Raw genomic sequence first — 110,622 nt, 5'->3', positions numbered from 1 at the left:
GGTCGTCGATCTCATCGGCACCCTCGCGAAGTCCGGCACCGGCGAACTCCGGCAGAAGCTGCGCGAGGCCAAGGACGCCGCCGCTTCCGAGGAGTTGATCGGCCAGTTCGGTATCGGCTTCTATTCGTCGTTCATGGTCGCCGACAAGGTCACGCTCGTCACCCGCAAGGCCGGGGAGAAGACCGGTACGCGCTGGGAGTCCAGCGGCGAATCCACCTACACGATCGCCGAGGTCGACGACGCGCCGCAGGGCACCTCGGTGATCCTGCACCTCAAGCCCGAGGATGCCGAGGACCACCTGTTCGATTACACCTCGCAGTGGAAGCTCGAGGAGATCGTCAAGAAGTACTCGGATTTCATCGCGTGGCCGATCCGCATGGAGGTCTCGCGCACCACGAAGTCGGAGGACGGCACCGACGAGGTGACCTTCGAGACCAAGACCCTCAACTCGCAGAAGGCGTTGTGGGCGCGCTCGAAGGACGAGGTCTCCGAGGACGAGTACAAGGACTTCTACAAGCACATCGCCCGTGCCTGGGACGAGCCGCTCGAGATCATCCCGCTCAAGGCCGAGGGCACCTTCGAATACCAGGCGCTGCTGTTCATCCCGGAGCACGCGCCCTTCGACCTGTTCGCCCGCGAACGGCGCCCCGGCGTGCAGCTGTACGTCAAGCGCGTGTTCATCATGGACGACTGCGAGGATCTCGTCCCCGAGTACCTGCGTTTCGTCAAGGGTGTGGTCGACGCACAGGACCTGTCGCTCAACGTCTCTCGTGAGATCCTGCAGCAGGACCGGCAGATCCGGGCCATTCGCCGCCGCCTGACGAAGAAGGTCCTCGCGACCGTCAAGGACATGGCCGCGAAGGAACCCGAGAAGTACACGAAGTTCTGGCGCGAGTTCGGCCGGGTCGTCAAGGAAGGCCTGATCTCCGACACCGACAACCGCGACACGCTGCTGGCGATCTCGTCGTTCGACTCGACGGCGAGCGAGGAGGAGCAGACCACGCTCGCCGGTTACGTCGAGCGCATGAAGGACGGCCAGGACGCGATCTACTACCTGACCGGCGAGTCGCGGCAGCTGCTCGAGAGCTCCCCGCACATGGAGGCCTTCCGCGACAAGGGCATCGAGGTGCTGCTCCTGACCGATCCCGTCGACGAGATGTGGGTGACCTCCGTTCCTGAGTTCGAGGGCAAGCGCTTCCAGTCGATCGCCAAGGGCGACGTCGACCTCGGTACCGAGGACGAGAAGAAGGCCGCCGAAGCCGAACGCGAGGAGAAGGAGAAGGAGTTCGGCGACCTGCTGTCGTGGATGAAGGAGACCCTCGACGAGCAGGTCAAGGACGTGCGGCTCTCGTCGCGCCTGACGTCCTCCCCGGCGTGCATCGTCGGCGACACCTTCAGCATGTCGCCCGCGCTCGAGCGGATGTACAAGGCATCGGGTCAGCCGGTGCCGCGGGTCAAGCGGATCCTCGAACTCAACCCCGATCACCCGCTCGTGTCGGGTCTGCGCACGGCCCGGGAACAGCGTCCGGACGACGCCTCGCTCGCCGACGTCGCCGAGCTGCTCCACGGCATGGCGCTGATCGCCGAGGGTGGCGAGGTGGAGGATCCGGCGCGGTTCACCCGCCTGCTCGCCGAGCGTCTCGCCGGAAGCGTGTGAGCCGAGCCTGTCGCCGTGGGCACGCCCGCGGATAGGCTCGATGCATGACGCGTGTGGACGGGGTGTTGTTCGATATCGAGGGCGTGCTCGTCACCGAGTGGCAGCCCGTCCCGGGCGCGGCGGACGTCCTGGCACGACTGCGTGCCGACGGCGTCCGTCGCGCCTTCCTCACCAACACCACCTCCCGGACGTGCGCCGAGATCGCGCAGCGGCTCACCGATCTCAGGATGGAGGTCTCGCCGGACGAGATCGTCACCGCGGTGTCCCTCACCGTCGACCACGTTCGGCAGACCTATCCGGGTCTGCGCTGCTGGGTCCTCAACGAGGGTGAGATCGCCGCCGATCTCGACGGTCTCGTGCTGGACGAGGACGATCCGGAAGTGGTGATCCTCGGTGGCGCGGGGGATGCCTTCACGCACCGGGCGATGAGTCGCGTCGCCGAACTGATGCTCGAGGACGTCCCGGTGGTCGCGATGCACCGGGCTCTCGCGTGGCAGGCCGCCGACGGGTTGCGCATCGACACCGGGGTCTACCTGGCCGGACTCGAGGAGCTCACCGGCCGGTCGGTGGTGGCGGTGGGCAAGCCGTCGCTGCGCGGCTTCCTCGTCGCGTCGGAGCGGATGGGTGTCGAACCGGATCGGATGGTGGTCGTCGGCGACGACATCGCGGGCGAGGTCGTCCCGGGGCAACGCCTCGGTATGACGGGAATCCTGGTGCGTACCGGAAAGTTTCGGCAATCCGTCCTGGACCTGGCGGTCGATCGTCCCGACCACGTCATCGACTCCGTCGCCGATCTCCCGGGGCTCCTCGACAGTCTGTGACACGTGGTCTCGCGTGAGACGCATGTGATCGGTACCCTACCGCCGGGGCGCCGGCCCCCCGTTCGCGCGGGGCGCTCGTTCCCCAGTTCGCGCAGACGCAGCCTTTCGCGAAGAGGCACTCCAGTGCAGAGGAGCCCGTTCTTGTCCATTCGTTCCTTCCGATCCGTTCTCACCGCGCGCCGTTCGTTCCGGGCCGGTGTACTCGTCGCCGTCGGTGTGGCCTCGGCTGCGCTGTTCGGTGGGGGTACCGCCGCAGCGGCGCCGGTGACCTGTGTGTCGCCTCCTTCTGCCAACGACATCCTGGTGTCCGATACCGCCAGCTGCGGCGCCACCGCCGAGGACGCCTTCGCTCGCGCGTATGCGGCCGACAGCGGCACCGCGGTGTCGGTCGCCGAGTCGGCCGGTGCCGCCGAAGCCCACGCGACGGGCTTCGGCACGGCGCTCAGTGCAGCCCGTGACGGCGGCCGTTCGTTCGCCTACGCGCTCGGCGGCGGACTGAGCCACTCGTGGGCGCAGGGTCCGGCGACGACCCTGTCGGTGGCCGGCTACGGGTCGGGCGCCACGGCCGACACCACCGGCGTCACGTGCGTCGGAGCCCAGTCGTTCGCGGTCAACACCGCGACGGGGCAGTGGTGCGCCGTGGGGGTCGGTTCGACGCCGCGCTGAGCGAGCGCCGCACCGATGATCCGGACGACCGTGTAGTCGGTCTTTCGCGGATTTCGTGACGGGGGTGGCAGGTGCCGGTAATCTTGCACTCGCCACCCCCGAGTGCTAAGAATGCACTTAGCACTCGCAACACGTGAGTGCCAGGTCGGTAGGGTGAGACCGGGTTTTCGACACCCCTGGTCGTCCGTCGCGGGCACTGCTTCCGGCCGAAGGCGTACATGGAGCGATCCGACGAGCGATCGCTCCGGTGTCACCCCCATACCCGGAGGATCACTTCGCAATGGCCAAGATCATCGCGTTCGACGAAGAGGCCCGTCGCGGCCTCGAGCGGGGCCTCAACAGCCTCGCCGACGCAGTCAAGGTGACGTTGGGCCCCAAGGGTCGCAACGTCGTTCTCGAGAAGAAGTGGGGCGCCCCCACGATCACCAACGATGGTGTGTCCATCGCCAAGGAGATCGAGCTCGAGGATCCGTACGAGAAGATCGGCGCCGAGCTGGTCAAGGAAGTTGCCAAGAAGACCGACGACGTCGCGGGTGACGGCACCACCACCGCTACCGTGCTCGCCCAGGCGCTCGTCCGCGAGGGTCTGCGCAACGTTGCTGCGGGCGCCAACCCCCTCGGCCTGAAGCGCGGCATCGAGAAGGCCGTCGAGGCCGTCACCGCCAAGCTGCTCGACACCGCCAAGGAGGTCGAGACCAAGGAGCAGATCGCCGCCACCGCAGGCATCTCCGCCGGCGACCCCGCGATCGGTGAGCTCATCGCCGAGGCCATCGACAAGGTGGGCAAGGAAGGCGTCATCACCGTCGAGGAGTCCAACACCTTCGGCCTCCAGCTCGAGCTGACCGAGGGCATGCGCTTCGACAAGGGCTACATCTCCCTCTACTTCGCCACCGACGCAGAGCGTCAGGAGGCCGTGCTCGAGGATCCCTACATCCTGCTCGTCAGCTCCAAGATCTCCACGGTCAAGGACCTGCTGCCGCTGCTCGAGAAGGTCATCCAGTCGGGCAAGCCGCTGCTGATCATCGCCGAGGACGTCGAGGGTGAGGCTCTGTCCACCCTGGTCCTCAACAAGATCCGCGGCACCTTCAAGTCGGTTGCCGTCAAGGCTCCGGGCTTCGGTGACCGCCGCAAGGCCCAGCTCGCCGACATCGCCATCCTCACCGGTGGCGAGGTCGTCAGCGAAGAGGTCGGCCTCTCCCTCGAGACCGCCGGCATCGAGCTGCTCGGCCAGGCCCGCAAGGTCGTCGTCACCAAGGACGAGACCACCATCGTCGAGGGCGCGGGCGATCCCGACGCCATCGCCGGTCGCGTCAACCAGATCCGCGCCGAGATCGAGGCGTCGGATTCGGACTACGACCGCGAGAAGCTGCAGGAGCGCCTCGCGAAGCTGGCCGGCGGCGTCGCCGTCATCAAGGCCGGTGCCGCGACCGAGGTCGAGCTCAAGGAGCGCAAGCACCGCATCGAGGACGCCGTCCGCAACGCGAAGGCTGCCGTCGAAGAGGGCATCGTCGCCGGTGGTGGCGTGGCCCTGCTGCAGGCCGCTCCGGTTCTCGACGACCTCAAGCTCGAGGGCGACGAGGCCACGGGTGCCAACATCGTCAAGGTCGCTCTCGAGGCGCCGCTGAAGCAGATCGCCTTCAACGCCGGCCTCGAGCCCGGCGTCGTCGCCGAGAAGGTCCGCAACCTCGAGGCCGGCCACGGCCTCAACGCTGCGACCGGCGACTACGAGGACCTGCTCGAAGCGGGCATCAACGACCCGGTCAAGGTCACCCGCTCGGCGCTGCAGAACGCTGCGTCGATCGCGGCTCTGTTCCTGACGACCGAGGCCGTCGTCGCCGACAAGCCGGAGAAGGCCGCCGCTCCCGCGGGCGACCCGACCGGCGGCATGGGCGGCATGGACTTCTGATCCGCCCCTGCGGGCGGAGAGGACTTCTGATCCGCCCCTGCGGGCGGAGAGGACTTCCGATCCGCCGCTGAGCCACACGAGGCCCGATCCCACTCCGGTGGGGTCGGGCCTCGTGCTCTTCCCCGATCGTTCCGGCCTCCCGTACCGAACGATCACATATTCGTTACGAAACGCGCTCCGCGGACGATGAATGTCACGAAAGTGTCACTTCATCCGGTTCCGGAGGTTCGTACCGATCCGCAACCGGTCCGAGGTGCGCAGACAGACGGATCGACGAGGGGAAGAGAATATGCGGTCGTCCTGGTTACGGCGGGTACTGCTCACGGTGGCGATGGGAACGTCGATGGTCCTCGCGGCTCCCGGAGGTGCTCTCGCGCAGCCGGTGGAAGCCGACGATCAGCGACCGGTGGGGGAGCTGACCTCTGTCGAGCGCGAGAGCGACCGCACCGTCATCGCGAACGTCTACTCGCCGTCGATGGACAAGGTGATCCCCCTCCGGGTCCGGACGCCCGCGGACGCGAGCGAACCGCGCCCCACCCTCTACCTGCTCAACGGCTCGGGAGGCGGGCAGGGAATCGCCACCTGGGAGAAGCAGACCGACGTCGAGAACTTCTTCTCGGACAAGAACATCAATGTCGTCACGCCGCTCCTCGGCGGCTACAGCTACTACACCGATTGGCGCAACGACGATCCCGCGCTCGGCCGCAACATGTGGACGACCTTCCTGACGCACGAACTCCCGCCGGTCATCGACACGGAGTTCGGGACGTCGGGACGCAACGCGATTGCGGGTCTGTCGATGTCGGGGACGTCGGTGCTCGGCCTCGCCACGATGGCTCCCGAGCTGTACGAGGCGGTCGGGGCGTACAGCGGATGCGCCGAGACGAGCACGCCGCTGGGGCAGTCCTACGTGCAGGCCGTCGTACGCGTCAAGGGTGGCGACCCCGAGAACATGTGGGGCCCGGTCGGTGATCCGGCCTGGATCGAGAACGATCCCTACCTCCAGGCCGAGAAGCTCCGCGGTATCGACCTGTACATCTCGTCGGGTTCGGGTCTGCCCGGGCAGTACGAGCGGCTCGGATCGCGGTCGGTGAACAACGACCCGATCGGGCTCGTCGGGCAGGTGGTCGTCGGCGGCAGCATCGAGGCGGCGGTCCACCACTGCACCCGGCGGATGGCCCAGCGACTCGAGGAGTTGGACATCCCCGCCCGGATCGACCTGCGTCCGGCGGGTACGCACTCCTGGGACTACTGGGAGGACGATCTGCGCAACTCGTGGCCGCTTCTGTCGCAGGCGGTCGGACTGTAGAGGTCCCGGACGATCCCCCGGAAATGCCCGATTCGATCCCGGTCGAATCGGGCATCTTCTTTCGGTCGTTATTCGACCGATGGATCGGTCGATTCGCCGTAATCGGTCGGCGAACGGGATGAATCGGGTCGAACGGAAATATCGAATTCAAACAGAAATAATTGGGTACGGACGTTCCGTTTTCTTTCCTTGACGCTGTGAGCTGGGCATATGTGAGCTCTTCCCAGCTTCTCCGTAAGTGTGAATGTCATCACATCCGATTTGCGTATTCTCGGGTCGCGCAGGCACGTCGAATGTGTTGAAAATTGAGGCGAGCCCGACGGAATTCCGATCGGAATTCCGGGTAGGCGAAAAGCAATCGGACGAGACCCGTCCGGTATGTGATCGGACGAAGGAGATTCACATGGACGTCATCGAACTCATCGGCTCTGCCCTCGAACTGCTCGGCGGCACCGAACTGCTCGGCACCCTGCTCGAGACCGGCAGTGCCGTTCTCGGCCTCGGCCAGTAGTTCCTGCTGAGCTGAACAGCTGTGCCGCTGCCTCGCAGCGGAATACGACACCCCCGGCGGATCTCCGCCGGGGGTGTCGTCGTCTCGGCCGACCCCGTGACCCGGATCAGTTCTCGGGGATCAGCATCCACAGGGCGAGGTAGAGCAACACGGCGGTGCCGCCCGTGACGAAGGCTGCGAGGACTGCGCCTGCACGCACGAGGTTGAGGTCGACGTTGAAGTACTCGGCCAGTCCGGCGCACACACCACCGAGCATGCGCTGGGACGAGGAGCGGGTGAAGGGACGGGGGGCCTGGTTCTCGAAGTTCATGTATTCATCCTGTCGCCGTAACGGTCTCGGCACATCCGGGAACGGCCCGGATCTTCACCCTGATCTTCGTCTCGGGGTCGGTCGGACGAGCCGGCCCGGATAACGCTGAAATCATGCTGAGGGCAATGCTCGGCGGCCGGGACGCGAGGAGGCAGACTCGACCGTCGGTATTGCCGATCAGAAGGAGATCTCCCACCATGACCGACGTCGTCCTGGACGAACAGCTCGCCGCACTGCGCCGCAGGTACGGCACCCGGGCCGCCGAGCAGGTGGCCGGCCGCGGTGGTTCCGGCGCGTGGAACGACGTCATCGCTCTCCAGCTGGCGCATCGCTCCGTGCGAAAGTTCCTTCCCGAGGCCGTCTCCGAGGACGATCTGCGCGCGATCGTGGCCGCGGCCTCCTCCGCCGCGAGCTCGAGCAACCTGCAGTTGTGGAGCGTCGTGGCCGTCACCGACCGCGACCGGCTCGCCCGGATCGCGACTCTCGCCGGCAACCAGCCGGCGGTGCGTGACGCTCCACTGCTGCTCGTGTGGGTGGCCGACCTCGCCCGCGCGGCGCGGGTCGCCGAGCAGCACGACAAGGACCTCGTCAACGTCGACTACGTGGAGTCCGCGCTGCTCGGGGTGGTCGATGCCGCGCTCGCCGCACAGAATGCGGTGCTCGCCGCGGAATCGCTCGGTCTCGGCACCGTCTACATCGGGGCCATCCGCAACCATCCGCGTGACGTGGCCGCAGAACTGGCTCTGCCCGACCACAGTTTCGCTGTGGTCGGGCTGGTGGTGGGCCGTCCCGATCCTGAGGTGCAGTCGGAGGTCAAGCCGCGCTTGGGTCAGGATGTGGTGCTGCATCGCGAGCAGTACTCGACCGAGGAGCGGGATGCCGGCCTCGCCGCATACGAGGAGGAGATCTCCGGCTTCTACCGCGATCAGGGTCTGGCGGAGAGCTGGGTCGAACGTGTACTCGGGCGCTTCGCGTCGCCCGGCGCGCTCGGGAGCAGGGAACAGATGCGGGAAGCTCTGCGGGAGCGCGGTTTCGGTCTGGACTGACCGCAGGGAGTCGTCAGCGGCACACGACCGTCAGGCCGACCCCGCGCCACACCTGACGTTCGACACGATCGAAGTCGTTGTCGTCACTGTCGTATTCGTACTCGACCTCGGTCCGGTATCCCCGGTCGCGCTGAGCGGTCACGGTGCAGTCGCCGCCGGCGGAACCGGACCGGTTGACGATCGAGTACGGCACACCCTCTGCGGCGAGCACGGCGACCGCGGCCTGCTCGCTCATGCCGACCACACCGGGCGCGGGTTGTGCTGCGGCAGTTCCTGTTCCGAGCAGTACTGCGGTGGTGCCGAGCGACAGGACGGCTGCGGTCGCGAGACGGGAGCGGGTGGCAAGAGTACGCATGGGTTCCTCCGAAGGGGTGCTGGACCGGACACTTCGATCGTCCGCCGCGACCCGGCCCGAGCACATCCGGGCACGACCCCCATCCCGACCCTGAATTCCGGACTCGGGGTGGCAGGGACACTGGGGAAACCGGCACCCGCGGCGTCCGGATCGGCCTAGTCTGGGCCGGTGGAGACCGTACCGATCCAGCTTCCCGGGGGCACCACGGCCCCGGTGCGCCTCTTCGCGGGACCCGACCACGAGCACGAGACACGTCGCGACGCCTCCCGCGCCGTCGTGGTGATCGTGCCGGGGCTCGGCATCCCGGCCGGTTACTACGAGCCGTTCGCGCAGGCGATCACCGAGCACGGATTCGACGCGGCGATCTGTGAACTGGCCGGCCAGGGCGACAGCCGTCCGAGGCCCGGACCCGACAGCACCTACGGCTACCACGAGATCGTCGCGACGCACTTCCCCGCTGTCTTCGAGGTGGTGCGGGAGCGCTTCCCCGACTCGACGCCGTACCTTCTCGGCCACTCCATGGGCGGCCAACTCGGGGTGCTCTACGCCGCGCGCATCCGCGGCCGGCTCGGCGGACTGATCCTCGTCGCCTCGGGCACGCCCTACTACCGCCACCACGCGGGCATCCGCGGACCGGGACTGTGGCTCGGGTCGACGGCGATGTCGCTGACCGCCGCGGTGGCCGGTTTCTGGCCCGGCGACCGCATCGACGTCGCCGGTTTCGGCCGGCAGTCACGCGTGCTGATCTCCGACTGGGCGCGACTGGCCCGCACCGGCCGGTTCGAACCGGCCGGTGCGGACATCGACTACGAGGAACGGGTCGGGCGTCTCACGCTGCCCGTCCTGTCGATCACGATCGAAGACGACGACCTCACCCCGGTCGCGTCGGCGCAGCACCTGCTCGAGAAGCTGCCCTCCGCCGACGTCGCCCGGTGGCACAATCTGCGGGTACTGGGCCACAACGGATGGATCCGCGACAACGACGACACCGTAGCGACGATCGTGGCCTGGCTACGAGACCGCTGATCCTGCGCGGGCAGCAGCGGCGAGCCGGACGTGCGCGTTGGGGGAGCCGTATCCGGTGTAGCCGCCGCGCCGGTCGAGGAGTTCGACCTGGAAACCGCCCTGCACCGGGAGTGTGTAGGCGTGCAGGAATTCGCCGCCGTCGTCGTTGCGGTCGTAGAGCAGTCCGTTGTCCTGCAGGACGGTGAGCAGGTCGGGGTCGAGCACGAACCGCGCGTCGAGATCGGCGTAGTAGTTCGCGGGCGGCCGGAGGAACTCCACGCCGCGCGCACGTGCGTGCCGTACCGCGTCGACGACGTCGGCCGTGGCGAAGGCCAGCTGGGTCACGCCGTGCGGCTGTGGCGCAGCACCGGTCTCGGAGACGTTCAGCGCGACCCGCAGGTCACCCTTCTCCGCGCGCAGTGCGCGGATGCGCAGGCGGCCCTGCGGCTGGATGTACTCCTCGGGGTCCTCCGGCCGCAGTCCGAACAGCGTGCGGAAGAACGACAGCTCCTGGTTCAGATCGTCCGCCGCGACCGTCACGTCGACGTGGTCGAGACCGAGCCACCCCTCGTCGGCCATGGAAGTGCCCGCGGCATCGTCGGACACGAAGTCGTTGTGCCAGTCGTCGGGCTGCCCCGGCTCGGCGCTGACGAAGACGTGCAGTCCGGAGGGGGAGGTGATGCCCGGCAGGCCTGCTTCGCCCTCCCCTCGGGTGCGGTCGACCGCGGGCCACAGCAGGCTCGCGGCGCGTTCGGCCACCGCGGCGACGTCGGGGGCGACGAGACCCAGCGCGGTCGCGGCGGGGCCCGGCGCGGGCTCCTCGTTGAGGACGATGTTCGCGCCGCCGTTGCGCCACCACACGACGGGCTTGCTGCGGTGCCGGCCGGCGACGTGGAATCCGAGTCCGGTGAGCAGTGCCGGGTAATCGGAGCGGTCGGGGTCGGCGAATTCGACGAACGCCGCGTCGGTCCGCGCCGGAAGCGGCGGTGCGACCGTCACCTTCTCGCGTGCGGGTCCGGTGACCCGCGTACCGAGCCGGTCCTCGAGGAACAGCAGCGACCGCATCGCGTCGCGCGCGGTCACATGCGGATCCGCTTCGCGCACCACGTCGCTGAAGACCTCGAGCGAGAGCGGCCCGTCGTAGCCGGCGTCGAGCACGGCCGCGACCACCCCGGAGACGTCGAGCATGCCCTGCCCCGGGAAGCACCGGAAGTGGCGGCTCCATTCGAGGACGTTCATGTCGAGCACCGGGGCGTCGGCGACCTGCAGGAAGCCGATGCGTTCGCCGGGGATACCGGCCAGGGCGCGTCCGTCGTCGCCGCGTGCGAGCATGTGGAAGGTGTCCACGGCCAGCGTCACGGCCGGGTGGTCGGCGCGTTCGACGAGATTCCACGCCTGCCCGACCCGGTTGACGTGACGTCCCCAGGCGAGGGCCTCGTAGGCGAAGGTGACCCCGTGCGAGGCGGCGAGATCACCGACGGCGCGCAACTGTTCGGCGGACAGTCCCGGATCGTCGATCGCGGTCGGCAGCGCGTTCGAGCACGCCAGGAAGGTCGTCGCGCCGAGCTCGTTCATCACCTCGAGCTTGCGGCGGACACGGTGCAGGACGTCGGGGAACCGCCGCGGGTCGACGCCCTCGATGTCGCGGATCGGCTGGAACAGGTCGATCGACAGACCGAGATCGGCGCAGCGCCTCGCCACCTCGGCGGGTGACAGCGGCGAGGCGATCAGGTCGTTGTCGAAGATCTCGATCCCGTCGAATCCTGCAGCGGCGATCGCGTCGAGTTTGTCGGCGAGAACACCGGAGAGCGAGACGGTGGCGATTCCGCGGCGCATCAGCTGGTCAGCTCCTCGAAGTGTCGGACCATTCGTTCGGCGTCGGGTTCGACGCCCGTGAAGTACTCGAAGGCACCCACGGCCTGGAAGACGGCCATGCCGCCACCGGGCACCACGCGGCATCCGCGGGAGCGGGCGAGGTGGATCAGTTCGGTCTCGAGCGGGAAGTACACGACGTCGGAGACCCACAGGTCCTCGCGGACGAGCTCGGCGGGGACGGGCAGCCCGGGGTGGCCGGTCATGCCTGTGGGGGTCGCGTTGACCAGACCCTGCGCCGAGGCCAGCGCCCCGGCGAGATCGGTGGTCGCGCGGACCCGGTCGTCGCCGAAGCGCTTGGCCAGGCGGGTCGCGCAGGCCTGCGCCTTCTCGACGTCGACGTCGACGATGGACACGTGCGCGGAGCCCTGTTCGAGCAGCGCATACCCGACGGCCGAACCGGCACCGCCGGCCCCGACCAGCACGGCGCGGTCGGAGACGGCCTCGGGCAGCCGGCGGCGGAACGCACGTCCCCAGCCGGACCAGTCGGTATTGCGGCCGAGTGCGCGACCGTCGCGGAACACCACGGTGTTGACCGCTCCGAGATCGTGGGCGTCGTCGGACAACTCGTCGAGCAGGGGGATGACGACCTGCTTGAAGGGGTGCGTGATGTTGAGCCCGTCGAAGCCGAAACGCTGTGTCCAGTCGAGCATCTCGGCCAGGTTCTCGGCGCCGTAGCCGAGACGTTCGGCGTCGACGAGGCGGTAGGTCAGGTTCAGTCCCGAGGCGAAGCCTTCCCGTTCCTGCATGGCCGGGGTGAGCGAACCGCCGATCCCGGCGCCGAACAGGCCCAGCAGGAAGGACGTACGTGCGGGCGCTGCGGTGGTCATCGGGAGCTTTCCTTCTTCTCGGTATCGAGTGCGAGCGCGGCCAGGTGACGGACGGCGAAGTCGTATCCGTCGGGGCCGCATCCGGCGATCACGGCCTTCGCGACGGGAGCGACGAACGAGTGGTGCCGGAACTCCTCGCGGGCGTGGACGTTGGTCAGGTGCACTTCCACGATCGGTGCCGCGACGGTCACCAGCGCGTCGTGCAGTGCGACCGAGGTGTGCGTGTAGGCCGCGGCGTTGACCACGAAACCGGCCGCCGATTCGCGGAGTTCGTGGACGGCGTCGATGAGGGCGCCCTCGTGGTTGCTCTGCCGGAAGTCGATGTCGAAGCCCAGGTCGTCGGCGGTGCGGCGGCACGACTTCTCGATGTCCGCCAGCGTCGCGGTGCCGTAGAGATGAGGTTCACGCGTGCCGAGCAGGTTGAGATTGGGTCCGTTGAGGACGGCGATCGTCGGACGAACACTCACGATGCCGCTCCGGCGGGGACCGGCGCGGTGTTCCGATCGTGGGGGAGCAGGCCGATCTCACGGGTGGGGATCTTGTGGGTTCCGGACGGTCCGGTGGCCACCGCGATCAGCGAGATGGCGACGGCGCCGACGCAGAACAGGGCCACGCGGTACCAGTTGTCGGCGTTGCCGTCCATGAGCGACCCGGCGATGGCCGGGGTGAAGCCGGCGAGCGCGAAGCCGAACTGGGTGCCGATCGCCATGCCCGACAGGCGGACGCTGGTGGGGAAGTACTCGGCGTAGGTGGCGGGCCACACCGCGTTCGGCATGCTGTAGATCACGCCGGCGAGCAGGATGCCGGTGACGAGCACGAGCGGCACGTCGCCCCGGGAGATCGACCACAGGAAGGCCGTCACCATGACGGCGCTGCCGATCAGGCCGGTGACGAAGACCGGCTTGCGGCCGATGCGGTCGGACAGCAGGGCCCACATGGGGATGGTGCCCACGGCGATGATGTTGGCGACGATCGCCAGCCACAGCATCGTGGTGTCGCTGATGCCGATGCCGTACTCGTCGGCCGTGGCGAAGTTGAGGGCGAACACCTGGAAGGCCGTGTTGACCATGGCGATGAAGGCTGCGAAGAAGACGCGCAGGACGCCGGTCCAGTGGTGGCGGAAGAGCACGGCGAGCGGTGCCTTGGGTGCCTCGTCGTGCGCCTTCTCGGCGTGGAACTCGGGGGTCTCGTCGAGGCTGCGGCGGATGAGGAAACCGACCAGCACGATCACGGCGCTGATCCAGAAGGGCACACGCCAGCCCCACGACTGCAGCTGCTCCTCGGACAGGAGAGCGATCACGGGCAGGAACATCAGCGGTGCGAGCACCTGCCCGCCCTGCGTGCCGCTCAGCGTCCAGCTGGTGAAGAAGCCGCGTCTGTCGTCGGGGGCGTGTTCGAACGACATGGAATTCGCGCCGGCCTGCTCACCCGCGGCCGACAGGCCCTGGAGGAGTCTCAAGGTGACCAGCAGGATCGGCGCGAGCATGCCGACCTGCCCGTAGGTCGGCAGGCAGCCGATGAGGAAGGTCGAGACACCCATGAGCAGCAGCGTGCCCACAAGGATCAGCTTGCGGCCGAAACGGTCGCCGATATGTCCCATCAGGACGGAACCGAAGGGGCGCGCGACGTAGGCGACGCCGAAGGTCGCGAGCGACGCGACGGTCGCGACCGCCTGGTTGCCCTCCGGGAAGAAGATCTTCGGGAAGACGAGCGCAGCGGCGGTGCCGTAGATCGCCAGGTCGTAGTACTCCAGTGCGCTGCCGCTCCACGCGGCGAGGGCCGCCTTGCGGGGCGTGCGCTGCACCGTGGTGTTTTCAGTCATCGGATGCCTCGGGGGTGGGTCTTCAGTATCGGATACACGGACGTTATGGGTGTGGCGCAGCCCACGGCAATCGTTTGCCATTTTTTGCCATACTGTCCGTATGTCGGCCTCTCCGCGTTCCCGGAAACGCGCCACCATCACCGATGTGGCCCGCGAGGCGGGGGTCGCGGCGTCCACGGTCTCGCGCACGTTCACCAACCCCGGCCGCGTCAACGCCGCCACCCGCGACCACATCCTCGAGGTCGCAGACCGGCTCGGCTACGCACCCAACCCCGCGGCCCGTGCCCTCGAATCGGGACGCACCAACACCCTGGCGCTGCTCGTCCCCGACATCACCAACCCCTTCTTCTCGGGCGTGATCAAAGGGGCCGAACGCGCCGCCGTCGCCTCCGGCCGGACCCTCGTCCTCGCCGACACCCAGGAGAGCGCGACCACCGAAGCGCACATCATCCGGCGGCTGGGGCCGGCCGTCGACGGTTTCGTCCTGGCGGCCGCCCGCATGCCCGACGACGAACTGCGGCGCGTCGCCGAACTCGACGCCGTGACCCTGGTGAATCGGGCGATCCGCGGAATCTCCTGCGTCGTCGCCGATTACGAGACGGGCACGCGGCAGATCGTCGACCATCTCGCGTCGCTCGGGCACCGCTCGTTGCTGTTCCTCGGCGGTCCGCCCGAGTCGTGGTCGGGAGCGCGGCGCTGGGCGGGTCTGCAGGCCGCGGCGCAGGCCCACGGCATCGCGGTGCGTCGCTTCGGTCCCTACTCTCCGACGCTCGGTGGCGGTGCCGCCGCGGCCGACGCCGCCGTGGCGGCCGGTGCCACCGCGGTGGTGTGCCACAACGACATGCTCGCCATCGGCGTACTGCGCCGGATGCGGGAACGCGGGGTGTCCGTGCCGGAACACGTGAGCGTGGTCGGGTTCGACAACATCTTCGGCTCCGACCTGTGCCAGCCGTCGCTCACCACGCTCGCCGAACGCACCGAGGACGCCGGGGCACGCGCCATCGAGATGCTCGCCCGGCAGGCCTACGAGCGGGTCGCGGTGGCCGACGAACTCGTGCTCCCGACGCAGCTCGTCGTCCGCGAGTCCACCGGACCGGCGAGATGAGGGAGGTTATGTGCGTCTTTCTCGACGAAAACGCACACGACCTCCCCGAAGTTCACCGGTTCGCGAGCTTGTCGGCCAGGAAGGTGAACGTCAGCGCCGACTTGAACGCTGCCTGGGCGTTGTCCGCCGCGCCGCCGTGGCCGCCCTCGATGTTCTCGTAGTACCGGACCTCGTGACCCTGCTCCTCGAGCCGCGCCACCATCTTCCGCGCATGGCCGGGATGCACCCGGTCGTCGCGCGTCGACGTGGTGACGAGGATCGGCGGATAGTCGGCGTCCGGGTCGGTGTTCTGGTACGGCGAGTACTTCGACAGGAACTCCCACTCCGCGGGGTTGTCGGGGTCGCCGTACTCGGCCATCCACGACGCACCGGCGAGCAGCAGGTGGTAGCGCTTCATGTCGAGCAGCGGCACCTGGCACACGATCGCCCCGAACAGTTCGGGATAGCGGGTGAGCATCACGCCCATGAGCAGACCGCCGTTGCTGCCGCCCTGGGTGCCGAGCTGCTCGGCCGTGGTGATCCCACGGGCGACGAGATCCTTCGCGACCGCGGCGAAGTCCTCGAAGACCTTGTGCCGGTTCTCCTTCAGGGCCTGCGTGTGCCAGGTGGGTCCGTACTCGCCGCCACCACGGATGTTCGCGATGACGTAGGTGTAGCCCTTCTCGAGCCACGCCCGTCCGACGCCGCCGCTGTAGGCCGGCACCATCGAGTTCTCGAACCCGCCGTATCCGTACAGCAGTGTGGGCGACGGGGTTCCGGTGTTGCTGCCGACCACGAAATAGGGCACCTGCGTGCCGTCGTCGGACGTCGCGAAGAACTGCTCGACGGTGATGCCCTCGGCGTCGAAGAACGACGGGGCCTGCTTGATCGCCTCCACCGGGCCGCCGACCGTCCCCGACAGCAGGGTCGCGGGGATCGTGAAACCGCTGGAGTTGAGGAAGAAGTCGTCGCTGTCGAGCGGATCGACGTCGATGATCGAGGTCGACGTGGCATCGGGGATGCCGGGCAGCTCCTCGTCCGACCAACCGTCCTCGCCCGGCGTGAGCACCCGCACGCGGGTCTGCACGTCGCGCAGTGTGACGACGAGCAGGTGGTTCTGCGTCCACGCGTACTGCTCGAGCGAGGTGTGCTCGTCCGGGGCGAACAGCACCGTCACCTCGCGCGACCCGGCGAGGAAGGCCGGATAGTTCGCGGCGAGCAGCGTGCCGGCGGGATGGCCGAGCCATTCGGAGCGGGTGCGCACGAGCAGGTGATCGCGGTACACGCTGACCCGCGCATCGTCGGGAACATCCAGTTCGACGAGTTCGCCGTCCTCGGTGAGTTCGAAACGCTGCGCCCGGTAGAAGTCGATCGCGCGGTCGACGAAACTGCGCTCGTAACCGGGAGTGTTGTCGTACCAGGCGGAGACGGCGACATCGGTGCGCTCACCTTCGAAGACCGTCTCGGCCGCCTCGATCGGAGTGCCGCGCCGCCATTTCTTCGCGAGTCGCGGATAACCCGAGTCGGTGAGCGACCCGTCGCCGAAATCGCTCCCCACGTAGACGGTGTCGGCGTCGATCCACCCGATGTCCGTCTTCGCCTCGGGCAGTTCGAAACTGTCCGGGCCCGAGACGAATCGTCGCTCGACGAGGTCGAACTCGCGGATCACGCTCGCATCGGCGCCGCCGCGCGACAGGCTGATGAGCGCGCGGGTCTGATCGGGCCGCAGCACCTGGGCACCCGACCACACCCAGTTCTCGCCCTCCTCCTCGGCGACGGCGTCGAGGTCGACGAGGACGTCCCATTCGGGTTCGTCGCGCAGGTACTGCTCCATCGTCGTGCGACGCCACAGGCCGCGTACGTGCTCGGCATCCCGCCAGTAGTTGTAGAGGTACTCGCCCCGCCGACGCGCATAGGGGATACGGGCGTCGGTGTCGAGGATCTCGCGGATGCGGGACTCGAGGTCGGTGAAGCTCTCGGTGCGGGTGTACTCCTCGACCGTTCGGTCGTTCCGGGCACGCACCCAGTCGAGTTGTTCCTCGCCGGTGACGTCCTCGAGCCACAGGTACGGATCGGTCGTGTCGTCGCTCATGATCCATTCATACCCGCCCCGCACGTGCCTCGGGGGCAGGCAGACTGTGACCTCGTGCAGATGCATCCGTCGGACGCGCGCCGGGAATGGCTCGGCGACCGTATCCCGGGCGACCTGTTCGCCCTCTACTGTTTCGACGCCCCCGCGACTCCGCTCGCCGACGTGCTCGACGAGCTGCGGTCGCGGGCCGCGGTGATGGGGGAGCTGCAGGTACGGATGGTCGAGGTACCCGCGGGTCTCGACTATCCCTACTGGGCAGCGCGCACCCCTGCAGAAGACCGGTTCGTCGTCCACGAATCCGGCAGCTACGAACAGATGCTCGACGCGCTGTCCGGTCTCGTCGCGACCCGCGTCGACGTCACCGTCTCGCCGTGGCGACTACACGTCTTCCCGCAGGTCACGGGCGCTCCGCGTGGGGACGGTCCCGCCCTCGTCGTCGTCCTGCAGATGTCGCACGCCTTCGCCGACGGGGTGCGCACCTCGGCGCTCGCCCGCGACCTGCTGGCGGGCACCGCGAGACTCACGACACCGCCGCGTGCCCCGTCGCCCGTCGGGATGCTCGCGCGTGCCGTCCTGCGGCTGTCCTTCTCGATCCCGCGGGTGATCGCCGACGGACGACGGGAGGTGGAGGCGCAGCGTCGGCTCGCCGACCCGTCGATTCCGCAGCCCACACCGGGGAGGCCGCTGGTCGCCGTGAACACCGCGCCCGGACCGCGCCGAACGGTGCGCACACTCGTGTTCGACGCCGTCGATCTGCGCCGCGTCGGCACGGTCACCGTCGGCGCGCTCACCGCGATCGGCGCCGCCCTGTCGCAGTTCCTCGGCGTCGACGAACTGTCCGCAGAGGTGCCGGTCGCGGTGGCGCCGGGCACGGCCCGCAACAGCTACCGCAATGTCGGCGTCGACCTGCACTGCGCGATCCGCGACCCGCACGAACGTGCCGCGGCGATCGCCGCCGACCTGGCGTTGCAGCGGATCCGCGCGCGGCACCCCGCCATGGCGATCCGGGCCAGCACCGACGACCACGTCCCGGCGCCGCTGCTGCGATTCGGTACCGACCGCCTCGACCTGTCCGCCGTCCCACCCACCGTCACGGGCAACACCGTCGTGTCGAGCGTCGACCGCGGGCCGGCAGACCTCGAACTCGGCGGTGGACGGGTGCGGTTCACCTCCGGCTTCCCCGGCCTGTCGCCCGTGCAGGCACTCACCCACGGCGTGCACGGGATCGGCGACACCGTGACCCTGTCGGTGACGACCTCCCCGGACGTCCTCGACGCGGCAGGTCTCGCTCGGTACGTCGCCCTGCTGCACGAGGCGGTCGCCTCGCTGTAACGTGCCCCGAATCCAACGATGGAGGGGCACATGGCGGTATATGCGGTGACGGGTGCCGCGTCGGGAATGGGCCGGGCGAGCGCGGAGCGGTTGCGGGCCGCCGGGCACACGGTGATCGGCATCGACCTGAAGGACACCGAGGTCACGGCGGACCTGTCCACCCCGGAGGGCCGTTCCCACGCCGTCCGGGCCACGCTCGAGCTGGCAGGCAGCCGTCTCGACGGTGCCGTGCTCGCCGCGGGCCTGGGCCCCACCCCCGGCAAGGAGAAGATCATCGCGCAGGTCAACGTGCGCGGCGTGATCGACCTGCTCGTCGGCTGGCGAGCGGCTCTGGCCGCCTCCGCGAACAGCAAGGTGGTGGTGTTCGGGTCCAATTCGACGACCACGACTCCCGGCGTGCCGAACTCGGCGGTGAAGGCCTTCCTCGCCGGCGACATGGACAAGGGCGTCGCGCGCACCACGCGCATCCCGCAGGCGGGTCCGCCGTTCACCTACGCGGCGTCGAAGATCGCCGTGACGCGATGGGCGCGACGCGCCGCGGTCACCCCCCAGTGGGCGGGTGCCGGCATCCGCCTCAACATCCTCGCGCCCGGAGCGATCTCCACCCCGCTGCTCGACGCGCAACTCGAGAGCCCGCTCAAGAAGGCGGTGGAGAGCTTCCCCGTTCCGCTCGGGGGCTTCGGGAAGCCCGAGGAGATCGCGCAGTGGGTCGAATTCATGCTGTCGCCGGCAGCGGACTTCATGACGGGCAGCGTCGTGGTGGTCGACGGCGGGACCGAGGCGTACTTCCGTCCCGACGACTGGCCGGTGCGGGTCCCGTTCCGGTCGATCCCGCGTTACCTGCTCGGTATGCGCAGGTTCGGGCGCCGCAAGTGAGGGTCCGCGCAGTGCGGACCCTCACCGGGCTCCCGTATCAGGCGAAGTAGTCGCCGAATCCGTAGATCGCGTCGAACGCGCTGGTGGGCAATACATCCACTGCGTTCACGCGGTAGGACGGGTACGAGTTCTGCATCAGGTCGCGCACGAACCGCAGGGCGTGGATCGCGTCGACGGCGTCGACGGTGATCGTGAGCTGGGCACGGCCGTTGTCGCTGCGGCCCACCGCCCCGTGGTGCGGGACGATCGGTTCGATGAGGTCGACGGTCTCGTCGTCGGTCAGGCGATCGAGGTCGGCGTCGAGTTCGATCATCGCGTTGTATTCCATGTGTGTTCTCCCGTGTCGAACACCCGAGCGGCCTCGCGCCGCGCGGGTAGGCCTCGACGGGAAACACGCACGGCGACATCATGCCCGACCCGGACGACCCTCGCCATCATCCGATCGGGGGACATCCGATAGCGACGGTCGGAGGATGTGCGCGACCGGTACTCCGCGCGACGCTCGATGCATGCCGATCGTCGAAGTGAACAATCTGCACAAGTCCTACGGAGGTCGCGCCGTCGTGGACGGCGTGAGCTTCGAAGTCCACGAAGGTGAGATATTCGGGATCCTCGGCCCGAACGGGGCCGGGAAGACGACCTCCGTCGAACACATCTCGGGTCTTCGAAAACCCGACGAGGGCACCGTCCGCGTCGCCGGCCTCGACCCGGTCCGCGACCACCGGGCCGTCACCGAACTGCTCGGCACGCAGCTGCAGCAGAGCGAGCTGCAACCGAAACTGACCGTGCGCGAGGCGCTCCGGCTGTACGCGGCCTTCTACGCCCGGCCCGTGGACGGCGATGCGCTTGCCGAACGCCTCGGCCTGGGCCGCATGCTCGACACCCGGTTCACGAAACTGTCCGGGGGCCAGAAACAGCGGTTGTTCATCGCACTGGCACTCATCGGTTCACCGCGCGTCGTCGTCCTCGACGAGCTCACCACCGGACTCGACCCGCGTGGACGCCGTGATACCTGGGAACTGATCGAGGAAGTGCGCGATTCCGGCGTCACCGTCCTGCTCGTCACCCATTTCATGGAAGAGGCGCAGCGCCTCTGCGACCGTGTCGCGGTCTTCGATTCCGGGCGCATCCGTGCGCTGGGGACCCCGGCCCAGCTGATCGGGCAATCGTCCGCAGCGATCGTCGTCTCGTTCCACCCGTCCGGTCCGCTCGACCAGGCACTCCTCGAGGCCCTGCCCGGCGTCGTCTCCGTGCACACCACCCGGGAACGGGTGGCCGTCGAAGGCAGCGAGGAGTCGATCCACGCGGTACTCGCCCTGTTGGGACGCCTCGGCGTCACGGCCGAACGCCTCCGCATCGCCGAAGCGACCCTCGACGATGCCTACCTCGATCTCACCGACAGCAGGAGCACGTCATGACCGACCCGACCGTCCGCACCCGGCTCGTCGAGACATCGACGACCAGCGCCCCGGCGCTGTCCGCCTCGACCGCCGTTCTGCGTACCGAGGCACGATTGTTCACACGGGAACCCGGGGCGCTCTTCTGGATCCTCGTCTTCCCCACGCTGTTGCTCGTGATCCTCGGCATGATTCCCGGTTTCCGGGAACCGGATCCGGAGCTCGGTGGTCTGCGGGTGATCGATCTGTACGTCCCCGTGGCGATCCTTGTGGCGATGATCGTGGCCGGTGTCCAGACGATGCCCGCGGTGTTGTCGTCGTATCGCGAACGGGGCATCCTCCGCAGGCTCGCCGTGACCCCGGCGAATCCGTCGCACCTGCTGACCGCGCAGATCGTGGTGCACGCGATCGCAGTCCTGGCGTCGGTGGTCCTCGCGCTGATCGTCGGTCGGGCGGCCTTCGGAGTCGCCTTCCCCGCCCAGCCCTGGGGATACGCATTCGCGGTACTCGTCACTCTCGCTGCGGCACTGAGCGCGGGAGCGACACTGGCTGCGGTGGCACCGTCGGTGCGGATCGCCCAGACGCTGGGCACGATCGTGTTCTTCCCGCTGATGTTCAGTGCGGGCGTGTGGCTTCCGGTGCAGGCGATGCCCGAGCTGCTGCGGAGGATCGTGGAGCTGACACCCTTCGGTGCCGCAGCGCAACTGCTCGACGAGACCGCCGCGGGCGACTGGCCGAATCTCGGTGGGCTCGCGGTCGTGGTGTGCTGGACCGTCGTCCTGACCGGCGTGGCGATCCGGTGGTTCCGTTGGCAGTGACCGCGTCGACCGTCATCCTGGAAGCCATGACGGATTCGACGACCACCGACGATCCGTGGCAACGGACCTACAGATGGGCGCCGGTGGGGATGCTCGCCACCGGCACCGTCCTGTCCGTCGGCACCGCGACGTTGTTGATGAGTCCCGTCGAGCGGTACACGGCAGCGGTGCTCACCGCGGTGGCGGTGGGTCTGGAACTGTGGCGGGGCCGTCGCCGTCGGTCGATGCCGGAGGGCGACGCGGTCTACTACCTCCTCCGGTCCGCCCTGGCGTTCGTCCTGAGCTGGCTCAACCCGTTCTTTGCGATCTACGCGGCCTCCGGTTACTTCGATGCCCACGCGATGCTGCCGGACCGTTGGATCCGGTTCGGGCTGCTCGTCACCGCCGTGACGGTGGCGGGTTCGCAGGCGGGCGGTCTGCCGCCGGAGGACACGACCATGTGGATCGCGTTCGGGCTCCTCGTCGTGCTCAACGCGTCGATCTCCATGCTGATGATGAGGCTCGCCGAACGCGACGAGCAACGCAGTCTCGAACGGCTGGCTGCGATCGCCGAACTCGAACGCACCAACGTGCAACTCGAGAACGCGCTGTCCGAGAACGAGGCTCTGCACGCGCAGCTGCTGGTCCACGCTCGGGAAGCGGGGATCGACGACGAGCGTCGCCGACTCGCCGCGGAGATCCACGACACCCTCGCCCAAGGCCTGGCCGGGATCGTCACGCAGCTGCAGGCCGCGCAGGACACCACCGACCCGGAGGCGGCGCGGCGCCACGTCGAGAGGGCGACGGACCTCGCCCGACGCAGCCTCGGCGACGCCCGTCGTTCGGTGCGCAATCTCGCTCCCGAGGTACTCGAACACCGCACGCTCGACGACGCGCTCGCCCACGAGGTGGCGAAATGGTCCACCGAACACGGAATCCGAGCCGATCTCACGGTCACGGGTTCCTCGGAACCGCTGCACGACGACATCGGGGTGACGTTGTTCCGGATCACCCAGGAGGCGCTCGCGAACGTCGCGAAGCATTCCTCGGCGTGCCGCGCGGGTGTCACGGTGTCGTACATGGACGACGAGGTGAGTGTGGACATCCGGGACGACGGGTGCGGGTTCGACCCGACCGTGAACGCGGGCGACGGATTCGGGTTGCGGGGCATGCAATCCCGTGCCGACCGGATCGCCGGTGTCGTGGACGTCGAGTCCGAACCGGGAGTGGGGACCGCAGTCTCGGTGCGGGTGCCGCTGATCAGGGCGGGGAGGGTGTCGTGAGGGGAGGGGGCGAGATCACCGTGCTGATCGTCGACGATCACCCCGTCGTGCGGGACGGCCTGCGCGGGATGTTCTCGGCCTCCCCGGAATTCGACGTGGTCGGGGAGGCCGCCTCCGGTCCGGAGGCCGTGGCGCTCACGCTCGAACTCGATCCCGATGTGGTGCTCATGGACCTGCGGATGCCGGGAGGCGGGGGAGTGCAGGCGATCACCGAGCTCGTCGCACGAGGTGCGCGCAGCCGCGTCCTGGTGCTGACGACCTACGACACGGATGCCGACACCGTTCCCGCGATCGAAGCCGGCGCGACCGGCTACCTGCTCAAGGACGCTCTGCGCGACGACCTGTTCGCCGGGGTGCGGGCCGCGGCGGAGGGGCGGGCCGTGTTGTCGCCGGTGGTCGCGTCGCGGTTGATGAACCGCATGCGGACACCCACCGTCCCGCAGACGCTCAGCGCCCGGGAGCGTGAGGTGCTGGCGCTCGTCGCGAAGGGCACCTCGAACCGGGCCATCGCCCAGGAACTGTTCGTCAGCGAGGCGACCGTGAAGACCCACCTGGCCCACGTCTTCGCGAAGCTCGAGGTGAAGGACAGGGCAGCGGCGGTCGCAGCCGCCTACGACCGGGGGATCCTGGGTTAGCCGAACGCCGCGCGCCGATACACGGCCGATCACCGGATCCGGTAGCTACCGGCCGGTAACCAGACCATCGGCAGACACCGGAATCGGGCGGGACTACCCTGTATATCCGTGACCTCACACTATGACGTCGTTGTCCTCGGAGCCGGTCCCGGTGGGTACGTCGCTGCTATCCGCGCGGCACAGCTGGGACTGAGCACCGCCATCATCGAGCAGAAGTACTGGGGTGGTGTCTGCCTGAACGTCGGCTGCATCCCCTCGAAGGCGCTTCTCCGCAACGCCGAGCTGGCACATCTCTTCAACAAAGAGGCCAAGACCTTCGGCATCTCGGGAGACGTGTCCTTCGACTTCGGTGCCGCCTACGACCGCAGCCGCAAGGTCGCGGACGGGCGCACCAAGGGCGTGCACTTCCTCATGAAGAAGAACAAGATCACCGAATACGACGGTAAGGGCTCGTTCGTCGACGCCAAGACCATCGAGGTGGCCCTCACCAAGGGCGGCACCGAACAGGTGACCTTCGACAACGTCATCATCGCCACCGGTTCCGTCACCAAGCTGCTGCCGGGCACCGAGCTCAGCGACAACGTCGTCACCTACGAGGAGCAGATCCTCACCCGCGATCTTCCCGAATCCATCGTCATCGTCGGTGCCGGTGCCATCGGCATGGAGTTCGGCTACGTCCTGAAGAACTACGGGGTCGACGTCACCATCGTCGAGTTCCTCGACCGTGCACTGCCCAACGAGGACGCCGACGTCTCCAAGGAGATCGCCAAGGCGTACAAGAAGCTCGGCATCACCATCAAGACCGGTGCCGCCGTGCAGAAGATCTCGGACGACGGCTCGAAGGTGACCGTCGAGATCAAGGACAACAAGTCCGGCAACGTCGAGACCGTCACGGTCGACAAGGTGCTGCAGTCGGTCGGCTTCGCGCCGCGCGTCGAGGGCTACGGCCTCGAGAACACCGGCGTCGAGCTCACCGACCGCGGTGCCATCGCGATCGACGAGCGCATGCGCACCAACGTCAAGGGCATCTACGCCATCGGCGATGTCACCGCGAAGCTGCAGCTCGCGCACGTCGCGGAGGCGCAGGCCGTGGTCGCGGCCGAGACCATAGGCGGTGCCGAGACCCTCGAACTCGGCGACTACCGCATGATGCCGCGCGCGACCTTCTGCCAGCCGCAGGTCGCCTCCTTCGGTCTCACCGAGGAGCAGGCGAAGGCCGAGGGCTACGACGTGAAGGTCGCGACCTTCCCGTTCACCGCCAACGGCAAGGCGCACGGTCTGGGCGATCCCAACGGCTTCGTCAAGCTCATCGCCGACAAGACCCACGGTGAGCTCATCGGCGGCCACCTCATCGGCCCCGACGTCTCGGAGCTGCTGCCCGAGCTGACCCTGGCCCAGAAGTGGGACCTCACGGTCAACGAGCTCGCGCGCAACGTCCACACGCACCCCACTCTCAGCGAGGCGCTGCAGGAGGCCATTCACGGTCTCGCAGGACACATGATCAACTTCTGAGGATGCGGGGCCGACCCGAGGCCCCGCGTTCACCCTTCTTCCGTGTGGGCGGATCCCCGCTCGGATGTACCGGCTCAGCCCGTGACGACCCGACCGTCGTCGCGGGCTGACGTCGTTCCGTCCTTCTCCGGGCGCAGCACCAGCTGAACGAGACAGTTACCGTCCTGCGGGTCGGGCCGGACGTCGACGGCGTAGCGGCTGCGCAGCAGGTCGGCGTGGTCGTCGAGGACGCGCTGGATCAATCCGCGCTGGATGCCGCGCACCACTTCGGGATTCGTGCGGGCGATCTCCGCGAGCGGGCACGTGCACAGCGTGAGGCTGTGGGTGCCGAAGGCGTTCGTCGCGCTCTGCGTCTCGAAACCCAACTGCTGCAGAGCGTCGATGACGAGCGTGCCGGCGTCGACGGTCGGTGCGGGTGCCAAGGCGAGCATGCCCGCCCAGTCCGAGCCCACCTCGAACGCCTTGTCCTCGCGCTCGCTCGGGGTGCCCCCGATCCGCGCGGCGAGCAGCGCGACGAGATCGGTGTAGGACGGTTCCTTCACCGCGACGTAGCCGAGGCGAGGGCGCCCGACCCGCTCGGCCGGAAGTTGCCGGGTGCGGACGAGACCTTCTTCCTCGAGGCCTGCGAGATGGAAGCGGACGGTCGTGACGTGCAGGTCGAGCGTGGCGGCGAGGTGATGGGCGTCGACCGGGCCCGAGGACTCCCGCAACAGTCCGAGAATCCGCTCGCGTTGCTTCACCCGCCGTGCCAAGTCCGCTCTCCCGTCGCGCCCGCGGTGACTCTCAGGTGAGGGTCACCTTATTGAAAGGAGGAAAATCCTCTATAGTCGGCGCCATGGAGGCGACGACCGACTCACCGTCCACGTTACGGCCGTCACGGAAGAGCCTCGGAACCGTGGCCACCCTTGCCCTCGCGAGAAGGAGTGCAGAACATGGCGGACAAGCACGCATCGGAAGACGCTCTGCCCCTTTCGGATAGGGACACCGCCCACCTGCCGGGACACTGGCTGCTCGCCCGCCTGGGCAAGCGTGTGCTGCGGCCCGGCGGCAAGGAACTGACGGCACGCGTGCTCGCCGACGCGCGATTGCACGGCGCGGACGTCGTCGAGTTCGCGCCCGGCCTCGGCCGGACGGCGCAGGAGATCCTCGCGTACTCGCCCGGCAGCTACATCGGCGTCGAATCCGACGAGACGGCAGCCGAACTGACGCGCAAGGCCATCGCCGGTGGCGGCAGGGTGGTCAGCGGCGAGGCGTCGAAGACCGGACTCGACGACGAGGTCGCCGACGTCGTGGTCGGCGAGGCGATGCTCACCATGCAGACCGACAGACACAAGGTGGAGATCGTGCAGGAGGCCCGCCGGGTGCTCCGGGCGGGCGGTCGGTACGCCATCCACGAACTCGCGATCGAACCCGACGAGGTCGACGACGAGGTCGAGACCGAGATCCGCAAGTCACTCGCGCGCTCGATCAAGGTCAACGCCCGCCCGCTCACCGTGGCGGAATGGCGGAGCCTGTTCGAGAAGAACGGATTCGAGGTCGAGAAGATCGGTTTCGCCCCTATGGCGCTGCTCGAACCCAAGCGCATCCTCGCCGACGAGGGCCTGCCCGGCACGTTGAAGTTCGTCCGCAACGTCCTTCGCGACTCCGACGCCCGCAGGCGGGTGCTCCGGATGCGGTCGACGTTCACGAAGTACAAGAAGCATCTGGTCGCGATCGAGATCGTCGCCACGAAGAAGGAAGCGTGATGAGTACACAGCAGGTCGAGGGCAAGCTCACCCGTATCGAGGGGCTCGCGGAGCTCAATGCGGGTGAGGGGAGCGGGCCGCGCATCGAGAAGCTCGCGGCGGTCACCGGTGCCACCGTGGTACGTCTGTCCTTCCTCGCCGGGCAGACGATGGACGACCACAAGGCCGGCGCTCCGATCCTCGTGCAGGCCGTCACCGGGGACATCTCGTTCAGCACCGCCGACGAGACCGTGTCGCTCGTGCCGGGTACCGCCGTCCACGTCGATGCCGGCATCGTGCACCGTCTCGTCGCGAACGCCGATTCCGTGGTGCAGCTGACGATCCTGCGCTGAGCTGTCACCGATCCCACATCGGCGACGAATGTGCACGTGAGGTGTGCGCGCCCGCGTAGTGTTGCGCCATGGCGGAACGCGGCGCTCGCCCACACGTGCACCCGGTTCGGAGATGGTTGCTGCGCACGGTGCGGCACCTGTTCACACCTCTGCGGCCCGACGACTATCTCGAGATGATCAACCCGCTCTGGACGACCCGCGAACTGCGCGGCCGTGTGGAACGGGTCGTCCCCGAGGGTGGTGACGCCGCATCGGTGCTCATCCGTCCGGCCTACGAGTGGCGCGGACACGAGCCGGGCCAGTACGTGCGGCTCGGGGTGATCATCGACGGGGTCTACCACTGGCGGGCGTACTCGCTCACCTCCGATCCCGATCCGGTCGACGGGCTCATCAGCGTCACACCCAAACTCGTCGAGAACGGCGTGGTCTCGCCGTACCTGGTCCGCAAACTCGAGCCCGGCGACATCGTCCGCCTCGGTGAGGTCGAGGGCGTGTTCACCCTGCCCGACCCACTGCCCGCGAAAATGCTGTTCATCAGCGCGGGCAGCGGGATCACGCCGATCATGAGCATGCTGCGCAGCCTCGACCACCGCGACCGCATCGACGACGTCGTCGTCGTGCATTCCGCCCACACCGAGGACGAGGTGATCTTCGGCTCGACCCTGCGCGACCTCGACGATCGGCATCCCGGACTGCGTCTCGAGCTGTGGCTCAGCGGCGACCGCGGCCGCATCACCCCCGCCGACCTGGACGATCTGTGCCCCGACTGGCGCGAACGTGACGCCTTCTGCTCGGGCCCGCGCGACCTGCTCGACGCCCTCGAAGAACACTGGGACGAACACGGTGATCCCGAAAGATTCCACCTCGAACGTTTCCAGCCGATCATCGGTGGGAATGCCGGGAGCGGCGAGGGCGGCACCATCCACTTCCTCGACAGCGAGAAAGAGGTGGAGTGCGACGGGGGAACACCCATCCTGGTCGCAGGCGAGAACGCCGGCCTGAAGTTGCCGTACGGCTGCCGTATCGGCATCTGCCACACGTGTGTCGGAACGCTGAAATCCGGGCAACTCCGGGACCTGCGGACCGACGAGGTGAGCGAGCCCACCGGGGCTGCGGTGCGTACCTGCATCCACACCGCGGAGGGCGACATCGAAATAGAACTGTGAAGCAACCGGCTTCGAAGCAGGGGGCGTCGTGACGAGAAGCATCGACAGGACCGATACCGGGACGCGGGAACCACAGAGCCCGCTCGCGCATCTGAGCGACGACGATCTCGAGCAGATCGCCAAGGAATTCGACGCCATCCACGACGAGGTGTACTCGAGTCTCGGCAACAAGGACCGGCAGTACATCAAGAACGTCATCGCCGCGCAGCGTCAGCTGGTCGTCGCGGGGCGGGTATTGCTCTTCGCGTCGTCGTACAAGCCCGCATGGGTGGCCGGGACGGCCTGTCTCGGAGTGGCGAAGATCCTCGAGAACATGGAGATCGGCCACAACGTCATGCACGGCCAGTGGGACTGGATGAACGATCCGGACATCCACTCGTCGGTGTGGGACTGGGACACCGCCTCCACCGCGGAGGCGTGGAAGCACTCGCACAACTACATCCACCACACGTTCACGAACATCCGCGGTCTCGACAAGGATCTCGGCTACGAGATCATGCGGATCGACCCGCACCAGAAGTGGCACCCCGTCTATCTGGCGCAACCTCTCTACAACGCGCTGCTCACCGTGCTCTTCGAATGGGGTGTGGCGCTGCACGACCTCGATCTCGAGGCGTTGTGGGCCGGCGAGAAGTCGACAGGTCAGGTGATCGAGGAGCTGAAGGGCATCTTCGGCAAGGCCCGTGCGCAGTTCGTCAAGGACTACGTCGGCTGGCCGCTGGTGAGCGCCGCGCTGTTCGGTCTCGCGCAGGTCGCGCTGCAGGGCCGGTTGCCCCAGCCGAAGACCTCGCGTCTGGGTCGACGACTGCGATCGATGAGCAAGGGGCCGATGGGCAAGGGCCGGTCCGGAAAGTTCCGGACCGCAGCCCATCTCGCCGACCGGTATCTGCCCGGCGTCGAGAAGACCTTCCTCGCGACGGTTCTCGCCGACATCACGGCCAATATCATCCGCAACGTGTGGGCGCACGCGATCATCTTCTGCGGGCACTTCCCCGACCAGACCTACACCTTCTCGAAGAAGGAGGTCGAGAACGAGTCGCGCGGAGGATGGTACGTGCGGCAGCTCGTCGGCGCCGCGAACATCGAAGGCACCCCGCTGTTCCACATCCTCAGCGGCAATCTCGGATACCAGGTGGAGCACCACCTGTTCCCCGACATGCCGAGCACCCGGTACGCGGAGGTCGCGCCGAAGGTCAAGGACATCTGCGAGCGCTACGAACTTCCCTACAACTCGGGCAGACTGGGCAAGCAATGGTTCATGGTGCACCGCACCATCGCCCGGCTCGCGTTCCCGGGCGGCAAGCCCCGTCCGAAGCCCGGACCGTATCGTCGTTCGCAGGACCCCACCGGCGGTCCCGTCCCCAGCGAGGCCGCACGGTTCCGCGACCGCCTGCCGGCGGACCACCCCGACGCCGGACCGGAACACGAGGGCGGCGGCGTGAAGGTCGATCCGCCACCCCGCTGATCACTCCGGAGCCTCGGAGTCAGGACGCCCGGTAGGCCTTCCAGCCGCCGAACTCGGTGATATCCACCGCGTCGGCGGCTGCGTCCTGCGTGCACCCGAAACCGACGACCCACCGTCCGTCCGCCAGTTCGACACTCGTCAACGTCATCGGGGCGGGCAGCGCAGCGAGGAACCGGCCCAGACCGGCCTCCGACAACCGGAACAGTTCACCGACGATCGCGGCGCCCTCGCCCGGTGCGTGACGCACCAGTCCCGGCTTCGGCGGCGTCGTGTTCAACGCGGCGAGGCGGTACGCGTCGGAGGTGTACACCTCCTCGACGAAACGCGCCCCGAGTTCCTCGAGCTGGAAGTGCAGCGGCTGACCGCTCAGGTGTGCTCCGAAGACCGCGAGTTCGACGCCGGACTCGACGACGCGCGGCGCATCCACACCGTTCAGCGCGGCCGCGACGTCCACGGCTACCTGGTCGCCGAAGGCCGAAACCACGACCATGACCCCGAACGGCTCGCCGGCCGCCGTGGGCGCGCCCGGAACGGCCACCGCCGCCATGTCCAGCAGGTTGCAGAAGTTCGTGTAGGTGCCCATCCGACGATTGATGGTGATCGGATCGGCCTGCACCGCGGCGATCGTCGGATGTTCCGTCGTCGTCGGGAGCAGCAACCCGTCGAACCCGGCGAGCAGTTCACTCGCGAACGCCTTCACGTGGGTGAGGGTGTCGAGGTCCTCGACGAGTTCGTAGGCGGCGGGCTTCTTCGCCCCGGCGACGATCGCGGCGACGGTGGGATCTGCGCCCGCCGGTGCGGTCGACAGGAACTCGCCGACGGCCGCGTAACGCTGGGCCACGACGGCACCGTCGTACAGGAGCAGGGCCGCGTCGAGCAGCGGTGAGACATCCACTTCCGCGATCTCGATGCCGGACTCGCGTGTCGCGGCCACCGTGCGGGTGAAGGCATCGCGGTATTCCTCACACAGCGCCTCGAGGTCCTCGGCGCGCGGCACCGCGAGGCGCAGGGTGTTCGGCGCGGCGAGTCGCACATCCGCGGGCCAGGCCCTGCTGCGCGGGTCGCGGGGTTCGGGTCCGGCCATGATCCGCATCGCGGTCGCCGCCAGGTCCAGCGACGTCGCGAAGACCGTGAGGCAGTCGTAGTCGACGCAGGCCGGGACCACACCGTGCGCCGGGATCACGCCGAGAGTGGCCTTGATGCCGACGATTCCGTGCAGCGCGGCGGGGACGCGTCCCGAACCGGCCGTGTCGGTGCCCAGTCCGATGTCGGCGATGCCGAGCGCCACCGCGGCCGCCGAACCCGAACTCGAACCACCCGAGACCTTCTCGGGATCCCACGCACACCGCACCGCCCCGTAGGGGCTGCGGGTGCCGACGAGACCGGTGGCGAACTGGTCGAGATTGGTCTTGCCCAGCACGACGGCGCCGGCGGCGACCAGACGCTCGACACCCGAAGCGGTTTCCTCCGGGACGTACGCGAACTCGGGACATGCCGCGGTGGTGGGGATTCCTGCGACGTCCACGTTGTCCTTGACCGCCACGACCAGACCGGCGAGAGGAAGCGACTCACCGGCGGCGACCCGCGCGTCCACGGCGGCGGCGTCGGCGAGGAGATCGTCGGCGCTGCGCAGCGTGATCCACACTTCGGGTCGGTCCACCTCGTCGATGCGGCCGAGTGCGGCACGAACGCGATCGGTGGCGGACACCCTCACCGAGGGGGCGGGCGCCGTGAATCCGACACCCGGGTTGTCGAGGGTACTGCCGATGCTCATCAGACTGCTCCGATCACGAGAAGGGGGGTCCCGGGTGCAACCTTCGTGCCCGGGCTCACGAGAACTTTCAGGACCGTGCCGGTGGTCCCCGACGGCACGGGCATCTCGAGCTTCATCGCCTCGAGGATCACCGTGGTGTCCCCGGCGGCGACGGTGTCGCCCTCGGCGACCTCCACGCGCCACACGTTGCCGACCATCGGCGCCTCGACGACGACGGCGCCGGGCGACATCCCGGCGAGGGGGTCACCGACGGTGGACACCTCGATCGGTTCGCTGTCGACGCGGTCGAACTCTCCGGCCTCGAGCCAGGCCTGCTTCTCCGCGTCGAACGCGCGGGACTGCGCGGCATGGAAGGCGTCGATGGAGTCGGCGTTGTCCTCGAGGAAACGCAGGTGGTCGGCGAGAGCGAAGGTGCCGTCGGAGATGTCTGCGTCGAACCGGCCCGCCTTCGCCGCGGCCCGGTGTTCGAGCAACTGCTCGGGCGTCACCGCCTCCCAGACGATGCGGTCGAAGAACCGGAACAGCCACGGCTTGTCCTCCTCGAACGGCCCCGTCTGCCGGTAGCCCGACCAGATGGGGATCGTCCGTCCGACCAGCTGGTATCCGCCGGGCGATTCCATGCCGTAGACGCACAGGTACTTGCCGCCGATGCCCACCGCATCGGACGGCGTCCACGTGCGGGCCGGGTTGTACTTCGTCGTGACCAGCCGGTGCCGCGGATCGAGCGGAACGGCCAGGGGCGCACCGAGATAGACGTCGCCGAGACCGAGGACCAGATATTCGGCGTCGAAGACGGTGTCGCGGACCTGCTCGACCGAGTCGAAACCGTTGATGCGCCGGATGAACTCGGTGTTCGACGGGAGCCAGGGCGCCTCGTCGCGCACCCCGCTGCGGTAGCGCGAGATGGCCTCGGCGATGGACGGGTCGTCGAACGACAGCGGCAGCCGGACGGTGCGGCTCGGCACCACCAGATCGCGCGTCGCGGGCAGTTCCGTCTCGAGATCCTGCAACACCCCGAGCAGGCGGTACTGCGGCAGCACGCCGGGATCGAAGTGGATGTGCAGCGAACGCACCCCGGGTGTGACGTCGACGATGCCGGGCAGACGCGTGGCGGCCAGCGCCTCCGACAGTGCGTGCACCCGCATACGCAGACCGAGATCGAGCACCATCTCGCCGTATTCGACGAGGATGTTGTCGTCGCCGCCGCGCAGGTACACGACCTCGGGATGGTCCAGGAACGGCTCGATGCGACCGAGGCGCCCACCATCGGGTGCGCTCTGCCGGGCGACCGGCGGGAGGTCGGCGCCGCGGGCCGCACTGTTGCGCAGTTCGACGGCCCCCTCGTCGGTGACCGGCACGAACCGCAGCGAGTCGCCGGGGCGGATCTGGCCGAGCTTCCACCGGTGGCCGGAGACCACGGTGAGCGGGCACGCGAAACCACCGAGGCTCGGACCGTCCGGGCCGAGCAGGATCGGGGTGTCGCCGGAGACGTTGAGCGCGCCGACGCTGTACGGATTGTCGTGCAGGTTCGACGGGTGCAGACCGGCGTCGCCGCCGTCGGTGCGCGACCAGGTGGGCTTCGGGCCGTCGAGCCGGATGCCGGTGCGGTTGGCGTGCGTCTGCACCGTCCACGTCGCGTCGTAGAACTGCTGCAGGTCGTCGGCGGTGAAGTAGGCCGGGGCCGGCTGCGGGCCCTCGGTCACCGCGAGATGCCAGGTGTGCCCGAAGGCAGGGCGGATCCCGGTGGGGGCCGGCGCCGGATCGGTGAGTGTCTCGCCGGACACGAGACCGAGCACGTCGCCGGTCGCGAGCGCCCTGCCGGTCGGCCCACCGAAGCCGCCGAGCGTGAACGTCGAGGCGCTGCCGTGATAAAGCGGCACGTCGAGTCCGCCGCGGACCGCGACATAGGTGCGCAGGCCGGCGTCGACGGGGGCGGCGACCTCGAGAACGGAGCCGGCCGGGACCTCGACGGGCTCCCACATCGGCACCGGCACACCGTCGACGGTGACCTCGGCGGGGGCGCCCGTGACACACACGATCGTCGGATCGGAGAACTCGAGGCGCGGGCCGAGCAGGGTGCATTCGAGACCGGGTGCGCCCTCGGGGTTGCCGACGGCGACGTTCGCGGCGCGGAAGGAGAGATCGTCCATCGGGCCGGACGGCGGAATCCCGACCTCCCACAGTCCGATCCGCCCCGGGAAGTCCTGGACGGTCGTCATCGTGCCGGCGCGCAGCACGTCGATGCGACGTCCGGCAGGGGGGATGTCCGCCAGCGTCGTGGTGACATGCTCCGCGTCGAGAACCGTTGCCTCGGAGCAGATCCTGCGCAACTGCGACAGGTTCGTCTGCACGCCGTGGATCCGGGTGTCGTCGAGTGCCTCCGCCAACCCGGCGAATGCTGTGCGCCGCGACTCGCCACGCACGATCACCTTCGCGAGCATCGGGTCGTAGAAGGTGCCGACCTCGGTGCCCGTGTCCACCCACGTCTCGATACGGGTGTGGGCGGGGAACTCGACGTGGGTGAGCAGACCCGCGCTCGGCCGGTGGTCGCGTCCCGGATCCTCCGCGTACACACGGGCTTCCACGGCGTGCCCGGTGATCTCGGGTCCGGAATCGGGCAGGCCGCCCAGCATGCTGTCGTCGCCGCGCGCGAGACGCAGCATCCACTCGACGAGGTCGACGCCCGTGACCTCCTCGGTGACCGGATGCTCGACCTGCAGTCGGGTGTTCATCTCGAGGAAGGACACCTCGCCGCGGTCGACGTCGTAGACGAACTCGACCGTGCCTGCCGATCGGTACCGCACCGACGACGCGAGAGCGCGTGAACACGAGAGCATCTGCTCGACGATGTGGTCGGGGAGGTTCGGCGCGGGCGCTTCCTCGACGACCTTCTGGTTCCGGCGCTGCAACGAACAGTCGCGGGTGCCGAGGCTGATCGTCCGGCCGTGCCCGTCGCCGAAGACCTGCACCTCCACGTGCCGGGCGCGGGGGACGAACCGTTCGAGGAAGACACCGGAGGACGAGAAGTTCGCCGTGGCGAGCCGGATGACCCGTTCGTACGCCCCACGCAGGTCGTCGGCGCTGTGGCAGGCCTGCATCCCGATACCGCCGCCCCCGCCGACGGCCTTGAGCATCACGGGATAGCCGATGTCCTCGGCCGCGGCGAGCGCGTCGTCGAGCGAATCGAGCAGACCGCTACCGGGGACGAGGGGCGCGCCCACCGCGCGGGCGGCCTCACGGGCGGTGTGCTTGTCGCCGAAGACGCGCAACTGGTCGGGGGTCGGCCCGACGAAGGCGATTCCCGCCCCTTCGCAGGTAGCGGCGAATTCGGCGTTCTCCGAGAGGAATCCGTAACCGGGATGGATCGCTCCCGCACCGGTGGCCAGGGCCGCCTCGACGACGAGATCGGCCCGCAGGTAGGACTCGGCTGCGGGAGCCGGGCCGAGCCGGACCGCGAGGTCGGCGAGTTCGACATGTGCGGCCGCTGCGTCGGCGTCCGAGTAGACCGCAACAGTCTTCAGACCCAGCTTGTGCGCGGACCGCATGATGCGGCACGCGATCTCACCGCGGTTGGCGACCAGCAGGGTGTCGAAGGCGAAGGTCGAGGGGACCGACGCTTCTGTATACGTCTTTGTGGACATGGCTGTATACGCTATGGACCAGCCATGACGCCGCTGTGACGTTGTGTAACAGCCTTGTTAGGGATCGCGCCGCCGGCCGGATGCCGGCCGGTGCGGACGGATCAGAAGTCGCGTTCGATCCGCAGCACCCCGATGGTCGTGGCGAGAGCGTCGTACTGCGTGACCAGCAGGCAGAACTCGATGAGCCTGCGGTCGTCGTAGAACTGCGTGAGCGACGCCCACGTCTCGTCGGACAGATTCTTCGTCGCCATGAGTTCGTCGACGGCGAGGAGAAGTGCGCGATGCCTCGCCTGCCAGCCGGGAGCATCGGGTCCGGCGACGATACGCTCGCGCACCTCGTCGGTGATGCCGGCACGGCGACCCAGGCGGGTGTGGTGGTCGAATTCGTAACCGCACTCGCGCAGATGCGCGACGCGCAGGATGACCATCTCCGATTCGAACCGGCCGAGTCGGCCGAACGGCATGAGCATGCCGGCGTAGTGCAACCACCCGCGGAACAGTCGTCCGGTGCGGCCGAGGGTGCTGAACAGATGGGCATCAGAGGTGCCGCCGGCGGCGGACAGGGCCTTCCATGTCACCCAGTTGATCGGGCCGAGTTCCTTGAAACGTCCGGGCGGGATGCGGGGTGTCATGAGCGCCAGTGTGCCGCACCGGACCCGTCCGGTCACGTGACACGACCGGAAGTGTCAGTCTCGGACGGCGCGGGCCATCCGGGCGAAGGCGCGTGCCTCCTCGGCCCGGCGCACGACCACCGATCGCGAAGTGTCGATGTGAGCGAGCAGCAGGTCGTGGGCGTCGTCGAGCTTGTCGGCGAGGACCAGCTCGGCGACCTCGATGTGCTCGTCGACGGTCGCGACGATGCGGTCGGGGGTCAGATAGTCGAACATCCGCACCGGGCGCACCTTCGCGTTCACCGAGGCCAGCGCGTCGCACAGCGCACGGTTGCCGGAAGCGGCGAGCAGCGTCATGTGGAAGCGCTCGTCGAGCGTGACGAACCCGGCGTCGGGCTCGGGCGGCTCCTCGCGGATCTCGTACCAGCGGTCGAGTTCGGGACCGAGGACGTCGGGATCGTGCCGCACCGACTCGCCGTCGAGCGCGCGGCGGATCCCGCGCAGCTCCAGCGTGGTCCGCAGCTCGTACAGGTCGGCGAGGTCGTCGAAGCGCGGACGGTAGGGGTACAGCCCCTGGTCGCGGCGTTCGACGAGTCCGTCGGAGACCAATCGGGCGAGGGCTTCGCGCACCGGTGTGCGCGACACCCCGTACTGCTCGGCGAGGCGTTCTTCACTGAGTCGTTCATCGGGGGAGGGGGTCCCGGACATCAGACGATCGCGCAGGGCCTTGTAGACCCTCTCGCGCCGTGTGTCGGCGGCCATCAGATCGCCATCGCCGCACGGACGGTGGAGGCGGCGTCGACACCACCGTCACCCGTCGAGGTGATGCGCCCGGATTCGAGGACGTAGTAGTGCAGAGCGTTGTCGAGGGCGAAACCGATGTGCTGTTCGACGAGCAGCACCCCGAGGTCGCCGCTGCGGCCGAGTTCGACGATGGTGTTCTCGATCTCGGCGACCACCGACGGCTGGATGCCCTCGGTGGGCTCGTCGAGGATGAGCATGCGCGGCTCGGTGATCAGGGCGCGGGCGATGGCGAGCTGCTGGCGCTGACCACCGGAGAGCAGGCCGGCCCGTCGGTCCAGCAGCGGGACGAGGGCGGGGAACAGATCGAGCATGTCGGCGACGAGTGCGCGGCCGTTGCGGCGGGTGTCCGCGACGACCTGCAGGTTCTCGCGGCAGGTGAGCTGACCGAAGGACTGCTGCCCCTGGGGGACGTAGGCCAGACCGCGGGTGACCCGCGCGGACGGTCGCAGCGACGTGATGTCCTCACCGTCGAAGAGGATCTTCCCCTTCGTGACGGGCAGCAGGCCGACGGCGGCGCGCAGTAGCGTGGTCTTGCCGGCACCGTTGTGGCCCATGACCGCGACGGTCTTCCCGGTCGGGACGGTGAGGGAGATGCCGTGCAGGATCTCGGTGCGACCGTAACCGGCGCGGACGTCGACGAGTTCGAGCATCATGCCTCCTGGGGAGCGGTGGCGGTCCCGAGGTAGACCTCCTGGACCTGCGGGTCGTTCTGGACCTGGTCGACGGTGCCGTCGGCGATGACCTTGCCGCGGGCGAGGACGGTGACAGAGGTGGCGAAGGCGCGCATGAAGTCCATGTCGTGCTCCACGACGACCACCGTGCGCTGCGCACCGATGCGGCGCAGCAGCTGCCCGGTCTCCTCGCGTTCGTCGTGGCTCATGCCGGCGACGGGTTCGTCGAGGAGCAGCACGTCGGCGTTCTGCACGAGCAGCATGCCGATCTCGAGCCACTGCTTCTGCCCGTGGGCGAGGATGCCCGCGGGGGTGTCGCGGTGGGTGGTCAGGCCGATCGTCTCGAGCGCTTCCTCGATCTCGGGCAGCACGTCCTTGCGGCGACGCAACAACTGCCACGGGGAGCGGCCCGCCCCGGCGGCGATGTCGAGGTTCTGCAGGACCGACAGCTCCTCGAAGACCGAGGCGGTCTGGAAGGTACGGCCGACGCCGAGGCGCGCGATCTTGTGGGTCTTCTTGCCGAGCAGTTCGACGCCCGACTTGGTGATCGAGCCGGTTGCCGGGACCAGGCCGGTGACGGCGTCGACGAGGGTCGTCTTGCCGGCGCCGTTGGGGCCGATGAGGAACCGCAGGTCGCCCTGGAGGAGGGTGAGGTCGACGCCGTCGACGGCGGTGAAGCCGTCGAAGGTGACACGCAGGTCGCGGATCTCGAGGTAGTCGCTGCTCATTCCGGCGTTGCCGCCGTAGACGGGTTTGCTCATCGCACGGGCTCCATCTCGGGAAGGTCGGCGGGCTCGGGTTCGGCCGGCGGTGTGGGTTCCGCCGGGGTGGCGCGGCGGCGCCGGCGGAGCAGGGTGATCACCCCGGCGAGGCCGGCGGGGAAGAAACCGACGACGACGATGAACAGCAGGCCCTGCGCGTAGGTCCAGGCAGAGGGGAAGTTCTCCGACAGGGTGGTCTGTGCCCACGCCACGCCCACCGCGCCGAGGACCGGGCCGAGCAGCGTGGTGCGTCCGCCGATGGCGACACCGATGAGGAACGCGATGGACGGGACGATGCCGACGTCGGCGGGGGAGATGATGCCGACGATGGGCACGAACATCGCACCGGCGATGCCGGCGAAGAAGGCGGCGACGGTGTAGGCGGCCACCTTGATCAGGGCGGGGTCGTAGCCCAGGAAGCGGACCCGCTCCTCCTGGTCGCGGACCGCGACGAGCAGTTCGCCGTAGCGGGACTGCATGAGCTGGCGGGTCGCGGCGACGACGAGCAGCAGGATCGCGGCGACGATGAAGAACAGCATCCGCTTGTTGACCGGATCGGACAGGTCGTAGCCGAAGAAGGTGCGGAAACGGTTGAGGCCGTTGGACCCTCCGGTGGACTGCTGGCCGACGAGGAGGATCGCGAAGGCCGCGGCCAGTGCCTGGGAGAGGATGGCGAAGTAGGCGCCCTTGACGCGGCGGGCGAACACACCGAAGCCGAGCAGGGCGGCGATCAGGGCGGGCACGATCAGGATCGCCAGCAGCGTGACGGCGGGGGAGGCGAACGGCACCCAGTAGGCGGGTAGTTCGCGGATGCCCGCGATCTGCATGAAGTCGGGGACCGTGTCGCCGCGGAGTTCGGCGTCGGAGATCTTCAGGTGCATCGCCATGATGTAGGCGCCGAGGCCGAAGAAGACACCCTGGCCGAGGGTGAGCATGCCACCGCGACCCCAGGCCAGGCCGATGCCGACGGCGACGATCGCGAAGCACAGGAACTTGCCGAGCAGGCCGAGACGGAAATCGGAGAGGACGGCGGGGGCGAGACCGAACAGGACGATCGCGGCGATCGCGAATCCGCTTGCTGTGCGTACGGGTCCGGGTTTCGTGAAGTTGCGGACCGGGAATGTCGACGACATCAGACCAGGCTCCTCGTCTTGACGGCGAACAGGCCCTGCGGACGGACCTGCAGGAAGATCACGATGAGCACGAACACGATGACCTTCGCGATCGACGCGGTCGTGGAGTACTCGATGAACGAATTGAGCAGGCCCAGTGCGACGGCCGCGAGCACCGCGCCTTCGATGCGGCCGAGACCGCCGATGACGACCACGAGGAAGGCGTCGATGAGGTAGGACTGGCCGATCGTCGGGCTGGTCGAGCCGATGAGTGTCAGGGCCACACCGGCGAGGCCGGCGAGACCGGAGCCGAGGAAGAAGGTCGTGATGTCGGTGCGGCGCGACGAGATGCCCACCGTCTCGGCGAGATCGCGGTTCTGCACGACGGCGCGGATCCGTCGTCCCATCGGCGTGTACTTCATCGACGCGATCAGGGCGACCACGCAGACCACGGCGAGGGCGAGGATGAACAGGCGGGTCTTCGGGACGACGGCCCCGAAGATCTCCACGCCGCCGGAGAGCCAGGACGGTGCGACGACGTTGACGGCGGGAGCGCCGAAGATGTCGCGGGCGGCCTGCTGGAGCAGCAGGCCCACACCGAAGGTGACCAGCAGGGTGTCGAGCGGGCGGTGGTACATGCGGCGGATGAGGGTGACCTCGAGGATCACGCCCATCACGCCGCCCACCAGGAAACCGACGAGGAGGGAGACGAACAGGGACACCCCGGCCGACGAGATCACCTGCTGTACGACGAACGCCGTGTAGCTGCCGGCCATGATGAATTCGCCGTGGGCCATGTTGATCACGCCCATCTGGCCGAACGTCAGCGACAGCCCCAGCGCTGCCAGCAACAGGATCGATCCGATACTCAATCCTGTGAAGAGCTGCCCTACAAGGACATCCATGTCGTCTCCCTCTTCGGCTTCCGCGCTCAGTTACCGGACAGGCCCGACGCCCAGTCGTAGGACTCGAGGTACGGGTCGGGCTCGATGGCGCCGTCGGACTCCCAGACGGTGTAGATCAGGCCGTCGCCACGGATCTCACCGATGCGGGCGGTCTTGGTGATGTGGTGGTTGTCGCCGTCGATGGTCACGGTGCCCTCGGGGGCGTCGAAGGTCACGCCGTCGGCGGCTTCGATGACGTCGTCGACCTCGAAGGACTCGGCCTTCTCGACGGTGTTCTTCCACAGGTAGACCGAGGTGTAGGCGGCTTCCATGGGATCGGAGGTCGGCTTGTTCGCGCCGTACTTCGCCTTGTACGCCTCGACGAAGGAGGTGTTCTCGGGGGAGTCGACGGTCTGGTAGTAGTTCCACGCGGTGAGCTGGCCCTCGATGTTCTGTGCACCGATGCCACCCACTTCCTCCTCGGCGATGGACACCGACACGACCGGCATATCCTTCGCGTTGAGGCCGGCGTTGGTGTACTCGCGGAAGAATGCGACGTTGGAGTCGCCGTTGAGGGTGTTGAACACCGCGTCGGCGTCGGCGGTGCGCACCTTGTTGACGATGGTGGAGAAGTCGGTGGAGCCGAGCGGGGTGTAGTCCTCGCCCTTGATCTCGATGCCGTTGGCCTCCGCGTACGCCCTGATGATGCGGTTGGCGGTCTGCGGGAAGACGTAGTCGCTACCGACGAGGTAGAGCGACTTCACGCCCTGTTCCTTCAGGTAGTCCAGGGCGGGCACGATCTGCTGGTTGGTGGTCGCGCCGGTGTAGAAGATGTTCGACGACGACTCGAGGCCCTCGTACTGGACGGGGTAGTACAGCAGCGCGTTGCGGTCCTCGAAGACCGGCAGCATCGCCTTGCGGCTCGACGACGTCCAGCCGCCGAACACCGCTGCGACGCAGTCGGATCCGATGAGCTTCTCGGCCTTCTCCGCGAACACCGTCGGCTCGGATGCGCCGTCCTCGGAGACGATCTCGATCTGTTTGCCGAGCACACCGCCGTCGGCGTTGATCTCCTCGACGGCCAGCGCGATCGAGTCGCGGACGGTGACCTCGGAGATGGCCATCGTGCCCGACAGGGAGTTGAGCGAGCCGACCTTGATGGTGTCGCCCGAGGTGTCGACGCACGACGCAGCACCGGAGGCGGTCGTGCTGCCCTCGTCACCCGCGCGGCTTCCGCAGGCGGACAGCACGAGTCCGACTGCGACGAGTGCTGCGGGGGCCGCGATGGCGCGGGTGGCGAGCCTGGACCTGACAACAGACATGTAGAGCCCTTCCTTCGAAGGTGTGGCCGGAGAGGACCCCGGTGTATCCGGGAGGCGTATACAGCGCTGTATCCGTGAGGCCACAGTAGAAGGGAGTTGTTGCGCGGGAATATCTTCCGGTCACGGTCTCGTGACACAGATTTCGCGGGTGTTACAAAGTGCGCACAAGCAGCAGCTACGGACTTCGCCATCCGCTACGGCAAATTGCGGTAGCGGATAGCTGAAGGTATAGCGAACTGTTTGTCCACAGGGGGCGGGATCATCCACAGGCGACGCGAATGCCGGTGTTCGCACCGGATCTGCGTCACGACGATCGGGCACGGTGGTCCGCATGCGACCGACGCCTTTCCTGCGGACCACCGCTCTCGCCTCCGGGATGACCGACTCCGAAATCCGTCGTGCAGTACGCGCCGGCGAACTCGAGCGACTCGAACCCGGCATCTACCTCCACAGCGACGACTCCCTCGACGAACTCGATCGCTATCGCGTGCGCGTGCGATCCGTCGGGGCAGTGCTCGCGCCCGGCACAGTGGTCAGCCACGAGTCTGCCGCAGTCCTGTACGGGCTCGCCCTGTGGAAGCCCGATCTCACGCGGGTCCACGTCACTCGCGACAGATCGGGTGGCGGTCGGAGGGACGCGAACCGTCACCTGCACGTCGCCCCTCTTCGTCCTCACGATCTGTCGGAGGTCGCGGGCATACCGTGCACCTCGCTCGCCCGGACCGTCGTGGACCTCGCCTGCACACTCGACTTCGACGAAGCAGTGATCGCCGGTGATTGCGCTGCGGCTCTCGATGCGGAGTTCGGCTCCGCGCTGCTGTGCTGTCTCGACGAGTCCGGGCCGCGTCGAGGTATCGCTGCCGCGCGACGCGTGGCTGCATTTCTCGACGGTCGCAGCGAGAGTCCGGGGGAGTCGTTGAGTCGCATCCGGATGCATCAGGCCGGCATGCCCGCACCGACGCTCCAGAAGGAGATACGAACACCCGACGGGCAGTTCGTCGCCCGGGTCGACTTCCTCTGGGAGGACGAAGGAGTCGTCGGTGAGTTCGACGGGATGGGCAAGTACGACGAGGGAGGTGTCGAGGCCCTGCGGAACGAGAAGCGACGGGAGGACGCCTTGCGCGACCTCGGCTTCGAAGTGGTCAGGTGGACGTGGCCCGAACTGTTCCGGTTCGACGTCGTCCGCGCTCGCTTCGACCGTGCCGTCGCCCGTGCGCGGCGGTAACCGCTACCTTCTCGGCCATCCGCTACAGCGAATCGCGGTAGCTGATGGCAAAACCTGTAGCTGATGCGTCAGGCGGGGTCGAGGACCGAGCCCATCACGCGCTCGACTGCGATCTCGATGACGACGCGGCGGGGGTTGGGGCGGGGTTCGCGGTAGCGGGCGGCGTAGCGACGCTCGCCCTCGCGGACGTCGGCCGGCTCGCGGGTCACGCGGGCCGGGCCCTCGAGGGTGAGCCAGCGACCGCCGTCGACCTGGCTGACGACGGCGTAACCCCCGCGTTCGACGTTGAGGGTCTTCTGGGAGCCCTCGAAGGTGATGACGCGGGCGAGGCCGGCCTCGCCGTCCCACGTGAACCCGACGGCGACGACGTGCGGCGAGCCGTCCTTGCGAAGGGTCGTGAGCGTCGCGAGGTGGTACTCGGACAGGAACTCGAGTGCCTTCGCGCCTATCGCGTCGGGGGTGCGTGCCATGCGACGAGCCTACCGACGCTCAACGCACCAGATACGGCGAGACCGACGAGCGGTGCTCGTTGATGTCGATCTCCTTGCCCAGGGGCGGGAAGGCACGCTGCGGGCAGTTCATGCGCTCGCACACGCGGCAACCCGAGCCGATCGGCGTGCCGGGGTTGGACTCGTCGAGGTCGAGACCGTCGGCGTAGACGAGGCGATGCGCGTGCCGCAGTTCGCAGCCGAGACCGATCGCGAAGGTCTTCGACGGCTGACCGTAGCGTGCGGCGCGACGCTCGACCGTGCGCGCGACCCACAGATAGCGACGACCGTCGGGCATCTGTGCGATCTGCGTCATGATCTTGCCGGGATAGGCGAAGGTCTCGTAGACGTTCCACAGCGGGCACGTGCCGCCACTGGTGGAGAAGTGGAAACCGGTGGCGGACTGTCGCTTCGACATGTTCCCCGCGCGGTCGACGCGCACGAACGAGAACGGGACGCCCCGCAGCTTCGGACGTTGCAGAGTCGACAAACGGTGCGCGATCGTCTCGTAGCTGACGCCGTAGAAGGCCGACAGACGCTCGACGTCGTAGCGGAAGTCCTCGGCGATCTCGTGGAACTGTGTGTACGGCAGGATCAGTGCGGCCGCCCAGTAGTTGGCGAGCCCGAGCCGGGCCAACGCCCGCGAGGCGTCGCTCGTGAACGAACCCTCCGCAACGAGGCGGTCGATGAGCTCCCCGCACTCCAGGTACGCGAGTTCGATGGCCAGCTTGAAGACCTGCTGCCCACCGGACAGCTGCGGCGCGACTTCGAGGACACGGGTCTCGGGGTCGTAGCGGTGCAGGATGTTCTCGCCCAGATCGATGCGCTTGACGATCTGCACGTCGTGGACCGTCGCCATGCGGCGGGCGATCTCGCCGCCGACGTCGCCGCGGTGGAACCGGATGCGATCGGCCAGTTCCTCTGCCGCGGTGTCGAGATCGTGCAGGTAGTTCTGCCGCTGGTAGAAGTAGTCGCGCACCTCTTCGTGCGGCATGGTGATCGCCCCGCTGCCGCTGCCGTCGCTGTACCTCTCCTCGGTCGCGACGGCGAGCTGCGCGGTGGTGTTGCGGAAGCGCCGGTGGAGATTGACCATTGCGCGCGCCAGAGTGGGATGGGCTGCAACCATCTCGGCGATCTCCTGCGCGTCGGCCTCGATGCCCATCTCCTGGTCGAGCGCGACCTCCCGCATCTCCGCGATCAGACGGGTGTCGTCCTGCGAGGAGAAGAAGGTGGCGTCCACCCCGAAGACCTCGCTGATGCGCAGCAGGACGGGCACGGTCAGGGGCCGGACGTCGTGCTCGATCTGGTTGAGATAACTTGCCGAGATCTCGAGGGTCTTGGCGAGCGCAGCCTGGCTGAGTCCTCGCTCGGTGCGTAGCTGCCGCAACCGGGCGCCTACATAGGTCTTGGCCATTCGCCCAGGGTAGAACTGCCTCGCAGCCTTCGCAAGGTGGCGTTCGCAGCGTGTTAATCGACGGGCACCGGTGGAGCCTCGAGACCGAACCACGAGCCCGGCGCGAACGCTTCGAAGTGGATCGACCCCGGGGACAGGCCCGACGCGACGAGATCGGAGCGGATCGCACGCATGAACGGGATCGGACCGCACACGTAGGTGCGGGCGTCGCCCGGAATCGTCAGCCCGGACAGGGGAGTTCGCCCGTCGCTGCGGATCTCGTCGTACTCGGTGTAGCGCACGTGCAGCCGGGCGTCCGGCAACGAGTCGACCAGGATGCCGATCTCGGTCCGGTGCGGTTGCTCGTAAGGGGTGCGGTCGATGTGGACGACGTCGACGCTCCGGCCGTCGCCTCGGGACTGCATGTCGCGCAGCGCCGCGACGGTCATCGTCACGCCCACGCCCGCCGAGACGAGCAGCAGCGGTTCGCTGCCCCGATCGACCACGACGCTGCCGAAGGGCGGCGACACGAGGAGGTGATCGTCGACGCGCAGGCCGTCGCAGAGCACGGGGGAGACGAGTCCGTCCGGCACGCGCTTGACGGTGACGGCCCACTCGCCGCTCACCCTGCCGGGGAACACGGTGTACTGGCGGATCTGCTCGGAGCCGTCGGACAGCGCGACCCGCACCGAGATGTACTGGCCGGGAAGGAAGGCCGGCAGCGGTTCACCGTCGACGGAACGGAGGTGGAGGGTGGCCGCGTGCGCGCCGTCGTACTCGTGCTCGGTGACGACCACACGACGCCAGATGTCGCCGGGCGCCACACCGGCCCGCCGGTACAGCTCCGTCTCCTGCTCGACGAGCGAGTTCGCCATCAGCGTGTACACCTCGTGCCAGGCCACGGCGACCTGCGGTGTGACGGCGTCACCGAGCACCTCGGCGATCGCGGCGAACAGGTGCGTCCGCACGATCCCGTAGTGCGCTGCCTGCACACCGAGGGACGCGTGCTTGGCGGCGATCCGCTCCATGATGGGGTCGATGTCGGTTGGTGCATGGGTGACCAGCAGTGATGCGAAGGCGGCGACCGAGTCGGCGAGTGCCCGTTGCTGGGTTCCGTTCGCCTGGTTGGTGCGGTTGAAGGTGTCCCGCAGTGACGGGACGGCCCGGAAGAGCCGGTTGTAGAAGACACGTGAGATCGTGCCGATCTCGGCGCCGACCACCGGCAGGGTCGCTTCGACGATCGACCGCGACGTACTCGAGAGAATGTCGACTCCTCGTGTTCGGGGGGCTGTTCGGCGGGGCCCGACACACGAAGGCACTACGACGCGCCGGCCCCGATCCGGCCCGAGACATGTTACGGGTGGGATTCGAGAGGTCAATGGGGATCACAGCGGGCGGTCGGCTCCTGTGAAGGCAGTCACAGGCAGGTGTCCGATCCGTCCCGCACTGGGTGATTCGGCGGGGTGGGGTGTTTCGGCGCGGGGGCCGGGTGGTAGCGGCAAAAGCCGAGGTAGTTGCTACTCGCGGGTAATAAACCTGTGTCCGATTCGGGTAGTTGGACCGACCATCGATTAGCAATCTTCGCAATGCCTGCAACGAAAATAGCCGAGATTGGCATTAGCAACAGGTAGACGGGCTTTTTGGTCTGTGTCATTGTCGTTCTTGTACATCCGAACGGCACGCAAAGGATGTGAAGTCGTACACGCGTACTGCTTCATCCCGAGCGGGGCAGATCTAGAGAGTGGAGATTTGATGTCGACCACCGGCACCCCGAGGACTGCAGAAGAGATCCAGAAGGATTGGGACACCAATCCGCGCTGGAAGGGGATCACCCGCAACTACACCGCCGAGCAGGTCGCCAAGCTGCAGGGCAATGTCGTCGAGGAGGCCACCCTCGCCCGCCGCGGTTCCGAGATCCTGTGGGACCTCGTCAACAACGAGGACTACATCAACTCGCTGGGCGCCCTCACCGGTAACCAGGCGGTCCAGCAGGTCCGCGCCGGCCTGAAGGCCATCTACCTCTCCGGTTGGCAGGTCGCAGGCGACGCCAACCTGTCCGGCCACACCTACCCGGACCAGTCGCTGTACCCGGCGAACTCGGTTCCGCAGGTCGTCCGCCGCATCAACAACGCGCTGCTGCGCGCCGACGAGATCGCCAAGGTCGAGGGCGACACCTCCGTCGACAACTGGCTCGCTCCGATCGTCGCCGACGGTGAGGCCGGCTTCGGTGGTGCCCTCAACGTCTACGAGCTGCAGAAGGCCATGATCGCGGCCGGCGTCGCCGGTTCGCACTGGGAGGACCAGCTCGCGTCGGAGAAGAAGTGCGGCCACCTCGGTGGCAAGGTGCTCATCCCCACGCAGCAGCACATCCGCACCCTGACCTCGGCTCGCCTCGCGGCCGACGTCGCGGACGTTCCGACCGTGGTCATCGCCCGCACCGACGCCGAGGCCGCGACCCTCATCACCTCCGATGTCGACGAGCGCGACCGCCCGTTCATCACCGGTGAGCGCACCGCCGAGGGCTTCTACCACGTCAAGAACGGCATCGAGCCCTGCATCGCCCGTGCGAAGGCCTACGCTCCGTACTCCGACCTCATCTGGATGGAGACCGGTGTTCCGGACCTCGAGGTCGCCAAGAAGTTCGCCGAGGGCGTCCGCAGCGAGTTCCCGGACCAGCTGCTGGCCTACAACTGCTCGCCGTCCTTCAACTGGAAGGCTCACCTGGACGACGCGACCATCGCGAAGTTCCAGAAGGAGCTCGGCGCGATGGGCTTCAAGTTCCAGTTCATCACCCTCGCCGGCTTCCACTCGCTCAACTACGGCATGTTCGACCTGGCCCACGGCTACGCCCGCGAGGGCATGACGGCCTTCGTCGACCTGCAGGAGCGCGAGTTCAAGGCGGCCAAGGAGCGCGGCTTCACCGCTATCAAGCACCAGCGTGAGGTCGGTGCCGGCTACTTCGACACCATCGCCACCACCGTCGATCCCAACACCTCCACGGCTGCCCTGAAGGGCTCCACCGAGGAAGGCCAGTTCCACTAGGAACAAGCGCCACCCCGAGGTCCACCACCCCGCGGCGGGATCCACAGGTCCCCATGTCCTGCCGCGGGGTGCGTGCGTATCCGGAGCAGTTCGAAACGCGCGTACCCGATGGGTCCGCACCTGTACTTCCGGCCTCGGCCACGACCCCCACAACGAGAAGGAGCTGACGTGACCAGCGAAAAGATTCAGCGCGTCGGCGTGATCGGCGCCGGCATCATGGGCGCAGGTATCGCCGAGGTGTGCGCACGCGCTCATGTCGACGTACTGGTGTTCGAGCAGACCCGCGAACTCGCGGCCGCCGGACGCGCCCGCATCCTCCGGTCGCTGGACCGGGGTGTGAGCAGCGGAAAGATCACCGAGCGTGAGCGTGAGCAGGCCGCATGGCGTCTGCGCTTCACCTTCGATCTCGGTGACTTCGCCGATCGGCAGCTCGTCGTGGAGGCCGTCGTCGAGGACGAGAAGCTCAAGAGCGAGATCTTCGCCGAGCTCGACAAGATCGTCACCGATCCCAACGCGGTGCTCGCCTCGAACACCTCGTCGATCCCGATCATGAAGCTCGGTATCGCGACCGGTGCCCCCGAACGTGTCATCGGCATGCACTTCTTCAACCCCGTGCCGGTGCTCCCGCTCGTCGAGCTCGTCACCACTCTGAAGACCAGCCCCACCGTCTCCGAGCGCGCCGAGGCCTTCGCCGCCGACGTACTGGGCAAGCAGGTCGTGCGGTCCTCCGATCGCGCAGGTTTCATTGCCAACGCACTGCTGGTGCCGTACCTGCTCTCGGCGATCCGGATGGTCGAGTCCGGCTTCGCCACCAAGGAGGACATCGACAAGACGATGGTCCTGGGCTGCGCCCACCCGATGGGTCCGCTCGCCCTGACCGACCTCGTCGGTCTGGACACCGTCAAGTCGATCGCCGACTCCATGTACGAGGAGTTCAAGGAGCCCCTGTACTCGGCCCCGCCGCTGCTGCAGCGCATGGTCGAGGCGGGACTCGTCGGCAAGAAGTCGGGCGCCGGCTTCTACGAGTACGCCGACAACGGCCGCACGGTCAAGAAGGCCGGCTAGCCAGGTAGCACCACCGCACACGGCGCCCGTGCCCGGCGACAGTGTTCCAAGCACTGGTCACCGGTGCACGGGCGCGGTGTGCATGAGGGAAAGGTCGACGCCGACATGGCAACTCTCGCCGACGGATACGGATCGAGCATCCTCGGGTACCCGCGCATCGGACCCCGCCGCGAGCTCAAGTTCGCCCTCGAGGCCTACTGGCACGGTGAGGGCACGCGCGACGAACTCGTCGCGGTCGCTCGCGAGCTCCAGGAGAACACCTGGCGCGAGCTCGCAGCCACGGGTCTGACCCAGGTACCCGGCAACACGTTCTCCTACTACGACCACGTCCTGGACAACGCCCTGTTGTTCGGAGCGCTGCCCGACCGGTTCCGTCCGCTGGTCGACGAGCTCGACCCGCTCGATCTGTACTTCACGCTGTGCCGTGGACGCGAGGACTTCCCGCCGCTCGAGCTGGTGCGCTGGTTCGGCAGCAACTACCACTACCGCCAGCCCGAACTCGACGAGAACACCGTCTTCGAGTTGAACTCGGCGGCCGTGCTCGACGAGTTCGAGCGTGCGAAGGCCGAGGGCGTCGAGCTGCGTCCGGTGGTGCTCGGCCCGGCCTCGCTGCTGCTGCTGTCGAAGGTCGCGCCGACGTCGACGAAGGAGGGTTTCCGCACCCTCGACCTGCTCGACGCGCTGCTCCCCGAGTACGAGAAGCTCTTCGAGCAGCTCGCCCGCGCCGGCGCGACCTGCGTGCAGCTCGACGAGCCGTCCTTCACCGAGGACCGCAGCGAGGAGGAGCTCGCAGCCCTCGCGCGTGCCTACGACGTGCTCTCCCACGCTCCGCTGCGGCCGCGTCTGCTCGTGACCGGCCCGTACGGGCATCTCGGTGAGGCGCTGCCGATCCTGGCCGCGTCGAAGATCGAGGCGATCGGCCTGGACCTGGTCGACGGCCGCATCAGCGCGGACGAACTGGCCGCCGTGCCCGGACTGAAGCGCAAGCGCATCTACGCCGGTGTCGTCGACGGCCGCAACGTGTGGAAGGTCGACCGCCACCGCACGCTCGAGTACCTGAAGTCCATCGCCGCGGTCGCACCGGATCTCGTCGTGTCGACCTCGTCCTCGCTGTTGCACGTGCCCTACGACGTGCTCGTCGAGTACGACATCCCCGGCGACGTCGCCGATCGTCTCGCGTTCGCGAAGCAGAAGGTGGGGGAGGTGGTCTCCCTCGCCAAGGCGCTCACCACCGGAGCCGAGGAGCGGTGGCGCAAGCCGCCCGTGTCGGTGCACTTCAAGCAGAAGCACACCGTCCGTGCACGTCTGAACGCGGTCACTCCCGCTCATCGGGTGCGCGCGCCGTACGAGGAGCGCCGCGTCGCGCAGCAGAAGCGCCTGGATCTGCCGCCGGTGCCGACGGCGACGCTGGGGTCGTTCCCGCAGACCGCGGAGATCCGCAGGGCACGAGCAGAACTCGGTCGCGGCCGGATGTCGTACGACGAGTACGTCAAGCGGATCCAGGAGGAGATCGAGTCCACCATCCGTCTGCAGGAGGACATCGGTCTCGACGTCCTCGTCCACGGCGAACACGAACGCAACGACATGGTGCAGTACTTCGCCGAGCTGATGGAGGGCTTCGCCACCACGCACTTCGGCTGGGTGCAGGCCTACGGTTCACGTTGCACGCGACCGCCGATCCTCTACGGCGACATCGTGCGTCCGAAGCCGATGACGGTCGAGTGGATCTCGTTCGCACAGTCGCTGACCGACAAGCCGGTCAAGGGCATGCTCACCGGTCCGGTGACGATGCTGGCGCGTTCCTACGTGCGTCAGGATCAGCCGCTCCACGAGACGGCCGACCAGCTCGCGCTGGCCATCCGCGACGAGATCGCCGATCTCGAGCGGGCGGGCATCGCGATCATCCAGGTCGACGAACCGGCCATCCGCGAACTGCTGCCGCTGCGCCAGGACGGGCGTGCCGAATACCTCGACTGGGCCGTCGACGCCTTCCGTCTCGCCACCGGTGGTGCGAAGCCGGAGACGCAGATCCACACGCACCTGACCTATTCGGGTCAGGCCTCGGTGGTCGACGCGATCGAGCGGCTCGACGCCGACGTCACGGCGATCGTGGCGACGCGCTCGATCCGCTGGGTGCTCGAGGCGATCAAGGACCGCGCGCTGTCCCACGGTGTCGGTCCCGGTGTCTACGAGTCGCGGTCGGCCCGGATCCCGGACATCGACGAGCTCGACGAGTTGCTCACCGAAGCGGCGGAATCGGTGGAACTCGACCGGTTGTGGGCCAATCCGGACGGCGGTCTCAAGACCCGTCACCACTGGCAGCTCGAGCCGTCGCTGCGCAATCTCGTCGCTGCGGCGCGGCGCCTGCGCCGCCGGGCGGCCCAGCAGTCCGATCAGGCCGGATAGCCGAACCGTATCGACGACGTGCACCCGCGGGAGTCCCCCGCGGGTGCACGTCGTCGTGAGGCGGAGTAGTTGTGGAGGAATGACGTCCACCACCGGTACGACCACCGTCGCCGCCTACGCCGCCACCGCGCCCGACGCGCCCCTGTCGAAGACCACCGTCGAACGACGTGCTCTCGGTCCGCTCGACGTACTCATCGCCATCGAGTTCGCCGGCATCTGCCATTCCGACATCCACACCGCCCGGAACGAATGGGGCGGAACCAAGTACCCGATCGTGCCGGGTCACGAGATCGTCGGCACCGTCGCCGCCGTCGGTTCCGATGTCACGGAACACGCCGTCGGAGACCGCGTCGGCGTGGGCTGCTTCGTGAACTCCTGTGGCGAATGTGATCCCTGCCGAACAGGATTCGAACAGCACTGCACCAATCGGGTGACGGGGACCTACAACTCCGTCGATCGCGACGGCACCGTCACCCAGGGCGGCTACTCCACGCACATCGTCGTCACAGAACACTTCGTCCTGAGGATTCCCGACGGACTCGACCCGGCCGCCGCGGCACCTCTGCTGTGCGCGGGAATCACCCTGTACTCGCCGCTGAAGCGGTGGAATGCGGGACCGGGCAGCAAGGTCGCGATCATCGGCATGGGCGGTCTCGGGCACGTCGGTGTGAAGATCGCTGCAGCGATGGGCGCGGAGGTGACCGTGCTGGGCCACTCGCTGTCGAAGCGGGACGACGGCCTGCGATTCGGGGCGGTCGACTACCGATCGACCGAGGACGAGTCGACGTTCAAGGAGCTGCGCGGGAAGTTCGACCTGATCCTCAACACCGTCTCGGTCAACCTCGACCTCGACCGCTACCTGTCGTTGCTGCGGCTGCACGGCACCCTCGTCGGCCTCGGCCTGCCCGAGAAGCCGCTGTCGGTGCGGGCGTTCTCGCTCGCGATGAACGATCGTGCGATGGCCGGATCGAATGTCGGCGGCATCCCCCACACGCAGGAGATGCTCGACTTCTGCGCAGAGCACGGCATCGGAGCGGAGATCGAGCTGATCTCCGCGGACCGTATCAATGAGGCATACGACCGTGTGGTCGCCAGTGACGTGCGCTACCGGTTCGTGATCGACGCCTCGACGTTCTGAGCGTGTCGACGTCCCGGGTACGAGTACCCGGGACGTCGACTCGTCAGAAGTTGTCGCCGAGCTGCTCGCGGAGCTGCGCGAGGGTCTTCGTGAGCAGACGCGACACGTGCATCTGCGAGACACCCACGCGCTCGGCGATCTGCGTCTGCGTCATGTTGCCGAAGAAGCGCAGCAGGACGACCGTGCGTTCACGGGCCGGAAGGGCCTCGAGCAGCGGTCGCAGCGCCTCGTGGTTCTCGACCTCGTCGAGCGCGGTGTCGTAGTCGCCGAGGGTGTCGGCGAGGGTGAGCCCGTCGTCGCCCGACGGGGACGACCGGTCGACCGACACCGTCTGGTAGGCGTTGCCGGCCACGAGACCCTGCAGCACCTCCTCCTGATCGATGCCGAGTTCCTCGGCGAGCTCGGAGGCGGTGGGCGCGCGTCCGAGGCGCTGGGAGAGCTCGGAGGTGGCCTTGCTCAGGGACAGATGCAGTTCCTTCATGCGCCTCGGCACACGAACGGCCCAGCCGGCGTCGCGGAAGTGCCGGCGCACCTCACCCATGATCGTGGGGACCGCGAAGGAGACGAAATCCGAGCCGCGTTCGGGGTCGAACCGGTCGACCGCGTTGACCAGGCCCAGACGCGCCACCTGCAACAGGTCCTCGAAGGCCTCACCACGGCCGTCGAAGCGTCGGGCGATGTGCTCGGCGAGCGGAAGACACCGCTCGACCACTTCGTCGCGGATGCGGACACGACCGGGGTCGTCCTCCTCGAGGGCGAGGAGCGTTCTCAGCGTTTCGGTGACGTCGGCATACTCGTCGCTCGACCTACCCGTGTTGCGCGTCACCGATCGGCGCTGCCTTCGGCGATGGACATGTCGATCGTGGCGCGCGAGTCGTCGCTGGTCACCGAGATGGACTCGGTCAGCGAGTTGAGCACGTGCCATCCGAAGGAGCGCGGCTGCCCGATCGCGGATGCGTCGTTCGTCGGGGCAGACAGGCTGATGTGCAGCAGCGGAAGGGCCGCCCGGAAGGAGCAGGCCAGAACCGCGTCCTCGGGAGCGCCCATGATCAGCCGTGTGGCCGCTTCGTCGACGGCGAGCTTCACGTCCGCCACGGTATCGAGGTCGAAGTCGTGCTGCAGCGCGATCGCGGCGGCTACCGCTCGGAGCACTGCGAGCTGATCGGGATGGGCCTCTACTCGGAGTTCGACTACCGGGGGATTGTGGTCGCGTGCCGATTCGATCGACGCGGATTTTGCCATGAGCCTGATGTCTCCAGTACGGGGAGTGGGGGTACGAGCGGGTCGTGTCTGTCTGGTCGTCGGAGAGATTACCCAGATACCGCGAATTCAATCCATCCGCCGTGACCTGGGCGGGGGTTGGCAACACGCCCGAAATGCACGTTCGACGTGTTGAGTGCCCATGGCCGGTGGACTACTGTTGGGGACAGGTTGAGCACACAGCCGAGAACACGGAAGCGCCATCCCTTGCGGGAGGGTTCCGATCGGTCACCGGTTGTGCCTGTCTCGTCGGTCGCGCTTCCTGCAATTTTCGATGTTGGGAAGTGCTATGACAGTTCCTCAGCGAATTGCCGCACAGGTCGATTCCGCCCCTTCCACGTGGTCGGCTCAGCCGATCAGGTCCGACATTCCCGCACAGCGGGTCGTCGGGGCGGAGTTCAGTGCTCAGAGGATCGAACCGGACCTCGTCTGGATCGACGTACGAGGTGAGATCGACATCCGTAACGCACACGCTCTGCACGCGTTCACCCACCGGCAGCTCGAAGAATCCATCCGTATGGTCGTCGATCTCGGAGCAGTCGAATTCTTCGGTGCGGCGGGGTTGTCGGTCTTCGACGATCTCGACGAACGGGCGCGTGCCCTGAATGTCCGCTGGGCCTTGCTGAGTGGGCGGCCGGTGGAACGGCTGCTCCGGGTCGCCGATGCGGCCATCGCCGCCAAGGCCTGCAAGACACGTGAAGCAGCGCTCGCTGCCGTCGCTCCTATGACCTGAGGGACTCGGGGAGAGCCGACTACGCGGCGTGGCACGCAATCCGCTACGCCCCTCCATACCGTTGCCGTTCGGGATACCCGGGCGGCAACGGTTCGTTCGGGGCCACCTCCGATACACCGATCGGCCCGACCTGCCCGTTTCGTCACTTCGACCCGGGGGAACCCGCTGGTGAACCCGAGGAGGTCGAGATGAGCACGAACGACTGGATTCTGCTGGTGATAGCGGTGGTCGTCGCGTTGGTGGTGCTGGCCGTGCTGGTGTGGACGCTTCGCAACCGGCGTGCCGAGCGACGGCGTGCCGAAGCCGAACGTCTGCGTCGCAGCGTCGAAGAGAACAGGCCCGGTGTCGAACAACGGACCGCGTCGGCCGAACGCACCGAAGCGGAGGCCCGCCGCGTCGCGGCGGAAGCCGAAGCCAAGGCAGCCGAGGCCGAGCGGCTGCGTGCTCGCTCCGAGGACGAACGCCGTACCGCCGAAGCGGCCCGCGCCGAACTCGACGAGCGTCGTCGCCGTGCGGAGGAACTGGATCCCCGTTCCGCAGAGCGTGCCGATCGCGGTGACCACCGCGGGGAATCGGCTCCGGGAACGGCAGGTTCGCCGACGTCGAACTCGGTGCCCGGCGGCGAGGGCCGGATCGGCGATGCCGGCGGGGCGGGTGCGCACCGGAACGATCAGGACTTCCGTCGCTGATCGTTCCGGCGCATGTGCCGAGTTCGACAGGCGCTACTGCACACCGGTCCGTGCGGTCCGGTGTGCAGTACGCCGAACCGGCACACACCGCTCGTAGGCGCGAAGGGTGTCCTCCGCCACGCGATCCCAGGTGTACCGGGCGAGCACGCGGTCGCGTCCGGCGATCCCGAAGGTGGCGCGTGTCGTCGCATCGGAGAGGAGCCGGCGCGCGGCTGCCGCGACGGCCTCGGGGGAACGGGTAGGCACGAGAAGACCGGTGGCGTCGTCGAGCACGGTATCGAGCATTCCTCCGGAAGCGGTCGCGATCACCGGGCGACCACACGACATCGCCTGCAGGGCGAGCATCCCCGACGGATCGTGCCAGGGAGTCGAGACCACGGCGTCGGCGGACAGAAGCAGACCGGGCATCTCGTCCCGACCGACATCGCGTCGGATCCGAACGCGTCCCTGCACACCGCGTACGCGCGCGAGCTTCACGAGACGGGACTTCTCCTGCTCGTCGGATCGACGCGACAGGTACGGGGGAGCGGGATGCGCAGCGATGACGAGTTCGGTATCGGGAATGCCCGCCAGCGCTTCGATGGCGATGTCGAACCCGGAGCCCGGCTCGAGAGGGCCGGCTGCGAGCAGACGATGCTTGCGGGTCCTCGTGGTGTCGGGAGCGGCGGCGGTGCTGTAGTGCGCGGCGTCCACTCCGCTCGGCACAACTGTGGTCCGCGTGCGGGGGAGGCCCATGCGCGCCAGTTCGAACACCTCATCGGAACTCGTCGCGATCATGCGCGTCGCGCCCCGGGCGATAAGTCGCTCCAAGCGGATTCGGTCGCGCGCGGATGCGTCCATCGCCGTCTTCTCCCGGATGCGGTGCTCGACCGTGCCGAGGGAGTGAAAGGTCTGAACCGTGGGAATACCCAGCGAACGGGTGGCGAGCTGGGTGGCCAGACCCGACAGCCAGTAGTGGGCGTGGGTGATGTCCGGTGGCCGCTGACGCCACTCCCGATCCAGAAAGCTCCCGAATTCCCCCATTGCCGAGGCGGTTTCGTCGGGGCGCAGCGGGGACGGCGGTCCTGCCGGTACCTGCACCACCTCGTATCCGCCGGGGGTGGAGATCCGGTCGGGGCCGTCGCGGTCCTCGCGGCGGGTGTAGACCACCACCTCGTGGCCGGCCCCGGCGAGGGCGGAGGACAGTTCGGCCAGGTGGACGTGCAGTCCTTGCGGCGGCGCACCTGCGTGCGCGCCGTGACCGAGCAGGGGATTCACTTGTCCGGCAACCATCGCGATCTTCACCACAGCGGTATTCCCGTGTGTGGTGGGGGATAAACCGGTCACGTCGCGCGGTACGAACCGAAATACGCTGCTGTCCCGCCTGTTCGTTCGTGTGGGGCCGGTGGCTCCGGCCGCTCCGGGGCGGGACGACCGAGCGCCGGATCAGATGATGGCGCGGGCGGAGATGGTGGCGTAGACGACCATCAGCACCAGCAGTACCCATCCTGCACCCTGCCAGATCGGCCAGCGACCGCCGCGCTTCCACGTGCGGTAGGCCGTCAGCAGTGCGCCGAGTCCGCCGAGCAGGAGCACGAGTGTGGGTCCGAAGACCAGGATCTGGCGGGCGGGATCGGTGCACACCGCGAATGCGGCGTCGCTGCAGTCCTGTCCGGAATTCGTGCCCCAGAGGATGGCGACGCCCATCACCACGAGCGCGGCGACGATCACGCCCCCTGCGTACATCGTGGCCTTACGGGCCGTGCGGGGGTCGTTCCAACGTTTCTCCACATCCTGGGTCATGGCTCTCCTCACGTCGAAGGGCGCGCATGCGCAGTGACCGGCGCGGTGCCGGGCGCGACTCCACCTTCGGGTACCCCCGAGCAGGTCGCTCAATCGAGATGTGCAGTGGGTCGCTCGGTCGGGGACGGGAGTGGGTCGCCCGATCGGATTCGTTGGTGAACAGTGAGGAACAGGTGATCGAAACGGCCGCGGAACTCTTCGAGGATCCCGGGGGTGGTCGAGATCTCGTGTACGAGCCGTTCGGCGAGTGCGCGCAGCTTGACGTTCGTCTCCTGGGAACGCCACGCCAGGATCTCGAACGCGCGCTCGGCCGGGATCGTGTATGCCAGCATGAGAGCACCCTTGGCCTGTTCGATGACGGCGCGGGCGTCCGCCAAGGACGACATCGCGGCGTCGACCGCTGCCCGCAGGTCCTCCTCGAGGGCATCGGTCAGGTCGAGATAGAACCCCGACGTGCCGAGAACCGTGCCGTCGTCGTCCACGAGGCGATCGCCGATCACGACGACATGCCTGACCGTGCCCCGGGTGTCGACGATCCGGTGCCGGCTGCTGAAGGGCTCACCCGTGGTGCGTACGGAGGTGAGGAGGGTCGCAATATCGTCCCGGTCGTCGGGGTGCTTGTGCCGGAGGACGAGCTCGGTCGTGGGTTCGACGGTGCCCGGTTCGTAGCCGTGTATGCGGGCGACGGAAGCCGACCATTCCCACGAGTCGTCGGTCGACAGGTACCGGAAACTGCCGACGTGCCGGGAGACGTCGTCGGCGAGGATCCGGCTCAACGCTTCATCGGTGGGCGAATCGGTCATAAGAATGATTATGCCGTTACTCCCACAGGATGTTTCAGACCCCGGAGGTACGGATGAGAGATGTTGCGTCCGTTACGACCGGATCATGTTCCTCGGTGCGTTTGTTCGGTTTCCGTCTCGGGTACTGCTACCCGGCCGGACGGTCCGGCGTATGGGACGGATCGAGGTGAGATCGTGCGATTGTTGAGTCTCGTGGTCCTGGTCTGGTTGATCATCGGTGCGGTGGCGGCCGGTCAGCGCGGCTACTTCAGCGACTCGGACCAGAACTGCAGCAGTCTCGCGACGGTGGCGGTCACGGTGGTGGCCGGGCCGCTCAACTATGCGGGCGTCAATCCCGAGATCGAGTGCGAGGTGCCGCAGCCGAGTCAGTAGGTCTGCATTCCTTCGGGTCTGCAGCTCGTCGAGGTTCAGGGCACGCGGGTCCCTTCCCGGTAAGCGTTGGAGAGGGACCCGCGGCCCGGCTTTCGGTGGCCCGACTTTCGGTGGCCTAGCTTTCGGAGGCCGCGACGTGCGCACCCGAGGTGGCCCGCAGGTCCTCGAGGAAGGTACGCGACCAGCGGGCGACGTCGTGCTCCATGACGTGCGCGTGCATGGTCTTCATTCGCCTCTTCCGTTCGGCGGGGTCCTCCTCGATCGCCTCTACGATCGCGCGCTTGACGCCTTCGAGATCGTGCGGGTTGACGAGGAGGGCGCGACGGAGTTCCGCTGCCGCCCCGGCGAATTCGCTGAGCACCAGTGAACCGCTGCCGTCGCCGTGGCAGGCGACGTACTCCTTGGCGACGAGGTTCATGCCGTCGCGCAGGGGAGTGACCAGCATGACGTCGGCGCCGGCGTACATCGCGAGGAGTTCGTCGCGGTCGACCGAGGCGTGGAGGTAGTGGACGACGGGCGAACCGAGGCGGGCGAACTCGCCGTTGATCCGGCCGACTTCGCGCTCCACCTGGTCGCGGAGTTGTGCGTACGCCGTCAACCGCTCGCGACTCGGCGTGGCCAACTGCACCATCACGACCTTCTCGGGATCGAGGGTGCCTTCGGCGAACAGCTCGTACAGAGCCTCGAGGCGTACGTCGATTCCCTTGGTGTAGTCGAGACGGTCGACGCCGAGCAGCATGACCTCCGGATCGCCCAGATCCCTGCGGATCTCGGCAGCGCGCTCTCGAATGTCCTTGTCTCCGGAACGTTCCCGGAGCTGCGCGGCGTCGATGGAGATCGGGTAGGCGTCGACGCGGACCTGCCGGTCGCCGAGATCGATGGTGCCACCGGACGAGGTCCCGCGCGGTGCCGGAAGTCCGAAGAGCCGGTTGGCGAGGTAGACGAAGTTCTGTGCCCCACCGGGGAGATGGAAACCGACGAGATCGGCGCCGAGCAGACCGTCGACGATCGCCTTCCGCCACGGCAACTGCAGGAACAGCTCGGTGGGCGGGAAGGGGATGTGGAGGAAGAAGCCGATGGTGACGTCGGGCCGGAGCTCGCGCAGCATCCGGGGAACGAGCTGGAGCTGGTAGTCGTGCACCCACACCGTCGCCCCGGGGGCGGCGGCGCGCGCCGCGGCCTCGGCGAATCGCTTGTTGACCGCGCGGTAGGTACGCCACCAGCGGCGATCGAAGGTGGGTGGGATGAGCGCGTCGTGATAGAGCGGCCACAGGGTGTCGTTCGAGAAACCCTCGTAGTACTCCTCGACCTCCTGGGCGGACAACTCCACCGGATACAGCGAGAGTCCGTCCTCCTCGAAGGGTTCGACCGTCACGTCGGGAGTGCCGGGCCAACCGACCCAGGCACCGCCGCTTGACCTCAGGACGGTCTCCATGGCGGTCACCAGACCGCCGGGGCTGCGTCGCCAGACCGGCGGACCGCCGTCGGTCGGCGTCTCCAGATCCACCGGCAAACGGTTGGCGACCACGACGAAATCGTCGGAGTTCGTTTCGTTCATAATCCCGCCTTCTTGAAACTGCCTCACGGCGAACCAATCCCAAATGTTCGAAATCGACTACTTCTTGTTATCAAGGCGGGTAGGTGGCCGCAAACCGCGAGCGCTGCTGTGGGCCGTCGACCAGCGGTTCTTCGGAGATCAGCTTTCGCTCGGGACGGGAGCGGCCGGGTTGTCGAACATTTCGTCGATGCGCTTCTTGATTTCCGCGGTACTGAATCGCACGCCCTGGGGGAGGGCCGCGGAGGGAGAGGTAGTGGCGCCGGTAACGGGGCTCTGCTCGAGCATCGTCGAGGTCCTTTCGACAAGCAGGTGGGGACGGACCGAGACCTCTGCGGTCGCGGTCGGTGAGGGAAAGAGGATCGGCCGGCGTGGTGCGCGGCCCGAGGAACTCAGCTCGCGGGGTTCGCGGCGAAGAGGTCGACGAGTGCCTTGCAGAATGCCGGCAGGTCGCCGGGATTGCGGCTCGAGACGAGGTTGCGATCGACGACCACCTCCTGATCGACGACATTTCCGCCGGCGTTGTGGATATCGGTACGAACGCTCGGGTACGACGTGAGGGTGCGGTCGCGCACCACGTCGGCCTCGACGAGTGTCCACGGCCCGTGACAGATCACCCCGACCGGACGCCCGGAGGTGACGAACTCCCGCACGAACGACACGGCCTTGTCGTCCTGGCGCAGCTGATCGGGATTCGTGGTTCCACCGGGAAGCACCAGGCCGTCGAAGTCGCCGGGGGCTACCTCCGAGACGAGGTGATCGACGGTGTACTTCCCTGCGGCGTTGACGTCCTTCTCCATGGCCTGGATCTCGCCCTGCTCGATCGAAACGAGTCGGACGGTGGCGCCCTCGTCCTCGAGAGCTTTACGCGGCTCGACGAGCTCGACCTCCTCGACTCCGTTCGTCGCGAGAATTGCGACGGTCAGTCCGGACAGTCGTGCCCCATCGGCGGAATTCATGTTCGTGTGTCCTTTCTCGGCTGCTGTCAGAACTACCCGGCTCGGGTGGGCGTGAAACGCGGGCTCTCACGCCTTCTTCCACCCGCGGCGTCACCTGGGGGAGAGGTTGCCGGTAGCGGGGCCCTCCAGCAGAGCGCCGTCGGCGGCGAATCGGGAGCCGTGCAGCGGGCAGTCCCACGACGACTCCGCGTCGTTCCACCGCAGGATTCCGCCGAGGTGCGGGCAGACCGCGCTCACGCGGTGCGTCCGGCCGTCGACCGTGGACACGCCGACGGGACGTCCGCAACTGCGTACCACCCGTCCCTGTCCTTCTTCCGGCTCCGATCCGGAGGACGTCGCGGCCTGCAGCCAGCCCTTGGCCATGTGCAATGCGACGGTGGCATTGAGCTTGGCTGCGGTGGGAGTGCCGGTCACCAGTTCGGTGCGCCAGGCCGCCATGGCGGGCGCCCACGCCTCGACCTCGGGATCCGGCGACTCCGAGAACCGGGACGCGATGATGTGGGCCGCCGCGACCCCGCCGGTCATGCCCCACTTGCCGAAGCCGGTCGCCACCCAGATCCGGTCGGCGCCGGGCAGGACGGGCCCGACCTCGGGGAGGCTGTCCATGTTCGTGTAGTCCTGCGCCGACCAGCGGTACAGCTCGTGGGCGCCGGGGAACGTCCGCTGAGTCCACCGCAGCAGGTCGTCGTACGCGGAACGGGTCGAATCGTGCCGGCCGACGACGTGCCCGTTGCCGCCGACGAGCAGCAGCCGGTCCGCCGACGAGGACGTTCCCACCGCGGAGGCGGTGCGGAGCGATCGGGTGGGACTGTCGGCGGACAGGAACATCCCCTCCGGAGGCCCACCGGGCACCTCGACGGCGATGGAGTACGAGCGATCGGGTTCCAGACGGGCGAAGAACGCGCCACGGTCGAGGATGGGGATGCCGGTCGCGAGTACCACGCGATCTGCACGGATGTCGCCGTCGTCGGTGCGGACGATGCATCCTGCGTCCTCGGTGTCCACGGTCTTCACGCGACGCCCGACGAACACCTCGGCGCCGACCGTGCGTGCCCGGTCGACCGCCGTGAACAGTATGGGCATGGGATCGACCTGCACCTGGTCCGGGATGGTGACCGCCGCGGCCACGCCGAAGGGCAGGGGGATCTCGCCGACCCGTTCGGCCGGCAGTCCGGCGGCGCGGCAGTGGTGGTACTCCGCATCGATCATGCTCACATTCGAGGGGTCCTGCGCATAGGTATAGGCGTCCGCACGATCGAAGTCGAGTCCGTGCCGCGTGCAGAAGTCGACCACCCACCGTTGCGCCGCGAGGGTGCCGTCGACGTATCCCTGACGGATCGCCCCGGAATGTCTGCGGCCGATCTGCGACAGGCGCGTGCCCTGCAGGACGCTCACCTTGCCGGTGGTGTTTCCGGTGGTCACGGCCCCGATGTCCCGGGCTTCGACCACCGCGACGCGCAGTCCCCGTTCGGCGAGGAGCAGGGCGGTCACGGTGCCCGTGATCCCGGCACCGACGACCACGACGTCGTAGCGCTCCCGGCGGGCCGTCCAGTCGTCGTACAGCTCGGTCCGGTCGTACAGCGCAGTCCGGTCGGACATCGCGGTCCGTGAAGCGCGATCCCGCCAGAGGGACACCGTGGTCTCGGTAGGCATACGCGCTGGTTACCCTCCCCGACCGGGTCGGTAAACGGGTCCTGTAAGAGGGCGTAGCACCCGACTTTTCCGGTTCGTTGCCCGAAACCGGGTGTTTCGATTCCGGACAAGCGTGGGTAAACCGCAGTACCACGCCTCGTAAGACGAAAGAAATCAACCGGTTTCGTGGGGTGATCCACGGGAGGTTCCAGTGCTGTCTTCGGAGATCGACGACTTCGGTGGATGTGAGGGCGTCAGCCGCACCCACCGAGGCGGTAGCGTGCGCTCCCGAGTCGTTCGGGGCGCGGTGCGTGCACTCGCGAAGCCGGTCGTCGGGGCATGGATGGCCCGGCCGGACCTCGCGTGGCCACTGTCGGTCGTCGACGGCGCTGCGTCCCTGCTCCCCAAGCCCTCCGGGGCGCAGTACGTGGACGTCGACCTGGGCACGTGCAGTGCCGAGTGGATCCGCGCGGAAGGGCGATCGACCAAGCGCGCGGTGCTGTATCTCCACGGCGGCGCTTTCCTGATGTGCGGACTGAACACTCACCGTTCGCTCGCCGTGAGCCTGTCGGATCGCGCCGACGGCGCGGTTCTCAGCGTCGACTACCGGATGCTGCCGAACGCTCCCATCGCGCACGCGGTGAACGACGCGGTACGCGGCTACGAGTGGTTGTGCGAGAAGGGCTATCGCGGAGAGGACATCGTCATCGCAGGCGACTCCGCCGGTGGATACCTGTCGTTCATGACGGCCCTGGCCATCGCGGAATCCGACCTGCCCCGACCGGCTGGAATCGTCGCGCTGTCGCCGCTGGTCGACCTCGATTCGGATCGTCGCGCCGAACACGACATGCAGGCGGCCTGCCCCATGTTCCCCGGATCGGCGGTGCAGTCGCTCGTGCGCTATATCGAGGGCACTCATACCCGCCTGACCGTCGACGGGGAGCCCGGACCACTGATGTGCCCGCTGGACAACGACCTCAGTGTGCTGCCCCCGGTGATGATCCACGCCGGTCACGACGAATTGCTGCGCAGCGACGCCGAATCCATGGCTCGGGCCGTGCGGGAGGCCGGCGTGAGCTGCGACCTCCACTTGTGGCGACACCAGGTGCATGCGTTCCCGATCTTCGCCGACAGTCTTCCCGAGAGTCGGCGCGCGCTTGCCGAGGCCGGCAGGTTCGTGCAGTCCGTGACGGACACGGCCGGTCGTACGGAACGGTCCGTCGTGACGCCGATTCCCGGCTTCGTCTCGAATTCCGCAGTGGCCTGAGAGCCGCAGTGGCCTGAGAACCGCAGTGGCCTGAGAATCGCAGAGCCTGAGTCTTTTTGACGGTCGGGACCGCTCGGTCACGGCGTCCGTGACCGAGCGGGATCCGAGCCTACTGCTGTGAACTGTCCGAGTGGGCGAACTCCAGAGTGCCGAGATCGGCCTCCGCCACCTCGAAAGGCATCGTCAGCACGGTCGCGGTCGCCCACCCCTGACACACGAGAACGGCGTCGCTGTCGTTGGATTCGTCGAGTTCGACCGCCCGGAAGGTGATCGGCAGGGCGCGGGAGATGTCGCCGTCGTCCTCGACCTCCCCGATCTCCGCCTGGACGGCACCGAACTCCGCCAGCGGGGCGCTGCGCAATCCGCGCAACTCGTGGACGGGTATGTCGGGGATGTTGACGTTGAGAACCGCACCCGGACGGCTGTGTTCGATCGCCCAGTCGAGAGCGCGACGTGCCACCAGTTCGGCGGTCTCCCATTGCGAGGGAGCGGTGCCGTTGAGCGAGAACGCAACTGCGCGAGCGCCGTGGCTGGCAGCGGTCAGCGCCGCACCGACCGTGCCCGAGTGCAGGATCGCGTGACCGGTGTTGGGACCCAGGTTGATTCCGGACAGCACGATGTCCGGTGCCGTCCCGAACGCGCCGTACGAGGCGAGGAAGGTGATCAGCGCCGGAGAGGCTTCCACCGCATAGGATTCCACCTCGGGCAGGTCGTCGAGCGGGCGACGGCTCAGCAGGAGCTTTCCTTCGTCCTGGAGAGCGGTCAGCGATGCACTCGCACCGCTGCGCTCGACATGGGGCGCCGCGACCTGCACGTCGAGACCTGCTTCGACGGCGATCCGGGCGAGCAGCGCCAGACCGGGGCTGTCGATGCCGTCGTCGTTGACGATCAGTGCTCTCATGAACGCTTCCCCTTCAACTTCCGGACCTCCACCTTCTCGGCCATCTTCTCGACCGCGGCTCGATGTCCCGTCGCCAGCCCGCGACGCGTGACGTTGACCGCGCCTGCTGCGGCGCCGAGACGCAGCGCGTCCTCGAACTTCGCGCCCGCGGCATAGGCCGACGCGATACCCGCTGTCATCGAATCACCGGCGCCGTGATGGTCCACCGTCTGCACCGAGGGCGCCTCCACCTCCCAGATGGTCCCGTTGTCCAGTGCGATCGCCGGATCACCGGCCCGCGAGATCACCACCGACGCGGCACCTTCGTCGTGGAGACGGTGCATGGCCTCGACGAGATCGTCGAGGTCCTCGGACTTCGCGCGACCGTCCTCGATGAGATCCTCGTGGCTCACCTTCAGTACGGTCACCCCGCCTTCGAGGGCCGCACCGAGGGTGGGGCCGGACAGATCGGCGACGACCGGGATGCCGAGGGCGCCCAGATCCGAGCACAGTCGCGTGTACACCTCGGTCGGCACGGCGTCGTCGCAGTGCGGTCCACCCAGCATCGCGACCTTCGCGCACATCGCGGACGCCAGCGACGCGCTGAACAGATCATCGGTTTCGTGCCGGGTGAGCGTGGGCGGATCGATCTCCACGATCTCCTTCCGTTCGCCCTCGCGACGGTCGTGGATGTAGGAACCGTTGGGCGACGCGGTCTCCACGGCGTGCACCGTCACGCCTTCGCGGTTCATCATGTCGACGAGGATCGTGCCGGACTCGCCGCCGAACGGTCCGCACAGGTGCACGTCCATTCCCAGGGTCGATGCCATGCGGCCGATCCAGAATCCCTGCCCGCCGGGGTGGACGTGCAATTCGGTGCTTCCGTCGGGTGCCTTCTCGAGTGTCACCGTGAGGAGCGGGGACGGTGCGAAGACGAAGGCGTACGGGTTCGAGGAGGGGGTGTTCTCGGCTTCCATGCCCGCCGGGATACCCCCTCCGAACAGCGATGACACCCGACGTCGTGTGACACCTACGGTGGCGGGGTATGCGTCTGCCGCAAGCGAGCTGTCGTCCAGGGGATGAGGAGCGGGCATGGCCAGGATCGCGACGATCGAGACTTCGGTGGCGCCGGCACGAGTGTGGGAGATCCTCGCCGACGGCTGGCGGTACGCAGCGTGGGTGGTGGGGGCGTCCCGCATCCGGGCCGTCGACCCGGCCTGGCCGCAACGGGACACCCGGATCCATCATTCGGTGGGTCTGTGGCCTCTCCTGCTCGACGACCACACCGAGGTCCGCGAGGTGGTGCCCGAACGGCAACTGGTGCTGCGCGCACGTGCCTGGCTGTTCGGCAAGGCGGAGATCGCGATCTCGCTCGAACCCACCCACGACGGCGGCACCCGCATCACGATGGCCGAACACGTCGTCGAAGGGCCGTACGCCCTCGTCCCCGATCGTGTACAGGAGGAAATGGTGTTGCCACGGAACCAGGAATGCCTGAGACGGCTGGTGCTGCTCGCCGAAGGCGCCACCGAATGAGCGACGCGACGGTCGATGCGGTCGTCATCGGTGCCGGACCCAACGGTCTGACCGCTGCCGCGGTGCTCGCCGACGCCGGATGGGACGTCCTCGTGCTGGAGGAGCAACCCGAACCCGGCGGAGCGGTGCGCAGCGCAGAACTCCACCCGGGATACTGCGCCGATCTGTTCAGCGCGTTCTATCCGCTCGGTGTCGCCTCACCGGCCTTCCAGGCCCTCGATCTCGCGTCGCACGGCCTCCGCTGGGCGCGTTCCCCGAAGGCCTTCGGCCACCCGCTCGGCCCCGACGACGAGGACGCGATCGTCGTCTCTCCGGATCCGACCGACACGGCGGCCGACCTCGAGCGTCGCTGCGTCGGTGACGGGGAAGCGTGGCTTGCGCTGTTCGACCAGTGGAAGCAGGTACGCGGCGCGCTGCTCGAACTGCTCCTCGGCCCGTTCCCGCCCGTCCGGGGTTCCGTGGACCTGCTGCGCACGATGAAGACGGGAGATCTGCTGCGCTACGCGCGCATGCTCGCGCTGCCCGTCACCCGGATGTCGTCCGAGTTGTTCGGCGGTTCGGCGGCGCGGCTGCTGCTCCTGGGCAACGCCATGCATGCCGACACACCGCCCGAGGCGCCCGGCAGCGGCGTCATGGGCTACATGCTCACGATGCTCGCGCAGGACGTCGGATTCCCCGCGCCGGTCGGCGGCGCGGGAGCGCTCACCGACGCACTGGTCCGTCGCGGCGCCTCGGCAGGTGCCCAGTTGCGGTGCGACTCGCCGGTCGTCGGTGTGGAGGTGCAGGGCGGGAAGGTCTCCGCAGTCCGGACCGCCGGCGGCGAGCGGGTGAAGGTGCGACGCGCCGTCCTCGCCGACACTTCGGCCCCGGCCCTGTACACGCGGCTCCTCCCGGCCGACGCCGTCGGGTCGCGGGTACTCGACGACCTGCGCAAGTTCGAATGGGACACCCCGGTCGTGAAGGTGAACTACGCGCTCGACGGCCGCGTGCCGTGGCGTTCGCCCTCGTTGAGCGGGGCCGGCACGGTGCACGTCGGTGCCGATACGGACGCGATGATCCGGTGGTCGGCCGATCTGTCCACCGGGGTCGTCCCCGAGTCGCCCTTCCTGCTCTTCGGGCAGATGACGACGACCGACGCGACGCGGTCGCCCGAGGGAACCGAAAGTTGCTGGGCCTACACACATCTGCCGCGGGGCATCACCGACGACGCGTCCGCCGACCACCTCGCCGAACGCGTCGACGCGCAACTCGAGGCCTACGCACCGGGTTTCGGTGCGCGCGTGGTCGGCCGGCACGTCCAGCGACCCGGCGACCTCGAAGCGGCCGACGCGAATCTCGTCGGCGGAGCCGTCAACGGTGGAACCGCGCAGGTCCACCAGCAGTTGTTCCTGCGGCCCACTCCCGGTTTCGGCGGACCGCGAACCCCGGTCGAAGGGGTGTATCTCGCCAGCTCGGGTGCGCATCCGGGCGGGGGAGTCCACGGCATGGGCGGCTGGAACGCCGCTCATGCCGCACTCGCGGACGACAAACGCACCGCTCCGGTGACCCGACGCGTGCGAAATGCCGCTCGCCGGGTGCTGTTCTCGTGACAGTCGGCCCTCCCTCGCGGAACGGTGGCGTGTTTCACACGGAAGTCGCGCGGGTATCCGCCCGCGAACGGACGGATCCGGGTCTTCGGCCCGGGGTGGTGGAGATGCCGTCGAACTCGAGATACGAGGTGGTGTGACGTGACAGCTTCCCTGGCGCTGGACGGATCGGATTCGCCGCGGGTATGGCGTCTTCCGGGGGTGTACCGCCCCCAGGAGGATTCGTATCTGCTCGCAGGCGCGCTTGCGGACGCAGGCGGTACGAAGGGTGCGAAGGTACTCGACTTCTGCACGGGGACAGGATTTCTGGCGGTGAACGCCGCCATGCTCGGTGCTTCCTCGGTGACGGCCTTCGACATCAACCCGCGAGCGGTGTTCAGTGCCCGCGTCAACGCGTGGTCGCGCCGGCTGCCGATCCGTGCCCGGCAGGGAGGCCTGGACGCGGCGTTGCGCCACGGTCCGTTCGACATCGTGTTGTCGAATCCGCCGTACGTTCCGTGCGACGGGGAGAACCGCGACCCGCGTTGGGATGCCGGCGCCGACGGTCGCTGCGTGCTCGATCCGTTGTGCGACAGCCTGCCCACCCTGCTCACGCCCGGCGGATTCGCGCTGATCGTGCACTCCGAGTTCACCGGTGTGGAGGCGACACTGTCCCGGCTGCGCGACGCGGATCTCAAGGCATCCGTCGTGGCCCGCAGCCGTATTCCCTTCGGACCGGTCCTTCGCAGCCGCACGGACTATCTGTACTCGTCGCAGCTGGCGGAGCCGGGGGCACTGACCGAGGAGGTGGTCGTCGTTCGCGCCGATCGCCCCCGCACGAGGAGTTGAGAACGTGAGCAGGGCACCGAAGATCACGCAGCTCACCGCCGACGGGGAGTGCGAAGCACGGGTCGTGCGGCAGGTGAGGGGTGGTCCGACCCTCGTCGAGGGCCCGGTGCGGATCGTCGAGGACGACGGCGCCGAGACGGTCTCGGACCGTTTCGTGGTGGCCGTGTGCCGGTGTCACCGCAGCGCCCTGTACCCCCTCTGCGACACCAGCCATCGCGCCCTCCGTACGCCGAAGGCGGCGGCGCGCACCGACACCTAGTCACCGGACAAACCTGCCGGTCCGGGCCGGTCCCTGCACAGGGGCCGGCCCGGACGTCGTTCCGGAACCGGTCGACCGGCCGGCCTGTCTATCGGGACAGGGTCGTAGGGATCCGGAAACGACGAATCCCGGGTGCCGTGAGCACCCGGGATCCGCGGTTCTGCCTCGTGCCGGACGTCTCCTTCCGGCACGGACGATCGACAGGGGGTCAGTACCAGTGCGCGCGTCCGCCGATCGCCCGGCCCGTCGCACCCAGGATCGCAAGGATCACGCCGATCACCAGAAGTATCACTCCGAGTGTGGTGAGGATCGAGATACCCGTGAAGAACCCCACCACCAACAGAATCAGACCCAGAATGATCATTGTCGCCACCTCAGATGTCATGACCGAAACCTGGAAGCCTCGGTGCCCGGCGATCGAATAACCGGGTTGGTCCGTTTCCAAACGTTTGTGACTCGCCGAATCCGGACAAATTCTTCCATGCAGGTCACGGGACGTCCGGCGCGCCCGGATGTTTGAATTCCACCGTGCCTCGGGTATCCGCCTTCCGACACACCCGAGAGCATTCTGGAGGAAGAATATGTCGAACTCGAGCTACACGGTTCCCGGTCTGAGCGATGCCGACGGCTCGCGCACCGCGCAGATTCTCCAGGAGCGCCTGAGTGCCTACAACGACTTGCACCTCACGCTGAAGCACATCCACTGGAACGTCGTCGGCCCGAACTTCATCGGCGTCCACGAGATGATCGATCCGCAGGTCGAACTCGTGCGCGGATACGCGGACGAGGTCGCCGAGCGTATCGCCGCGCTCGGTGCGTCGCCCAAGGGCACGCCGGGCGCCATCGAGAAGAACCGCACGTGGGACGACTACTCGGTCGGCCGCGACACCGCGCAGGCGCACCTCGCCGCGCTGGACCTCGTCTACGACGGCATCATCACCGACAACCGCAAGGCGATCGACGAGGTCGGCAAGCTCGACCCGATCACCGAGGACGTCCTGATCGGCCAGACCGGCCAGCTGGAGAAGTTCCAGTGGTTCGTCCGCGCCCACCTCGAGAACGCTGCCGGTACTCTCCCGAACGCCGATGCGCAGACGGAGAAGGACGCAGCGGAATCGGCCCGCTGACCGGGACACTCGGACGATACCGACGATGCCGATGGCTTCCACATCCCGAACCGGTCTGCCACGACGCATCGTCGTCACCGGAGCGAGCGGAAATGTCGGCACGGCGCTCCTGCGCCGGCTGGCCGCTCATCCCGCACAACTCGATATCGTCGCGATCGCGCGCCGGATTCCCCCGGCGCGCGATCCGTATGCGGTGGCGAAGTGGTGCGCCGTGGACCTCGCGGCTCCCGACGCCGCCCGCATCCTGACTCCGATCTTCGCGGAGGTCGACGCCGTCGTGCATCTGGCCTGGGGATTCCAGCCCTCGCACCGTCGCGACTATCTCCGGCGGGTGGCGGTGGACGGCACCCGCGCCGTCATGACGGCCGCCGCCGACGCCGGTGTCGCACACGTGATCCACATGTCCTCCGCCGCCGTGTACTCCGACGGCGCCTACGGTCGGGAGGTCGACGAGTCGTGGGCCCGCGAAGGCGTGCCCACCTGTGTGTACAGCGTCGACAAGGTTGCGGCGGAGACATTCCTCGACGACTTCGAGTCCGGCACGAACGTGCCCGTCCTCACCCGTTTCCGCCCGGGATTCATCGGGCAACTCGTCTCCGGCTCCGGTCTCGAACGCTACGTGCTGCCCGAGTTCGTGCCCGCCGGCATCACGAACCATCTGCCGTTGATCCCGATCGATCACGGGCTCGCCATCCCCGCCGTGCACTCCGACGATGTAGCGGACGCGCTGGTCGCAGCGCTCGAGCGACGGGTGCCCGGTCCGTTCAACCTGGGAGCACCGACCCCGGTGGGAGCGCGGGACTTCGCCGCTCCGTTCGACTGCCCGACGATTCCCGTGCCGCGATGGGGTCTGTCGGCGCTCGCCGAAGCGACCTGGCGCCTACGGTTGCAACCGGTGCAGGGCGGCTGGATCGACCTGGCCTACACCTGCCCGATGCTCGACTGCAGCAGGGCCCGCGAGGAACTCGGATGGTCGCCGAAGTACGACGGTCCCGAGGTATGGTCCGAGACGGTGCGCGGCATGCGCAGCGCAACGGGCACCGACAGCCCCGTCCTCTCTCCGCGCAGCGCGCGCGAACGACTCGCCGCGCTCGTCGAACGTGGACCCATCGGCCGGCGGATCCCGCCGTAATACTCTCGGCCGCAACGCTCTCCTGCGCAGAGCCATCCGCCGCCCTCCGCCGTCCCTGCTGGGTCGTGGAGGGCTGGTTCGTGGAGGGCTGGTTTCATGGAGGGCCGGATGCGGTATCCACCACCATGACGAAACCATCGAATCGAGCTCACGCTCCCACCACTGCGTCCCGAGCTTCGGGCTGGGTCGGATACGCCTGCATCCTCGCGGGGATCGCTGTCGTCGCTCTCGTCCTCTACGCGGCGGGCGACGGATTCGAGGGATGGGTGATCGTCGGAGCCATCGCTGCGGCCGTGCTCATCGTCGTCGGCGTGGTGATGTCCGCGCTCAACCTCCGTCGACGCCGCCTCCGCGGGTCCGGCGGTACCCCCACGCACGAACCCGGCCTCATCGACTGAGCCGGGACCCCGGCGCCGACGAGGGAGCCCCGGGACGCACTGTCCCGGGGCTCCCCTCGCTGTCTCGTACCCGAGCGTCAGGCCGGTGCCTCCGCCGACGCGAGGAGCGAGCTGCGACCGGCGGCCCAGCTGCCCAGCAGATGGCTTCCGAGCCGGCCCTCGAGGAACTCGATGGCCTGCGCACCGAACGAGATGTCCTGCGCCCGAGCCGGATCCTGTTCGACCATGTAACCCACCACGTCGTGCCGCAGGACGAGCTCGTGGACAGCGTCGGCCTCGATGTGCTCGGAGTAGAAGAGGACGCACGCGTCGTCGGCGCCCAGACGCTCGAGAGCCTCGACCATGCGGCCGGCGCTGGGAGCGGTGGTGATCTCGGCCGCGGCGAACATCCCGACCAGCATCGGCGTATACGCGCGGTGCAGACCGCACAACGACATGAAGTTCACCGTTGCAAGGGTGACGGCGGGAACGACGTCGAGATAGCCCAGATAGTCGTCCTTCAGGCCGGCGGCGAGCAACAGGTCGGCGAACAACCGCGAGTGCATGCGCTCGGCCCGACCTCCGCCGTACTCGTCGAACTCGACAGCGACCAGCGCCGCCTTGGCGCGACCGGACAGTCGCGGGATCGCGAGGGCGTGCGGGTCCGCTTCCTTGAGGTGGTAGATCGAGCGATGGACGAAGAACTCGCGCATCATCTCCCACGTGCCGTTCGCGGCGAGCTCGTGGGAGACACCCCACGAGTCGTCCGGCTCGCGGCACAGGTCCTCGAGGACACCCTGCGGATCGTCGGAAGCCGGGACGTCGGCGCGCAGCCGATCGAGGAAGATGCGCTCGAGACGCGCCCGGACCCCGAGCGGGCCCGGTGCCCATTCCCAGGCGGGATCGACGCCCGCGAACCCCCGGTAGTGGAGCTCGTAGAGAACGGCCAGAGCGAGTTGGACGTCCTCGCCGTAGGCATCCGCGCCGTCGGTCGCGACGTCCCACACGGCATCGTCCACCGGGCCGCCGAGTCGCTCGACGATCTCGGCGGAGATGGGGCCGCGGGGCGTGGGAAGCGGAGCGTCGTGCACGTCGCACATCCGGGTCTCATGAGCCATATGCCGGGGTTACCCTCTCGGAGCAGTACAGAAACGACCCGTCGGTCGGTGCAGAAGCGACCCCTCGGTCGGTGCGGACCGGGGAAAAGGGCGTGAATATCGGTGCAGCCTGTGGGTATCCGGCGGCCATGAGCGAGGACCGCGAACGAGAACCACACACCATCGACTATCCGGGTGAGACCGACGAGATGGCCGAGCGCCCCACCGACGAGATGCGCGATTACGTCGGCCGCGGGTTGCTGTCCGGCCGCAAGGCCCTCGTCACGGGCGGTGACTCCGGCATCGGACGGGCGGTCGCCGTCGCCTTCGCGAAGGAAGGTGCCGACGTCGCGATCGCGTACCTCGAGGAACACCGCGACGCCGAACACACCGCCGACCTCGTGCGACGCGAGGGCCGCACATGTCACGTGATCGCGGGCGACCTCGGCGACGCGCAGCACTGCCGGGCAGTGGTGGCCGAGACGGTCGAACAACTCGGTGGCCTCGACATCCTCGTCAACAATGCCGGCACCCAGCAGCCCGTCGACGATTTCGCCGAGTTGAGCGAGGAGCAGTGGCGCCACACCTTCGCCGTGAACATCGACAGCTTCTTCCACGTGACGAAGGTGGCCCTGCCGCACCTGACGCCGGGCGGTTCCGTCATCAACACCGCATCGGTCAACGGTCTGCGCGGCAACAAGACGCTCATCGACTACTCGGCGACCAAGGGCGCGGTGATCGCCCTGACCTACTCACTCGCGCAGGCGCTGCAGGACAGGCAGATCCGCGTGAACTGCGTGGCGCCCGGACCGGTGTGGACCCCGTTGATCCCGGCGACCATGGACGCAGAGAAGGTCTCCGAGTTCGGACAGCAGGCGCCCTTCGGCCGCGCCGCGCAACCCGACGAGATCGCCCCGTCCTACGTCTTCTTCGCATCGGAGACGATGTCCTCGTACTACAGCGGTGAAGTGCTCGCCCCGCTCGGCGGCGAGACCATGCCCGGCTGACCGGGTGAGCCAGGAGAGCAAGAACGGTCGGGCGGCGGCCGGGGTCTGCGCGCGACACTGAATGCATGACCTTCGGCCGTGACCGACTCCGGGAACTGCTCGACGCCGTTCTCGACGAGAACAACGCGACCCTCGGACGGATGGCGCAGCACGCCTACGCGTCGCAGTGGCACTTCAGCCGCACCTTCGCGGTGGGCACCGGCGAGTCGCCGGTAGCGTTGCGGCGCCGGGTCATGCTCGAACGCGCCGCCTGGCAACTGCGTCACGGCAGTTCGGTCACCGATGCCGCGTTCGCCGCGGGCTACGACAGCGTCGAAGGGTTCGCCCGCGCCTTCGCCCGCGCCTACGGATATCCACCCAGCGCGGCCGCCCGGGTGCTCGGCACCGGCGGCGGTGGCAACCGGGCGCCCGCGCCCGTCGATCATTGGGCGCCCGCGCCCGTCGATCATTGGGCGCCCGCGCCCGTCGATCACTGGTTGCCCGCCCCCAACGGCGTTCACTTCCATCCGCCCACCAATCTCTGGGTCGAGGAGGACGGGCGACGGCCCACCGCGCCCGCCTACCCGGCCGCCGAGGTCCTCGCGCAGATGGTGCAGCACGATCTCGCGGACACCCGCTATCTCCTCGAGCGCGCCACCGAACTCGACGACGACGAGCGCGACCGGATCAGGTTCCCCGGACTGGTGGTTCTCGCATGGGACGGTCCCGAGGAATCCGTCTCACGTGTGCTCGGCAACCTGGTACGCGCCAAGGAGATGTGGCTGGCCTCGATGGTGGGCGCCGACCACCCCGAGGATGCGGACGACGGAATCGACTCTCTGACGGCGCGTTTCGAGGACATCGCTCCGCGCTGGGTGGAGACGATCCGCGACATCCATCGCCGTGGCGCCTGGGGTGACGTGCTCATCGACGCCCTGTGCGACCCTCCCGAGAGCTTCGTCCTCGGAGGAGTGGTCGCCCACGTCCTCACCTTCGCCGCACACCGCCGTCAACTCGCGCGGCACATGATGCGGGCGGCCGGCCTCGACGTCGATCACGGAGATCCACTCGACTGGAACAGGAGCAACTCATGACCCGGATGATCTACTACACCGCAAGCACACTGGACGGCTTCCTCGCCACCGAGGATCATTCGCTCGACTGGCTGCTCACCCGGGAGTCCGGCGACGGCGGGCCGTTCGACTACGAGAAGTTCATCGCCGGTATCGGCGCCATCGCCATGGGATCGTCCACCTACCGCTGGGTGCTCGACCATGCAGGCGAGGACAAGTGGGAGTACGACCTGCCCTGCTGGGTGTTCACGCATCGCGACGACCTGCCCGTCGCCCGGGCAGGCGACGAACCCGGCGACATCCGCTTCACGCAGAAGGACGTCCGTCAGGTCTACGACGAGATGGCCGAGGCCGCGAACGGCCGCGACCTGTGGATGGTGGGCGGCGGTGATCTCGCCGGACAGTTCGCCGAGCGCGGTCTGCTCGACGAGCTCGTCGTCTCGTTCGCACCGGTGACCATCGGTTCCGGCCGTCCACTGCTCCCGCGACACGTGGAGATGCGCCTCACCGAGCTCGGGCAGAGCGGAGAGTTCGCCGTCGTCCGCTACGAAGTGCTGAAGGACGCCACCGGCCGGTTGTGATGTGCATCACCTGCAGGTACCGTCGGCATCGAGAGGGACACACCTCGTCCGAGGAGGCCGGTCGTGAAACTCAATCTGTTCGTAGCCTGGAGCGCCTATGCGCTCGCACTCACCTCGGTCCTGATGATCGCGCTGACGATCGTCGCCGTAGGGTACGGATTCACGGGCTGGGCGATGGTCGCGGCAGTCGCGGCAGTCGTCGCGCTCGGAGCGGCATTCGGCATGGTCGCCGGAACCGTGCGTCGAGACCACAGACGGCACTACGACACCCCGCACCTGTTCTGAGGGTGGTATCCGACGCGAGTCGGTGACATCACGACTCTGCGAGTCGGTGACATCACGACTCTGCGAGTCGGCGCTTCTCCGTTTCGATGTCGAAAGTCGGCTCCGGCCAATCGAGGTCGAGGCGTTCGAACGCGTCGATGAGCAGTTCCGTCACCGCGAGGCGGCCGTACCACTTGCGGTCGCACGGTACGACGTACCAGGGCGCGTCGTCGGTGCTGGTCCGATCGAGCATGTCCTGATAGGCCTGCTGGTACTGCGGCCACAGGGCGCGCTCCGAGACATCGCTCGGGTCGTACTTCCAGTGCTTGTCGCGGCGCTCGAGGCGCTCGGCGAGGCGCTTCTTCTGCTCGTCCAACGAGACGAACATCGCGACCTTCACGATGGTCGTGCCCTCGCGGACGACTTCGCTCTCGAACCGGTTGATCTCGTCGTAGCGTCCGCGCCAGACACTCTCCGGCACCAGTGATCTCACCCGCGCGACCAGCACATCCTCGTAGTGCGACCGGTCGAAGACGCCGAGCTGGCCGTTCCGGGGGAGGGCCTTCGCGATCCGCCACAGGAAGTGGTGCCGCTTCTCCTCTTCCGTAGGCACCCCGAAGGCCCTGTGGTCGACGCCCTGCGGGTCGACGTGGCCGACGACGTGACGCACCATGCCGCCCTTCCCGGCGGTGTCCATGCCCTGCAGAATCAGCAACACCGAGCGGGTGCCGCCGGTCCGCCCCTCGGCGAACAGCATCTCCTGCAGGTCGGAGAGCACGGCACCACGTTCGGCGAGCAGACGTTCGCCGAGCGCCTTGTCGCCGTCGAATCCCGGAGTGCCGTTCGTGTCGATGTCGGCGACGCGGGTCTCGGGCGTCGCCCGGAGGGCTTCGACGATCGATGCGGGCCGGAAGACGTCGTCCTTCGTCATCCCGCCAGCGTGTCACACGCAGTCGTGATCGGGCGTGTGCCACACGCAGTGGCGATCAGGCGGGATCGACACCCTCGGTCTCGGACTCGGTCGGCAGAGGGTAGGGCGGACGCGAGACGCCGTCGACCATGTGGCTGCCCCACAGGTCGACCTCCGAGATGCGGGCAGTCGCGGCCTCGGGGGCGTCGGGCACCGTGATCGTCACGGTGGTGCCGGGAGTGGGCGAGGCGTCGGTGCCGAGGGCCTCGGCGAGCCTGCGGAGCCGGCCGCGCCACACGTGCCGGCCGAGCAGAGGGTCGAACCGGCCGGAGATCTCGACGTCGACGGCGACCGTGCGGTCGCCCACGGTGACCTCGGCGGGACCGCGGTAGCTGGGGTCGTCCTCGTCGTGCAGGTCGTCGGCGTGATCGCTCATGCCCGCACTATACGTGCAACTTCGAGTAACAGTAAAGGTGTCGGTCAGGAGGTGGCCGACGACTCGGGCAGGAGCGGATGCGGCTGCGACTTGAAGCGCACCGGGGATCCGGCGACTGCGGCGATGCCGGTCATGCCGCCCCAGATCATCATCGTCAGGTAGTCGATGAGGTCCTCGGTGGTCATCGACTTGTTCGAGATCCACCAGTGCGTCGCGAGCTGGATGCCGCCGACGATCCCGTACGCCCACGGCACGGCACCGCCCGAATCCATCTCGAGCAACCGCAGCCGTTCCCCGAGGACGGTGGCGACGAGCTCGGCGATCATCCGCTCCGAATCGGCCACCACGTCGCGTCCCGCCGACGCGCTGTTGCTCATCACGTACAGATAGACCTCGGGATCGTCGGCGACGGTCTCGACGTAGGCGGTGATCGCCTCCCGGGTGAGCTCGTACTCGTCGAGATCCTCCGCGACCGCCGCGTAGATCCGGGGAGCGAGGACCGTCTCGACGTACCGCAGCATCGTCGCGGTCGTCAGGTCGCTCTTGTCGGTGAAGTAGCGGTAGAGCACCGTCTTCGACACGCCGATCTCGGCGGCGATCTCGTCCATACCGATCTCGTGGCCGCGGGAGCGGATCGCGTTGATGGTGCCGTCCACGAGCTCTTCCCGGCGGGCGATCTTGTGCTCGTGCCAGCGCCGTTTGCGGCCGTCCTGCTTCACGGGCGGGGCGGCCTCGCTCGAGGTCGGGTTCGAAGTCGTCTGCGGTCTGCTGGACACTGTGTGGCACATCCGTTCGGTTTCGATCGTCGGCTCAGTCTACGATCCGGCCCCCCGTCCTTCAGAACTCGAGGGCGATCCGTCCGCCGAGTGCCGACTTTCGGCACAATCGATCGGGTGCAGCTCCTGACGACCGACGACGAGATCAAACGCCGAGAACTCCGCCGTATGAAGGCGGTCGCGACCGGCTTCCTCGTCGCCGCCGCGATCATCTATCTCTTCTGCCGCTGGCAGGAAACCCGCGGCGCCGGTGCATGGGTGGGTTACGTGCGCGCGGCCTCCGAGGCCGGCATGGTCGGCGCGCTCGCCGACTGGTTCGCCGTGACCGCCCTGTTCCGGCACCCACTGCGGATACCGATCCCGCACACGGCGATCATCAAGCGGAAGAAGGACCAGCTCGGCGCCAACCTGAGCTCGTTCGTCGGCAACAACTTCCTCGCACCCGAGGTGGTGTCGGCCAAGGTCGAGTCGGCGCAGATCCCGTTGCGGGTCGGTACCTGGCTCGCCGAACCCGAGAACGCCCAGCGTGTGGCCAAGGAGACGTCGACAGTCCTGCGCGGTGTGGTCGGAATCCTGCGGGAGGACGACATCCAGCAGATCATCGACCACACCATCGTCAAGCGGATCGCCGAACCGGAATGGGGACCGCCCATCGGGCGTGTCCTCACCGAACTCCTCGCCGAGAACCGCCACCTGCCGCTCGTCGACATGCTCGCCGAACGCGCGCACCAGTGGGCGCTCGGGAGCCAGGAGACCATCGACCGCGTGATCAGCCGCGACTCGCCATCGTGGTCGCCGAAGTTCGTCGACCTGCTGCTCGGCGAGAAGATCCACCGCGAACTCGTGGAGTTCACGTGGAAGGTGCGGTCGAATCCCGACCACGAGGTGCGCCTCGCGGTCAACAAGTTCCTCGCCGACTATGCCCGCGACCTGCAGAACGATCCCGTGACCATTGCCAAGGCGGAGAAGGTCAAGGCCGAGATCATGGGCCGCGACGAGATCACCGGCCTTGCCGCGGCGACCTGGCGGACGGCCAAGCGGATGATCCTCGACTCGGTGGACGACCCGAACAGCACCCTTCGTACGAAGATCGCGGAGAACGTCATGGCGTTCGGCATCCGGGTGCGTGAGGACGCCGAGTTGCGCACCAAGATCGACGGCTGGCTGCTCGACGCGGTGCGCTTCGTCGCGTCCAACTACGCCGACGAGATCACCTCCGTCATCCGCGAGACCGTCGAGCGCTGGGACGCCGAGGAGGCCAGCCGCAAGATCGAGCTCGCCGTGGGGCGCGACCTGCAGTTCATCCGCATCAACGGCACGGTGGTCGGTTCGCTCGCCGGGTTGACGATCTACGCGGTGTCGGAGTTGCTGTTCGCGTGACGACGGTCACGTGCTAGCAGAGTGCTTGCTGTAGCTAGCACTTGTCCGTAGAGTGGTCGGTGTGTCCACGGAACCAGATCCGATCGAGGGCTCGGACACGCCGGACGACAGCGCCGGACCGGGGGATATCGCCGCCCGGGTGGTCAACAACGCCGCCCAGGACATCGGCGCCTTCATCCGGTCGCAGCGCGAGGCCGCACAGGTTTCGCTCCGGCAGTTGTCGCAACTGGCCGGTGTCAGCAACCCGTACCTGAGCCAGATCGAACGGGGCCTGCGCAAGCCGTCCGCGGAAGTGCTCGCCCAGATCGCCAAGGGGTTGCGGCTCTCGGCCGAGGTTCTCTACGTACGAGCGGGGATCCTCGAGCATCGAGCGGAGAGCGCCGTGCGCGATGCGGTGCTCGTCGACACCGTTCTCACCGAGCGGCAGAAGCAGGTCCTGCTCGACATCTACGACTCGTTCTGCCGGGAGAACCAGCAGAACACCGGCGATGCCCGGCCCGACCACCCGACAGACTTCGACGAGGAGAAATCTTCATGACCGATCCCACCAGCATCCGTACCTCCCTCTACGCCGCGGTCGGTGCCGGCGACGCCGTCGTCCAGGCCGTCGCCGACCTCGTGGCCCAGGCGCGCCGACGTGCGGAGACCAACCGCAACGAGGTGGCCGAGCGGGTCGAGACCGCCCGCGACCGCTTCGCGACCCTGCCCGCCGATCTCACCGAGACCGTCGAGTCCCTCCGCGAGCGTCTCGCCGAACTCCCGGCCGAGCTGCCCGAGGAGATCGCGGACCTGCGCGAGCGTTTCAGCGCCGAGGAGCTGCGTAAGGTCGCCGAGGCGTACCTGAAGGTCGCCTCCGACCTCTACACCGCTCTCGCCGAGCGCGGTGAGGAGACCATCGAGCGTCTGCGTTCCCAGCCGGCCCTCGAGGACGGTCTCGGTCGCGCCGAAGCTGTACTCGGCGACGCCGCCGACCTCACCGAGGAAGCGCTCGGGACGGTGGCCCGCCGGACCCGCGAGGTCGGTGAGCAGGCCGCGAAGCTCGCGGGTCGCGCAGCCGGCCGCATCTCCGAGACGAGCGACGAGGTGAGCGAGGCCGTGTCCGACGCCGGCGACAAGGCCGCCGAGCGCGTCGTCGAGCTCGGTGAGCGTGCCGAGGAGACGGGCTCCGAGACCGCCGGACGGGTCGAGTCGGCCCGCGGCGAGGTCCGCGCGGCGGCCGACAAGGCTGCGGAGAAGGTCGAGTCGGTGGCCACCCCGGTCGAGCCGGTCGAGGTCACCCCGGCCAAGGCTCCGGCCAAGAAGGCTCCGGCCAAGACCCCCGCGAAGATGCCGGCCAAGACGGTTGCCGCGACGCCCGCCGCGAAGGCTCCGGCCAAGACCGCTGCCAAGACTCCGGCGAAGGCTCCGGCCAAGAAGGCCCCTGCCAAGAAGGCAGCGCCGCGCAAGACCAGCGGCTCCTGACCTGCAGCGATCGATCGGCCCTCGTGCGAACTCGCACGGGGGCCGATTCTCGTAGACTGGGGTGGTGACGAATGTCGATTCACTTGCCGGTCTGATCATCCTCGCGCTGCAGATCATCGCCATCGCCGGGGCGGGATTCGCGTTGTTCCACGTCGTGCGCCAGCCCGCCGAGGCGTTTCCGGCCGTCGACAAGCTGACCAAGCCCGTCTGGCTCGGCATCCTCGTGGCCGCGCTGCTCGTCCTCGTCGTCTTCGGCGCGGTGGGTCTGCTCGGGATCATCGCGGTTGTCGCGGTGTGCGTGTACCTCGTGGACGTCCGTCCGCGGGTCGAGGAGGTCCAGCGTCCGCGGTGGTGATCGCGGAGTCCGAGCTCCGCGGTGGTGACTGCGGAGTCCGAGTTCCGCGGTGGTGATCAGGGAGGTCCGTCGTCCTCGGTGGTAGGGCGGGTGGGCCTCCCTTTCGCTTGACAAGTGTGATCCAGATAATGACACTTCGGGTAACGGATAATTTCCGAGACGAGGTGGTCGGCGATGACGCTCCTGCGAAAGCACGACAGCCTGCCGGGTGAACATTCCACGGATCACCGGCAGGAAACCGCGCAACGCCTGCTCGATTCGTCGGCACGGCTCTCCTACGATCCCGGGCTCGAGATCGACTGGGACGCGCCGCTCGTGGACGGCAAGTACGGCATGACCCCGGAATGGTGCAGTCTCTACGGCACCGACCTGTGGGAACGCATGTCGGAGGACCAGCGCATCACCCTCACCAAGCACGAGGCCGCGAGCATCGCCGGCACCGGGATCTGGTTCGAGATGATCCTCATGCAGATGCTCGTCCGCGATCTCTACCGGCACGATCCGGCGACCCCCTACGTGCAGTTCGGGCTCACCGAGATCGCCGACGAATGCCGGCACTCGATCATGTTCGCGCGGTCGGCGCAGCGATACGGCATCCCCTCGTACCGGCCCAAGCGCTGGATCCGGGAGACCGGCCGGCTGTTCAAGGCCGTCGCGCGCGGCGCCCTCGCCTACGGCGGCACCCTGTTCGCCGAGGAGATCCTCGACATGATGCAGCGCGACTTCATGCGCGACGAGCGGGTGCAGCCCATCACCCGGACGGTGAGCCACGTCCACGTCGTGGAGGAATCGCGGCACATCCGCTACGCCCGCGAGGAGACCCGCAGGCGCTCGGCCCGGCTCGGTCGTCTCGAGCGGGCATGGATCCGGATCCACCTCGGGGTGAGCGCGTACTTCGTCGTCACCAGCCTCGTGAACGACCAGGTCTACGCCGCGGCCGGACTCGACATCGCCGAAGCGAAGAAAGCCGCGCGGGAGAACAGGCACTACCACGACAAGCTCCGCCAGGGCACTCGCCGCACGGTCGAGTTCCTCGACGAGGTGGGGTTGATCGGCGGTCCGTCCACTCTGCTTCTGCGTCGCGCGCACGTCCTGTGACGCCGCGCTGCTCCACCGAACCGACAGGAGAATCCCACCCGTGAGAAAGCCGTCCCCGACCGCGTCGATCGTCGCGGGTTCGATCGTCCTCGCTGCCGCGGCCACCACTGCCGTGCTCGTCCGGCGGCATCGTCGGACGGTCGTCCGTACCGAGGACGTCGCGCCGCACGAGCTGCTGCGCGAACCGGAACTCGAACCCGAGATCCTCGACGTCCGCGCCGAGGACGGTGCCCGGCTGAACGTGCTCGCCTACGGCGACGCGGACGCTCCCGTGCTGGTGTTCTGCCACGGCTGGACGTGCAACGCCGCGTACTGGACGCCGCAGATCAACGCGTTCGCGGAGAACTATCGGGTGGTGGTCTACGACCAGCGCGGGCACGGCGACAGCGAGGCCGGGGCGCGACCGCTGGGAGCCGACGTGCTCGCCGACGATCTCCAGACGGTCCTCGACGCCGTGGTCCGGCCCGGTTCGAAGGCCGTGCTCACCGGTCACAGCATGGGCGGGATGAGCATCATCGCGTGGGCCGAGAAGTACCCGGAGAACGTCGACCGCACGGTCGGGGGCGTGCTGCTCGCGAGCACCGGCACCGACCGGCTGGTCGCGGACTCGGCGATCGTGCCACTGCCGCAACGCTTCCCGCGGGTGCCGGTGCCCGTCGCGAGCCGGCTCATGGGTGCGACGGTTCCGCTGGCGGCGTCCCCGGTGACGACGCGGGCCCTGCGTTACGTGGCCCTGTCGCCCGGCGCGAGCGCCGCGGAGGTGCAGTTCTGCGAGAAGATCGTGCTCGGCTGCCCACCGCGCACGCGGGGCGGCTGGGGCAGGGCCCTGAGTGCCCTCGACATCCGTGAGGGCCTGTGCAATCTCACCGTGCCGACGACGGTGCTGGTCGGGACCGCCGACCGTCTCACCCCGCCCGTCCACGCCCGGCGTCTCGCCGAGGAACTCGACCGTGCGGGCAACCTCGAACGTCTCGTGGTGCTCGACGGCATCGGCCACATGAGCTCGGTCGAAGCGATCGACCGGTTCGACGAGGAGCTCGCGCACCTCGTCGAACGAGCCGGTGTGCCCGTCGGCTGAGTCGATCACTCGCACACACGAAAGACCGGTCCATCCGCTCGCGGGTGGACCGGTTCCGGGTCCGGGGTCTACTGCTGGGGATCTACCGGAAGACGACGGTCTTGCTGTCGTGCACCAGCACCCGATCCTCGAGATGCCAGCGCAGACCGCGGGAGAGGACCAGCTTCTCGACGTCACGGCCCTGACGGACCATGTCGCTCACGCTGTCGCTGTGACTGACACGGATGACGTCCTGTTCGATGATCGGGCCCGCGTCGAGTTCGGCGGTGACGTAGTGGCAGGTCGCGCCGATGAGCTTCACGCCGCGCGTGAAGGCCTGGTGGTAGGGCCGTGCGCCGATGAACGACGGCAGGAAGCTGTGGTGGATGTTGATCGCGCGGCCAGCCCAGTGCTCGCACAGCTCCTCCGGGAGCACCTGCATGAACCGGGCGAGGACCACCGCGTGCGGGTCGTGGGCGTCGACGAGCTTGCGGACCTGCTCGAAGGCCGGTCCGCGCTCGGCGGGATCCTTCGGGAACGACACGTAATGGAAGGTGATGCCGTGTCGCTGCGCGACCGGTTCGAGATCGCGATGGTTGCCGATGACCGCGCAGATCTCGGCGTCGAGTTCCCCTGCGGCGACCCGTCCGAGGATGTCGTGCAGGCAGTGCCCTTCCTTGCTGACGAGCAGTACGACGCGCTTGCGCTTGCCGGTGTCGGAGAGTGTCCATTCGGTCTGAGGGCCGATGTCGGCGGCGACACTCGCGAACTTCTCGCGCAGCTCGTCGAGGCCGAACGGGATCGACGACGCCCGAACGGCCTGCCGGGTGAAGAACCAACCGGTGTCCTGATCGGCGTGATAGGCCGCCTCGACGATCGAACCACCGACCTCCGCGAGGAAGGTCGCGATGCGGGCGACGATCCCGGTGGTGTCCGGGCAGCCCAGGGTCAGAACGTAACGTCGATCGTCGGCGGATGAGGCGAGCGTCATGCCCCGATTGTCTCAGGTGACATACGGCGTCCTACTTCCGGTCGTCAGCCCGAGACCGGAGGACGCCGGACCGTGCCTGTGGCGACGAGGGTGGTCGCGTCGATCGTGTGCAGTCCGCGAGCGGTGACCTCCTCGGCGATCTGCTGCCGCACCGACGCCACCTGCCCGGAGTCGAGCCCGGTCAGCGCCGCGCGCAGACCGGTGCCCATCACCAGCGACCAACACAACTCGTCCGTCGCCGGAAGGAGATTCGACAGCGTGCGGACCTCCACGGAATCGGTTCCGGCGTCCGCGAGCCACGTCTCGAGTGTGTCCGGCGTGTCGATCCGGTGCAGCGGTGTGCGGTCGCGCAGGGCACCGCGCTCGCGCAGTTCGGGGGAGTAGCGCGACGCGACGTCGAACACGATCGACGAGAACTCCTCCATCGCGCCGCGTCGCCAGACCGTCACGCCGGCGCGTCCGCCCTGCCGCACGAGCGAGACCAGACGCCAGAAGGTGCGGTCCATGTCCGGGAGGAAGAACACCCCGTAGGAGATCGACAGCACGTCGTAGCCGGCCTCGGGTACGTCCGACGGCGCCTCCCACTGCGAGGCGTCCGCACAGACGAATTCGATGTTCTTCAGGCCGCGGCGTTCCGCGGTCAGGCGGCCGTGTTCGAGCATCTCGTCGGCGACGTCGACGCCGTGGACGAGACCTTCGGGTCCGACGGCTGCGGCGGCGGGAAGCGCGGACGATCCCGTTCCGCAACACGCGTCGAGCACCGCCTCGCCGGGGGCGACGCCGAGCTGGAAGACCAGCGCCTGCCCGGCCGGTCCCCACACCGTCGGGGTCAGCTCGTCGAAATCCCCGCTCGCCGCGTCGAAGGTGCGTGCGGTCTCGGCGGAATCGGCCCAGGGGTTCCCGGGATCGTCGTTCATGCCTGCTCCTCGAGGGTGTAGAACGGCTCGGCGTACCGGAAGGTGCCCCGCAGCTCGGGGTCGTGTGCCGTGAGCGCCCGTGCCTGGAAGTGGGACGCCCACTCCTCGACGTCGGGGGAGATCCCGAGTTCGGCGGCGGGCACGAAACCGAAGCGGGGGTAGTAGTCGGGATGTCCGAGCAGGAGCACGATCGACTCGTCCAGGGCGTCCGCCGCACCGAGCACGGCGTGCATGAGAGCGGCGCCCACTCCGGAGCGCTGGGAATCGGGACGGACACCGAGCGGACCGAGGCCCAGGGCAGGGATGGTGCCGACGTGACCCCGGGTGGCGACGACATGGCCGACGATCGCGCCCGAGGCGTCCTCGGCCACGAGCGACAACGACGGCAGCCATGCATCACTCGCCCGCAACGACGCGACCAGGCCGGGTTCGACCGGCTCGCGACCTTCCGGGGCGAACGGCGCGAAGGCGGCGCGATGCACGTCGGCGATCGCACGGACGTCGGCGGGGAGCTCTCGACGGATCAGCACGCGATCATTGTCGTAGCCGAAGCGGCGCTGCGGTATCGATTTATCGCCGTCTGCTGTTCCTCCGGACCACCACGACGGCCACGACTGCAACGAGAAGCGCGATCACCAGGATTTCCATGGGAATCGGCTACCCGGCACGGGGCGACGCATGCCGAGCACGGCCGTCGGATCTCGCCGTGTGGAAAGCTGCAGTCATGTCCGGAACCACGTTGACCCGCGCGCAGGTCGCGTCGATGATCGACCACACCCTCCTCAAGCCCGAAGCGTCCTCGCAGGACGTGCGGGCCCACGTCGACGAAGCCGTCGAACTCGGCGTGTACGCGGTGTGCGTGTCGCCGTCGATGCTGCCCCTGCGGGCCGAGGGGGTCACGGTCGCGACGGTCGTCGGTTTCCCTTCCGGCAAGCACCATTCGCTCATCAAGGGCGCCGAGGCGCGACTCGCCGTGGACGAGGGGGCGCGCGAGATCGACATGGTGATCGACGTGGGCGCAGCGGTGGCCGGCGACTACAACGCCGTCCTCGCCGACATCCTCACCGTGCGTGAAGCGATCGGTTTCGACCCCGTCCTCAAGGTCATCATCGAATCCGCCGTGCTCTCCGACGAGGCCATCGTCGAGGTGTGCCGCGCCGCGGAGAAGGCCGGTGCGAACTTCGTGAAGACCTCCACCGGTTTCCACCCCGCGGGTGGTGCCACGACCCACGCGGTCGCGCTCATGGCGGAGACGGTGGGCGGCAAGCTCGGCATCAAGGCGAGCGGCGGCATCCGCACCGCCGAGGACGCGGTCGCAATGATCGAGGCCGGAGCGACGCGCCTCGGACTGTCCGGCAGCCGCGCGGTGCTGGACGGGCTGCAGAGCTGACGACAGCTCTCGAGGGTCTCTCTTCGGTTACGACAGGAGGCCGCAGCTGCCCTCCTGCTGTTGCTGCTGCTGTCCCTGCGGGGCCTCCGGCAACACGAAGCGTCCCCCCTCGAGGCGGAGGTCGATGCCGCTGTCGGTGACGTTCACCTCGGTGGCCTGCATACCCAGCGGGTACTGCTGCAGACCCGAGGTCAGGATCTCCACGACGCCGTCGACGAGGGCCGTCGGGAGCCCGATGCCGAGGATCGTCGCGTCGGTCGTCTCGACCGTCACCACACCGCCGTTCACCACCGGTCGCGCAGTGAACTCCGCGAGGCCCTGGCCGCCGACGGTGAACGTCAGGGTGCCCGCGTTCTCGTCGGCCGTGACATCGGTGACGAGGCCACCGACCGACTGGCTCTGCACGGTCGCGAGGATCCCGGAGGTGGGCCACGAGACGTCGGCACTCGAGCTGCCGATGGTGCCGGCACCCTCGGCGGAGTCGCGCAGGTCGACGTCCTTGACCTCGGCGTGCACCTGCATCTGCTGGGCCGGACCGAAGGCGGTGTCGTCGCTGTCGAGGGCGACCGAGGGAACCTGTCGGTCGAGCAGCTGGAGCAGCACCGGCTTCCAGCTCAGGTCGACGTCGACTCCCGTGCCGAGCTCGCTCTCGAAGGACTGGGCGAGGCAGGTCGTCGCGCGGTTGCGGACGTAGACCTCCGCGCCCACCAGGACTGCGACCAGCGCCGCGACGAGAACGACGGCGATCGTGACGGTGCGGTTGCGCTTCCGTTGCGTCATGGTCGCCAATTCTTCCGGACGACGCTGAGGATCGACTGAGCACACGGCCACAGGATGAGGAAAATATGTGAGGTGTACCACATTCGTCGGCTACGCTGGGCGCCATGACAGGGTGGACGGATTCAGGTTACGACGCAACCGGGCGGGCCGATGCCGACGACTCGCTGCGGCGCCTCGCCGCCACGCAAGCCGGGTTCTTCACCGCACGCCAGGCCGTCGGTCACGGGATAGCAGCTCACGACTTCGCGGAACGCATCGAGGCGGGACTGTGGATCCGCGTCGAGACCGAACTGTTCCGCCTCAGCGACAGCCCACGGACGAAGTTCGACGAATTCGCCCAGTGGTGCACCTGGTACGAGGGGGAGGCGGTCGTCTCGCACCAGAGCGCCGCCGACCTGCACGGCATGGGCCACCTGCAGCCGCGCTTCCTGCACCTGTCCACCCCCGACCAGCGCACCGTGCCGAGCAACCGGCTCGCGCTGCATCACCGGACGCTGGCGGAGGAGGACTGCGAGGTCGTCGGGGCCTTCCGGATCACCACACCCGCCCGTACCGCGGTCGACCTCGCGGCCGGTGGCGTGTCCCAGGAAGTGCTCGACGAACTCGTCGGCGACGCGATCGCGCTCGGCCGGGTCGACTCCGACCGGCTGCACGCCGCGGTGGCGAACCAGCCGGCCGCCGTGGCCGACCGGATCGAGCTGGCACTCCTCGCCGCGGGCTGAACGACCGGGACGAGCTCGGGTGGACGGTCTCAGACCGCCACGAGCTCGGACACGACAGGTGCACCGGCGGGTGCGACCGCGTCCCAGGGCACCGTCAGTACACAGTCGCGCAGACGACGGCGGGGCTGGGACACCGGGAAGCCCTGATCCCGCAGCAACTCGAGCGTCGCCTTCCATCGGATCCGCGGCCCGAACGCCGCGTGCGGAGCGCTCGTCGCCCACGCCCGGTCGGCCGCGCGGAGCAGCGCGTGGATCGGCTCGCCCGGGACGTTCCGGTGGATCAGCGCCTTCGGCAGCCGTTCGGCGACGTCGGACGGTCTCTCCACGTGGAACGGGCTCCACGCCAGGGTCAGCGAACGGGGACCGTGCTCGTCGAGGAGCACCCAGGCGCAGCGCCGGCCCAGCTCGTCGCACGTGCCGTCGATGAGCAGGCCGCCGGGAGCGAGGCCGGAACGCAGGTGCGCCCACGCCGGTTCGACCGCCTCCTCCGGATACTGCCGGAGCACGTTGAAGGCCCGGACCAGGGTCGGGCGCAGGCCCGCGAGCTCGAAGCCGCCCCGGGCGAACTCGACACCGTCGCGGCCCGGGACCACACGGTCCGGATCGATCTCGAGACCGACCACGCGCAGATCGCTGCGGACCCGACGCAGGCGCGCGGCGAGTTCGAGGGTCGTCACCGGCATGGCGCCGTAACCCAGATCGACCACCAGCGGGTCGGTGGCGTGCGTCAACGCCCTCGTGATGTGGGGGTCGTGCATCGCCCAGCGGTCGCTGCGGCGCAGCCTGTTGATGCCGGTGGTGCCGCGCGTGACGACACCGACGGGTCCTCGATTCCGCACGCGCTACCGACCGGCGAGCCAGTCGGCGGTGATGGCCGCTTCGGTGCGGAACACGTCGACGAGATTGGTGAGGATGAGTTCTTCGAGCTTGCCGCCGACGAACGGGATGTGCACCTTGGCCTCGGAGGTGGTGCGGAGCGTGGCGCCGTGGTCGTCGGCGAAGAGCTCCATCGTGCCCGTGAGGCTGCCCGGACCGCCGGGGATCGACGCCTGGTAGGTGCCGGTCGCGCCGTCGGTGAACGGCCCGTAGTTCTCCTTGCGCGTGATGACCATGTCCTTCTTGATCACCGTGCGGGCGATCTCCGGCAGGTCGGAACGCGGCAGGACGTGGTGCAACACCAGCGCGATGCCCGATCCGGAGACCGTGAACTCGCGGACGTGGTTCTCCGAGTACTTGCGCATCTCGGTCATCCGCGCTTCCCAGTGGGCGGGGTCGGCGAGAGCCTCGTACACCCGCTCCGGTGGATGAGGGAAGCGGGCGGAGTAGTCGATACGCCGTGCCACGACCGGCCAGGTTACCGCGCCGGGCGGCCTGCCCGGAAATCGCGACCGTCCACGGGGGAGCCCCGCGGGGGTGCGATCAGGCCGAGTGAGCCCCGTTCAACCACTGTTCGGTGAAGGTGCGCTCCGCGTCGAAGAGCTCGACGAGCTGCTCGACGATCATCCCCTCGATCTTGGAACCGAGGAACGGGATCTTCACCTCGACGGTGCCCTCGATGACGACGGACGAGCCCGCTCCGTCGGTGATGAGTGTCATCCCGCCGGTGACCTCGCCGGGCATACCGTCGACGTGGGCCGAGAACCTGCCCTCGGCGCGACCGTCGGCGAACGCGCCCCACGATTCGTGACGCCGGATGACGAGATCGCCCGGGCGGAGGCTCGTGACCATGCTCGGCAGGTGCTCGGCCGGGATGGCCTGGTGGAGGTCGAGTTCGATCGTGCCGTCGCCGGTGTCGGCGCGTTCGACCGCCGCGCCCGGGCCCCCGACCTCACGCAGCCGGGTCTGCCAGTACTGCGGATCGACGAACGCCGCGTGGACCGCAGCAGGCGGGGACGAGTAGTTCGCAGTGTGGTCGATAGGGCTGCCCATACGGGGCACGCTACCGTTTGCTGGTGCTTGATCCACGTACCAGGGCCCGGCTCGTCGAAACGGGAGCCACGGTGTCCGAGCAGGTGTCGCTGTCGGAATTCACGACCCTCCGGCTCGGCGGCCCTGCCCGGTATCTCGTCGAATGCACGTCCACCGCGTCGTTGATCGAGGTCGTGCGCCTGCTCGACGAGCAGGAAGTGCCGCTGCTGCTCCTCGCGGGCGGCTCCAACCTCGTCATCGGCGACGAGGGTTTCGACGGCGTCGTGGTGCGTGTCGCGACCACCGGTGTCGACCTCCGCGACGACCACGTCCGGGTGGACGCGGGAGCCGGGTGGGACGCCGTCGTCGCGGCCACCGTGGAGGCCGGCCTCGGCGGACTCGAATGCCTGTCGGGCATCCCGGGCTCCGCGGGAGCGACGCCGGTGCAGAACGTCGGGGCGTACGGCGTCGAGGTGGGCTCGATCCTGCGCCGCGTCCGCCTGCTCGACCGCGCAACCGGACAGGACTCGTGGGTCGGCCCCGAGGCACTCGGTCTCGGCTACCGGACCAGCATCCTCAAGCACACCGACGCGGCGGTCGTCCTCGAGGTGGAACTGGACGTGCGGAGCGACGGTTCGTCCGCGCCCCTCGCATACCGGGAGCTCGCGGTCGCGCTGGGCGCGGAGGAGGGCGAACGCCGGCCGGCGGCGCAGGTCCGCGAGCACGTGCTCGCGCTCCGCCGCAGCAAAGGCATGGTGCTCGACGCCGACGACCACGACACGTGGAGCGCCGGATCGTTCTTCACGAACCCCGTCGTCCCCGACGACCGGTTGCCGCAGGTGCTCGCGGCCATCGCGGCGAAGGTGGGGGAGGACGTGCGCATCCCGCAGTTCCCTGCGGACGGTGGCACCAAGCTGTCGGCCGGATGGCTCATCGAGCGGGCCGGTTTCGCGAAGGGTTTCCCCGCCGCCGACGCACCGGCACGGTTGTCGACGAAGCACACGCTGGCGCTCACCAACAGGGGAGCGGCATCGGCCGCGGATCTCGTGGCGCTGGCGCGGACGGTGCGCGACGGCGTCGAGGACGCCTTCGGGGTGCGGCTGCATCCCGAACCCGTCACCGTGAACTGCGTGATCTGACGGACGGCCCGGCCCGTCACCAGCGGTTGCGGACCTCCTCCGCGAAGCCGAGCAGGTTCTCGATCTCGAGCCGGGTGCCGTCGTCGAGCACGACGCTGCCGGTGAACCGTCCGAAGACCTGGTGCTGCGTGGACCGCACGAGCAGGGCGTTCACGTCGGCCGCGCGGTCGAGAATCGGTTCGAACTCCATCTCGAACCGCTCGTCGTTGCTGGTGAACCGCCACGGGGCCCCGTCGTAGGTGCCGCGGGGCAGATGGAAGTGCACGCGGTCGAGCTTGTGCGCCACACCGTCGTGGAAGAGCATGTTCTCGCTCGCCGCGGTGGTGTCGCCGAAGCCGTGGCCGATGTTGAACCCGAATCGCACACCCTCGTGGATCCCCGAGGCCGACCCCCAGTACCAGGTGTTGTCGTAGGTCCACACCCCTCGACCCCAGTCGAACACCCCGAAGGCGGTGGCGGGATCGAAGACCAGCTCCCGCCCATCCACGGTGACCGTGCCCTGCGCGGGCAGGCAGTTGATCTTCTGGTTGTAGTAGAAGGCCTTCGGTGCGCGGGGAAAGGGTGTCGCGATCACCATCCGATCGTCGGACGGCTGTGTGAGCACGAGTTCTCCGGACAGTCCGCGCCCGCCGCCGAAACGGGGATGGTCGACGACCAGCCGCCGGGCCGTTCCTTCGTGGTGGTACTCGATGCGGAGTCCGCCGTGGTGGACGACGACATCGCCGCCGTCGGCGGTGCGCGGCAGGCGCATCCGGCCGAGCGGGAAGGGGACGAGGGCGTTCTCGGTGGTCTCGGAGCGACCCGCGAGGTCGAGCACGCTGACTCCGAGGAGCCCGACGTAACCGTTGTCGGCGACGGTCAGCGCGATCCCGAACGGTCCGTCCACGCTGTCGGCCAGGACGCAGTAGTAGTCCCACTCCTTGATGCGGAACCGTGACGCTGCGACCCGCTGCCGGTCGTAGGTGCGGACCTCGGAGGTGCTCCAGCCGGCCTCGGCGAGCCTCCCGTCGTCGTCGAGCAGCGGTCCGGGCGCGAGGCGTCGTTGGCGCATATCCCGTGACAGTACCGACGGTGGTGGGCGCGACCGCCTCGCCGCGCCCACCACCGCGGTCGGTCAGTCGGTGACGCGGTGGAACCGGCCGGCATTGGCCTGATCGCGCGGCTTGACGATGATCTGGTCGAGGTTGACATGCGACGGACGCGACGCGACGAAGCCGATGATGTCGGCGATGTCCTGGGCGACCAGCGGGGTGATGCCCTCGTACACCTTGTCGGCCCGATCCTTGTCGCCCTCGAAGCGCACCAGCGAGAACTCGGTCTCGACCGCGCCCGGCGCGATCTCGGTGAGACGGACCGGCCGGCCGAGCAGTTCGCCGCGCAGCGTGCGGTGCAGCACGGCCTGCGCGTGCTTGGCCGAGGTGTAACCGGCGCCGTTGTCGTAGGCCTCGAAGGCCGCGACCGAGGTGATGGTGACGATCAGGCCGTCGCCCGAGGCGATGAGCTTGGGGATGAGCGCCTTGGTGATGCGCATGGTGCCGATGACGTTGGTCTCCCACATCCAGCGCCAGTCGTCCTCGACGGCCTCGGCCACGGGCGCGAGGCCCTTGGCGCCACCGGCATTGTTGACCAGCACGTCGACCCGCGGCAGCACCGTGGTGAAGGCCTCGACCGAATCCTCGTCGGTGACGTCGAGCTCGAGCGCGGTACCGCCGATCTCGTCGGCGAGCTTCTGCAGGCGGTCGAGTCGGCGTGCGCCCACCACGACGTGGAAGCCCTGTGCGGCAAGCGTGCGGGCGGTCGCCTCGCCGATTCCGGAGGAAGCTCCGGTGACGACGGCGACGCGGGAATCGGGAGAGATGCTCATGGGGCAATCGTAGTGTCGGGCACCGGATGCCGCCGCACGTCCCGGCCTGCGAAGTCCTCTCCGTGCGGCTACCCTGCGGCGTATGACCACCATCCGCGGTCGATACAGTTCGGGCGAACAGACCCGGATCCGGCTCGTCGAAGCCGCCGAGCGGCTCTTCGCCCGCCGTGGATACGACGGGGTCACCCTCGCCGACATCCGCAAGGCCGCCGGACAGCACAACTCGTCGGTGGTCGGTTATTACTTCGGCACCAAGGAAGGGCTGCTCGAGGCGGTCTTCTCCCACCGGTTGCCCGCCCTGAACTCCCAACGGGAAGCGCTCCTCGCCGAGATGCTGCGGACGCGGGAGACCCTCTCGGTACGCGACCTGCTGTGGGTGATCATCCGCCCCCTGGCCGGCACGCTCGGCCGCAACAACCACTACGTCGCCTTCCTCGACCGGCTGTCGAACCACGACCGATTCGCCGAGTGCTTCCGCGTCACCGGACCGACGGGAACCGAGAGCGGCCGCCGGTCCGACTCCGCGCTACGGACCCTCCTCGGGCCGTTGCCCGACGACATCGCGGGGCAGCGTCTGCGGCTGGTCTACTCCGGCACCGTCGGTGCGCTGGCGCGGTGTCACCGTGCAGGCGAATCACCCACCACGGCAGAACTCGCCGCGCTCGTCGACGCGTGGGAGGCGTTGCTGCTCGCCCCGGTGTCGGCGGAGACCGCGCACGCACGCGGGGACGTGCAGGAAGGTTTCCCACCGGATCGGTGAGGATTGGACACGACGCGGTTCGGGCGATAGTTTGATCGACATGTCAGTCGGCCACACCTCCGCACCGCGGGTCACCTATGTGACCGCCGCGCTGGGATCACGGCTGCCTCTGGCGCGCGAACTCTGTTGTCGCTGCTGCGGAAAGTAACTCCGCACCGATCCCGCCCTCGTCGTGCGGGTCCGTCTCCGATCGTGTTCTCCACGTCGGGTCTCGGTGCGTCGATCGTCTCCCGCCCGTTCTCCGGTCATCACGTCCGGATCAGCAGCCAAGGATCAGCGCCGTGTCGGTTCCCACTCTCTCGCCGTCCGTTTCCCTTCCCTCGCGGTCGTCCGCGCCTCGTCGCGCCACCGGTTCCGCCGTCCGTGGATCCACGCGTGCGACGGTCGTCCGTCCCCGCACCTCCCGTGTGTCGAGCCCGGTCAGGATCGTTCCGCCGGACCTGCGTATCGCCGACGGCACCGGGGCGTCGGTCTTCCGTGTCGCCGCCAATCGCGGCCCCGTCTCGCGCGACGTGATCGCGAAGGTCACCGGGGCGAGCATCGCCACCGTCAACCGCCAGGTGTCGGCCCTGCTCTCGGCAGGTCTGCTGCGTGAGCGCGCCGACCTGACCGAACCCGGCGCCGTCGGCCGGCCGCGTGTTCCCGTCGAGGTCGACCACGAGCGGTACCTGACGGTCGGCATCCACATCGGTGCCGTCACCACCGGTATCGTCGCCAGTGACCTGCGCGGTCGCATCATCGGCGCCGTCGAGGTCCCCACGCCCACCGGCGACCAGGACGCCGCGCTCGCGTCGATCACCGCGAGCGCCAAGGCCTTTGCCGGACGGTGGCACCGCCGCACCCCGTTGTGGGTCGGCGTCGCACTCGGCGGACGGGTGGACTCGAACACCGCCGTCGTGACGCACCCGCGACTCGGCTGGGTCGACGCCCGTGTCGGCGCGATCGTCGGTGGCGGTATGGGGCTTCCGGTCTCGGTGGCCGCGCACGTCGAGGCGATGGCCGCCTCCGAGCTGCTCCTCACCCCCGATCGCGACGCCCCCGAGGCCAAGGGCACCGGCCTGTACTTCTACGTTCGGGAGACGGCCGGTGTGGCAATCACTTTCGACGGCAAGGTGCACACCCCTGCCGGCGGTCCGGGTTCGGTGACGCATTTCCCTACCGGTTCGTCGGCCCGGTGCTCGTGCGGTGGCACGGGTTGCCTCGAAGCGACGGTGAGCGATCGGGTGGTCGTGCAGCGCGCGGTGGCCGAGGGCATCCTCGCCGACGGCGACGACACCATTCAGTCGCTCTACCGCCTCGCGCGGGACGGTTCCGAGGCCGCTCACGGTCTGCTCGTCGAGCGGGCCACCGTGCTCGGCCGCACCGTCGGGATGCTGCGCGACCTGTTCAATCCCGACCGCGTGATTCTCGGCGGACAGGCCTTCACCGAGTACCCGGCCGCGGTTCCGCACGTCGCCCGCGCGTTCGCCGTGTCGACCACCCTGCCGCGCAAGGACATCCGCATCACCGGCTTCGGCAACCGGGTGCAGGCCCACGCCGCGGGTGTCGTCTCGCTCAGCTCGTTGTTCTCGGATCCGATCGCGGCGATGAAGCGCACCGAACTCTGAGCGATCCCGTCGGATTCACACGCTCGGTGGGGCGTCCGTCGCATCCGCAGCGGCGCCCCGCCGGTCGAGTTCCGCCCGGGCCCGGTCCAGCCCGCCGTGTTCGAGTGCGGCCGAGTGCGATTCGTCGGCCCACACCAGTTTCCCGCGTTCGTGGACCGTCACGGTCATGCGACCGCCGAGATGTTCGATCGAACCGGCGACGTTCCGTCGTTCCGCGGGCAGGGGGACCGGCAGGACGTGCGCCGCTCCGAGGGGTGAACTTCCCGAGATCTCCACGCTCCAACGGGCATTGCGACCGCGCAGGTTCCAGCTCTCGTCGGTGACCGTCGTCCGGACCGGGGATGTGACGGGATTGCCCAGCCGCACGATGCGCCCGTCGGGTAGTGCGACGACGACCGCCGTGACCTCCGTGCGCAGTGGACCCGAATGCACCTGCCCGCCGGCGAACGCCACACACGCCTGCGGGTCGGCGAATCCCTGTGCCTGACCCCACCACCACGACTCGGGGAAACCGCCCTTGCCCCAGTTCTTCTCGCCGTAGACCTGGGCTCCGGTCAGATCCCACTTCTCGTCGCCGAGAATCGCGTGCCCTTCCACCCGGCCGCCGAGCAGCCAGGAATGCCAGTACTGGTTGAGGCCGGGGACGGAATGGAACACACTCGACGCGCCGAAGCGGCGTCGCGGCCAGGACCGCAGATCCGACAACCGGATGTCGAGACGGGCGTCGTCGCCGAGATCCATCCACACGCGTTCGCTGTCGCCGCAGAAGACGTCGCCGGCCGACGCGCCGAGCCGATCGGGATCGGCAGCGGCCACCGGATGCGCGGCGGTGCGCAGGAAACCCCCGGGATGGGCGGCCAGGCCGAGGGTCGCCCAGTGCGAGCCGGGCCCTCCCGAGTCGTCCGCACGGTTGACCCCGCACAGGGCGATGACGACGCGGCCGGTTCCGGGCTGGGTGAAGCGCCAGAAGTAACCCTCCATCGCGACGCCGTGCGCGGCGAGCGGATTCCCGAAGGGCAGATCCGCTCCCGACGCGCGGTAACGGGTCCACAGACTCCTCGGTGAGGGTTCCTTCGGTGAGAGCCGCCCGTGTCGTTCGTGCACCGCCATGCCCGCTCCGTTCCGTAGATCCGTCCTGTCCGTTCCCCGGATGTACCCAGCATGGCCGTTCCCGTCACGGAACGTGCGGAATCGGGCAGCGACGTCCGGAGGCCGGGAGGTACCTGCACCTCGCGTGGTCGGTCGGCCATAACGTTGACCGGACCGGATCGGACCGAAGAGAACGTGAGAAGTACGTGACAGGAGAGAAGGGCGGCTCGTACCGCGAGTTGTTCGCAGCGCCGGGTGCAGCCGCGTTCTGCCTGGCGGGATTCGTGGCGCGCCTGCCGATCGCGATGGTCGGGATCGGCATCGTCACGATGTTCTCCCAGCTCGAGGGGAACTACGCGGTCGGCGGCGCACTGTCCGCGGTGTTCGCGCTGTCGTACGCCGTGCTCACCCCGATCGTCTCCCGCGCGGTCGACCGGTACGGCCAGCGACGGGTCCTGCCCACGGCCGCGGCCGTCAGTGCGGTCGCCACCCTCGCGATGCTCGCCGGCGTCCGGTTCGAGGTGCCCACGATATGGCTGTTCGTCTGCGGGATCCCGGCAGGACTCATGCCCACGATCGGCGCGATGGTGCGGGCGCGGTGGACGCAGCTCTACGGCGGCACTCCACGACTGCGCACCGCCTTCGCGCTCGAAGCGGTGGTCGACGAGGTGTGCTTCATCGTCGGCCCCGTCCTGTCGGTGGGCCTGAGCGTGGCGGTCTTCCCCGAGGCCGGTCCGCTGCTCGGCGCGGTCCTGCTGCTCGTCGGGACCCTCGCCCTCGCGGCGCTGCGCAGCACGGAGCCTCCCGTGCAACCGCACACCGACGACCGTGCGCGGGCGAACATCCTGCGCATGCCCGTCCTCCTGTCGATCGTCGTGGTGATGGTCGCGATGGGTGTGGTCTTCGGGGTGATCGATGTCGCGGCCGTCGCGTTCACGGCCGAACAGAACTCTCCGGGATCGGCCACCTTCGCGCTCGCACTGTTCGCGACGGGTTCGGCGATGAGCGGCCTGATCTTCGGTAGCCGGGTGGGATCGAGTGCTCCGACCCGCCAGTTGTTCGCCGCCACCGGCACTCTCGCCGTCCTGCTGTGCCCGTTGCTGCTCGCCGGTTCGGTGCCGATGCTCACGGTGCTGTACTTCGTTGCCGGATGCGCGATCTCGCCCATCATGATCGTGGCGACGTCGCTGACGCAGCAGATCGTGCCGCCCGACCGGCTCACCGAGAGCATCACGTGGACGGTTGCGGGTCTCGGTGTCGGTGTCGCCGGGGGTTCGGCGCTGGTGGGACAGGTCATCGACCGGACCGACGCCGGCACCGGATATATCGTGGCGGTCGCCGCGGGCATCCTCGCGGTCACCTGTGCCGGCGGGATCCATGTGCGGGCACGGTTAGAGTGACGCGCATGGCAGTTCGTGAAGTGGCCGGTATCGACGGCACCTCCCTCGTCTATCGCGCATTCGGCTCCGAGACGGCACCGGTACTGGTGCTGCTCCACGGGTGGGCGCAGTCGTCGCGGTGCTGGGGCGACGGGGTTCTCGACGCGCTCGCCCGCGACTTCCGGGTGGTCGCCGTCGACCTGCGCGGACACGGTTATTCGCAGGCTCCCGAGACCGGATATGCCGATCGCGGCCTGTGGGCCGGCGACCTCGCCGCGGTGCTCGCCGCCGAGAACGTCTCCGAGACGAACCCGGCGGTGCTGCTCGGCTGGTCGTACGGCGGCCTGGTGATCTGCGACTATCTCGCCGAATACGGCGCGGGAGCCGTCGCGGGCCTGGTCCTCGTGGGTGCCATCACGAGCATCGGCCGTGGCGAGAAGGGCGGACGCGTCGGTGCCTCGATGCGTGCCGCGATCCCCGCCGCGATGTCGGAGGACCCGAAGGAAGCGGTGCGCGCGCTCGGCTCCTTCGGCAACGCCCTCACCGGTCCCGTCGTCGAGGGCAGCGCTCTCCTCGAAGGCAAGGGCGCGGTGTCGCAGGCATTGTTCGGTGCGAGCCTGTCCACCCCGCCGCGCGTCCGTGCGGCGCTGTTCGACCGGGCGGTCGGTAACGACGACCTGCTCGCCGGCCTGGACGTGCCGGTTCTCCTCCTGCACGGCGACGCCGACTCGGTCGTCGACGTCTCCGCGGCGCACCACGCGGCGTCGCTGTTGCGTCGCGCCACGACCTCGATCTGGGAGGGCGTCGACCACGGTCCGTTCGTCGAGGATCCCCACCGGTTCGTGTCGGAGGTCGGAGAGTTCGCTCGCGCCGCGACGGCGGAGGCGGCGACACGCGAAGATCGGCAGCAGGGCAGTATGGAGGGGTGACGTCCCAGCCCAGCCGCCCGCACCGCGTGGCCGTGATCTCGGTCCACACCTCGCCGCTGGCGCAGCCCGGAACCGGGGACGCAGGCGGTATGAACGTGTACGTCCTGCAGACCGCCGTCGAGCTCGCGCGTCGCGGCGTCGAAGTCGAGATCTTCACCCGCGCGACCTCGTCGGCCGATCCGGCCGTCCAGCAGGCCGCGCCCGGGGTGCTCGTCCGCAACATCGAGGCCGGTCCGTTCGAAGGACTCGACAAACACGACCTGCCGACGCAGCTGTGTGCCTTCGCCGCCGGCGTGCTGCGCGAGGAGGCACGACACCCGCAGGGTTACTACGACCTGGTGCACTCGCACTACTGGTTGTCGGGGCAGGTCGGCTGGCTCGCCCGCGACCGCTGGGGTGTGCCGCTCGTGCACACCGCCCACACTCTCGCCGCGGTGAAGAACGCGTCGCTCGCCGAGGGCGACACCCCCGAACCCGCAGCGCGGCAGATCGGGGAACAGCAGGTCGTCGCGGAGTCCGACCGCCTGGTGGCCAACACCGCCGACGAAGCGGGGCAGCTCGAACGCATCTACGGTGCCGATCCCGCGAAGATCGACGTCGTCGCACCGGGCGCCGACCTGAACCGTTACCGGCCCGGCGACCGCGCGGCCGCCCGCGCCGAGCTCGGACTCGATCCGCGCGAGACCGTCGTGGCGTTCGTGGGCCGTATCCAGCCGCTCAAGGCCCCCGACGTACTGCTCGAGGCCGCTGCGCGGGCACTCGCCGACGACCCCGGTATGCCGCTGCGGGTGCTCGTGGTGGGAGGTCCCTCGGGAACGGGTCTCGAGCGCCCCGACGCGCTCATCGAACTCGCGTCCGCACTGGGTATCGCATCGCGGGTCACCTTCCTCCCGCCGCAGCCGCCGGACCGTCTCGTCCAGGTCTACCGGGCTGCGGATCTCGTTGCGGTGCCGAGCTATTCGGAGTCGTTCGGTCTCGTCGCGATCGAGGCGCAGGCCTGCGGCACGCCCGTGCTGGCCGCGAACGTCGGTGGTCTCGGCGTCGCCGTGCGCGACGGGGAGACCGGCGTGCTCGTCGACGGGCACCGCATCGACGACTGGGCGACGGCGTTGCGGTCGCTCGTCGGCGATTCGGATCGTCTCGCCCGATTCGCGGCGACCGCGCCCGTGCATGCGGAGTCCTTCTCGTGGGAACACACCGCGGAAGGACTGCTCGACAGTTACCGACGGGCCGGGATGCGTCGCAACCGCGCCTTCGGTACCGGCGAGCACTCGCTGCGACGGCAGCGTGGAGTGTGGAAGTTGCGACGGACGAGGGGAGTCACGGCATGAGCGACCGGCTCATCGAACTGATCGAATCGACGCTGCGCGATCGCGAGCTCGAGTTCTCCGTCAAGGAGGGCGGGCACTTCGTCGTCGAGCTCCCGGGCGAGAAGAAGCTGAAGACGACCACCCTGCTCAGCGTCGGACAGCACGGTGTGCGGGTCGAGGCGTTCGTGTGCCGCAAGCCGGACGAGAACTTCGAATCGGTGTACCGCTACCTGTTGCGCCGCAACCGTCGCCTCTACGGCGTGGCGTACACGCTCGACAAGGTCGGCGACATCTATCTGGTGGGCCGCATCGCCGCGCACGCGGTGACCCCCGAGGAGATCGACGCGGTCCTCGGGCAGGTCCTCGAGGCGGCGGACCACGACTTCAACATCATCCTCGGTATCGGGTTCATCAAGTCCATCAAGCGCGAATGGGAGTGGCGGGTCTCGCGCGGCGAACCGTTGCGCAATCTCGAGCCGTTCCGTCACCTCATCGAGGAGGAGACCGGCACGCCGTTCGAGCCCGATGTGGACGACGACGAACCCGAGGATCGGCGCGAAGCGAACGGGTGACGGCGTTGCCGGGCACCGTTATCTCGCCGTGAACATGTCCGGTTGGAGAGGTCTGCACGGCCGTAGGGTGTGACCATCCCCACAATCGAAATCCGCTGGAAACGTCCGGGAAACGGTGCGTTCCCGCGACGCGACCTGGGGTTTTGTCGATCGCCGGTCCGGTTTCTCGCACAGGCGTACCGGAAAACCGACCCGTGACCTCGCCGTGATGAACCCTTACCGTCGATGTAGGCCCGATACCGACGGGCGTTACACACCGGCCCCGCAGCCGCTCGTTCCACCCCCGCGGGATTGTCGGATCCACAACCTGCCGAGGGGTGGAGCGAGAGAGCGACCGGGCGTGCGCCAGCACCGCACCGTGTTGCCGGCACCGACCGTCCAGCCCACATGTGGCGGACCCATTGCGTCGGGGGCCTCGCAAGCAGCCGGAAAGGATTCATCCACATGGCAAAGTTCACGATCAAGCGCGCCCTGGGCACCCTCGCTGCCTCCACTGCACTCGTTGCGACCCCGTTCGCTCTGGGTGCCGGTACCGCCAACGCCGCATCCGGTAACTGGGATGCCGTCGCGCAGTGCGAGAGCGGTGGAAACTGGGCGATCAACACCGGTAACGGCTACTACGGCGGTCTGCAGTTCTCGCAGAGCACCTGGGAGGCCTACGGTGGCTCGGGAACCGCGAACAACGCCTCCCGCGAGGAGCAGATCCGCGTCGCCGAGAACGTCCTCGCCGGACAGGGCGTCGGTGCATGGCCGGTCTGCGGTCAGTACCTCTGACCGCAGCGCCCTCGGGCGTAGCGAGCGCAGCTCACACGACATCGTGAGTGCAGCTCCAGCAGCTTCCGAACCCCGCGTGCGATCCGTCGCACGCGGGGTTCGTGCTCTCCGGCAGGCGAATCGCGCCGGGAACGGTATCCTCGCAATCCTCACACAGCGGGTGTGATGGGCTTCACAGCCGCTGCGGTAGTGTGAACTCGACCGAAAGTCGGCACGGCGTGCCGGCAGAGTGCTCGGAGGATGAGTAATGAGTTTCCGCAGTCCCTTTCCCGACGTCGACATCCCGGCATCGAGTGTCTACGACTTCCTGTTCGGTTCGCTCGACGAGTCCGAGCTCGATCGACCCGCGCTGATCGACGGCGCGTCCGGCACCGTGACGGACTACCGCACGCTCGTGGCCCACATCGACGCCGTCGCCGGAGCGCTGGCCGCCCGTGGCATCGGTGTGGGGAAGGTCGTCGGGCTGCTCGCACCCAACGTGCCGGCCTTCGCCTCGGTCTTCCACGGCATCCTCAGGTCCGGCGCCACCGCGACCACGATCAACGCCCTCTACACAGCCGGGGAGATCTCGAAGCAGCTCGACGACTCGGGGGCCGTCGCACTGTTCACAGTGTCCCCGTTCCTGCCGCAGGCGAAGGAGGCCGCCGAGGCCGCCGGGATCCCCGATGAGCTGCTCTTCGTGCTCGACGGCGCCGAGGGCCATCCGTCCCTGCGCGACGTACTCACCGAGGGTTCACCGGCTCCCGCCGTCGAGTTCGATCCAGCCACCCACCTTGCGGTACTGCCGTACTCCTCGGGCACGACCGGCCGGCCCAAGGGCGTGATGCTCACGCACCGCAACCTCGTCGCGAACGTCTGCCAGATCACCCCGCGGATGGGTATCGCCGCCGACGACCGTGTGCTCGCACTGCTGCCGTTCTTCCACATCTACGGCATGACGGTGCTGCTGAACGCCGCGCTGTACAACCGCGCGTCGCTGGTGACGATGCCGAAGTTCGACCTCGTCGACTTCCTCACCTACATCTCGGAACACAAGTGCACGTACGTGTTCATCGCGCCGCCGGTCGCGGTCGCGCTCGCCAAGCACCCCCTCGTCGACCAGTACGACCTGTCGAGCGTGCACACGGTCTTCTCCGGTGCCGCACCGCTCGACAAGGAACTCGCCGGATCGGTCGCGAAGCGCCTGGGCTGCAACGTCCGGCAGGGCTACGGCATGTCGGAGATGTCGCCCGTGTCGCATGCAATTCCCTTCGAGGACAACGAGACCGAACTCGATTCGGTGGGTCCGACGATCGCGAACATGGAATGCAAGATCGTCGATCCCGCGACCGGCGAGGAAGTCGAATATCCCACCGGCGACGGTGTTTCGGCGCCCGGCGAACTGTGGTGCAAGGGGCCGAACGTCATGGTCGGTTATCTCGGCAATCCCGAGGCCACGGCCGACACCCTCGACGAGGACGGCTTCCTCCACACCGGCGATATCGCCACGGTCGACGGGAAGGGTGCCGTCCGGATCGTCGACAGGCTCAAGGAACTCATCAAGTACAAGGGTTACCAGGTGCCGCCGGCCGAGCTCGAGGCTCTGCTGCTCACGCACCCGCAGATCGCCGACGCCGCGGTGATCGGCGTCCGTGACGACGAGGGCGAGGAGGTCCCGAAGGCCTTCGTCGTCCGGCAGCCGGATTCGACGATCGACGAGGACGAGGTCATCGAGTTCGTGGCCGCGCGGGTCGCGCCGCACAAGAAGGTCCGCCAGGTCGAGTTCATCGACACGGTGCCGAAATCCTCTGCGGGCAAGATCCTTCGGAAGGATCTGCGTGCCCTGAACGCCTGAGACTCGCGGAGGGCGTGGTTCCGGTGCCGTCGCATCGGAGCCGCGCCCTTCGCCGTACCGTCAGGCCAGCATGTGCGGTTGCCCTGCCCGGTACCGGTCGGCGTCGATGCGCCGCAACGGTTCCAGTTCGGACGGTTCGTGCAGCTTGTACAGTGCCGGCGGTGCGGCGGGGGAGCCGGCCGTCTGCAGCAACGCACCCACCGCCGCCCGCGCCGATTCGTTCGCGCCCTCCATCGTGGCGAGGTCGATGTCGTTGCGGACGTAGTCGCCCGCGAGGAACAGGTTCGGGATCGCGGTGTGTGCCTCGGGCCGGTTCGCGAGCGACCCGGCGGTGTTGATGAGCAGCGGGGTGTCGTTGGTGATGCCGCCGGCTCCCCACTTCACGCCGGGATCGAGGAACCACGAGACGATGTCGTTCTCGTCGATCGCGCCCGTCCCGTCCTCGAGGCAGGCCGACATCTGCGCCCACACCTCGCGGGCGATCTCCTCGGGCGTGCACTGCTTGGCGGTTCTGCCGTAGAGGATGCCGGGGGTGTCCCAGTCGGAGATGTCCACCGACAGGCAGTCGTGCGCCGAACCGTCGCCGTATCGTCGGGCGAAGTCGCCGCGCCAGAACTGGGCCTGGCTGATCGACGTGAGCGCCCACGGCGAACCGAGATAGGCGACGTGGCCCGGCGTGATGGGGGTGGGCCGGCGCAGGAAGTACTGGATGCCGACCATCCAGTCGGTGACCAGAGCGTTCATCCGTTCGAGGCCGGGATCGACCGCGAGGATCTCGGGCGACCACAGCGAGACGGCGCGTTCGGCCGGCATGGCCGCGACGAACCAGTCGGCCTCGGCGCGGGCCCGGTTGCCCGACCCGTCGACGACCCGTGCACCGGTGATCCGTTCGCCGGAGATCTCCAGAGCCTCGGCCGCCCAGCCCATCTCGAACTTCACCCCGAGGTCGCGCAGGAGCTGCGCCCACGGATCGATCCACGCCTCGTTCGTCGGTGCCGACAGCAGGCGGTCGAGATGTCCGTACTGCGGCACGGTGCCCATCGCGTTCCACACGAAGGCCTGGCCCATGATGCCGATGGTGCGGGTCGAGACCGTCTGCGGCCGTGCCGCGACGAGCTGTCGCGTCAGTGCGGAGACGAGGATCTCGCGGTACCCCTTCGACTTGCCGTCGGCCTCGAGGGTCTGCGCCCACGTCTCGTGTTCCCACTGGTCGTTGCGACGTTCGAGACTGCTGGTGAGGAACATGACGAGTTTGCGCATGAAGACAGCGAGTTCGTGTGGCGGGATCGAACCGCCGAGGGAGAAGGCCGCCGTCAGGCTCTCCTGGAGACTCAGCGGGTCGTAGATGTCGAAGCGCAGCGGTGCGATGGAGGCCGGGGCGGTGAGGTCGGGCGCGCCGGGGATCGCCATCCGGAAGCCGTGTCCCGCAACGAGGTTGTCGAACACACCGTTCGGGTTTCCGGGGAACGGGATCCGTCGCATCGTGTCGGGGATGTGCTGGTAGAAGCCGGGGAAGAAGCGGAAGCCGTGTTCGCCGGGCAGATCGAGGCGGCCGCCTGCCGCGGTGCCGGGGGAAGGGATGCTGCGCGCCTTGCCGCCGAGCGCGGTCGGCTCGAAGACGGTGACCTCGAAGCCGCGCTCGATCAACTCGTGCGCGGCGGCCAGTCCGGCCATCCCGCCGCCGAGGATCGCGACCCGGCGTCCCCCGGAGTGCACCGCCGGCGCGCGGCGGCTCGGCTGTGCGCTCGCCGTGGCCGGCAGGGCTGCGGCGGCCCCGAGGGCCCCGAGAGCGGTGAGGGCGGTGCGGCGGGACATACGTCCGTCGGGCTGCGGACCCCCATATGACTGCCGACCCCCGTGTGACATCGAACCCCCGTGTGTGTCGGTGATGACGAACTGTCGTGCGCGGCGCCGACTCCCGTGTTCCTGGCAACACGCGTTGTCAGATATAGCCCACGAAGGGGGGCGCCCGTGGCGAAATCGCCATCCGTGCATGTCAGGATTGGGTCATGACTATCGGAACACTTGTTCTGCTCCGCCACGGCGAGAGCGAATGGAATGCGATGAACCTGTTCACCGGCTGGGTGGACGTGCATCTGACCGACAAGGGGATCGCCGAGGGCAAGCGGGCTGGTGCCCTCCTCGCCGAGCACAACGTGCTTCCCGACGTCTCCTACACCTCCCTGCTGCGCCGCGCGATCAGCACCGCCAACTTCGCGCTCGACGCCGCCGACCGGCACTGGATCCCCGTCATCCGCGACTGGCGTCTCAACGAGCGCCACTACGGCGCGCTCCAGGGCAAGAACAAGTCCGAGATCAAGGACGAGTTCGGCGAGGAGCAGTTCATGCTGTGGCGTCGCAGCTACGACACCCCGCCGCCGCCGATCGAGCCGGGTTCGAAGTACAGCCAGGACACCGATCCGCGCTACGCCGACGTCGACGAGGTCCCCCTGACGGAGTGCCTGAAGGACGTCGTCGCCCGCTTCATCCCGTACTGGGAGTCGACGATCTCCAAGGATCTGCTCGCGGGCAAGACGGTGCTGGTCACCGCGCACGGCAACTCGCTGCGCGCGCTCGTCAAGCATCTCGACGGGATCTCCGACGACGACATCGCCGGACTCAACATCCCGACGGGCATCCCGCTGCGCTACGACCTCGACGAGAACCTGCGCCCGCTGAACCCGGGTGGCACCTATCTCGACCCCGAGGCCGCAGCTGCCGGTGCGGCAGCGGTCGCGAACCAGGGCGCCAAGTAGCAGCTCCACGGAAGCGAGACCCGACCCCGTTGCCGTTCGGTGACGGGGTCGGTTCGTTCGTGCAGGTCCGTCGCGAAGTGGTCGGTTCTGGGCGAACAAAGGGTGAACAACACTCCAACACCCGAAAAATGGGGTGTGACGTGCGGGAAATGCCGTCGACCCGCTGTCCGGTGGGGTACCGGTGTCATTACGATTCGAAGTGTGAGTGTTACGCAGGCCGTGTTGCTGGCCGTGGTCGCAGCGGTCCTCGGCGGGATCGTCACCGTCGCCGTCGGGAGGCTGGTGCAGCGCCGGGCCCACGGTAGCGACGAAACCGACCTCACGATGTTCGACGTGCTCGACCGGGTCGTGCACGGGGCGTCGACCGGTATCGCGGTGGTCGACAAGTTCCACGACGTCGTCCTGTCGAACCCGCGCGCCGAGGAACTCGGCCTCGTCCGCAACCGGCAGATCGACGACCGGGCCTGGGTGGCCGCCTGCCAGGTGCTCGAGACGAGGAAGTCGATCGAACTCGACCTGGGCGCGAAGGCATTGCTCGGCCGCGAGCCCGTCGCGGTGCGCTGCACCGTCCGGCCGCTGCTCGACCAGGACCCGCGCTTCGTCGTGCTCTACGCCTTCGACGACTCCGAACACGTCCGCATGGAGGCCACCCGGCGCGATTTCGTGGCCAACATCAGCCACGAACTGAAGACCCCCGTCGGCGCGATGGCGTTGCTCGCGGAGGCGCTGCTCGAATCCGTCGACGATCCCGAGACCGTCCGTCACTTCGGCGAACGGGTCCAACGCGAGGCGACGCGCCTCGGCAACATGGTGACCGAACTGATCGCCCTCTCCAAGCTCCAGGGCGCCGAGAAACTGCCCGATCTCGAGGTCGTGGACGTCGACGCCGTCGTCGACGAGGCACTCGACCGCACGCGCCTGACCGCCGAGAACGCCTCGATCACCATCAGCACCGACCGGCCGAGCGGCCTCGAGATCCTCGGCGACCGGACGCTGCTCGTCAGCGCCCTCACCAACCTCATCGAGAACGCGATCGCCTACTCGCCGGCCGGCTCACCGGTGACGATCAGCAGGTCGCTGCGCGACGGGAAGGTCGCGATGGCCGTCACCGACCGGGGGATCGGTATCGCCAAGGAGGACCAGGAACGGGTCTTCGAGCGCTTCTTCCGCGTCGACAAGGCCCGGTCGCGGGCCACCGGAGGCACCGGCCTCGGGCTGGCCATCGTCAAGCACGTCGCCGCGAACCATCACGGCGAGATCACCCTGTGGAGCAAGCCCGGTACCGGCTCCACCTTCACCCTCCTCGTCCCGGCCCACGTCGAGGACGCCGAGGACGACGAGAACCACACCGCCGACCGCACCGAGAAGGTGGTCGGATCGTGACGCAGACCCCACCCGGGCTCCCGGGCGGACGGATATCGAGAAACAGACGGAGGACCAGCTCGTGACGCGTGTGCTGATCGTCGAGGACGAGGAATCGTTGGCGGATCCGCTCGCCTTCCTGCTGCGGAAGGAGGGGTTCGAGACGACCATCGCCGGCGACGGCCCCTCGGCCCTCGCCGAGTTCGACCGGGAGGGCGCCGACATCGTCCTGCTCGATCTGATGCTCCCCGGGATGAGCGGCACCGACGTGTGCAAGCAGTTGCGGACCCGCTCGGGTGTGCCGGTCATCATGGTCACCGCTCGCGACAGCGAGATCGACAAGGTCGTCGGGCTCGAACTCGGCGCCGACGACTACGTCACCAAGCCGTACTCGGCGCGCGAACTCATCGCCCGCATCCGCGCGGTCCTGCGACGCGGGGCCGACACCGAGAGCGAGGTAGCGGCGGACGACGGACTACTCGAGGCCGGGCCCGTGCGGATGGACGTCGACCGTCACGTCGTGCACGTCAACGGTGAGCCGGTTGCCATGCCGCTCAAGGAATTCGACCTGCTCGAATATCTCCTGCGGAACTCCGGGCGGGTGCTCACCCGCGGACAGCTCATCGACCGGGTGTGGGGCGCCGACTACGTCGGCGACACCAAGACCCTCGACGTCCACGTCAAGCGTCTGCGCTCGAAGATCGAGGAGGATCCTGCCAAGCCACGTCACCTCGTGACGGTGCGCGGCCTGGGTTACAAGCTCGAGGCCTGATCGGAACCGGCACCGGAGCCCGCCTGTGCTGCCGACGTCGCGGGATGGATCGCGATCAGCCCCAGCCCCTGGCGTCGCCGGCACAGGCGCGCGAGCTCGTCGTAGGCCGCCGCACCGAGGAGTTCGGTGAGCTCGGGGGCGTACGACTGCCAGACCGGACGCTCGCCGACGTGCGCGTCGGGAGAGCCGGAGCAGTACCAGTCGAGGTCGTGGCCACCCTCACCCCAGCCGCGCCGGTCGTACTCGGTGATGACCGTGCGCAGGATCTCGGTGCCGTCGGGACGCTCGACCCAGTCCTGGGTGCGCCGGATCGGGAGCTGCCAGCACACGTCGGGCTTCATCTCGAGCGGTTCGATGCCGCGTCGCAACGCCATGGTGTGGAGGGCGCAGCCCTGGCCGCCCTCGAATCCGGGACGGTTCAGGAAGATGCACGCACCCTTGTAGCGGCGGGTGCGCAGGGCGGGCTCGTCGTCGATCTCGTCCTCTTCGAGGTAGCCCTTCTTGCCCAGGCCCTTGTCCATGAACTGCCAATCGGCCGGCGTGAGGTGTTTCACTGCCTTCGCCAGCTTCTTGCGATCGTCGTCGTCGGACAGGAACGCACCGTGCGAGCAGCACCCGTCGTCGGGTCGCTCGGCGATGATGCCCTGGCACGCCGGAGTGCCGAACACGCAGGTCCACCGCGAGAGCAGCCATGTCATGTCTGCAGCGATGACGTGTTCGTCGTTGTCGGGGTCGGTGAACTCCACCCATTCCCGAGGAAAGTCGAGAGGGACTTCGGGGGCCGGGTCGAGTTTGTGTGGGGCATGGGACATACCTGCTGTCACAGGTCCCGACGGTAGACCCAGTACCGTATTGATGTGCGCTTAGGGGTACTCGACGTCGGAAGCAACACCGTTCACCTGTTGGTGGTGGACGCCCATCGTGGTGGGCACCCCACGCCGATGAGTTCGACGAAGGCCACGTTGAGGCTGTCCGAGAACATGGACGACAACGGCGACATCACCTCCAAGGGGGCCGAGCGGCTCGTCGAGACCACCGCCGAATTCGCCAGCATCGCCCGCACCTCGGGATGCGGTGAGCTCATGGCGTTCGCGACGTCCGCGGTGCGCGACGCCGGCAACTCCGAGGCCGTCCTCGAGCGGGTGCGCCGGGAGGCCGGGGTGTCGCTGGACGTGCTCTCCGGCGAGGACGAGGCGCGGCTGACCTTCCTGGCCGTGCGCCGGTGGTACGGCTGGAGCGCCGGGAACATCCTCGACCTCGACATCGGCGGTGGTTCGCTCGAGCTCACCTTCGGCGGCGACGAGGACCCCGAGATCGCCTACTCGCTCCAGCTCGGTGCTGGACGGCTCACCCGTGACTGGTTCCGTGAGGACCCGCCCGGCAAGCGCCGGATCTCGGCGCTGCGCGACTGGCTCGACGCCGAACTCGCCGAGCCGGCGAAGGTCATACGCAACGCGGGCGACCCCGACCTGTGTGTGGGTACCTCCAAGACCTTCCGGACCCTCGCCCGCCTGACCGGCGCGGCCCCCTCGTCCGCCGGCCTGCGGGTACAACGGACCCTGACGGCCAGCGGCCTGCGCCAGCTCATCGCCTTCATCTCCCGGATGACCATGGCGGACCGGGCAGAACTCGAAGGTGTCAGCTCGGACCGGTCCGAGCAACTCGTCGCCGGCGCCCTCGTCGCGGAGGCGAGCATGCGTGCCCTCGGAGTGGAGACGCTGCAGATCTGCCCGTGGGCGTTGCGCGAAGGCCTGATTCTTCGGAAGCTCGATACGGATATGGGTGGCGAACTGGTGGTGGCAACCGGATGAGCGAGAATCGCAGCAACGACACGGGGCAGATCTCCGTGGCCGAGCTGTTGGCGCGTAACGGCCAGAAGGTGGGAACGCGGGCCGGGGGACGACGCCGACGAGGCGCGAGCGGCGGCATCTCCGTCGCCGAACTGACGGGCGAGATCCCGATCACGCGCGCGGCCGACGACCGCGCAGACAGCAAGGGCGAGCGGCACACCGCCGCCGACGCGGAAAGTGCTGCCGGACAGTCGGATTCGGCTTCCTCTGCCGCGGCTACCGATGTGAGGACCCCGCCGAAGGTCGCCCCGGCGCCGCGCAAGGCCGAGACCCCGAACAGCGAGACACCGAAGCTCGAGACGCCGAAGACGGCGACTTTCGCGCTGTCCGACATCGAGAAGACCACCGTGACCCCGCGGGTCGCCGTCGAGACGAAGACGCCCCCGCCGAAGGCCGGAACGGGCACGCCTGCCGTCACGAAGGCGCCGTCCGTCCCGAAGACGCCCGCCGCGAAGACACCGCCCGCCGCGAAGACACCGCCGGGCCCGGCCTCGAAGGCGCCCGCATCGACGGACGCAGTGTCGAAGGCGCCCGCATCGACGGATGCAGTGTCGAAGGCGGGTGCAACGTCCAAGGCGGCTGCGTCGACGGAGACAGCGTCCAAGGCGGCCGCGGCGGCTCCACCCAAGATCGAGTCGCCGACCGAGGTCATCCGCCCCGAGGCGCTTCCGCGGCGTGCGCGGGCGCATCTCGGAGCGGTCGCGACGGGCTCGCCGTCCGGTGAGGGAGCGGCGGTCGCCGACAAGAAGTCCGAGAAGGCGAGCGCCCCTGCGGTGTCGGTGCGCAAGGCCGACGTCGCCGAACCTCGACTGCTGTCCGGCCCGGCCAGCGACCTGCAGGGCACCGGTTCCGACGCCGACGACTCCACCGACACCATCGGTGCTGCGGATGCCGCGTCCGACGCTTCCGAGGGATCGGCATCGTCGCGGTCGCGGAAGTCCCGCGGCAAGGGCGGGAAGGCGACGTCCGACGCCGCCGACGACTCGGCACGGAAGAGTGCGGACGACGAGTCCACCGATGCAGAGCAGGGCAGTGGCCTCAAGCAGTGGGCGTTGCTGATCGGCGAGAGCGTCGCCGCGATCGTCGCGGGCGGATTGCTCTTCAAGGGCTTCGAGCGGTTGTGGGACCTCATGCCGTGGGTCGCCTTCGCACTCGCGCTGCTGGTGATCGTGGGCCTGGTCGCGCTGGTGCGTGTCCTGCGGCGCACCGACGACATCACGAGTCAGCTCATCGCGCTCGCGGTGGGAGCATTCGTGGCCTTCGGGCCGCTGTTGTTCCTGCTGCCCGGGTGAGCCGATGCCGACCGCGCAGGGAATCCGGGTAGGGCTGTCCACCGCTTCGGTCTATCCGGAGAACACCGAAGCGGCGTTCCGCTTCGCGGCCGATCTCGGTTTCGACGGGGTCGAGCTGATGGTGTGGGCCGAACCGGTGAGCCAGGACCCCACCTCGGTGGAGCGCCTGGTCCGCGAGTACGGCGTGCCGGTGCTCGCCGTACACGTGCCG

Annotated in this window: 111 protein-coding genes (2 of these 111 cut by a window edge); 62 read left to right on the top strand and 49 right to left on the bottom strand. The window is 68.3% G+C overall.

The window, feature by feature from the left end:
* The 5 genes from htpG to ACWPOC_RS23285 form a co-directional block, all read left to right on the top strand.
* A protein-coding gene (gene htpG / locus ACWPOC_RS23305) for a molecular chaperone HtpG (protein WP_455409393.1) crosses the window boundary here: on the top strand, nucleotides 1-1,657 show its 3' portion. 269 nt of this gene lie to the left of the window's left edge; only the last 1,657 of its 1,926 coding nucleotides appear in the window; its start codon lies off the left edge, out of view; it ends in the stop codon at nucleotides 1,655-1,657.
* 44 nt (nucleotides 1,658-1,701) lie between these two features.
* Nucleotides 1,702-2,478 (top strand): HAD-IIA family hydrolase, encoded by a 777-nt coding sequence (locus ACWPOC_RS23300; RefSeq protein ID WP_120280140.1) that lies wholly within the window; start codon nucleotides 1,702-1,704, stop codon nucleotides 2,476-2,478.
* Between the two features lie 141 nt (nucleotides 2,479-2,619).
* The gene (locus ACWPOC_RS23295) at nucleotides 2,620-3,144 is read left to right on the top strand and encodes a DUF6764 family protein (protein WP_016691625.1); all 525 of its coding nucleotides are present in this window, start codon (nucleotides 2,620-2,622) and stop codon (nucleotides 3,142-3,144) included.
* Between the two features lie 280 nt (nucleotides 3,145-3,424).
* The gene (groL, locus tag ACWPOC_RS23290) at nucleotides 3,425-5,050 is read left to right on the top strand and encodes a chaperonin GroEL (protein ID WP_016932760.1); all 1,626 of its coding nucleotides are present in this window, start codon (nucleotides 3,425-3,427) and stop codon (nucleotides 5,048-5,050) included.
* Between the two features lie 289 nt (nucleotides 5,051-5,339).
* Nucleotides 5,340-6,359, top strand: coding sequence for an alpha/beta hydrolase (locus tag ACWPOC_RS23285; protein ID WP_268654360.1), 1,020 nt, complete (start codon nucleotides 5,340-5,342; stop codon nucleotides 6,357-6,359).
* A gap of 617 nt (nucleotides 6,360-6,976) precedes the next feature.
* Here the strand turns inward: ACWPOC_RS23285 and ACWPOC_RS23280 are convergent.
* Nucleotides 6,977-7,180, bottom strand: coding sequence for a PspC domain-containing protein (locus ACWPOC_RS23280; protein ID WP_006553621.1), 204 nt, complete (start codon nucleotides 7,178-7,180; stop codon nucleotides 6,977-6,979).
* 197 nt (nucleotides 7,181-7,377) lie between these two features.
* On the opposite strand from ACWPOC_RS23280, the gene ACWPOC_RS23275 reads away from it, so the two are divergent.
* Nucleotides 7,378-8,226 carry an NADPH-dependent oxidoreductase gene (locus ACWPOC_RS23275; protein WP_455409392.1) on the top strand — a complete coding sequence of 283 codons (849 nt, stop codon included), beginning with the start codon at nucleotides 7,378-7,380 and terminating at the stop codon, nucleotides 8,224-8,226.
* A 13-nt stretch (nucleotides 8,227-8,239) separates the two neighbouring features.
* Here ACWPOC_RS23275 and ACWPOC_RS23270 read toward each other — a convergent pair whose 3' ends face one another.
* Nucleotides 8,240-8,581, bottom strand: a complete 342-nt coding sequence (locus ACWPOC_RS23270; RefSeq protein WP_120280138.1) for a hypothetical protein — start codon at nucleotides 8,579-8,581, stop codon at nucleotides 8,240-8,242.
* 168 nt (nucleotides 8,582-8,749) lie between these two features.
* Here ACWPOC_RS23270 and ACWPOC_RS23265 point away from each other — a divergent pair, with 168 nt between their 5' ends.
* Nucleotides 8,750-9,607, top strand: a complete 858-nt coding sequence (locus ACWPOC_RS23265) for an alpha/beta hydrolase family protein (protein WP_455409391.1) — start codon at nucleotides 8,750-8,752, stop codon at nucleotides 9,605-9,607.
* Here ACWPOC_RS23265 and ACWPOC_RS23260 read toward each other — a convergent pair.
* The 4 genes from ACWPOC_RS23260 to ACWPOC_RS23245 are packed head-to-tail and all read right to left on the bottom strand — an operon-like array spanning nucleotide 9,593 to nucleotide 14,110.
* Nucleotides 9,593-11,422, bottom strand: coding sequence for a TIM barrel protein (locus ACWPOC_RS23260; protein ID WP_455409390.1), 1,830 nt, complete (start codon nucleotides 11,420-11,422; stop codon nucleotides 9,593-9,595). The genes ACWPOC_RS23265 and ACWPOC_RS23260 overlap by 15 nt on opposite strands.
* A complete protein-coding gene (locus ACWPOC_RS23255) occupies nucleotides 11,422-12,288 on the bottom strand; it encodes a shikimate dehydrogenase (protein ID WP_268654355.1) in 867 nt (288 codons plus the stop codon). The genes ACWPOC_RS23260 and ACWPOC_RS23255 overlap by 1 nt, the downstream gene beginning before the upstream one ends.
* Nucleotides 12,285-12,755: a type II 3-dehydroquinate dehydratase gene (gene aroQ, locus ACWPOC_RS23250; protein WP_159417693.1), complete on the bottom strand. Its 471-nt coding sequence runs from the start codon at nucleotides 12,753-12,755 to the stop codon at nucleotides 12,285-12,287. Before aroQ ends, ACWPOC_RS23255 begins: the two co-directional genes overlap by 4 nt.
* The gene (locus ACWPOC_RS23245; RefSeq protein ID WP_455409389.1) at nucleotides 12,752-14,110 is read right to left on the bottom strand and encodes an MFS transporter; all 1,359 of its coding nucleotides are present in this window, start codon (nucleotides 14,108-14,110) and stop codon (nucleotides 12,752-12,754) included. Before ACWPOC_RS23245 ends, aroQ begins: the two co-directional genes overlap by 4 nt.
* Before the next feature lie 100 nt (nucleotides 14,111-14,210).
* Between ACWPOC_RS23245 and ACWPOC_RS23240 the strand changes: the two genes are divergently transcribed.
* Nucleotides 14,211-15,215, top strand: coding sequence for a LacI family DNA-binding transcriptional regulator (locus ACWPOC_RS23240; RefSeq protein WP_455409388.1), 1,005 nt, complete (start codon nucleotides 14,211-14,213; stop codon nucleotides 15,213-15,215).
* Nucleotides 15,216-15,267: 52 nt separating this feature from the next.
* Here the strand turns inward: ACWPOC_RS23240 and ACWPOC_RS23235 are convergent, their stop codons facing one another.
* Nucleotides 15,268-17,286 carry a prolyl oligopeptidase family serine peptidase gene (locus ACWPOC_RS23235; protein ID WP_455409387.1) on the bottom strand — a complete coding sequence of 673 codons (2,019 nt, stop codon included), beginning with the start codon at nucleotides 17,284-17,286 and terminating at the stop codon, nucleotides 15,268-15,270.
* 60 nt (nucleotides 17,287-17,346) lie between these two features.
* Here ACWPOC_RS23235 and ACWPOC_RS23230 point away from each other — a divergent pair, with 60 nt between their 5' ends.
* Both ACWPOC_RS23230 and ACWPOC_RS23225 read left to right on the top strand, forming a co-directional pair.
* Entirely contained in the window at nucleotides 17,347-18,618 is a 1,272-nt protein-coding gene (locus ACWPOC_RS23230; RefSeq protein WP_455409409.1) for a wax ester/triacylglycerol synthase domain-containing protein, read from the top strand.
* A 30-nt stretch (nucleotides 18,619-18,648) separates the two neighbouring features.
* Complete coding sequence (locus ACWPOC_RS23225) at nucleotides 18,649-19,494, top strand: SDR family oxidoreductase (protein ID WP_455409386.1); 846 nt, start codon at nucleotides 18,649-18,651, stop codon at nucleotides 19,492-19,494.
* Between the two features lie 37 nt (nucleotides 19,495-19,531).
* On the opposite strand, the gene ACWPOC_RS23220 is transcribed toward ACWPOC_RS23225, so the two are convergent.
* On the bottom strand, nucleotides 19,532-19,822 hold the full coding sequence (locus ACWPOC_RS23220; RefSeq protein WP_455409385.1) for a hypothetical protein: 291 nt from the start codon (nucleotides 19,820-19,822) through the stop codon (nucleotides 19,532-19,534).
* A 181-nt stretch (nucleotides 19,823-20,003) separates the two neighbouring features.
* Between ACWPOC_RS23220 and ACWPOC_RS23215 the strand changes: the two genes are divergently transcribed.
* The 5 genes from ACWPOC_RS23215 (at nucleotide 20,004) to lpdA (ending at nucleotide 25,118) form a co-directional block, all read left to right on the top strand.
* Nucleotides 20,004-20,912: an ABC transporter ATP-binding protein gene (locus ACWPOC_RS23215; RefSeq protein ID WP_455409384.1), complete on the top strand. Its 909-nt coding sequence runs from the start codon at nucleotides 20,004-20,006 to the stop codon at nucleotides 20,910-20,912.
* The gene (locus ACWPOC_RS23210) at nucleotides 20,909-21,709 is read left to right on the top strand and encodes an ABC transporter permease (protein ID WP_363886693.1); all 801 of its coding nucleotides are present in this window, start codon (nucleotides 20,909-20,911) and stop codon (nucleotides 21,707-21,709) included. Before ACWPOC_RS23215 ends, ACWPOC_RS23210 begins: the two co-directional genes overlap by 4 nt.
* A gap of 26 nt (nucleotides 21,710-21,735) precedes the next feature.
* The gene (locus tag ACWPOC_RS23205) at nucleotides 21,736-22,971 is read left to right on the top strand and encodes a sensor histidine kinase (RefSeq protein ID WP_455409383.1); all 1,236 of its coding nucleotides are present in this window, start codon (nucleotides 21,736-21,738) and stop codon (nucleotides 22,969-22,971) included.
* On the top strand, nucleotides 22,968-23,606 hold the full coding sequence (locus ACWPOC_RS23200; RefSeq protein WP_268654346.1) for a response regulator: 639 nt from the start codon (nucleotides 22,968-22,970) through the stop codon (nucleotides 23,604-23,606). The genes ACWPOC_RS23205 and ACWPOC_RS23200 overlap by 4 nt, the downstream gene beginning before the upstream one ends.
* Before the next feature lie 108 nt (nucleotides 23,607-23,714).
* The gene (lpdA, locus tag ACWPOC_RS23195) at nucleotides 23,715-25,118 is read left to right on the top strand and encodes a dihydrolipoyl dehydrogenase (protein ID WP_059384716.1); all 1,404 of its coding nucleotides are present in this window, start codon (nucleotides 23,715-23,717) and stop codon (nucleotides 25,116-25,118) included.
* Between the two features lie 74 nt (nucleotides 25,119-25,192).
* Here the strand turns inward: lpdA and ACWPOC_RS23190 are convergent, their stop codons facing one another.
* Complete coding sequence (locus tag ACWPOC_RS23190; protein ID WP_455409382.1) at nucleotides 25,193-25,870, bottom strand: helix-turn-helix transcriptional regulator; 678 nt, start codon at nucleotides 25,868-25,870, stop codon at nucleotides 25,193-25,195.
* A 180-nt stretch (nucleotides 25,871-26,050) separates the two neighbouring features.
* Here ACWPOC_RS23190 and ACWPOC_RS23185 point away from each other — a divergent pair, with 180 nt between their 5' ends.
* The 4 genes from ACWPOC_RS23185 (at nucleotide 26,051) to ACWPOC_RS23170 (ending at nucleotide 29,826) form a co-directional block, all read left to right on the top strand.
* A complete protein-coding gene (locus ACWPOC_RS23185) occupies nucleotides 26,051-26,863 on the top strand; it encodes a class I SAM-dependent methyltransferase (protein WP_174246998.1) in 813 nt (270 codons plus the stop codon).
* Complete coding sequence (locus ACWPOC_RS23180; RefSeq protein ID WP_159417702.1) at nucleotides 26,863-27,195, top strand: cupin domain-containing protein; 333 nt, start codon at nucleotides 26,863-26,865, stop codon at nucleotides 27,193-27,195. The genes ACWPOC_RS23185 and ACWPOC_RS23180 overlap by 1 nt, the downstream gene beginning before the upstream one ends.
* Nucleotides 27,196-27,263: 68 nt before the next feature.
* On the top strand, nucleotides 27,264-28,361 hold the full coding sequence (locus ACWPOC_RS23175; protein ID WP_159417703.1) for a ferredoxin reductase: 1,098 nt from the start codon (nucleotides 27,264-27,266) through the stop codon (nucleotides 28,359-28,361).
* Between the two features lie 28 nt (nucleotides 28,362-28,389).
* The gene (locus ACWPOC_RS23170) at nucleotides 28,390-29,826 is read left to right on the top strand and encodes a fatty acid desaturase family protein (RefSeq protein WP_455409381.1); all 1,437 of its coding nucleotides are present in this window, start codon (nucleotides 28,390-28,392) and stop codon (nucleotides 29,824-29,826) included.
* Nucleotides 29,827-29,845: 19 nt separating this feature from the next.
* On the opposite strand, the gene atzF is transcribed toward ACWPOC_RS23170, so the two are convergent.
* The 9 genes from atzF to urtA form a co-directional block, all read right to left on the bottom strand.
* Entirely contained in the window at nucleotides 29,846-31,600 is a 1,755-nt protein-coding gene (gene atzF, locus ACWPOC_RS23165; protein WP_455409380.1) for an allophanate hydrolase, read from the bottom strand.
* On the bottom strand, nucleotides 31,600-35,241 hold the full coding sequence (uca, locus tag ACWPOC_RS23160; RefSeq protein ID WP_455409379.1) for an urea carboxylase: 3,642 nt from the start codon (nucleotides 35,239-35,241) through the stop codon (nucleotides 31,600-31,602). Before uca ends, atzF begins: the two co-directional genes overlap by 1 nt.
* 101 nt (nucleotides 35,242-35,342) lie before the next feature.
* Complete coding sequence (locus tag ACWPOC_RS23155) at nucleotides 35,343-35,873, bottom strand: carboxymuconolactone decarboxylase family protein (RefSeq protein WP_120283599.1); 531 nt, start codon at nucleotides 35,871-35,873, stop codon at nucleotides 35,343-35,345.
* A 54-nt stretch (nucleotides 35,874-35,927) separates the two neighbouring features.
* On the bottom strand, nucleotides 35,928-36,614 hold the full coding sequence (locus ACWPOC_RS23150) for a GntR family transcriptional regulator (RefSeq protein WP_039585441.1): 687 nt from the start codon (nucleotides 36,612-36,614) through the stop codon (nucleotides 35,928-35,930).
* Nucleotides 36,614-37,306, bottom strand: a complete 693-nt coding sequence (gene urtE, locus ACWPOC_RS23145; protein WP_455409408.1) for an urea ABC transporter ATP-binding subunit UrtE — start codon at nucleotides 37,304-37,306, stop codon at nucleotides 36,614-36,616. The genes ACWPOC_RS23150 and urtE overlap by 1 nt, the downstream gene beginning before the upstream one ends.
* Entirely contained in the window at nucleotides 37,306-38,088 is a 783-nt protein-coding gene (gene urtD, locus ACWPOC_RS23140; RefSeq protein WP_258258892.1) for an urea ABC transporter ATP-binding protein UrtD, read from the bottom strand. Before urtD ends, urtE begins: the two co-directional genes overlap by 1 nt.
* Entirely contained in the window at nucleotides 38,085-39,221 is a 1,137-nt protein-coding gene (gene urtC / locus ACWPOC_RS23135; RefSeq protein ID WP_159417708.1) for an urea ABC transporter permease subunit UrtC, read from the bottom strand. Before urtC ends, urtD begins: the two co-directional genes overlap by 4 nt.
* Nucleotides 39,221-40,105: an urea ABC transporter permease subunit UrtB gene (urtB, locus tag ACWPOC_RS23130; protein ID WP_016693074.1), complete on the bottom strand. Its 885-nt coding sequence runs from the start codon at nucleotides 40,103-40,105 to the stop codon at nucleotides 39,221-39,223. Before urtB ends, urtC begins: the two co-directional genes overlap by 1 nt.
* 26 nt (nucleotides 40,106-40,131) lie before the next feature.
* The gene (urtA, locus tag ACWPOC_RS23125; protein WP_455409378.1) at nucleotides 40,132-41,406 is read right to left on the bottom strand and encodes an urea ABC transporter substrate-binding protein; all 1,275 of its coding nucleotides are present in this window, start codon (nucleotides 41,404-41,406) and stop codon (nucleotides 40,132-40,134) included.
* A 331-nt stretch (nucleotides 41,407-41,737) separates the two neighbouring features.
* Here urtA and ACWPOC_RS23120 point away from each other — a divergent pair, with 331 nt between their 5' ends.
* On the top strand, nucleotides 41,738-42,631 hold the full coding sequence (locus ACWPOC_RS23120) for a type IV toxin-antitoxin system AbiEi family antitoxin domain-containing protein (RefSeq protein WP_261379468.1): 894 nt from the start codon (nucleotides 41,738-41,740) through the stop codon (nucleotides 42,629-42,631).
* Between the two features lie 68 nt (nucleotides 42,632-42,699).
* Here ACWPOC_RS23120 and ACWPOC_RS23115 read toward each other — a convergent pair whose 3' ends face one another.
* Genes ACWPOC_RS23115 through ACWPOC_RS23105 form a run of 3 tightly spaced genes read right to left on the bottom strand, consistent with a single transcriptional unit; the run spans nucleotide 42,700 to nucleotide 45,732 of the window.
* Nucleotides 42,700-43,101, bottom strand: coding sequence for a PPOX class F420-dependent oxidoreductase (locus tag ACWPOC_RS23115; RefSeq protein WP_120280113.1), 402 nt, complete (start codon nucleotides 43,099-43,101; stop codon nucleotides 42,700-42,702).
* A 19-nt stretch (nucleotides 43,102-43,120) separates the two neighbouring features.
* Nucleotides 43,121-44,533 carry an acetate metabolism transcriptional regulator RamB gene (gene ramB, locus ACWPOC_RS23110; protein ID WP_120280112.1) on the bottom strand — a complete coding sequence of 471 codons (1,413 nt, stop codon included), beginning with the start codon at nucleotides 44,531-44,533 and terminating at the stop codon, nucleotides 43,121-43,123.
* Between the two features lie 53 nt (nucleotides 44,534-44,586).
* Nucleotides 44,587-45,732, bottom strand: coding sequence for a globin domain-containing protein (locus ACWPOC_RS23105; protein WP_455409377.1), 1,146 nt, complete (start codon nucleotides 45,730-45,732; stop codon nucleotides 44,587-44,589).
* Nucleotides 45,733-46,264: 532 nt separating this feature from the next.
* Between ACWPOC_RS23105 and aceA the strand changes: the two genes are divergently transcribed.
* The 4 genes from aceA to ACWPOC_RS23085 all read left to right on the top strand — a co-directional run bounded on the left by aceA (nucleotide 46,265) and on the right by ACWPOC_RS23085 (nucleotide 52,163).
* A complete protein-coding gene (aceA, locus tag ACWPOC_RS23100) occupies nucleotides 46,265-47,554 on the top strand; it encodes an isocitrate lyase (protein ID WP_006553580.1) in 1,290 nt (429 codons plus the stop codon).
* Between the two features lie 168 nt (nucleotides 47,555-47,722).
* Nucleotides 47,723-48,619, top strand: coding sequence for a 3-hydroxybutyryl-CoA dehydrogenase (locus tag ACWPOC_RS23095; protein WP_455409376.1), 897 nt, complete (start codon nucleotides 47,723-47,725; stop codon nucleotides 48,617-48,619).
* Nucleotides 48,620-48,724: 105 nt separating this feature from the next.
* Nucleotides 48,725-51,025, top strand: coding sequence for a 5-methyltetrahydropteroyltriglutamate--homocysteine S-methyltransferase (gene metE, locus ACWPOC_RS23090; protein WP_120283594.1), 2,301 nt, complete (start codon nucleotides 48,725-48,727; stop codon nucleotides 51,023-51,025).
* Between the two features lie 79 nt (nucleotides 51,026-51,104).
* Nucleotides 51,105-52,163 carry an NAD(P)-dependent alcohol dehydrogenase gene (locus tag ACWPOC_RS23085; protein ID WP_120280110.1) on the top strand — a complete coding sequence of 353 codons (1,059 nt, stop codon included), beginning with the start codon at nucleotides 51,105-51,107 and terminating at the stop codon, nucleotides 52,161-52,163.
* A 43-nt stretch (nucleotides 52,164-52,206) separates the two neighbouring features.
* Here the strand turns inward: ACWPOC_RS23085 and ACWPOC_RS23080 are convergent, their stop codons facing one another.
* Entirely contained in the window at nucleotides 52,207-52,989 is a 783-nt protein-coding gene (locus tag ACWPOC_RS23080; RefSeq protein ID WP_120280109.1) for a SigB/SigF/SigG family RNA polymerase sigma factor, read from the bottom strand.
* Complete coding sequence (locus tag ACWPOC_RS23075; RefSeq protein ID WP_026061321.1) at nucleotides 52,986-53,405, bottom strand: ATP-binding protein; 420 nt, start codon at nucleotides 53,403-53,405, stop codon at nucleotides 52,986-52,988. Before ACWPOC_RS23075 ends, ACWPOC_RS23080 begins: the two co-directional genes overlap by 4 nt.
* Nucleotides 53,406-53,712: 307 nt before the next feature.
* On the opposite strand from ACWPOC_RS23075, the gene ACWPOC_RS23070 reads away from it, so the two are divergent.
* Together ACWPOC_RS23070 and ACWPOC_RS23065 are read left to right on the top strand one after the other, a co-directional pair.
* Nucleotides 53,713-54,156, top strand: a complete 444-nt coding sequence (locus tag ACWPOC_RS23070; RefSeq protein WP_120280108.1) for an STAS domain-containing protein — start codon at nucleotides 53,713-53,715, stop codon at nucleotides 54,154-54,156.
* Nucleotides 54,157-54,344: 188 nt separating this feature from the next.
* On the top strand, nucleotides 54,345-54,845 hold the full coding sequence (locus tag ACWPOC_RS23065; protein WP_120280107.1) for a hypothetical protein: 501 nt from the start codon (nucleotides 54,345-54,347) through the stop codon (nucleotides 54,843-54,845).
* Nucleotides 54,846-54,878: 33 nt separating this feature from the next.
* Here the strand turns inward: ACWPOC_RS23065 and ACWPOC_RS23060 are convergent, their stop codons facing one another.
* From ACWPOC_RS23060 to ACWPOC_RS23050, 3 genes are all read right to left on the bottom strand, one after another.
* Entirely contained in the window at nucleotides 54,879-56,132 is a 1,254-nt protein-coding gene (locus ACWPOC_RS23060; protein WP_120280106.1) for a glycosyltransferase, read from the bottom strand.
* Nucleotides 56,133-56,270: 138 nt separating this feature from the next.
* Nucleotides 56,271-56,627 (bottom strand): hypothetical protein, encoded by a 357-nt coding sequence (locus tag ACWPOC_RS23055; protein ID WP_019291150.1) that lies wholly within the window; start codon nucleotides 56,625-56,627, stop codon nucleotides 56,271-56,273.
* 89 nt (nucleotides 56,628-56,716) lie between these two features.
* A complete protein-coding gene (locus ACWPOC_RS23050) occupies nucleotides 56,717-57,430 on the bottom strand; it encodes a PAS and ANTAR domain-containing protein (RefSeq protein WP_120280105.1) in 714 nt (237 codons plus the stop codon).
* Nucleotides 57,431-57,601: 171 nt separating this feature from the next.
* Here ACWPOC_RS23050 and ACWPOC_RS23045 point away from each other — a divergent pair, with 171 nt between their 5' ends.
* On the top strand, nucleotides 57,602-57,802 hold the full coding sequence (locus tag ACWPOC_RS23045; RefSeq protein WP_120283592.1) for a hypothetical protein: 201 nt from the start codon (nucleotides 57,602-57,604) through the stop codon (nucleotides 57,800-57,802).
* 115 nt (nucleotides 57,803-57,917) lie between these two features.
* Here ACWPOC_RS23045 and ACWPOC_RS23040 read toward each other — a convergent pair whose 3' ends face one another.
* The 4 genes from ACWPOC_RS23040 to ACWPOC_RS23025 form a co-directional block, all read right to left on the bottom strand.
* The gene (locus ACWPOC_RS23040; RefSeq protein ID WP_120280104.1) at nucleotides 57,918-59,360 is read right to left on the bottom strand and encodes a trehalose-6-phosphate synthase; all 1,443 of its coding nucleotides are present in this window, start codon (nucleotides 59,358-59,360) and stop codon (nucleotides 57,918-57,920) included.
* 138 nt (nucleotides 59,361-59,498) lie between these two features.
* Nucleotides 59,499-59,645 carry a hypothetical protein gene (locus ACWPOC_RS23035; protein ID WP_174246999.1) on the bottom strand — a complete coding sequence of 49 codons (147 nt, stop codon included), beginning with the start codon at nucleotides 59,643-59,645 and terminating at the stop codon, nucleotides 59,499-59,501.
* A 104-nt stretch (nucleotides 59,646-59,749) separates the two neighbouring features.
* The gene (locus tag ACWPOC_RS23030; protein WP_455409375.1) at nucleotides 59,750-60,316 is read right to left on the bottom strand and encodes a type 1 glutamine amidotransferase domain-containing protein; all 567 of its coding nucleotides are present in this window, start codon (nucleotides 60,314-60,316) and stop codon (nucleotides 59,750-59,752) included.
* Nucleotides 60,317-60,406: 90 nt separating this feature from the next.
* Nucleotides 60,407-61,969 carry an FAD-dependent oxidoreductase gene (locus ACWPOC_RS23025; protein ID WP_120280102.1) on the bottom strand — a complete coding sequence of 521 codons (1,563 nt, stop codon included), beginning with the start codon at nucleotides 61,967-61,969 and terminating at the stop codon, nucleotides 60,407-60,409.
* 190 nt (nucleotides 61,970-62,159) lie between these two features.
* Between ACWPOC_RS23025 and ACWPOC_RS23020 the strand changes: the two genes are divergently transcribed.
* Nucleotides 62,160-63,215, top strand: coding sequence for an alpha/beta hydrolase (locus ACWPOC_RS23020; RefSeq protein ID WP_455409374.1), 1,056 nt, complete (start codon nucleotides 62,160-62,162; stop codon nucleotides 63,213-63,215).
* Between the two features lie 109 nt (nucleotides 63,216-63,324).
* Here ACWPOC_RS23020 and surE read toward each other — a convergent pair whose 3' ends face one another.
* Together surE and ACWPOC_RS23010 are read right to left on the bottom strand one after the other, a co-directional pair.
* On the bottom strand, nucleotides 63,325-64,116 hold the full coding sequence (surE, locus tag ACWPOC_RS23015) for a 5'/3'-nucleotidase SurE (protein ID WP_120280100.1): 792 nt from the start codon (nucleotides 64,114-64,116) through the stop codon (nucleotides 63,325-63,327).
* Nucleotides 64,113-65,072 carry a 1-phosphofructokinase family hexose kinase gene (locus ACWPOC_RS23010; protein ID WP_120280099.1) on the bottom strand — a complete coding sequence of 320 codons (960 nt, stop codon included), beginning with the start codon at nucleotides 65,070-65,072 and terminating at the stop codon, nucleotides 64,113-64,115. The genes surE and ACWPOC_RS23010 overlap by 4 nt, the downstream gene beginning before the upstream one ends.
* A gap of 115 nt (nucleotides 65,073-65,187) precedes the next feature.
* Here ACWPOC_RS23010 and ACWPOC_RS23005 point away from each other — a divergent pair, with 115 nt between their 5' ends.
* From ACWPOC_RS23005 to ACWPOC_RS22990, 4 genes are all read left to right on the top strand, one after another.
* On the top strand, nucleotides 65,188-65,631 hold the full coding sequence (locus ACWPOC_RS23005; protein WP_120280098.1) for an SRPBCC family protein: 444 nt from the start codon (nucleotides 65,188-65,190) through the stop codon (nucleotides 65,629-65,631).
* On the top strand, nucleotides 65,628-67,220 hold the full coding sequence (locus ACWPOC_RS23000; protein WP_120280097.1) for a phytoene desaturase family protein: 1,593 nt from the start codon (nucleotides 65,628-65,630) through the stop codon (nucleotides 67,218-67,220). The genes ACWPOC_RS23005 and ACWPOC_RS23000 overlap by 4 nt, the downstream gene beginning before the upstream one ends.
* A gap of 198 nt (nucleotides 67,221-67,418) precedes the next feature.
* Nucleotides 67,419-68,045 (top strand): HemK2/MTQ2 family protein methyltransferase, encoded by a 627-nt coding sequence (locus ACWPOC_RS22995; protein WP_120280096.1) that lies wholly within the window; start codon nucleotides 67,419-67,421, stop codon nucleotides 68,043-68,045.
* A gap of 4 nt (nucleotides 68,046-68,049) precedes the next feature.
* Complete coding sequence (locus ACWPOC_RS22990) at nucleotides 68,050-68,304, top strand: CDGSH iron-sulfur domain-containing protein (RefSeq protein WP_174247000.1); 255 nt, start codon at nucleotides 68,050-68,052, stop codon at nucleotides 68,302-68,304.
* 208 nt (nucleotides 68,305-68,512) lie between these two features.
* Here the strand turns inward: ACWPOC_RS22990 and ACWPOC_RS22985 are convergent, their stop codons facing one another.
* On the bottom strand, nucleotides 68,513-68,668 hold the full coding sequence (locus ACWPOC_RS22985; protein ID WP_006552398.1) for a DUF6131 family protein: 156 nt from the start codon (nucleotides 68,666-68,668) through the stop codon (nucleotides 68,513-68,515).
* A gap of 217 nt (nucleotides 68,669-68,885) precedes the next feature.
* Here ACWPOC_RS22985 and ACWPOC_RS22980 point away from each other — a divergent pair, with 217 nt between their 5' ends.
* The 3 genes from ACWPOC_RS22980 to ACWPOC_RS22970 all read left to right on the top strand — a co-directional run bounded on the left by ACWPOC_RS22980 (nucleotide 68,886) and on the right by ACWPOC_RS22970 (nucleotide 70,961).
* The gene (locus ACWPOC_RS22980) at nucleotides 68,886-69,431 is read left to right on the top strand and encodes a Dps family protein (RefSeq protein WP_059383385.1); all 546 of its coding nucleotides are present in this window, start codon (nucleotides 68,886-68,888) and stop codon (nucleotides 69,429-69,431) included.
* Nucleotides 69,432-69,456: 25 nt separating this feature from the next.
* On the top strand, nucleotides 69,457-70,563 hold the full coding sequence (locus ACWPOC_RS22975) for an NAD-dependent epimerase/dehydratase family protein (RefSeq protein ID WP_120280095.1): 1,107 nt from the start codon (nucleotides 69,457-69,459) through the stop codon (nucleotides 70,561-70,563).
* Between the two features lie 125 nt (nucleotides 70,564-70,688).
* A complete protein-coding gene (locus ACWPOC_RS22970; protein ID WP_006552395.1) occupies nucleotides 70,689-70,961 on the top strand; it encodes a hypothetical protein in 273 nt (90 codons plus the stop codon).
* A gap of 77 nt (nucleotides 70,962-71,038) precedes the next feature.
* Here ACWPOC_RS22970 and ACWPOC_RS22965 read toward each other — a convergent pair whose 3' ends face one another.
* A complete protein-coding gene (locus ACWPOC_RS22965) occupies nucleotides 71,039-72,058 on the bottom strand; it encodes an iron-containing redox enzyme family protein (protein ID WP_120280094.1) in 1,020 nt (339 codons plus the stop codon).
* Nucleotides 72,059-72,186: 128 nt separating this feature from the next.
* On the opposite strand from ACWPOC_RS22965, the gene ACWPOC_RS22960 reads away from it, so the two are divergent.
* The 4 genes from ACWPOC_RS22960 (at nucleotide 72,187) to ACWPOC_RS22945 (ending at nucleotide 74,962) form a co-directional block, all read left to right on the top strand.
* The gene (locus tag ACWPOC_RS22960; protein WP_120280093.1) at nucleotides 72,187-73,044 is read left to right on the top strand and encodes an SDR family oxidoreductase; all 858 of its coding nucleotides are present in this window, start codon (nucleotides 72,187-72,189) and stop codon (nucleotides 73,042-73,044) included.
* Between the two features lie 65 nt (nucleotides 73,045-73,109).
* Entirely contained in the window at nucleotides 73,110-74,117 is a 1,008-nt protein-coding gene (locus ACWPOC_RS22955) for a helix-turn-helix transcriptional regulator (protein ID WP_455409373.1), read from the top strand.
* Complete coding sequence (locus ACWPOC_RS22950; RefSeq protein WP_159417720.1) at nucleotides 74,114-74,677, top strand: dihydrofolate reductase family protein; 564 nt, start codon at nucleotides 74,114-74,116, stop codon at nucleotides 74,675-74,677. Before ACWPOC_RS22955 ends, ACWPOC_RS22950 begins: the two co-directional genes overlap by 4 nt.
* 63 nt (nucleotides 74,678-74,740) lie before the next feature.
* Entirely contained in the window at nucleotides 74,741-74,962 is a 222-nt protein-coding gene (locus tag ACWPOC_RS22945; protein WP_120280090.1) for a hypothetical protein, read from the top strand.
* 52 nt (nucleotides 74,963-75,014) lie between these two features.
* Here ACWPOC_RS22945 and ACWPOC_RS22940 read toward each other — a convergent pair whose 3' ends face one another.
* The 3 genes from ACWPOC_RS22940 to ACWPOC_RS22930 are packed head-to-tail and all read right to left on the bottom strand — an operon-like array spanning nucleotide 75,015 to nucleotide 77,075.
* Nucleotides 75,015-75,872, bottom strand: a complete 858-nt coding sequence (locus ACWPOC_RS22940; protein ID WP_120280089.1) for a polyphosphate kinase 2 family protein — start codon at nucleotides 75,870-75,872, stop codon at nucleotides 75,015-75,017.
* Between the two features lie 55 nt (nucleotides 75,873-75,927).
* Nucleotides 75,928-76,287 (bottom strand): DUF4873 domain-containing protein, encoded by a 360-nt coding sequence (locus ACWPOC_RS22935; protein WP_455409372.1) that lies wholly within the window; start codon nucleotides 76,285-76,287, stop codon nucleotides 75,928-75,930.
* Nucleotides 76,288-76,331: 44 nt separating this feature from the next.
* Nucleotides 76,332-77,075, bottom strand: a complete 744-nt coding sequence (locus ACWPOC_RS22930) for a TetR/AcrR family transcriptional regulator (protein WP_120280087.1) — start codon at nucleotides 77,073-77,075, stop codon at nucleotides 76,332-76,334.
* 156 nt (nucleotides 77,076-77,231) lie between these two features.
* On the opposite strand from ACWPOC_RS22930, the gene ACWPOC_RS22925 reads away from it, so the two are divergent.
* The 6 genes from ACWPOC_RS22925 (at nucleotide 77,232) to ACWPOC_RS22900 (ending at nucleotide 82,435) form a co-directional block, all read left to right on the top strand.
* A complete protein-coding gene (locus ACWPOC_RS22925) occupies nucleotides 77,232-78,443 on the top strand; it encodes a DUF445 domain-containing protein (RefSeq protein ID WP_269072781.1) in 1,212 nt (403 codons plus the stop codon).
* A 61-nt stretch (nucleotides 78,444-78,504) separates the two neighbouring features.
* Complete coding sequence (locus tag ACWPOC_RS22920; RefSeq protein ID WP_059383424.1) at nucleotides 78,505-78,981, top strand: helix-turn-helix domain-containing protein; 477 nt, start codon at nucleotides 78,505-78,507, stop codon at nucleotides 78,979-78,981.
* Nucleotides 78,978-79,904 carry a heparin-binding hemagglutinin gene (locus ACWPOC_RS22915; protein WP_120280086.1) on the top strand — a complete coding sequence of 309 codons (927 nt, stop codon included), beginning with the start codon at nucleotides 78,978-78,980 and terminating at the stop codon, nucleotides 79,902-79,904. Before ACWPOC_RS22920 ends, ACWPOC_RS22915 begins: the two co-directional genes overlap by 4 nt.
* A gap of 64 nt (nucleotides 79,905-79,968) precedes the next feature.
* Entirely contained in the window at nucleotides 79,969-80,259 is a 291-nt protein-coding gene (locus ACWPOC_RS22910) for a DUF2516 family protein (RefSeq protein WP_024101750.1), read from the top strand.
* Nucleotides 80,260-80,433: 174 nt separating this feature from the next.
* Complete coding sequence (locus ACWPOC_RS22905) at nucleotides 80,434-81,357, top strand: AurF N-oxygenase family protein (RefSeq protein WP_060650655.1); 924 nt, start codon at nucleotides 80,434-80,436, stop codon at nucleotides 81,355-81,357.
* A 40-nt stretch (nucleotides 81,358-81,397) separates the two neighbouring features.
* Nucleotides 81,398-82,435, top strand: coding sequence for an alpha/beta fold hydrolase (locus tag ACWPOC_RS22900; protein ID WP_120280085.1), 1,038 nt, complete (start codon nucleotides 81,398-81,400; stop codon nucleotides 82,433-82,435).
* 82 nt (nucleotides 82,436-82,517) lie between these two features.
* Here the strand turns inward: ACWPOC_RS22900 and purU are convergent, their stop codons facing one another.
* The 3 genes from purU to ACWPOC_RS22885 are packed head-to-tail and all read right to left on the bottom strand — an operon-like array spanning nucleotide 82,518 to nucleotide 84,852.
* Nucleotides 82,518-83,405, bottom strand: coding sequence for a formyltetrahydrofolate deformylase (gene purU / locus ACWPOC_RS22895; protein WP_006552379.1), 888 nt, complete (start codon nucleotides 83,403-83,405; stop codon nucleotides 82,518-82,520).
* 44 nt (nucleotides 83,406-83,449) lie between these two features.
* Nucleotides 83,450-84,322 carry a class I SAM-dependent methyltransferase gene (locus tag ACWPOC_RS22890; protein WP_120280084.1) on the bottom strand — a complete coding sequence of 291 codons (873 nt, stop codon included), beginning with the start codon at nucleotides 84,320-84,322 and terminating at the stop codon, nucleotides 83,450-83,452.
* Nucleotides 84,319-84,852, bottom strand: coding sequence for a GNAT family N-acetyltransferase (locus tag ACWPOC_RS22885; protein ID WP_120280083.1), 534 nt, complete (start codon nucleotides 84,850-84,852; stop codon nucleotides 84,319-84,321). The genes ACWPOC_RS22890 and ACWPOC_RS22885 overlap by 4 nt, the downstream gene beginning before the upstream one ends.
* Nucleotides 84,853-85,046: 194 nt before the next feature.
* Here ACWPOC_RS22885 and deoC point away from each other — a divergent pair, with 194 nt between their 5' ends.
* Nucleotides 85,047-85,712 (top strand): deoxyribose-phosphate aldolase, encoded by a 666-nt coding sequence (gene deoC, locus ACWPOC_RS22880; RefSeq protein WP_120283588.1) that lies wholly within the window; start codon nucleotides 85,047-85,049, stop codon nucleotides 85,710-85,712.
* A gap of 27 nt (nucleotides 85,713-85,739) precedes the next feature.
* Here the strand turns inward: deoC and ACWPOC_RS22875 are convergent, their stop codons facing one another.
* Nucleotides 85,740-86,492 (bottom strand): LmeA family phospholipid-binding protein, encoded by a 753-nt coding sequence (locus ACWPOC_RS22875; protein WP_120280082.1) that lies wholly within the window; start codon nucleotides 86,490-86,492, stop codon nucleotides 85,740-85,742.
* 104 nt (nucleotides 86,493-86,596) lie between these two features.
* On the opposite strand from ACWPOC_RS22875, the gene ACWPOC_RS22870 reads away from it, so the two are divergent.
* Nucleotides 86,597-87,214: a type IV toxin-antitoxin system AbiEi family antitoxin domain-containing protein gene (locus ACWPOC_RS22870; protein ID WP_060650660.1), complete on the top strand. Its 618-nt coding sequence runs from the start codon at nucleotides 86,597-86,599 to the stop codon at nucleotides 87,212-87,214.
* 29 nt (nucleotides 87,215-87,243) lie between these two features.
* Here ACWPOC_RS22870 and ACWPOC_RS22865 read toward each other — a convergent pair whose 3' ends face one another.
* The 3 genes from ACWPOC_RS22865 to ACWPOC_RS22855 all read right to left on the bottom strand — a co-directional run bounded on the left by ACWPOC_RS22865 (nucleotide 87,244) and on the right by ACWPOC_RS22855 (nucleotide 89,143).
* Nucleotides 87,244-88,053: a class I SAM-dependent methyltransferase gene (locus tag ACWPOC_RS22865; protein ID WP_120280081.1), complete on the bottom strand. Its 810-nt coding sequence runs from the start codon at nucleotides 88,051-88,053 to the stop codon at nucleotides 87,244-87,246.
* A gap of 3 nt (nucleotides 88,054-88,056) precedes the next feature.
* The gene (locus ACWPOC_RS22860; RefSeq protein WP_120280080.1) at nucleotides 88,057-88,557 is read right to left on the bottom strand and encodes a DUF2505 domain-containing protein; all 501 of its coding nucleotides are present in this window, start codon (nucleotides 88,555-88,557) and stop codon (nucleotides 88,057-88,059) included.
* Nucleotides 88,558-88,633: 76 nt separating this feature from the next.
* Nucleotides 88,634-89,143 (bottom strand): DUF2505 domain-containing protein, encoded by a 510-nt coding sequence (locus ACWPOC_RS22855; protein ID WP_120280079.1) that lies wholly within the window; start codon nucleotides 89,141-89,143, stop codon nucleotides 88,634-88,636.
* 23 nt (nucleotides 89,144-89,166) lie between these two features.
* On the opposite strand from ACWPOC_RS22855, the gene ACWPOC_RS22850 reads away from it, so the two are divergent.
* Nucleotides 89,167-90,261, top strand: coding sequence for a UDP-N-acetylmuramate dehydrogenase (locus ACWPOC_RS22850; RefSeq protein WP_120283586.1), 1,095 nt, complete (start codon nucleotides 89,167-89,169; stop codon nucleotides 90,259-90,261).
* Between the two features lie 16 nt (nucleotides 90,262-90,277).
* Here the strand turns inward: ACWPOC_RS22850 and ACWPOC_RS22845 are convergent, their stop codons facing one another.
* Both ACWPOC_RS22845 and ACWPOC_RS22840 read right to left on the bottom strand, forming a co-directional pair.
* Nucleotides 90,278-91,312 (bottom strand): DUF2804 domain-containing protein, encoded by a 1,035-nt coding sequence (locus tag ACWPOC_RS22845; RefSeq protein WP_120280078.1) that lies wholly within the window; start codon nucleotides 91,310-91,312, stop codon nucleotides 90,278-90,280.
* A gap of 63 nt (nucleotides 91,313-91,375) precedes the next feature.
* Complete coding sequence (locus tag ACWPOC_RS22840) at nucleotides 91,376-92,125, bottom strand: SDR family NAD(P)-dependent oxidoreductase (RefSeq protein WP_120280077.1); 750 nt, start codon at nucleotides 92,123-92,125, stop codon at nucleotides 91,376-91,378.
* An 82-nt stretch (nucleotides 92,126-92,207) separates the two neighbouring features.
* On the opposite strand from ACWPOC_RS22840, the gene ACWPOC_RS22835 reads away from it, so the two are divergent.
* Together ACWPOC_RS22835 and ACWPOC_RS22830 are read left to right on the top strand one after the other, a co-directional pair.
* Nucleotides 92,208-92,885, top strand: a complete 678-nt coding sequence (locus tag ACWPOC_RS22835; RefSeq protein WP_455409371.1) for a TetR/AcrR family transcriptional regulator — start codon at nucleotides 92,208-92,210, stop codon at nucleotides 92,883-92,885.
* A gap of 281 nt (nucleotides 92,886-93,166) precedes the next feature.
* Nucleotides 93,167-94,492, top strand: a complete 1,326-nt coding sequence (locus ACWPOC_RS22830) for an ROK family protein (RefSeq protein ID WP_455409370.1) — start codon at nucleotides 93,167-93,169, stop codon at nucleotides 94,490-94,492.
* A gap of 15 nt (nucleotides 94,493-94,507) precedes the next feature.
* Here ACWPOC_RS22830 and ACWPOC_RS22825 read toward each other — a convergent pair whose 3' ends face one another.
* Nucleotides 94,508-95,602: a tocopherol cyclase family protein gene (locus ACWPOC_RS22825; RefSeq protein WP_120280074.1), complete on the bottom strand. Its 1,095-nt coding sequence runs from the start codon at nucleotides 95,600-95,602 to the stop codon at nucleotides 94,508-94,510.
* A 185-nt stretch (nucleotides 95,603-95,787) separates the two neighbouring features.
* On the opposite strand from ACWPOC_RS22825, the gene ACWPOC_RS22820 reads away from it, so the two are divergent.
* From ACWPOC_RS22820 to ACWPOC_RS22795, 6 genes are all read left to right on the top strand, one after another.
* Entirely contained in the window at nucleotides 95,788-96,981 is a 1,194-nt protein-coding gene (locus ACWPOC_RS22820; RefSeq protein ID WP_455409369.1) for an MFS transporter, read from the top strand.
* A gap of 5 nt (nucleotides 96,982-96,986) precedes the next feature.
* Nucleotides 96,987-97,889, top strand: coding sequence for an alpha/beta fold hydrolase (locus tag ACWPOC_RS22815; protein WP_455409368.1), 903 nt, complete (start codon nucleotides 96,987-96,989; stop codon nucleotides 97,887-97,889).
* A complete protein-coding gene (gene mshA, locus ACWPOC_RS22810; protein ID WP_060650672.1) occupies nucleotides 97,886-99,220 on the top strand; it encodes a D-inositol-3-phosphate glycosyltransferase in 1,335 nt (444 codons plus the stop codon). The genes ACWPOC_RS22815 and mshA overlap by 4 nt, the downstream gene beginning before the upstream one ends.
* Nucleotides 99,217-99,771 carry a type III secretion system chaperone family protein gene (locus ACWPOC_RS22805; RefSeq protein WP_230791057.1) on the top strand — a complete coding sequence of 185 codons (555 nt, stop codon included), beginning with the start codon at nucleotides 99,217-99,219 and terminating at the stop codon, nucleotides 99,769-99,771. Before mshA ends, ACWPOC_RS22805 begins: the two co-directional genes overlap by 4 nt.
* A gap of 444 nt (nucleotides 99,772-100,215) precedes the next feature.
* Nucleotides 100,216-100,545, top strand: a complete 330-nt coding sequence (locus tag ACWPOC_RS22800; RefSeq protein WP_006552360.1) for a transglycosylase family protein — start codon at nucleotides 100,216-100,218, stop codon at nucleotides 100,543-100,545.
* 247 nt (nucleotides 100,546-100,792) lie between these two features.
* Nucleotides 100,793-102,379 carry an AMP-binding protein gene (locus ACWPOC_RS22795; RefSeq protein WP_120280072.1) on the top strand — a complete coding sequence of 529 codons (1,587 nt, stop codon included), beginning with the start codon at nucleotides 100,793-100,795 and terminating at the stop codon, nucleotides 102,377-102,379.
* 60 nt (nucleotides 102,380-102,439) lie between these two features.
* Here ACWPOC_RS22795 and ACWPOC_RS22790 read toward each other — a convergent pair whose 3' ends face one another.
* Nucleotides 102,440-104,194, bottom strand: coding sequence for a hydroxysqualene dehydroxylase (locus ACWPOC_RS22790; protein WP_230791067.1), 1,755 nt, complete (start codon nucleotides 104,192-104,194; stop codon nucleotides 102,440-102,442).
* 194 nt (nucleotides 104,195-104,388) lie between these two features.
* Here ACWPOC_RS22790 and ACWPOC_RS22785 point away from each other — a divergent pair, with 194 nt between their 5' ends.
* The 3 genes from ACWPOC_RS22785 (at nucleotide 104,389) to ACWPOC_RS22775 (ending at nucleotide 107,269) form a co-directional block, all read left to right on the top strand.
* Complete coding sequence (locus ACWPOC_RS22785) at nucleotides 104,389-105,135, top strand: phosphoglyceromutase (protein WP_060650675.1); 747 nt, start codon at nucleotides 104,389-104,391, stop codon at nucleotides 105,133-105,135.
* 201 nt (nucleotides 105,136-105,336) lie between these two features.
* Nucleotides 105,337-106,518, top strand: coding sequence for a sensor histidine kinase (locus tag ACWPOC_RS22780; protein WP_120280070.1), 1,182 nt, complete (start codon nucleotides 105,337-105,339; stop codon nucleotides 106,516-106,518).
* Between the two features lie 61 nt (nucleotides 106,519-106,579).
* Complete coding sequence (locus tag ACWPOC_RS22775) at nucleotides 106,580-107,269, top strand: response regulator transcription factor (RefSeq protein WP_006552355.1); 690 nt, start codon at nucleotides 106,580-106,582, stop codon at nucleotides 107,267-107,269.
* Here the strand turns inward: ACWPOC_RS22775 and ACWPOC_RS22770 are convergent.
* Nucleotides 107,251-108,081, bottom strand: a complete 831-nt coding sequence (locus ACWPOC_RS22770; protein ID WP_174247121.1) for a hypothetical protein — start codon at nucleotides 108,079-108,081, stop codon at nucleotides 107,251-107,253. The two genes, ACWPOC_RS22775 and ACWPOC_RS22770, sit on opposite strands and share 19 nt — an antisense overlap.
* A gap of 45 nt (nucleotides 108,082-108,126) precedes the next feature.
* On the opposite strand from ACWPOC_RS22770, the gene ACWPOC_RS22765 reads away from it, so the two are divergent.
* The 3 genes in view from ACWPOC_RS22765 to ACWPOC_RS22755 are tightly spaced (at most 4 nt apart) and all read left to right on the top strand, a layout consistent with a single transcriptional unit that may run on beyond the window.
* Nucleotides 108,127-109,080, top strand: a complete 954-nt coding sequence (locus ACWPOC_RS22765; RefSeq protein ID WP_120280068.1) for a Ppx/GppA phosphatase family protein — start codon at nucleotides 108,127-108,129, stop codon at nucleotides 109,078-109,080.
* The gene (locus ACWPOC_RS22760) at nucleotides 109,077-110,411 is read left to right on the top strand and encodes a hypothetical protein (RefSeq protein WP_120280067.1); all 1,335 of its coding nucleotides are present in this window, start codon (nucleotides 109,077-109,079) and stop codon (nucleotides 110,409-110,411) included. Before ACWPOC_RS22765 ends, ACWPOC_RS22760 begins: the two co-directional genes overlap by 4 nt.
* Nucleotides 110,412-110,415: 4 nt before the next feature.
* Nucleotides 110,416-110,622: the start of a sugar phosphate isomerase/epimerase family protein gene (locus ACWPOC_RS22755; RefSeq protein ID WP_120280066.1), read on the top strand. Its footprint extends 747 nt past the window's final position; only the first 207 of its 954 coding nucleotides appear in the window; the start codon lies at nucleotides 110,416-110,418; its stop codon lies off the right edge, out of view.

Source organism: Rhodococcus sp. 5G237 (genome assembly GCF_053764735.1).
The sequence above is the reverse complement of the archived record's forward strand: the minus strand, read 5'-3'. Positions and strand labels throughout refer to the sequence as shown.

Excerpts from the sequence above, each read along its gene's own strand:
- ACWPOC_RS23300 (WP_120280140.1), top strand. The coding sequence starts at position 1,702 with ATGACGCGTGTGGACGGGGTGTTGTTCGATATCGAGGGCGTGCTCGTC.
- groL (WP_016932760.1), top strand. The coding sequence starts at position 3,425 with ATGGCCAAGATCATCGCGTTCGACGAAGAGGCCCGTCGCGGCCTCGAG.
- ACWPOC_RS23285 (WP_268654360.1), top strand. The coding sequence starts at position 5,340 with ATGCGGTCGTCCTGGTTACGGCGGGTACTGCTCACGGTGGCGATGGGA.
- ACWPOC_RS23280 (WP_006553621.1), bottom strand. The coding sequence starts at position 7,180 with ATGAACTTCGAGAACCAGGCCCCCCGTCCCTTCACCCGCTCCTCGTCC.
- ACWPOC_RS23275 (WP_455409392.1), top strand. The coding sequence starts at position 7,378 with ATGACCGACGTCGTCCTGGACGAACAGCTCGCCGCACTGCGCCGCAGG.
- ACWPOC_RS23270 (WP_120280138.1), bottom strand. The coding sequence starts at position 8,581 with ATGCGTACTCTTGCCACCCGCTCCCGTCTCGCGACCGCAGCCGTCCTG.
- ACWPOC_RS23260 (WP_455409390.1), bottom strand. The coding sequence starts at position 11,422 with ATGCGCCGCGGAATCGCCACCGTCTCGCTCTCCGGTGTTCTCGCCGAC.
- ACWPOC_RS23255 (WP_268654355.1), bottom strand. The coding sequence starts at position 12,288 with ATGACCACCGCAGCGCCCGCACGTACGTCCTTCCTGCTGGGCCTGTTC.
- ACWPOC_RS23245 (WP_455409389.1), bottom strand. The coding sequence starts at position 14,110 with ATGACTGAAAACACCACGGTGCAGCGCACGCCCCGCAAGGCGGCCCTC.
- ACWPOC_RS23240 (WP_455409388.1), top strand. The coding sequence starts at position 14,211 with ATGTCGGCCTCTCCGCGTTCCCGGAAACGCGCCACCATCACCGATGTG.
- ACWPOC_RS23235 (WP_455409387.1), bottom strand. The coding sequence starts at position 17,286 with ATGAGCGACGACACGACCGATCCGTACCTGTGGCTCGAGGACGTCACC.
- ACWPOC_RS23230 (WP_455409409.1), top strand. The coding sequence starts at position 17,347 with ATGCATCCGTCGGACGCGCGCCGGGAATGGCTCGGCGACCGTATCCCG.
- ACWPOC_RS23225 (WP_455409386.1), top strand. The coding sequence starts at position 18,649 with ATGGCGGTATATGCGGTGACGGGTGCCGCGTCGGGAATGGGCCGGGCG.
- ACWPOC_RS23220 (WP_455409385.1), bottom strand. The coding sequence starts at position 19,822 with ATGGAATACAACGCGATGATCGAACTCGACGCCGACCTCGATCGCCTG.
- ACWPOC_RS23215 (WP_455409384.1), top strand. The coding sequence starts at position 20,004 with ATGCCGATCGTCGAAGTGAACAATCTGCACAAGTCCTACGGAGGTCGC.
- ACWPOC_RS23210 (WP_363886693.1), top strand. The coding sequence starts at position 20,909 with ATGACCGACCCGACCGTCCGCACCCGGCTCGTCGAGACATCGACGACC.
- ACWPOC_RS23205 (WP_455409383.1), top strand. The coding sequence starts at position 21,736 with ATGACGGATTCGACGACCACCGACGATCCGTGGCAACGGACCTACAGA.
- ACWPOC_RS23185 (WP_174246998.1), top strand. The coding sequence starts at position 26,051 with ATGGCGGACAAGCACGCATCGGAAGACGCTCTGCCCCTTTCGGATAGG.
- ACWPOC_RS23180 (WP_159417702.1), top strand. The coding sequence starts at position 26,863 with ATGAGTACACAGCAGGTCGAGGGCAAGCTCACCCGTATCGAGGGGCTC.
- ACWPOC_RS23175 (WP_159417703.1), top strand. The coding sequence starts at position 27,264 with ATGGCGGAACGCGGCGCTCGCCCACACGTGCACCCGGTTCGGAGATGG.
- atzF (WP_455409380.1), bottom strand. The coding sequence starts at position 31,600 with ATGAGCATCGGCAGTACCCTCGACAACCCGGGTGTCGGATTCACGGCG.
- uca (WP_455409379.1), bottom strand. The coding sequence starts at position 35,241 with ATGTCCACAAAGACGTATACAGAAGCGTCGGTCCCCTCGACCTTCGCC.
- ACWPOC_RS23155 (WP_120283599.1), bottom strand. The coding sequence starts at position 35,873 with ATGACACCCCGCATCCCGCCCGGACGTTTCAAGGAACTCGGCCCGATC.
- ACWPOC_RS23150 (WP_039585441.1), bottom strand. The coding sequence starts at position 36,614 with ATGGCCGCCGACACACGGCGCGAGAGGGTCTACAAGGCCCTGCGCGAT.
- urtE (WP_455409408.1), bottom strand. The coding sequence starts at position 37,306 with ATGCTCGAACTCGTCGACGTCCGCGCCGGTTACGGTCGCACCGAGATC.
- urtD (WP_258258892.1), bottom strand. The coding sequence starts at position 38,088 with ATGAGCAAACCCGTCTACGGCGGCAACGCCGGAATGAGCAGCGACTAC.
- urtC (WP_159417708.1), bottom strand. The coding sequence starts at position 39,221 with ATGTCGTCGACATTCCCGGTCCGCAACTTCACGAAACCCGGACCCGTA.
- urtB (WP_016693074.1), bottom strand. The coding sequence starts at position 40,105 with ATGGATGTCCTTGTAGGGCAGCTCTTCACAGGATTGAGTATCGGATCG.
- urtA (WP_455409378.1), bottom strand. The coding sequence starts at position 41,406 with ATGTCTGTTGTCAGGTCCAGGCTCGCCACCCGCGCCATCGCGGCCCCC.
- ACWPOC_RS23120 (WP_261379468.1), top strand. The coding sequence starts at position 41,738 with ATGCGACCGACGCCTTTCCTGCGGACCACCGCTCTCGCCTCCGGGATG.
- ACWPOC_RS23115 (WP_120280113.1), bottom strand. The coding sequence starts at position 43,101 with ATGGCACGCACCCCCGACGCGATAGGCGCGAAGGCACTCGAGTTCCTG.
- ramB (WP_120280112.1), bottom strand. The coding sequence starts at position 44,533 with ATGGCCAAGACCTATGTAGGCGCCCGGTTGCGGCAGCTACGCACCGAG.
- aceA (WP_006553580.1), top strand. The coding sequence starts at position 46,265 with ATGTCGACCACCGGCACCCCGAGGACTGCAGAAGAGATCCAGAAGGAT.
- metE (WP_120283594.1), top strand. The coding sequence starts at position 48,725 with ATGGCAACTCTCGCCGACGGATACGGATCGAGCATCCTCGGGTACCCG.
- ACWPOC_RS23085 (WP_120280110.1), top strand. The coding sequence starts at position 51,105 with ATGACGTCCACCACCGGTACGACCACCGTCGCCGCCTACGCCGCCACC.
- ACWPOC_RS23075 (WP_026061321.1), bottom strand. The coding sequence starts at position 53,405 with ATGGCAAAATCCGCGTCGATCGAATCGGCACGCGACCACAATCCCCCG.
- ACWPOC_RS23070 (WP_120280108.1), top strand. The coding sequence starts at position 53,713 with ATGACAGTTCCTCAGCGAATTGCCGCACAGGTCGATTCCGCCCCTTCC.
- ACWPOC_RS23065 (WP_120280107.1), top strand. The coding sequence starts at position 54,345 with ATGAGCACGAACGACTGGATTCTGCTGGTGATAGCGGTGGTCGTCGCG.
- ACWPOC_RS23055 (WP_019291150.1), bottom strand. The coding sequence starts at position 56,627 with ATGACCCAGGATGTGGAGAAACGTTGGAACGACCCCCGCACGGCCCGT.
- ACWPOC_RS23050 (WP_120280105.1), bottom strand. The coding sequence starts at position 57,430 with ATGACCGATTCGCCCACCGATGAAGCGTTGAGCCGGATCCTCGCCGAC.
- ACWPOC_RS23040 (WP_120280104.1), bottom strand. The coding sequence starts at position 59,360 with ATGAACGAAACGAACTCCGACGATTTCGTCGTGGTCGCCAACCGTTTG.
- ACWPOC_RS23035 (WP_174246999.1), bottom strand. The coding sequence starts at position 59,645 with ATGCTCGAGCAGAGCCCCGTTACCGGCGCCACTACCTCTCCCTCCGCG.
- ACWPOC_RS23030 (WP_455409375.1), bottom strand. The coding sequence starts at position 60,316 with ATGAATTCCGCCGATGGGGCACGACTGTCCGGACTGACCGTCGCAATT.
- ACWPOC_RS23025 (WP_120280102.1), bottom strand. The coding sequence starts at position 61,969 with ATGCCTACCGAGACCACGGTGTCCCTCTGGCGGGATCGCGCTTCACGG.
- surE (WP_120280100.1), bottom strand. The coding sequence starts at position 64,116 with ATGAGAGCACTGATCGTCAACGACGACGGCATCGACAGCCCCGGTCTG.
- ACWPOC_RS23010 (WP_120280099.1), bottom strand. The coding sequence starts at position 65,072 with ATGGAAGCCGAGAACACCCCCTCCTCGAACCCGTACGCCTTCGTCTTC.
- ACWPOC_RS23005 (WP_120280098.1), top strand. The coding sequence starts at position 65,188 with ATGGCCAGGATCGCGACGATCGAGACTTCGGTGGCGCCGGCACGAGTG.
- ACWPOC_RS23000 (WP_120280097.1), top strand. The coding sequence starts at position 65,628 with ATGAGCGACGCGACGGTCGATGCGGTCGTCATCGGTGCCGGACCCAAC.
- ACWPOC_RS22985 (WP_006552398.1), bottom strand. The coding sequence starts at position 68,668 with ATGATCATTCTGGGTCTGATTCTGTTGGTGGTGGGGTTCTTCACGGGT.
- ACWPOC_RS22980 (WP_059383385.1), top strand. The coding sequence starts at position 68,886 with ATGTCGAACTCGAGCTACACGGTTCCCGGTCTGAGCGATGCCGACGGC.
- ACWPOC_RS22975 (WP_120280095.1), top strand. The coding sequence starts at position 69,457 with ATGCCGATGGCTTCCACATCCCGAACCGGTCTGCCACGACGCATCGTC.
- ACWPOC_RS22970 (WP_006552395.1), top strand. The coding sequence starts at position 70,689 with ATGACGAAACCATCGAATCGAGCTCACGCTCCCACCACTGCGTCCCGA.
- ACWPOC_RS22965 (WP_120280094.1), bottom strand. The coding sequence starts at position 72,058 with ATGGCTCATGAGACCCGGATGTGCGACGTGCACGACGCTCCGCTTCCC.
- ACWPOC_RS22960 (WP_120280093.1), top strand. The coding sequence starts at position 72,187 with ATGAGCGAGGACCGCGAACGAGAACCACACACCATCGACTATCCGGGT.
- ACWPOC_RS22955 (WP_455409373.1), top strand. The coding sequence starts at position 73,110 with ATGACCTTCGGCCGTGACCGACTCCGGGAACTGCTCGACGCCGTTCTC.
- ACWPOC_RS22950 (WP_159417720.1), top strand. The coding sequence starts at position 74,114 with ATGACCCGGATGATCTACTACACCGCAAGCACACTGGACGGCTTCCTC.
- ACWPOC_RS22940 (WP_120280089.1), bottom strand. The coding sequence starts at position 75,872 with ATGACGAAGGACGACGTCTTCCGGCCCGCATCGATCGTCGAAGCCCTC.
- ACWPOC_RS22935 (WP_455409372.1), bottom strand. The coding sequence starts at position 76,287 with ATGAGCGATCACGCCGACGACCTGCACGACGAGGACGACCCCAGCTAC.
- ACWPOC_RS22930 (WP_120280087.1), bottom strand. The coding sequence starts at position 77,075 with ATGTGCCACACAGTGTCCAGCAGACCGCAGACGACTTCGAACCCGACC.
- ACWPOC_RS22925 (WP_269072781.1), top strand. The coding sequence starts at position 77,232 with ATGAAGGCGGTCGCGACCGGCTTCCTCGTCGCCGCCGCGATCATCTAT.
- ACWPOC_RS22915 (WP_120280086.1), top strand. The coding sequence starts at position 78,978 with ATGACCGATCCCACCAGCATCCGTACCTCCCTCTACGCCGCGGTCGGT.
- ACWPOC_RS22905 (WP_060650655.1), top strand. The coding sequence starts at position 80,434 with ATGACGCTCCTGCGAAAGCACGACAGCCTGCCGGGTGAACATTCCACG.
- purU (WP_006552379.1), bottom strand. The coding sequence starts at position 83,405 with ATGACGCTCGCCTCATCCGCCGACGATCGACGTTACGTTCTGACCCTG.
- ACWPOC_RS22890 (WP_120280084.1), bottom strand. The coding sequence starts at position 84,322 with ATGAACGACGATCCCGGGAACCCCTGGGCCGATTCCGCCGAGACCGCA.
- deoC (WP_120283588.1), top strand. The coding sequence starts at position 85,047 with ATGTCCGGAACCACGTTGACCCGCGCGCAGGTCGCGTCGATGATCGAC.
- ACWPOC_RS22875 (WP_120280082.1), bottom strand. The coding sequence starts at position 86,492 with ATGACGCAACGGAAGCGCAACCGCACCGTCACGATCGCCGTCGTTCTC.
- ACWPOC_RS22870 (WP_060650660.1), top strand. The coding sequence starts at position 86,597 with ATGACAGGGTGGACGGATTCAGGTTACGACGCAACCGGGCGGGCCGAT.
- ACWPOC_RS22855 (WP_120280079.1), bottom strand. The coding sequence starts at position 89,143 with ATGGGCAGCCCTATCGACCACACTGCGAACTACTCGTCCCCGCCTGCT.
- ACWPOC_RS22845 (WP_120280078.1), bottom strand. The coding sequence starts at position 91,312 with ATGCGCCAACGACGCCTCGCGCCCGGACCGCTGCTCGACGACGACGGG.
- ACWPOC_RS22840 (WP_120280077.1), bottom strand. The coding sequence starts at position 92,125 with ATGAGCATCTCTCCCGATTCCCGCGTCGCCGTCGTCACCGGAGCTTCC.
- ACWPOC_RS22835 (WP_455409371.1), top strand. The coding sequence starts at position 92,208 with ATGACCACCATCCGCGGTCGATACAGTTCGGGCGAACAGACCCGGATC.
- ACWPOC_RS22825 (WP_120280074.1), bottom strand. The coding sequence starts at position 95,602 with ATGGCGGTGCACGAACGACACGGGCGGCTCTCACCGAAGGAACCCTCA.
- ACWPOC_RS22815 (WP_455409368.1), top strand. The coding sequence starts at position 96,987 with ATGGCAGTTCGTGAAGTGGCCGGTATCGACGGCACCTCCCTCGTCTAT.
- ACWPOC_RS22805 (WP_230791057.1), top strand. The coding sequence starts at position 99,217 with ATGAGCGACCGGCTCATCGAACTGATCGAATCGACGCTGCGCGATCGC.
- ACWPOC_RS22800 (WP_006552360.1), top strand. The coding sequence starts at position 100,216 with ATGGCAAAGTTCACGATCAAGCGCGCCCTGGGCACCCTCGCTGCCTCC.
- ACWPOC_RS22795 (WP_120280072.1), top strand. The coding sequence starts at position 100,793 with ATGAGTTTCCGCAGTCCCTTTCCCGACGTCGACATCCCGGCATCGAGT.
- ACWPOC_RS22790 (WP_230791067.1), bottom strand. The coding sequence starts at position 104,194 with ATGTCCCGCCGCACCGCCCTCACCGCTCTCGGGGCCCTCGGGGCCGCC.
- ACWPOC_RS22785 (WP_060650675.1), top strand. The coding sequence starts at position 104,389 with ATGACTATCGGAACACTTGTTCTGCTCCGCCACGGCGAGAGCGAATGG.
- ACWPOC_RS22770 (WP_174247121.1), bottom strand. The coding sequence starts at position 108,081 with ATGTCCCATGCCCCACACAAACTCGACCCGGCCCCCGAAGTCCCTCTC.
- ACWPOC_RS22760 (WP_120280067.1), top strand. The coding sequence starts at position 109,077 with ATGAGCGAGAATCGCAGCAACGACACGGGGCAGATCTCCGTGGCCGAG.